General features: G+C 73.1%; 58 protein-coding genes and 1 pseudogene. 27 read left to right on the top strand and 32 right to left on the bottom strand.

Annotated elements, in window-relative coordinates; translation table 11 throughout:
• Window positions 1-401: 401 nt before the first annotated feature.
• The gene (locus tag ACFV3E_RS26615; RefSeq protein ID WP_500536930.1) at window positions 402-1,217 is read left to right on the top strand and encodes an alpha/beta fold hydrolase; all 816 of its coding nucleotides are present in this window, start codon (window positions 402-404) and stop codon (window positions 1,215-1,217) included.
• A 213-nt stretch (window positions 1,218-1,430) separates the two neighbouring features.
• Here ACFV3E_RS26615 and ACFV3E_RS26620 read toward each other — a convergent pair whose 3' ends face one another.
• Window positions 1,431-2,276 (bottom strand): phosphotransferase, encoded by an 846-nt coding sequence (locus tag ACFV3E_RS26620; protein ID WP_500536931.1) that lies wholly within the window; start codon window positions 2,274-2,276, stop codon window positions 1,431-1,433.
• 258 nt (window positions 2,277-2,534) lie between these two features.
• Between ACFV3E_RS26620 and ACFV3E_RS26625 the strand changes: the two genes are divergently transcribed.
• Window positions 2,535-3,119: a hypothetical protein gene (locus ACFV3E_RS26625; protein WP_500536932.1), complete on the top strand. Its 585-nt coding sequence runs from the start codon at window positions 2,535-2,537 to the stop codon at window positions 3,117-3,119.
• Window positions 3,120-3,132: 13 nt separating this feature from the next.
• On the opposite strand, the gene ACFV3E_RS26630 is transcribed toward ACFV3E_RS26625, so the two are convergent.
• On the bottom strand, window positions 3,133-4,173 hold the full coding sequence (locus ACFV3E_RS26630) for an SDR family oxidoreductase (protein ID WP_500536933.1): 1,041 nt from the start codon (window positions 4,171-4,173) through the stop codon (window positions 3,133-3,135).
• A gap of 13 nt (window positions 4,174-4,186) precedes the next feature.
• Window positions 4,187-4,630: a MerR family transcriptional regulator gene (locus ACFV3E_RS26635; protein WP_500536934.1), complete on the bottom strand. Its 444-nt coding sequence runs from the start codon at window positions 4,628-4,630 to the stop codon at window positions 4,187-4,189.
• Between the two features lie 219 nt (window positions 4,631-4,849).
• On the opposite strand from ACFV3E_RS26635, the gene ACFV3E_RS26640 reads away from it, so the two are divergent.
• From ACFV3E_RS26640 to ACFV3E_RS26655, 4 genes are all read left to right on the top strand, one after another.
• The gene (locus ACFV3E_RS26640; RefSeq protein WP_500536935.1) at window positions 4,850-6,532 is read left to right on the top strand and encodes an ABC transporter ATP-binding protein; all 1,683 of its coding nucleotides are present in this window, start codon (window positions 4,850-4,852) and stop codon (window positions 6,530-6,532) included.
• Window positions 6,529-8,307, top strand: coding sequence for an ABC transporter ATP-binding protein (locus tag ACFV3E_RS26645; protein ID WP_500536936.1), 1,779 nt, complete (start codon window positions 6,529-6,531; stop codon window positions 8,305-8,307). The genes ACFV3E_RS26640 and ACFV3E_RS26645 overlap by 4 nt, the downstream gene beginning before the upstream one ends.
• Window positions 8,308-8,364: 57 nt before the next feature.
• The gene (locus ACFV3E_RS26650; RefSeq protein WP_500536937.1) at window positions 8,365-9,438 is read left to right on the top strand and encodes an iron-siderophore ABC transporter substrate-binding protein; all 1,074 of its coding nucleotides are present in this window, start codon (window positions 8,365-8,367) and stop codon (window positions 9,436-9,438) included.
• A gap of 260 nt (window positions 9,439-9,698) precedes the next feature.
• Window positions 9,699-9,959 carry a hypothetical protein gene (locus ACFV3E_RS26655; RefSeq protein ID WP_500536986.1) on the top strand — a complete coding sequence of 87 codons (261 nt, stop codon included), beginning with the start codon at window positions 9,699-9,701 and terminating at the stop codon, window positions 9,957-9,959.
• Here ACFV3E_RS26655 and ACFV3E_RS26660 read toward each other — a convergent pair.
• Window positions 9,877-10,386, bottom strand: coding sequence for an NUDIX domain-containing protein (locus ACFV3E_RS26660; protein ID WP_500536985.1), 510 nt, complete (start codon window positions 10,384-10,386; stop codon window positions 9,877-9,879). The genes ACFV3E_RS26655 and ACFV3E_RS26660 overlap by 83 nt on opposite strands.
• 352 nt (window positions 10,387-10,738) lie before the next feature.
• Between ACFV3E_RS26660 and ACFV3E_RS26665 the strand changes: the two genes are divergently transcribed.
• Window positions 10,739-11,479 (top strand): alpha/beta hydrolase, encoded by a 741-nt coding sequence (locus tag ACFV3E_RS26665; protein ID WP_500536938.1) that lies wholly within the window; start codon window positions 10,739-10,741, stop codon window positions 11,477-11,479.
• 351 nt (window positions 11,480-11,830) lie between these two features.
• On the opposite strand, the gene ACFV3E_RS26670 is transcribed toward ACFV3E_RS26665, so the two are convergent.
• The 6 genes from ACFV3E_RS26670 to ACFV3E_RS26695 all read right to left on the bottom strand — a co-directional run bounded on the left by ACFV3E_RS26670 (window position 11,831) and on the right by ACFV3E_RS26695 (window position 39,669).
• A complete protein-coding gene (locus ACFV3E_RS26670) occupies window positions 11,831-15,472 on the bottom strand; it encodes a trypsin-like peptidase domain-containing protein (RefSeq protein ID WP_500536939.1) in 3,642 nt (1,213 codons plus the stop codon).
• Window positions 15,473-15,576: 104 nt separating this feature from the next.
• Window positions 15,577-15,918 carry a CU044_2847 family protein gene (locus ACFV3E_RS26675; RefSeq protein WP_500536940.1) on the bottom strand — a complete coding sequence of 114 codons (342 nt, stop codon included), beginning with the start codon at window positions 15,916-15,918 and terminating at the stop codon, window positions 15,577-15,579.
• A gap of 256 nt (window positions 15,919-16,174) precedes the next feature.
• Window positions 16,175-16,633 (bottom strand): restriction endonuclease, encoded by a 459-nt coding sequence (locus tag ACFV3E_RS26680; RefSeq protein WP_500536941.1) that lies wholly within the window; start codon window positions 16,631-16,633, stop codon window positions 16,175-16,177.
• 12 nt (window positions 16,634-16,645) lie between these two features.
• The gene (locus ACFV3E_RS26685) at window positions 16,646-17,116 is read right to left on the bottom strand and encodes a hypothetical protein (RefSeq protein ID WP_500536942.1); all 471 of its coding nucleotides are present in this window, start codon (window positions 17,114-17,116) and stop codon (window positions 16,646-16,648) included.
• Window positions 17,117-17,569: 453 nt separating this feature from the next.
• Window positions 17,570-17,776 (bottom strand): MbtH family protein, encoded by a 207-nt coding sequence (locus ACFV3E_RS26690; protein WP_500323618.1) that lies wholly within the window; start codon window positions 17,774-17,776, stop codon window positions 17,570-17,572.
• A complete protein-coding gene (locus ACFV3E_RS26695; RefSeq protein WP_500536943.1) occupies window positions 17,773-39,669 on the bottom strand; it encodes a non-ribosomal peptide synthase/polyketide synthase in 21,897 nt (7,298 codons plus the stop codon). The genes ACFV3E_RS26690 and ACFV3E_RS26695 overlap by 4 nt, the downstream gene beginning before the upstream one ends.
• Before the next feature lie 200 nt (window positions 39,670-39,869).
• Here ACFV3E_RS26695 and ACFV3E_RS26700 point away from each other — a divergent pair, with 200 nt between their 5' ends.
• From ACFV3E_RS26700 to ACFV3E_RS26715, 4 genes are all read left to right on the top strand, one after another.
• Entirely contained in the window at window positions 39,870-40,895 is a 1,026-nt protein-coding gene (locus ACFV3E_RS26700; protein WP_500536944.1) for a FecCD family ABC transporter permease, read from the top strand.
• Window positions 40,896-40,897: 2 nt separating this feature from the next.
• Window positions 40,898-41,959: a FecCD family ABC transporter permease gene (locus ACFV3E_RS26705; protein ID WP_500536945.1), complete on the top strand. Its 1,062-nt coding sequence runs from the start codon at window positions 40,898-40,900 to the stop codon at window positions 41,957-41,959.
• Window positions 41,960-41,963: 4 nt separating this feature from the next.
• Complete coding sequence (locus ACFV3E_RS26710; RefSeq protein WP_500362699.1) at window positions 41,964-42,809, top strand: ABC transporter ATP-binding protein; 846 nt, start codon at window positions 41,964-41,966, stop codon at window positions 42,807-42,809.
• Between the two features lie 126 nt (window positions 42,810-42,935).
• On the top strand, window positions 42,936-43,334 hold the full coding sequence (locus ACFV3E_RS26715) for a tautomerase family protein (protein ID WP_500536946.1): 399 nt from the start codon (window positions 42,936-42,938) through the stop codon (window positions 43,332-43,334).
• Between the two features lie 73 nt (window positions 43,335-43,407).
• Here the strand turns inward: ACFV3E_RS26715 and argB are convergent, their stop codons facing one another.
• Both argB and ACFV3E_RS26725 read right to left on the bottom strand, forming a co-directional pair.
• Window positions 43,408-44,268 carry an acetylglutamate kinase gene (argB, locus tag ACFV3E_RS26720; protein ID WP_500536947.1) on the bottom strand — a complete coding sequence of 287 codons (861 nt, stop codon included), beginning with the start codon at window positions 44,266-44,268 and terminating at the stop codon, window positions 43,408-43,410.
• Window positions 44,265-45,212 carry a methionyl-tRNA formyltransferase gene (locus ACFV3E_RS26725; protein WP_500536948.1) on the bottom strand — a complete coding sequence of 316 codons (948 nt, stop codon included), beginning with the start codon at window positions 45,210-45,212 and terminating at the stop codon, window positions 44,265-44,267. The genes argB and ACFV3E_RS26725 overlap by 4 nt, the downstream gene beginning before the upstream one ends.
• A gap of 82 nt (window positions 45,213-45,294) precedes the next feature.
• Here ACFV3E_RS26725 and ACFV3E_RS26730 point away from each other — a divergent pair, with 82 nt between their 5' ends.
• Complete coding sequence (locus ACFV3E_RS26730) at window positions 45,295-46,638, top strand: lysine N(6)-hydroxylase/L-ornithine N(5)-oxygenase family protein (protein WP_500536949.1); 1,344 nt, start codon at window positions 45,295-45,297, stop codon at window positions 46,636-46,638.
• A 69-nt stretch (window positions 46,639-46,707) separates the two neighbouring features.
• Here ACFV3E_RS26730 and ACFV3E_RS26735 read toward each other — a convergent pair whose 3' ends face one another.
• The 4 genes and pseudogenes from ACFV3E_RS26735 to ACFV3E_RS26750 all read right to left on the bottom strand — a co-directional run bounded on the left by ACFV3E_RS26735 (window position 46,708) and on the right by ACFV3E_RS26750 (window position 51,409).
• Entirely contained in the window at window positions 46,708-47,400 is a 693-nt protein-coding gene (locus tag ACFV3E_RS26735) for a maleylpyruvate isomerase N-terminal domain-containing protein (RefSeq protein WP_500536950.1), read from the bottom strand.
• Between the two features lie 90 nt (window positions 47,401-47,490).
• Entirely contained in the window at window positions 47,491-49,557 is a 2,067-nt protein-coding gene (locus ACFV3E_RS26740) for an iron ABC transporter permease (RefSeq protein ID WP_500536951.1), read from the bottom strand.
• A 6-nt stretch (window positions 49,558-49,563) separates the two neighbouring features.
• Window positions 49,564-50,540 (bottom strand): annotated as a pseudogene (locus ACFV3E_RS26745) (ABC transporter substrate-binding protein).
• Entirely contained in the window at window positions 50,537-51,409 is an 873-nt protein-coding gene (locus ACFV3E_RS26750; RefSeq protein ID WP_500362706.1) for an ABC transporter ATP-binding protein, read from the bottom strand. The pseudogene ACFV3E_RS26745 and the gene ACFV3E_RS26750 overlap by 4 nt, the downstream one beginning before the upstream one ends.
• Window positions 51,410-51,487: 78 nt before the next feature.
• Between ACFV3E_RS26750 and ACFV3E_RS26755 the strand changes: the two genes are divergently transcribed.
• From ACFV3E_RS26755 to ACFV3E_RS26765, 3 genes are all read left to right on the top strand, one after another.
• On the top strand, window positions 51,488-52,309 hold the full coding sequence (locus ACFV3E_RS26755; RefSeq protein WP_500536952.1) for a siderophore-interacting protein: 822 nt from the start codon (window positions 51,488-51,490) through the stop codon (window positions 52,307-52,309).
• 193 nt (window positions 52,310-52,502) lie between these two features.
• The gene (locus tag ACFV3E_RS26760; RefSeq protein WP_500536953.1) at window positions 52,503-53,222 is read left to right on the top strand and encodes an FAD binding domain-containing protein; all 720 of its coding nucleotides are present in this window, start codon (window positions 52,503-52,505) and stop codon (window positions 53,220-53,222) included.
• 142 nt (window positions 53,223-53,364) lie between these two features.
• Window positions 53,365-53,757, top strand: a complete 393-nt coding sequence (locus ACFV3E_RS26765) for a hypothetical protein (RefSeq protein WP_500536954.1) — start codon at window positions 53,365-53,367, stop codon at window positions 53,755-53,757.
• 33 nt (window positions 53,758-53,790) lie between these two features.
• On the opposite strand, the gene ACFV3E_RS26770 is transcribed toward ACFV3E_RS26765, so the two are convergent.
• A complete protein-coding gene (locus ACFV3E_RS26770; protein ID WP_500536955.1) occupies window positions 53,791-54,366 on the bottom strand; it encodes a TetR/AcrR family transcriptional regulator in 576 nt (191 codons plus the stop codon).
• 213 nt (window positions 54,367-54,579) lie between these two features.
• Here ACFV3E_RS26770 and ACFV3E_RS26775 point away from each other — a divergent pair, with 213 nt between their 5' ends.
• Complete coding sequence (locus ACFV3E_RS26775; protein WP_500536956.1) at window positions 54,580-55,542, top strand: SDR family NAD(P)-dependent oxidoreductase; 963 nt, start codon at window positions 54,580-54,582, stop codon at window positions 55,540-55,542.
• 70 nt (window positions 55,543-55,612) lie between these two features.
• Here the strand turns inward: ACFV3E_RS26775 and ACFV3E_RS26780 are convergent, their stop codons facing one another.
• From ACFV3E_RS26780 to ACFV3E_RS26790, 3 genes are all read right to left on the bottom strand, one after another.
• Entirely contained in the window at window positions 55,613-56,521 is a 909-nt protein-coding gene (locus ACFV3E_RS26780) for a GNAT family N-acetyltransferase (protein ID WP_500536957.1), read from the bottom strand.
• A 189-nt stretch (window positions 56,522-56,710) separates the two neighbouring features.
• Complete coding sequence (locus ACFV3E_RS26785) at window positions 56,711-57,124, bottom strand: DUF5959 family protein (protein ID WP_500536958.1); 414 nt, start codon at window positions 57,122-57,124, stop codon at window positions 56,711-56,713.
• Window positions 57,125-57,142: 18 nt separating this feature from the next.
• Window positions 57,143-58,009 carry a hypothetical protein gene (locus ACFV3E_RS26790; protein WP_500536959.1) on the bottom strand — a complete coding sequence of 289 codons (867 nt, stop codon included), beginning with the start codon at window positions 58,007-58,009 and terminating at the stop codon, window positions 57,143-57,145.
• Window positions 58,010-58,062: 53 nt separating this feature from the next.
• On the opposite strand from ACFV3E_RS26790, the gene ACFV3E_RS26795 reads away from it, so the two are divergent.
• Window positions 58,063-58,605, top strand: a complete 543-nt coding sequence (locus tag ACFV3E_RS26795) for a GNAT family N-acetyltransferase (protein WP_500536960.1) — start codon at window positions 58,063-58,065, stop codon at window positions 58,603-58,605.
• A 73-nt stretch (window positions 58,606-58,678) separates the two neighbouring features.
• Here ACFV3E_RS26795 and ACFV3E_RS26800 read toward each other — a convergent pair whose 3' ends face one another.
• A complete protein-coding gene (locus ACFV3E_RS26800; protein ID WP_500536961.1) occupies window positions 58,679-60,181 on the bottom strand; it encodes an FG-GAP repeat protein in 1,503 nt (500 codons plus the stop codon).
• 285 nt (window positions 60,182-60,466) lie between these two features.
• On the opposite strand from ACFV3E_RS26800, the gene ACFV3E_RS26805 reads away from it, so the two are divergent.
• Together ACFV3E_RS26805 and ACFV3E_RS26810 are read left to right on the top strand one after the other, a co-directional pair.
• Window positions 60,467-62,503: a S9 family peptidase gene (locus ACFV3E_RS26805; RefSeq protein ID WP_500536962.1), complete on the top strand. Its 2,037-nt coding sequence runs from the start codon at window positions 60,467-60,469 to the stop codon at window positions 62,501-62,503.
• Between the two features lie 296 nt (window positions 62,504-62,799).
• Window positions 62,800-66,606, top strand: coding sequence for a GH92 family glycosyl hydrolase (locus ACFV3E_RS26810; protein ID WP_500536963.1), 3,807 nt, complete (start codon window positions 62,800-62,802; stop codon window positions 66,604-66,606).
• 57 nt (window positions 66,607-66,663) lie between these two features.
• On the opposite strand, the gene ACFV3E_RS26815 is transcribed toward ACFV3E_RS26810, so the two are convergent.
• Together ACFV3E_RS26815 and ACFV3E_RS26820 are read right to left on the bottom strand one after the other, a co-directional pair.
• On the bottom strand, window positions 66,664-68,859 hold the full coding sequence (locus tag ACFV3E_RS26815; RefSeq protein WP_500536964.1) for a TIGR03767 family metallophosphoesterase: 2,196 nt from the start codon (window positions 68,857-68,859) through the stop codon (window positions 66,664-66,666).
• 331 nt (window positions 68,860-69,190) lie between these two features.
• Window positions 69,191-69,985, bottom strand: coding sequence for an SGNH/GDSL hydrolase family protein (locus tag ACFV3E_RS26820; RefSeq protein WP_500536965.1), 795 nt, complete (start codon window positions 69,983-69,985; stop codon window positions 69,191-69,193).
• 218 nt (window positions 69,986-70,203) lie between these two features.
• Between ACFV3E_RS26820 and ACFV3E_RS26825 the strand changes: the two genes are divergently transcribed.
• Together ACFV3E_RS26825 and gap are read left to right on the top strand one after the other, a co-directional pair.
• Complete coding sequence (locus ACFV3E_RS26825; RefSeq protein WP_500536966.1) at window positions 70,204-71,154, top strand: GlxA family transcriptional regulator; 951 nt, start codon at window positions 70,204-70,206, stop codon at window positions 71,152-71,154.
• 136 nt (window positions 71,155-71,290) lie between these two features.
• Complete coding sequence (gap, locus tag ACFV3E_RS26830) at window positions 71,291-72,289, top strand: type I glyceraldehyde-3-phosphate dehydrogenase (RefSeq protein ID WP_500362722.1); 999 nt, start codon at window positions 71,291-71,293, stop codon at window positions 72,287-72,289.
• Window positions 72,290-72,339: 50 nt separating this feature from the next.
• On the opposite strand, the gene ACFV3E_RS26835 is transcribed toward gap, so the two are convergent.
• Window positions 72,340-72,828: a YcxB family protein gene (locus ACFV3E_RS26835; RefSeq protein ID WP_500536967.1), complete on the bottom strand. Its 489-nt coding sequence runs from the start codon at window positions 72,826-72,828 to the stop codon at window positions 72,340-72,342.
• A 108-nt stretch (window positions 72,829-72,936) separates the two neighbouring features.
• On the opposite strand from ACFV3E_RS26835, the gene ACFV3E_RS26840 reads away from it, so the two are divergent.
• On the top strand, window positions 72,937-73,275 hold the full coding sequence (locus ACFV3E_RS26840) for a hypothetical protein (RefSeq protein WP_500536968.1): 339 nt from the start codon (window positions 72,937-72,939) through the stop codon (window positions 73,273-73,275).
• A gap of 13 nt (window positions 73,276-73,288) precedes the next feature.
• Here ACFV3E_RS26840 and ACFV3E_RS26845 read toward each other — a convergent pair whose 3' ends face one another.
• Together ACFV3E_RS26845 and ACFV3E_RS26850 are read right to left on the bottom strand one after the other, a co-directional pair.
• Window positions 73,289-74,143, bottom strand: coding sequence for a GNAT family N-acetyltransferase (locus tag ACFV3E_RS26845; RefSeq protein WP_500536969.1), 855 nt, complete (start codon window positions 74,141-74,143; stop codon window positions 73,289-73,291).
• A 95-nt stretch (window positions 74,144-74,238) separates the two neighbouring features.
• Window positions 74,239-75,609 (bottom strand): alpha/beta fold hydrolase, encoded by a 1,371-nt coding sequence (locus ACFV3E_RS26850; RefSeq protein WP_500536970.1) that lies wholly within the window; start codon window positions 75,607-75,609, stop codon window positions 74,239-74,241.
• 210 nt (window positions 75,610-75,819) lie between these two features.
• On the opposite strand from ACFV3E_RS26850, the gene ACFV3E_RS26855 reads away from it, so the two are divergent.
• Window positions 75,820-76,806, top strand: a complete 987-nt coding sequence (locus ACFV3E_RS26855; protein ID WP_500536971.1) for an ArsR/SmtB family transcription factor — start codon at window positions 75,820-75,822, stop codon at window positions 76,804-76,806.
• Window positions 76,807-76,847: 41 nt separating this feature from the next.
• Here the strand turns inward: ACFV3E_RS26855 and ACFV3E_RS26860 are convergent, their stop codons facing one another.
• Entirely contained in the window at window positions 76,848-78,581 is a 1,734-nt protein-coding gene (locus tag ACFV3E_RS26860; protein ID WP_500536972.1) for an MFS transporter, read from the bottom strand.
• Between the two features lie 300 nt (window positions 78,582-78,881).
• Between ACFV3E_RS26860 and ACFV3E_RS26865 the strand changes: the two genes are divergently transcribed.
• Entirely contained in the window at window positions 78,882-80,540 is a 1,659-nt protein-coding gene (locus tag ACFV3E_RS26865) for a hypothetical protein (RefSeq protein WP_500536973.1), read from the top strand.
• Window positions 80,541-80,633: 93 nt separating this feature from the next.
• Here the strand turns inward: ACFV3E_RS26865 and ACFV3E_RS26870 are convergent, their stop codons facing one another.
• Window positions 80,634-81,485: a hypothetical protein gene (locus ACFV3E_RS26870; protein WP_500536974.1), complete on the bottom strand. Its 852-nt coding sequence runs from the start codon at window positions 81,483-81,485 to the stop codon at window positions 80,634-80,636.
• A gap of 78 nt (window positions 81,486-81,563) precedes the next feature.
• Window positions 81,564-81,995, bottom strand: coding sequence for a hypothetical protein (locus ACFV3E_RS26875; protein WP_500536975.1), 432 nt, complete (start codon window positions 81,993-81,995; stop codon window positions 81,564-81,566).
• A gap of 156 nt (window positions 81,996-82,151) precedes the next feature.
• Here ACFV3E_RS26875 and ACFV3E_RS26880 point away from each other — a divergent pair, with 156 nt between their 5' ends.
• Together ACFV3E_RS26880 and ACFV3E_RS26885 are read left to right on the top strand one after the other, a co-directional pair.
• A complete protein-coding gene (locus tag ACFV3E_RS26880) occupies window positions 82,152-82,454 on the top strand; it encodes a putative quinol monooxygenase (RefSeq protein WP_500536976.1) in 303 nt (100 codons plus the stop codon).
• Window positions 82,455-82,642: 188 nt separating this feature from the next.
• Window positions 82,643-83,101, top strand: coding sequence for a universal stress protein (locus tag ACFV3E_RS26885; RefSeq protein ID WP_500536977.1), 459 nt, complete (start codon window positions 82,643-82,645; stop codon window positions 83,099-83,101).
• Between the two features lie 81 nt (window positions 83,102-83,182).
• Here ACFV3E_RS26885 and ACFV3E_RS26890 read toward each other — a convergent pair whose 3' ends face one another.
• From ACFV3E_RS26890 to ACFV3E_RS26900, 3 genes are all read right to left on the bottom strand, one after another.
• A complete protein-coding gene (locus ACFV3E_RS26890) occupies window positions 83,183-84,172 on the bottom strand; it encodes an aldo/keto reductase (protein ID WP_500536978.1) in 990 nt (329 codons plus the stop codon).
• Between the two features lie 94 nt (window positions 84,173-84,266).
• The gene (locus ACFV3E_RS26895; protein ID WP_500362735.1) at window positions 84,267-85,865 is read right to left on the bottom strand and encodes a phytoene desaturase family protein; all 1,599 of its coding nucleotides are present in this window, start codon (window positions 85,863-85,865) and stop codon (window positions 84,267-84,269) included.
• A gap of 145 nt (window positions 85,866-86,010) precedes the next feature.
• The gene (locus ACFV3E_RS26900; protein WP_500536979.1) at window positions 86,011-87,012 is read right to left on the bottom strand and encodes a helix-turn-helix domain-containing protein; all 1,002 of its coding nucleotides are present in this window, start codon (window positions 87,010-87,012) and stop codon (window positions 86,011-86,013) included.
• Between the two features lie 183 nt (window positions 87,013-87,195).
• Here ACFV3E_RS26900 and ACFV3E_RS26905 point away from each other — a divergent pair, with 183 nt between their 5' ends.
• Complete coding sequence (locus tag ACFV3E_RS26905; RefSeq protein ID WP_500536980.1) at window positions 87,196-91,326, top strand: S8 family serine peptidase; 4,131 nt, start codon at window positions 87,196-87,198, stop codon at window positions 91,324-91,326.
• Window positions 91,327-91,432: the final 106 nt, after the last annotated feature.

The following is a 91,432-nucleotide window of genomic DNA, read 5'->3' on the forward strand; positions in this document are numbered from 1 at the left end:
CGCACGACCATCGTCAGCGAGATGCGGCCGGGATCGGCCGCCGGATGGCCGTCGCGGTCCAGGGGCGCGGTGACCAGGCGGAGGGCGCCGGTCCCGGTCTGACCTTCGGCGCCGGTCTCGGCGGCGGAGGCGTCGATCACTCGGACGGCAACGCCCTCGTCCTGAGGCGGGACGGGACGTGTGTGGCGAGCCGCCCGGGCGTCACGAGGCCCCGCCGCGGGCGCGTCCTCGGGGATCGGCCGCTGTTACGCCGAGCAGCCGGCCCGGCGCGGGGACACCGGGCTCAGGTCCACCGTGCTCGCGGCCGACCTCGCCGAGGAGCCGGTCTGGCGGCAGGTTGGACGGTGGGGGAAATTGTCTGATGGCCGAACCAGGCCAATGCCAAGAATGAGGACAAGCACATGAGTGAGATCGAACCACGCTTCCGGCGGATCGACGGGCTGTCCATTCGCTTCGCCGAGAGCGACGGACCCCGTGACCGGCAGGCACTGCTGCTGAGTCCGTTTCCGGAGAGTCTCTACGCCTACCACGCAACCTGGTCGCAGTTGGCCGAGCACACCCACCTGGTCGCAGTGGACCTGCCGGGGTTCGGTCATTCCGAACTCCGGGAAGACCTGCTGACGCCCAGGGCGATGGGCGAATTCATAGTGCGGATCGCCGACGTGTTCGAAATGGCCAAGCCGCACGTCGTGGGCCCGGACATCGGTACCAGCGCGACGCTGTTTGCCGCGGCCCAGCACCCCGACCGATTCCGCAGCGCCGTCGTGGGCAGCGGTGGGGCGTCGGCTCCGCTGCGGCTGGGAGCCCCGCTGCACGATTGGGTGCACGCCGAAGACCTGGCGCCGATCCGGAAGCTGGGCCCCAAGGACATCGTGACAATCGCCATCAACAAGATCAAGGGCTATGCGATGCCGGAGATCGTGCGCGAGGACTACCTGGGCTCCTACGTGGGCCGGCGGATGGTGGACCAGATGCCGTACCTCCGCGCCTTCCGTCAGGACCTACCGGTCCTGCGCGGGTTGCTGCCCGGCATCCAGACACCCGTACAGGTCATCGGTGGCCGCGACGACCAGGTGGTGCCGGTGGAAAACGCTGAATATCTGCACCGGCACCTGCCCCATAGCAAGCTCGACATCGTCGATGCCGGCCACTTCGTCTGGGAGGAAGCCCCGGACGAGTACGCCAGGATCGTCAACGACTGGTGGCGGTCGAACTGACCCCGCCGGGACACGATGCTCTCCGGCTCGAAGCCCCGGATCGGGGGAAACAGGGTCGCGAATGGGACGCCGTTGCGGTGACGCCGCGCCGTCTCCGGGTCGCACGGCCCGCGCCTGCCGACCGGCAGGAACGGCCGCAGCCGTTCCCACGGGGCATCACTCAAGTCACCCCGCCCCCCCCATGTCCACATCAACGACCCGAACGGCGAGTAGTCACATGATCGGCCGGACATGTCCTAGTGCGGCACGAACCTGGTGGAGCCCCTCCACCCTCCAGTGGTCCCGGTCGGGCATTTGGTCGTCTCGGCGCCAGCGCCAGGCCGAGAACATCGCCCGGTTCAGGGCGCGGCACCGGTGAATCAAGTCGTGGTCGGCCCCCGCATAGTGCTTTCCCACTTCATCGGGCGCATGGGCGAGATCGAACTCGACCGGCCCACGGCAGCACGTGGCGAGGTCCACGAAGAGCGGCCCCCTCTTCGTGTTGAGGAGATTGCCCGGATGCGGCTCGCCGTGCAACAGCTGGTCGCCGGCCTCGCCGATGCCGACCGCGGCACTCAGACCACCAAGTGTGTCGCGGAGGAGTTCCCGGTCGGAATCGGGCAGCTCGGGGGACCGCTCCCCGTCGTTCACTTCTCCCAGTGCCGCGGCGACTCGATCGGTGACATGCGGTGCGTCCAGTTCGATCCGGCGCAGTGCGGCATGGTGCCGCATGAACGCCTCCGCGTAGTCGGCCGGCGCGATCTGCGATCCCACAGGTTCGTAGTACGTCCAGAGCGAGATGGCGAAGGCATCACGCACATGGACGCGGGGGTCGACCCTTGGGTCCAGCTCGGCCACGGGAGCGTCGACGTCGGCGAGGCGGCGGGCAACCTCCACTTCGAACTCGGAGTCGGCCAGATGCCCCGAAGGGGCGACCCGGGCCAGAACATCGCAAGGGACCAGGCGCAGCGCGACGCGGTCCGAGTTGTGGATGACGACCACGTCCTCGACCTGAAGGCCCAGCTCCGACGCGGTGGCCCGTCCTGCCTCAGCTGCGCGGCGGAGTTCCCGTGGCTCCATATCGTCCTCCCTCATTGTCGAGCGCGCATACACGCCTCGGGGCAACAGCTGTAGATCCTTCTCCAGCTCGGCGAGCCGCGGCAACATCATTCGGGCTGACTCGCGACGCAGTTGGTCGTCCGGGACAGTACGGCGGCGCCGCGTGACGGAGGGTGACGGACCCGGGTCGGTCCGTCATCAACCTCTCCGAAACGCGGCTACCACATCTCCTTATAGGTTGAATGTGAAATATCACCCATTTAGGTGAATAATGGACTAATGGATGTGATGTTTGAACCTTCGGTTTATCCGCCGCTCGCGCTCGGTTTCTTCGGCCTCGCGACCGGCTACCTGGTCTGGGGCTCCCAGGAACTGTTCGGCTGGCCCAAGAGGGACGAGCGGGTCGACCGGGCGATGGGCGTCTGGGGCATCTGGCTGCCGGGCTTGTGCCAGCTCCTGGCCGGCGTCATCCTCTTCGTCGGCCTCACCTGGTTCGAGGTGTTCAAGGAGCCGCCGCTCTACATGGCCGCGCTGGCCTTCACCGCGTACGGCATCCACTGGTTCGCGCTCGGCTGGGACCGCTACCGCGGCAACGACGCACGCGTCAACGCCGGGGTCGGCGTGGCCTACATGGTCCTGTCGGCCCTCGGCGCGACGGTGTTCTTCGCGGTCCACGACTGGCCCGTCGGGCTGGTCTTCGTCGGGCTCTTCGCCGTCTACCTCAGCAAGTTCGTCATGTCGGTCGGCGTGCCCGTCGCGGAGCGCGTGATGGGGCTGTTCCGCCTGCTGACCGCCGCCTGGCTGCTGTACCTGACCTTCGCCGTGGTGGTCAACTTCACCCTCGGGTACGACTGGCCGACGTGACCCGCACGGGGTGTCAGACGTCGACCAGCCCCAGCCGGATCAGGCTCTCGGCGGTGTCGAGGACCGTCGTCTCCACGGGGCGGGGCTCCCAGCCCAGCATTGCGCGCGCCTTGTCGGTGCGGAGCACCGGCACCTTGCCCAGCTGACCCGCCGCCTCCCGCAGCGCCGGGTCGGTGCGCGCGCCCTCCCGCACCTCCTCAGGAGTGAGTTCCCGGGCCGGCACCTTCGCGGCGCGCTCGCCCAGTCCGTTCGCCAGGACGCGGGCCATCGCGAAGAGGCTCGTCGCCGTACCGGTGCCGATGAGGAAGCGCTCGCCCGCGGCGGCCGGTTCCGTCATCGCCCGCAGGTGGGCCTCCGCCACGTCCCGCACGTCGGCCACGTCGAAGTACTGCGGCGGGACCACCGGCAGGGCCCCCTCCAGCATCGCCTTGACGAGCCCCACCGAGGCGGACAGGTGCCGGTCCAGCACGGGGCCGAAGATCCCGGGCGGATTGATCACGGTCAGTTCGAGCCCACCTCCCTCGGCGCCGGCGAAGTCCCATGCGGCGCGCTCGGCGACCGCCTTGGACTTGACGTAGGGGGTCAGGTCGTCCCCCGGGTCGGTCCAGTCGCTCTCGTCGTAGGCGCCGCCGCCCGTACGGCTGTAGCCGACGGCGGCGAAGGACGAGGTCATCACCACGCGCCGGACGCCGTGGTCACGCGCCGCCCGCAGTACGCGCAGTGCTCCGTCCCGGGCCGGGACGACGACCTCGTCCTCGTGGCGGGGATGCCGGGCCGGGAAGGGCGACGCCACGTGCAGGACGTGCTCGCAGCCCTTCACCGCCTCCGCCCAGCCCTCGTCCGCGCCCAGGTCCGCGGCGAGGATCTCCAGCCGTCCGTGGTCGGCGCCCGCCCGGGCCGCCGTCGCGCGGACGTCCTCCGCGCGGTCCAGCGACCGGACGGTGGTGCGCACCCGGTGGCCGGCGCGCAGCAGCGCGTCGACGACGTGCGAGCCGAGGTAGCCGCTGCCGCCCGTCACGAGGACGGGTCCGGAGCCGGGGTTCAGGTCGTACATGGTGTTCTCTTCCCTATCTCAGATCGGGCACCGTGCGCGTGAGTTCGTCCACGGCACGCTGCTCCGCGTCGTCGTCGCCCCGCTCCCGCGCGTCCCACAGGTCGGTCTTGAGCCGCAGGTACCGCAGGCGGACCCGCATCCGCTCGAGCTCCCCGGCCACCCGGTCGGCGTTGCGCCGGAACAGGTCGCGCAGTTGCACGGCCCGGTCGGCGTCCGCCTCCGCGTCGAGGTGGCGGAGGTAGGCGTGCATGTCGCGCACGCTCATCCCGGTCGCCTTGAGGCAGCTGAGGGCCTCGATCCTCTCCACCACGGAAGCGCCGTAGCGGCGGTGGCCGCTGCTCTCGTCACGGGGGACCGGGCCGATGAGGCCGATCTTCTCGTAGTAGCGCAGTGTCGGCTCGGAGAGGCCGCTGCGTCGCGACACCTCCTGGATCGACACCGGCGGGGCGTCTGTCATTGCCACGTCCTCAGTCTTCGGAACCTCAAGCGCTTGAGGTCAAGCGTGGGGTGCGCACGTGGCCGGGGTCACTTCGCCACGGCCCGGGCGCGTCGTCCGCTGCGGGGCCTGGTACGTCTCCGGGGGACCTCACCCCCGAGGGGAACTTAGTGTAGCCTTACCTAAGCTTCAGGCAGGGCGTGCTGGTCGCCGTCGGCTGGGTACCGGAGGGGTCGCGGGGTGGGAACGAAGGTGCCGTCGGGGCGGGATGTCCTGCTGCGGACGGTCAAGGGCCGGCGGAAGGACGTCGCCGTGGGTGCCGTGCTCGGCGCCGGCCATCAGTTCGGGGAGGCGCTCGTCCCCGTCCTCATCGGCATCGTCATCGACCAGGCCGTGTCCGACCGTGACGGACGCGCCCTCTTCGGCTGGCTCGCGGTGCTGGCCGTCGTGTACGTCGGACTCTCCTTCAGCTTCCGCTTCGGCGCCCGCGCCGGCGAACGCGCCGCCGAACAGGCCGCGCACGAACTGCGGATCACTCTCGTACGCCGGGTCCTCGACCCCCGCGGCGGCGCCGAGCGCGGCCACCTGCCCGGTGAGCTGGCGAACATCGCCACCGAGGACGCCAAGCGGGTCGGGGCCGTCAACATGGCCGTGATGACCGGGATCTCGGCCCTCACCGGACTCCTGGTCAGCGCCGTGGCGCTGCTGCGCATCTCCGTCCTGCTGGGCCTGGTCGTCCTCCTCGGCATACCGGTGCTGCTCTGGCTCGGGCACCTGCTCAGCAAGCCCCTGGAGCGGCGCAGCGAGGCCGAGCAGGAACGCGCCGCGTACGCCTCCGGGATCGCCGCCGACCTGGTGGCGGGACTGCGGGTGCTCAAGGGAATCGGGGCGCAGAGCGCCGCCGTCGAACGGTACCGGCGCACCAGCCGTGCCTCGCTCGGCGCCACGGTGCGGGCGGCGCGCGCGGAGGCCTGGCAGAGCGGGGTGGTGCTCACCCTGACCGGGGTCTTCATCGCGGTGGTCGCACTGATCGGCGGACGGCTCGCGACGGCGGGCGACATCACGCTGGGTCAGCTCGTCTCGGCGGTCGGCCTGGCGCTGTTCCTCCTGGGACCGCTGGAGGTGTTCGCCTGGGTCAACACCGAGTTCGCCCAGGGGCGGGCCTCCGCAGGACGCATCGCGGCCGTGCTCGCCGCGGAGCCCGACGTGCAGCCCGGCGAACGCGCCCTGCCGGCACCGGTACGCGGGGGGCTGCGGCTGCGCGGCGTCACCCTCGGCGCCCTGCGCGGGGCCGACCTCGACGTGCGGCCCGGAGAACTGCTCGGCGTCGCCAGCACCGACCCGGCCGCCGCACAGGCACTGCTCGCCTGCCTCGGCCGCACCGCGGACCCGGAGGCCGGCGTCGCCGAACTGGACGGCGTACCCCTGCCGGAGCTCGACCCCGCGCGACTGCGCACCGTGGTCCTCGTCGCCGCGCACGACGCGGACCTGTTCGAGGGCACCCTCGCCGACAACCTGGGCGGCACCGGGGACGACGACCCCGCGCTGGCCGCCGCCTGCGCGGACGAGGTGGCCCGGGCCCTGCCGCAGGGCACCGCCACCGAGGTCACCGAGGGCGGCCGCTCACTCTCCGGCGGCCAGCGCCAGCGCGTCGCGCTCGCCCGCGCCCTCGTCGCCGACCGCCCGGTGCTCGTCGTGCACGACCCCACCACGGCGGTCGACGCGGTCACCGAGGCCCGCATCGCCGGCGGCCTGCGCGAGCACCGCCGCGGCCGCACCACGCTGCTGGTCACCAACAGCCCGGCCCTGCTGTCCGTCGCCGACCGCGTCGTCCTCCTCGACGGCGGCCGGGTGGCGGCCGACGGCGAGCACGGCGACCTCGTGCACGGCGACCCGACCTACCGGACGGCGGTACTGGCATGACGACGGCATCGGGATCCGCGGCGCGGGAGCTGCTGCCCACGGCGACGCCCGCGCGGACGCGTGCCGCGGTACGGGAACTGCTGCGTCCGCACCGGGCGCTGGCGGTGGGCGGAGCCGTGGTGATGGTGGTGGCCACGACGGTGGGGCTGCTGACGCAGCCGCTGCTGGGGCACATCGTCGACCTGGTGACCGAGCGGCGCCCGGCGGGGGCGCTGACACTGCCCGTGGTGCTGCTGGTGCTGGTCGCCGTGGCGCAGGGCGTGGCCACCGCCTTCGGCATGTCGCTGGTGTCACGGCTCGGCGAGACCGTACTGGCCGAGCTGCGCGAGCGCTTCGTCGAACGGGCGCTGTCGCTGCCGCTGGAGCGCCTGGAGCGGGCCGGTTCCGGCGACCTCAACTCCCGGGTGACGCGGGACGTGTCACGCGTGGCGGACGCGGTGCGCACCGCGCTGCCGGAACTCGTGCGCTCGGGGCTGTCGATCGTGCTGACGCTGGCCGCCCTCGCGGTCCTGGACTGGCGGTTCCTGCCGGCGGCGCTGCTCGCGGTGCCCGTGCAGGCGCACACCGCGCGCTGGTACGTCCGCAACGCCACCCCGCTGTACGCCAAGGAGCGCATCGCCACCGGCGCCCAGCAGCAGCAGTTGCTCGACACCATCGGCGGCGCGGCGACCGTACGGGCCTACCGGGCCGAGGCCGGGCACACCGAGCGGGTCACCGAACGCTCCCGCGCGGCCGTCGACCTGACGCTGCGCGGGGTGCAGCTGGTGCTGCGCTTCTACAGCCGGCTGCACGTGGCCGAGTACACCGGGCTGGCCGCCGTGCTGGTCACCGGTTTCCTGCTGGTGCGCGGCGGTTCCGCGTCGATCGGCACGGCGACGGCGGCGGCCCTGTACTTCCACAGCCTGTTCGGCCCGGTGAACACCGCGCTGGTGCTGCTGGACGACGCCCAGTCCGCGACCGCCGCCCTGGCCCGGCTGGTCGGCGTCGTCGACGAGCCGGCGCCCCTCGTCGTGGATGACGCCCAGCGGCAGAACGTCCCCGGTGTTTCCGCCGTCACCGTGGAGGGCGTCGGCCACGCCTACGTACCGGGACGGCCGGTGCTCAGTGACGTGGACCTGGTGCTGCGGCCCAAGGAGAGGGTCGCCCTCGTCGGTGCCAGCGGCGCCGGCAAGACCACGCTCGCCAAGATCGTCGTCGGCATCCACCGGCCGTCGTCCGGCCGGGTCGACGTCGGCGGCCGCGAACCCGCGGAGACCGGGCGCACGGTCGCGCTGGTCACGCAGGAGGTGCACGTCTTCTCCGGCCCGCTCGCCGACGACCTGCGCCTGGCCCGCCCGGACGCCACCGACGAGGAGCTGCGCGAGGCCCTGGAGCGGGTGGGCGCGCTCGGCTGGGCGCAGGCGCTGCCCGAGGGCCTCGACACCGTCGTCGGCGAGGGCGGCCACCGGCTGACCGCCGACCGCTCGCAGCAACTCGCCCTCGCCCGGCTGGTGCTGGCCGATCCGCCGGTCGCCGTGCTCGACGAGGCCACCGCGGAGGCCGGCAGCGCCGGCGCCGGGCGGCTGGAGGAGGCCGCCGAGCGCGCGCTGGAGGGCCGTACGGCCCTGGTCGTCGCGCACCGGCTCAGCCAGGCCGCCGCCGCCGACCGGGTGGTGGTGATGGAGGAGGGCCGCATCGCCGAGAGCGGCACCCATGACGAACTGCGCGCCGCCGGGGGGCCGTACGCCGCCCTGTGGCAGGCCTGGGCGGAGCACCGCAGCACCCCCCGGCCGTAGCGGCCGCCGCCCCTGAACGAACCCGTCCAGAACCGAAACGAACAGAAGGATCACCCGATGCCCCGCGCCAACAGAGCCACCCGGTTCGCCGGACTGCTCGCCTCCGTACTGATGCTCGTCGGTGCGGCAGCCGCCTGCGGCTCCTCCGACTCGCCCTCCGACGCGTCGAAGCCTGGCTCCGGCTCCACCAAGGCGTCGGCGGGCAACGCCTTCCCCGTCACGATCGCCCACAAGTACGGCAGCACCACGATCAAGTCCGAGCCCAAGCGCGTGGTCACCGTGGGCCTCACCGACCAGGACGCCGTCCTCGCGCTCGGCACCGTCCCGGTCGGCACCACCGAGTGGATCGGCGGCTACAAGGGTGCCGTCGGCCCCTGGGCGCAGGACAAGCTGGGCTCCGCCGCAGCGCCCACGGTCCTGAAGGACACCGGCACCGGGCCGCAGGTCGAGAAGATCGCCGCCCTCAGGCCCGATCTGATCCTCGCCCTGTACTCGGGCCTGACCAAGGCGCAGTACGACACGCTGTCGAAGTTCGCGCCGGTCGTGGCCCAGCCCAAGGAGTTCAACGACTACGGCATCCCGTGGCAGCGGCAGACCGAGACCATCGGCGAGGCGCTCGGCAAGCCCGAGGAGGCCGCGAAGCTCGTCGAGGGCGTCGAGGCGAAGTTCGCCGAGGCCAAGAAGGCGCACCCCGAGTTCGCCGGCGCCACCACGGTGATGGCCACCCCGTACGAGGGCACCTTCGTCTACGGCAGCCAGGACGCCCGCTCGCGGCTTCTGTCCGACCTCGGGCTGAAGCTCCCGGCCGACCTGGACAAGGTGATCGGCGACCAGTTCGGCGCCAACATCAGCAAGGAGCGCACCGATCTGCTCGACCAGAGCGTCGCGGTGTGGATCGTGCCCGACGCCACCACGGCGGTCGCGAAGCTGCACAAGGACAAGCTGTACGCCGACCTGAAGGTCGTGAAGGAGGGCCGCGAGGTCTTCGTCAAGGAGTCCGGCGACTACGGCAACGCGGTGTCCCTGTCGACCGTGCTGAGCATCCCCTACGTCCTCGACCGCCTCGTCCCGCAGCTCGCCGCCGCGGTGGACGGCGACCCGGCCACGAAGGTGGAGCAGCCCGCGTCCTGATGGCCCGCCAGCGAGGCTCTCCGTGAACCGCCGCCGGGCGGTGTGTGCCCAGGTACGCACCGCCCGGCGGTCTTTGCGCCTCTCAGGGGGCGTCCGGCCACCGGAACCCGAGTTCCCGAGCACGCTCGGGCGGGTGTCTTCGCAGACGCGTCCGCAGGTGTTCGGGTCCTCCTCGGCAGGGCGGTGCAACGCTGCCCGTTCTACGTCCCAAAGACTCCGCCCGCGGTCAGTTACTGGCCGTCAGGGACGGCATCGACCAGATGCTCGAACAACTCGACCTCACAGATGACGAGCGCCAGGCCCTCAAAGGAGACCGCGAAGCTGTCACCGCCCTTGCCGAACGTCTCGCGGACACCCCCACCCCCGCCGGCCCCACCCCCGCCGGCCCCGCTCCCACGGACCTCGGAACGACCGGCGCCTTCGTCCCACTGAACCGGCTCATGAGCACCGTTCCTGCTCAGAAGCCGGGGCAGCACGACAAGCGAGATATCGATCGAAAACCGCCTGGCTATCAGGAGTGAAGGTCCACTGCTGCAGAGCCCGCCGCAGCTCGGACTCAGTCAGCCACCCGTGCCAGGCCACCTCTTCCGGATCAGGGGCGACGATCTCCGGAAGCACGGCGTCGCAGACCGCGAGCCAGTGAGGGCTCAGCCCGCCCCGGTTGAGGAACTTGAACCGAAGGCACGCTGTCGCCCGCACCCCCAGCTCCTCGCTGAGCTCGCGGGCAGCCGCCTGCTCATAGGACTCCCCGACTCCCGCAGCACCCCCGACCCCGAGTTCGTAGTGCCCTGGGAAACGAAACAGGTGCTCGGCCCGCCGATGGACGAGGAAACGGCCCTGCCTATCGCGGCACACCACCACGCCAACCCGGTGCAGCCAGCCCTCCCGAACGGCGTCCCGCCGACTGACCACCCCCAGCACACGGTCCTGAGCGTCAACACGTTCCACGAGTTCATCCACGACGCACACGATCACAGAACCCACTGACACCCGCCCGGAATGACCGGACCGTCACACAGGCAGCCACCCCTCAGACCGGCCTCACCCCGCCGAACGAAGGATCACGTCCCTGTCTCAATTCTCCATGACTTGCCCATGGCATCCGGCCACGGATACGTCACAAAAACCCGTTGGCGGACGAGGGCGACCACTGCTAAATTTCCGGAGGCCGTGCAGCAGATCGAGGAGGTGGTACCCGTGGACGCAGTATCGACATGGGTGCTCCCCTCCGGGGTCACGGTCGGGCGATAGACAGGTCGTCCGGGGGCGCCGTTCCAGTGCACTCCCGAAAGGCACGACCATGCATTTCACTTCCGAGCAACGCCTCGACGACGGCGTCCTCGAACGCGAATTCACCCTCGGTGAGATCCCCGGCATCTTGTGGACACCCGCATCGGCATCCGTATCCGCACCGGCGCCACTGATCCTGCTCGGCCACCCTCCCCTCGGGCTGCGCAAGATGTACCCCCGACTGGTGGCCCGGGCCCGGCACTCCGCGGCGGAGGGCTTCGCCACGGCCACCATCGAGCTCCCCGGAAGCGGCGACCGGCCCCGTTGGCCCGCCGCCGAGCAGGCCCGCGCCGACCTGCGCCGGGCGATGGAGGCCGGCGAGCGGGTCAGCGACGAGATCGTCGACGCCCTCATCCTCCCGCTGGTCGACAAGGCGGTCCCGGAATGGCAGGCCGCCCTGGACGCCCTCCTTTCGCTGCCCGAGATCGGCGGCCCAGTCGGGTACTCGGGGGGAGTGATCTCCATCGGCATCCGGCTTGCGGTGGTCGAGCCACGCATCGTGGCCGCCGGTCTCTTCGCCGGGAGTTTCGTGCCTCGCGCCATGTTCGAGGAGGCCCGGCAGGTCACCATTCCACTGCACGTCCTGCTGCAGTGGGACGACGAAGGGAACGACCGGCAGGCGGCCCTGGACCTGTTCGACGCCTTCAGCTCCAAGGAGAAGTCCCTGCACGCGAACATGGGCGGGCACACCGGCGTCCCGCAGTTCGCGGGGGACGCCGCGGCCCAGTTCTTCACCCGACATCTCAAGTGAGGCTGGGCCGCCGGACCGGCAGTGAACGGTAGCTGAAGTCGGCCGGCATACCGCTCGTCGAGGACAGATCCCGGCCCACCGCAGCTCTCTACACCGTGGGTCCCTGCTGAACTCGCGGCAGGGGCCCGCGCTGTCTGAAGTCATGAACTCTTCGATGCCTCCTGCGGCGCTCCTGCGGTGGCGCCCTCGGCGAAGAACGGCGCGCGGTCCCGGCAGACGACCTCGACGCCGGGCCGCTGGGCGAGCCACGCGGCCAGATCAGTGGCGCCAGACGCGGAACAACAGTGATGACGGTCCCTTGCCGGCGAAGGTGGCGTCGCACATGGGCGAGCACCCGACGAAAGTCCAAATTCAGCCAGCGCGCTCCTGGCGAGAGTCGAGCTGGGGTCGATTGCCGACCTCGACGCCCATCTCTTCGTACACCCATGACGTCCGTGGCTCTGTCCTGTTCCGGGTGGGCGAGCAGAGGATGGCTCGAACCTGTTTCCGAGCCTCAGCCGAGGTTAGCTCGCCAGCACGATGGCGCTGTAGGACCACGCGGACGCCTTCGAGCTCTTGGTCTGCGTCGCCTTCAGCTCCGACGGTCTTGTCCACCTCGCCGAAGAGGAACGAGGAGGGGCTACCGTCGCCGAAAAGACAGGCCGCCGCGTGCCGAATCAGGACCTCAGTTTTGAGGAGAGAGGCAGCGTCCGATCCCAGGCCGCGGACAAGGTGTTCGGCACGGTTGAGGACGGTCCTGGTTTGTTGCAGCGACCCGGTGGCGGCGTGAGTCGCGCTGAGGTCGATGAGGGCTTCCATGACGCGGGGGAAGGATCCATCACGTTCCCAGAAGTCGATGGCAAGTTGACGCAGAGCGGCGGCAGCAGCCGGGTCGTTGAGCTCCCCGGCCATGTCAGCCGCGTTGTTGTAGTCGAGGCCCGTGTTCCACCAGTTCTCAAGCGTTTCCCAGAGGACTGCCGCGCTGCGGTAGAAGTGCAGGGCCTCACGCTTATGTCCGGCGCGACTTTCGGCGAGCCCGCGCTCGTTTCGTGCCATCGCCCGGTATTCGGTGCTGCCCCAACGGTCCGCCATTTCTGTCGCCGTACGCCCCCAGTGCACTGCGGACTGCGGGTCGTCGGCTTGGCGGGCGATCCGGCAGTTGTTGATCGCAATGGGGACTGCGGCGGCCGATCGGCCTATCGAGGTGAGGGTCGAGACGGCCTGCTCGCCCGCGGCCACGGCCGCCGACCAATCCTCCTGATCCCACAGGATCAGGCTGAGCTTGAATTCCGCCTCGGCTATACGATCAGGCAGCTGAAAATCCCGTGCGATGCGGGAGGCTTGACGTGCGGCGTCAGCTGCCGGTCCGCCGGCTTGAGCGGAGCGCAGGTTGTCGGCATTGAGCAGACATGCTCTGACGGCCTCCTCGGAATGGCCCTGCCGCAGGTGAAGGGCGATGCGGACGTCATTGATGCTGACGATGCTGTCGAGTTCACGGCGAGCGGTGTACAGGACGTGCAGGCCGACGGCCAGATCCGTTGCCAGATCCATCCAGTCGTTGTCCTGTGCCAGCTGTTGCGCGGCGTGAAATCGCGCGGGGTCGAGCTCGCCTGAAATCTGGGCGCCGGCTGCCTCGTCGGCGATCTCGGCAAGCCGCGTGCTCAGATATGACACGGACTTCCGCTGGAAGTCCCGTACCACGTCAGGTGGTTCTTCCTCCGCCAGTCTCTCCGTTGCAAACAGCCGGACCAAGTCGAAGAGGGTGAAGGTGGCCAGCAGACTTCCAGTGTGCAGCCGTACGATCTCTTGCTGGGCAAGACTGCGGTCCACCAGTCGGTTCAGCAGGAGTTCTTGGCGCACGGCGGGTGCGTCGAGGCAGTGGCCGAGTTCGGGTCCGGTGACCGCTGACCCGGGGGCCGCGGTGATCAGCCGGAATACCCGGCGGGCGTTCGGGTCCAAGGTGTTGTAGCTGAGCTGCATCGCCAGTCTGACGGCCCGGTCGCCGTCTTCCAGGTAGTCCAGCCGTGCGGCCTCCTCCTCCAGGATCTGGACGAGGTAGCCGATGTCGAGGTCGGGACGGTTCGTCATCCGCGCCCCGATCATGCGCAGCGCCAAGGGCACGTCGCCGCACAGATGCGCCAGCCGTTGTAGCAGCGACGCATCGTCGTCCCGGCCCTCCCCACACCGGGTGAGGACCTCTACCGACGCGGCGCGTTGCAGCGGCTTGACTTCGAAGACAAGCCCAGGATCGGCGTACCCTTGGGCGCGATCACGCGAGGTGACGATGATCCCGCAGCCAGAGGCTGCCTTGACCAGCGGCTTAACGTGGGCAGCGTCCAGGGCGTTGTCCAGCACCAGCAGGACTTGTCGGCCGCGCAGTTGCGTCGCGAAGGACGCGAACAGCGCCGCATCATCCATCGCTTCGGTGCCCAGGGCAAGGCCCAAGGCTTCGGACACGATGCGCACCACTGTGCGGGCGTCCCTGCGGGCGCCGGGAACGAGTCCGTGCAGGTCTATGTGGAACACCCCGCCGGCAAAAGCCGGGATCAGGGCGCGGGCGGCCTCAATGGCCACCGTTGAGGTGCCCACACCTGGCTGACCTGACAGGAAAGCCGTCGCGCACTGGTGCCGCGTCATCCGCCGGTCGATGGCAGTGGCGATCCTGGCCACCAGTTCCGTGCGGCCCGCAGTGCAGGGGTCCACTTCGGGCAGGCGGCTGAGCTGAGCTGCGACGGCAGCCAAACCCGGCCGGCCGGGGGCGGGGCCTGGAGCGGGAGCGCTGTCCGGGGCCCTGTCTTCATGGCTACTACTGTCGCTGCCCGAACTGCCGCTCACGAGTGAGAAGGAGGTGACCAACACCGCCTCCACCGAGGTCGAGGGCAAAGGCGGAAGGTAACCCCCCAGCGCGTGGAGGAAACCGGAGAGCGGAAGCGTCTCCCCGTCTTCCAGTGCCTCGATAAGAAACCGGCGGCATGCTTCGGACAGCTCTGAGAAGAGTGTTCCACTCAACTCTTCCACGAAAGCACGGATGAAGGACACCAGGTAGTACCGCGCAGCAGGATCCGGTACCCGCGCCTCAGTCGGCTCGCCCGGCAGCGGTCCCATCCAGCGCCTCACGGCCTCCTCGTGCTCCGTGAGGCGTGGCAGCAGGACCCGTGGATCCAAGCCACGCACCTGGAGTCTGCGACGGAACTCAAGCACGTCCCGTTCGTCAGGGGCGCCGGCGGTGGCGCGGGATACGAGCATGTTCACGATGTCTTCGAGCTGGCCCCCGCCGCGGCATGCACTGTCCAATGCGGTGAGTACCTTGGCCGCCTCCAGCGCCGCTTCGCCAGGGCCCGCAACCACCCGCTTGACGCCTATCCTCTCGGCGGCTGTGTCATCCATGGGCAATGCGATGGCGGGCGACGCTGACAACACGGTGCTCACCTCGTCGGCCAGCACGAGCCGCCTGCGCACGCCGATGTCCGGCAGTGTGTCCAGGAGGCGGGTGAGGTCCTCTGTCCTGACCACCCAGACGGAATCGCGCAGCCAGCCGTCGGCGCTGTTGTATCGTGCCGACACCACCCCGAGGACCATCCCGTCGCTCAAACGTAGAACTGGCGCGCCGCTCATGCCGGGGACCACGGAGGACGACGACAGACGTCCGATGGGGACGCTGCCGTCCCGTACGGTTCCGCCCTGCCACGTACCGGTGGCTTGCAGATAGCGGTAGTCGTGACCGGGATCGTTCACCGTGGAAACACCAGTGACCACCACTTTGGTCAGCAACCCCACGCTGTCTGTTGCCGCCCACCCGGCGACTGACCCTGGCAGCGGCTCCGTCCTCCGCAGCACAGCAAGATCACGCACAGCGTCGACAATCACCACGTCGGCGCAAGCAGCAGCCGCAGAACCGTTCAGTGCGTCCGTGAGCACCTGCGAACCCGTACCCCCGCACCCGAGATCCGCCAGCACATGCCAGGCCGTTACGACGATCCCCGGGGCGACCTGGAAACACGTGCCCACGGACATACCCCCCGGGCCGAGAACCCGTCCGAGACTCCCCGGCACCCGAGAGTGATGAAGCAACCCCTCCACCACCGCACCCCCCGCCGCAGACGCGCTCCGTTCGACGCCTACGCTTCCGAATCCCCCGAGCCAGCCTGGTAGGTCACTTTGACCACCAACGAGGCTTCTCCGGAGGCTCCAGCGACGATGACATTCCCCTGCGCTGAGAACTTCAACCCGAACTCAACCTCAAGCTGTTCGGGCCGAACAGCGCGATGTTGCAACCGTTCGACAGCCTCCGCGGTCGAAGAAGCGATCTCCACCACTACATCACGCGCCCTGTCGAAAGCATCAACAACATGCTGCCCCGCATCCTGCAAGCGCGACGTGGGCTCAGACCCAGCCGTTGCCACCGCCTCGACCAGCACGTCGACACTGCCCACCCGCACTGGAAGCAACCGATTCGCCATGGCGACAACCTGTCACACGACGCTGCCCTGCGTGGCGGAAACAACACGGTTGCCCGGGGCCGTCGAGCGGACTTACGAGGCCCATTAGGAATTGGCCTCGATCTTGCGCGAGTGCTCGACAGTTCGCCGTTGAGAATTTTCCGCTTGTCCCTAGATGTCATAGTTGAGAAGGTTTTCGGTGCATCAGGTAGTGGATCGCCGCTGGTCAGCGAGTTGAACCAGCTTCTGGGCGAGGCCCTTCATCGCGGCCTCCCGCTCATTCCGAGCGGGAGAAGATCTCTGCGACGGGTAGATAACAGTGGCCAGTCTGGCTGGCGTGGCTCTTCTTGTGGCGCATCAGGTCATCCAGACGGATGCGCTGGTCGAGGACGGCCATGAAGTCTAGGCCGTCCATCGTGATGAATGGAGTGCTGTAGCTGTATACGGCCAGGGCATCAGCAGTGAAGCTGCTCATGCTGATGTATAGGCCGAGGGTGTTCTTGCCCTTGCGCTCGATGTTGGTCTTGAAGACATCCAGCAGCGATCGCCCGATGGGCTCCTTCCACCACTTGGCTTCGAGCACGTAGTGGTCGGTGTCGAAGGAGTAGGCACCATCAATTTGCTCATGCTCCAGGATGTACGACGCCCGCGGCTCCAGGTCGTACAGTCCGAACAGCTCGTTGATGAAGCCTTCAAACCGGGTTCCCCGCTTGTGCGGGTCGGCTGCTGAGTGCATGAGCAGGAACCGCTACTTCAGCTCCTCATGGGCCTGGGCGAATGCCCTGCCGTCCTGGGCATTCTTGGCGCTCTCGGCAATGGTGGCTGCCTGAGCCTCATGCTCGGCAATGACCTCCCGCTGCTTGGCCGTCCAGCGCCGCAGCTCAGCCACGGCAGCCACGGCCTTGGCCACCATGTCGTCACCGTCCACCTGAGTGGTCAGGTTCGGAAACGTCTCCATGGCGGCGATGTCCAGCATGAGTGCGACGGTCACATCGAGGTACCGGGCTTCATTGGCTCGCAACAGATTGACCAGCTGGCCAGACGCTTCGCGCTTGGTGGCAGAGAAGTCGAGGCGGGCCAGCAGTTCGCTGTGGTCCTGGAGCATCCCTCGGACGTACAGCTCAAAGGGCTTCTTGTTCCAGAAGATCGCGGTCAGGGCCTCGACGAGCGCCAGGTAGGCACTCGGGTTCATCGTCTTCTTGTGGGCGCTGTCCTGCATCCGTCCCCCTTCAGCGGGCCACCACGCACTCATGGTCACCGACCTATAACGGTACCGCTCAACGAGGCGTTGATCAGCCCATATGACATGGGTTGATCCAAGGGAGTCCCGATGAGTACCTGCTGCATCGAACTCTGGTACTAGTGCCTGAACTGCTCCTGACCACCACCGACAATCGCGTAACTTGGGAGGCTGCCGCCCAGTGAGAATGGGGCCGGCTCTTTGCATATGGCACTTCCGCAGGTCAGTAGCCTGATGGTCCTGGTTGTTGCGAACCCCCCGAAGGATTCGAACCTGCGCACACGGCCTCCGAGGTCATATGCGCAGCCGACCACGCCTGTTAACTCCCTGTCGACGGAATTGCGCTCGCGCTCGGTCGCATCGGTCGACCGATGTACGACAAAGGGGCCGCTCCGCACGGTGCGAAGCGGCCCCTTCGGCATGTGTGGGCGGTCAGCGGCCCTCGACAAGGCTCTTGGGGCGCAGGTCGGTCCAGTTGGTCTCGATGTACTCCAGGCATTCCTGGCGGGCGGCCGGGCCGTGGGCGACGGTCCAGCCGGCCGGGACGGCGACGAAGTCCGGCCACAGGCTGTGCTGGCCCTCGGCGTTGACCAGGACGGAGTAGACGCCGTCGGGGTTCTCGAAGGGGTTGCTGCTCATCGGGTGGTTTCCTTCCGTGTGACCAGGGCCTCAAGGGCCCGGAACCAGGTCTGCGCCAGATCCCGGACGGCCTCCTCGGTGAGGAGTTCGCCGGCGTAGGCCCAGTGGGCGCTCAGCTCGGGGCCGCCGGGGCGGTCCTCGGTGAGGGCGTTGAGGGTGAGGGCGTGGGACATCGGCATCCCGGGGTCGCCGTCGAGGTCGGCGGCGTCGCCCTCCGGCGCGTACGACCAGTCGGCGGCCTCGGGGACGTCGAAGCGGCCCATGTAGTTGAACTCGATCTGCGGTTCGGCGAGCAGGGCCAGTTCCGGCCCGGTGACCGGGTTGAGGTGGCGCAGCAGGCCGTGTCCCACCCCGCCGGTGGGCGCGGCGGTCAGGTGATCGCGGACGCGGGCGACGGCCTCGTCGGGGTCGAGGCCCGCCGGGCCCGGGTCGAGACGGACCGGGACGACGCTGGTGAACCAGCCGATGGTGCGCGACAGGTCGGCGTTGCCCGCGAGTTCCTCCTCGCGGCCGTGGCCTTCGAGGTCGACGAGGACCGCGGTGCCGGGTTCCGCGCCGAGCAGCCGGGTCCGCCAGTCGGCGACGGCCTGCGCGAAGGCGGTCAGCAGCACGTCGTTGACGTTCGCGCCGTACGCGGCGGGCACGCGCCCGAGCAGCGGCCCGGTGACCTCGGCGGGCAGGGTCAGCGACAGGTAGCGGGTGCTCTCCACGGTGTCGCGTGCCGTGTCCAGCGGCCGGGCCAGCGGCAGGCCCGCGCCGTCCGCGAGGACCGAGGTCCACCGGGGCAGTTCGTCCTCGCGGGAAGGGTCGAGGGCGCGGGCGGTGAGCAGTTCGGACCAGCGGCGGAAGGAGACGTCCACGGGGGGCAGCTCCGGTGTGCGGCCCGCGGCGACGGCCGCCCAGGCGGCCTCGAGGTCGGGGAGCAGGATGCGCCAGGTCACGCCGTCGACGACCATGTGGTGCAGGAGCAGCAGCAGCCGTCCCGGCCTTCCGGGCCCGGCGTCGAACCACACCGCGCGCACCATGTCGCCGGTGTCGGGGTCGAGTCCGGCGCGCGCGGTGACCGCGTGGGCGGAGACCGCCTCCCGCAGCGCGGTGCCGTCCGCGCCCGACACGTCGGCGCGGGCGAGCCACGCGCTCACGTCGACCGTGCCCGGGGCGGGCACGCGCAGCGCCCACTGCTCGCCGCTGTCGCCCTTGAAGCACGGCTGGGTGCGAGTGCGTTCCAGGCGGGCGCGGAGCATGTCGTGCCGGTCGGCCACGGCGCGCAGGACCGCCAGCAGGCCGTCCTCGTCCAGGTCCGCCGGGGTCTGCAGGAAGGCGGCCTGGTGGTAGCCCCAGATGGGGCCGCCGCGCTCGCGCAGGGCGTGCATGATCGGGGTGAGCGGGACGAGGCCGGTGCCGTCGTCGTGGGTGCGGAGCCGCTCGTCGCCCGCGAGCGGTACGGCGACCTCGGCGAGCGAGGCCACGTCGCGGTGCTGGAAGACCTGGCGGGGGGTGATCCGCAGCCCTGCCGCGCGGGCCCGGCTGACGAACTGCATCGCGACGATGCTGTCGCCGCCGAGGGCGAAGAAGTCGTCGTCGGTGCCGACGGCCTCGGCGGGCAGCCCCAGTGCCTCGGCGACGAGGCCGCACAGGGTGCGTTCGATGTCGTTGCCGGGCCTTCGGCCGCCCGTGCCCGCGGTGAAGTCGGGGGCGGGCAGCGCCTTGCGGTCCAGCTTGCCGTTGGACAGCAGCGGCAGCCGCTCCAGGACGACCACGGCGGCCGGGACCATGTACTCCGGCAGGCTCGCCGCCACGTGGGCGCGCAGGGCGGCGGGGTCGGCGATGCGGCCCTCGGCGGGGACGACGTAGCCGACCAGCTGCCGGACGCGGGGCCGGTCCTCGCGGGCGGCGACGACGACCTGGGCCACGGTGTCGTGCGCGGCGAGGGCGGTCTCGACCTCGGCGAGCTCGACCCGGTAGCCGCGGATCTTGACCTGGTCGTCGGAGCGGCCGGCGTACTCCAGCTGCCCCTCCTCGGTCCACCGGGCGAGGTCGCCGGTGCGGTACATCCGCGCGCCGGGCGGGCCGTACGGGTCGGCGACGAAGCGCTCCGCCGTCAGGTCGGGGCGGCCCAGGTAGCCGCGGGCGAGCCCGGCGCCGGACAGGTACAGCTCGCCGGTGACGCCGGGCGGGACCAGGCGCAGCGAGCCGTCCAGGACGTAGGCCCGCGTGCCCCGCACGGCGCGGCCGACGACGGGCCGGTCGCTGTCGGCGACCCGGCCGACGAGGGCGTCGACGGTGGCCTCGGTGGGCCCGTACAGGTTGAAGGCCTCGGTGGACTCCAGGGCCGCCAGGCGTGACCACAGGGCGTCCGGCACGGCCTCGCCGCCGACGCCGACCACCGCCAGCGGGCAGTTCCCGTCGCGGATCAGTCCGGCGTCCGCCATCTGGGCGAGCAGCGACGGGGTGACCTCGATGAAGTCCAGCCCCTCGGCGCGGATCAGGGCGGCGAGCTGCTCCGCGTCGCGGCGCGTCTCGTCGTCCACGATGTGCAGCGCGTGCCCGTCCAGCAGCCACAGCTGCGGCTGCCAGGACGCGTCGAAGGAGAACGACCAGGCGTGGCCGACCCTCAGGTGGCTGCGCCCGGTCAGTTCCTTGGCGCGGTCGTGGAGGTCGTGGCGGTGGCTGTGGAAGAGGTTGGCGAGGCTGCGCTGGGTGACGACGACGCCCTTGGGGCGGCCCGTCGAGCCCGAGGTGTAGATGACGTACGCCGGGTGGTCGGGGGCCGGTGCCTGCGGGGCCGCCTCGGGCAGCCCGTCGAGGGCGTCCAGGTGCAGTACCGGGACGCCGGTGTCCGGCAGGGACGCGGCGAGTTCCCGCGTGGTGAGGATCAGCCGCGGCGCCGCGTCGGCGAGCATGTCGAGCACGCGGTCGGCGGGCAGGTCGGGGTCGACGGGCAGGTAGGCGGCGCCCGCCGTCATGACGGCCAGGATCGCCGTGATGTGGTCGGCGGTGCGGGGCAGCGCGAGGGCCACGATGCCCTCGGGGCCCGCGCCCGCGCCGGCCAGCACGCGGGCCAGCCGGTCGGTGCGTGCGGCCAGTTCGGCGAAGGTCCACGTCACGGACGGGTCGGTGACGGCGACCGCGTCCGGGGACGCCGCGGCCTGCGCCGCGAACAGGGCGGGGACGGTGGCGTCGCCGACCCGCGGGGGCAGGGCCGTGTCGTTCCAGGTCTCCAGCAGCAGGCGCCGGTCGGCGTCGCTGAGGATGTCGATGCGGCCGACGGGGGTGTCCGGGTCGGCGGCCATCGCCGACAGGACGGAGAGCATCGCCGCGGCGATGCGCCCGGCGGCGGCCGGGGTGAACAGGTCGGGGCGGAACTCGGCCGTGAGGCGCAGTCGTTCGTCGGGTTCGACGGCCCAGGCGAACGGGTAGTGCGTGGAGTCCTCGTGCTCGCGCACCGACAGGCGCAGGGCTGCCTCGTCGATGTCCCCCGTCTCTTCCGCGACCGGGTAGGACTCGAAGACCATCAGCGTGTCGAAGAGGTCGCCGAGCCCGGCGCCGCGCTGGATGTCGGCCAGGCCGAGGTGCTGGTGCGGCAGCAGGCGCGACTGCTCGTCCTGGAGGCGGTCCAGCAGGGCGCCGACCGGCTCCTGCGGGCGCAGCCGGACCCGGACGGGCACGGTGTTGATGAACAGGCCGATCATCGACTCGACGCCGTCCAGCTCCGGCGGACGGCCCGCGACCGTCGCGCCGAACACCACGTCGTCGCGGCCGGTCAGCCGGGACAGCACGACCGACCAGGCGGCCTGCACGAGGGTGTTGACGGTGAGCCCGCGGCGCCGGGCGAGCGCGCCCAGCGCCTCCGTCAGCTCCTCGTCGGCCTCTACGGTGTGGGTGAGCGGCACGACCGGCGCCCGGTTGGCGTCGGCGGGCACCAGGTGGGTGGGCTCCTCCAGCGCGTCCAGGGCCGCGGCCCAGGCGGCCGCGGAGGCCGCCGTGTCCTGCGCGGCGAGCCAGCGCAGGTAGCCGCGGTAGGGGGCGGCGGCGGGCGGATTGGTCCCGTCGTAGAGGGCGGTCAGTTCCGCCAACAGCCGGGGCACCGACCAGCCGTCGAGGAGCAGGTGCTGGTGGGACAGGACGAGGCGGTGGGCGCCGTCGCCCGTCCTGGCCAGCAGCAGCCGCAGCAGCGGCGGTTCGGCGGGGTCGAAGCGGCGGCGTTCCTGCAGCAGCAGACGCTCCCACTCCTCCCCGGCCGCCGGGACGGCGGTGAGGTCGACGTGGCGCCACGGCAGCGGCACCGAGCGCGGCACGACGGCCACCGGACGGCCGGAGGCGAGGTAGCGGAAGCCCGCGCGCAGGCTCTCGTGCCGGTCGAGCAGGGCCTGCCCGGCGGCGCGCAGCCGCTCGGGGTCGAGCTCGCCCTCGATGTCGTACGACACCTGGACGGTGTAGACGTCGGGGCCCTGGTCAGCGGAGTCGAAGGAGGCGTGGAAGAGCAGGCCGGCCTGGAGCGGGGTGAGCGGCAGCAGCTCGGCCGATCCGGCGCCGGGGAGTTCGGCGCGCTCGGCGTCGGTGAGGCCGGGCAGCAGTTCGGTGCCGTCGGCCGGGTCCTCGCGGACGGTGTCGACGGCTACGGCCGCCAGGCCCGCGGGGGTCTTGTGGCGGAAGACGTCGCGCGGCGTGATCGTCAGCCCGGCGGCGCGGGCCCGGACGACGAGCTGCATGGCGACGATGCTGTCGCCGCCGAGGGTGAAGAAGTCGTCGTCGGCGCCGACCCGTTCGAGGCCGAGGACGGCGGCCACGAGCTCGCACATGCGCTCCTCGCGCGGGGTGCGGGGCGCGGTCGCGGTGACCTGGGCGGCGAAGTCCGGCGCGGGCAGCGCCGCGCGGTCGAGCTTGCCGTTCGGCGTGAGCGGGAGGACGTCCAGGACGACGAAGGCGGCGGGCACCATGTGCTCCGGCAGCGCGGCGGCCGCGTGGGCTCGCAGCGCCGCCGTGTCGGCGTCCTGTCCCGGGGCGGGGACGACGTACGCCACCAGGCGCTCGTCGCGCAGCAGGACGGTGGCCGAGGCGACCGCGGGATGACCGGTCAGCACTCCCTCGATCTCACCCGGTTCGACGCGGAAACCGCGCAGCTTGACCTGGTCGTCGACGCGGCCCAGGTAGTCCAGCTCTCCGTCGCGCGTCCAGCGGGCCAGGTCGCCGGTGCGGTACATCCGGCTCCCGGGCTCACCGTACGGGTCGGCGACGAACCGCTCGGCGGTCAGCCCGGCCCGGCCGAGGTAGCCGCGCGCCAGCTGGACGCCCGCGAGGTACAGCTCACCCGGCACGCCCGGGGGAACCGGGCGCAGCGAGGCGTCCAGCACATGGGTGCGGGTGTTCCACACCGGGCGGCCGATCGGGACGGTGCCGGCCCCCGGCGTGACGTGGTGGGCGGCGACGTCGACGGACGCCTCCGTGGGGCCGTACAGGTTGTGCAGCCCGGCCGTGCCCAGCACCTCGTGGAAGCGGGCGGCGAGCGGGGCGGGCAGCGCCTCGCCGCTGCAGATCACTCGGCGCAGTCCGGTGCAGCCGGCCGCGGCCGGCTCGTCGAGGAAGGCGCGCAGCATCGACGGCACGAAGTGCGCCGTGGTGACGCCGCTGTCCTTGATCAGCCCGGCGAGGTAGGCCGGGTCCTTGTGGCCCTCGGGGCGGGCCACGACGAGCGTCGCGCCGGTGATCAGCGGCCAGAAGAACTCCCAGACCGACACGTCGAAGCTCGACGGCGTCTTCTGCAGCACGCGGTCGGCGGCGGTCAGGCCGTAGGTGTCCTGCATCCACAGCAGGCGGTTGACGATGCCCTCCTGCGGTACGACGACGCCCTTGGGGCGGCCGGTCGAGCCGGAGGTGTAGATGACGTAGGCGGGCCGGCGCGGGTCGTACGCCTGCGGGAGCGGGCCGGTGGCGGCGTCCGCCGCCGGGGTGCCGTAGGCGTCGACCAGGAGGCGCGGCGCGCCGGTGCCCGGCAGGTCGACACCGTCGGTGGTCACCACGCATACGGGACGGGCGTCGGCGAGCATGAACGCCAGCCGCTCCGCCGGGTAGTCGGTGTCCAGCGGCAGGTAGGCGCCGCCCGCGCGGTGGACGGCGAGCAGGGTGACGACCAGGGCCGCCGAGCGCGGCAGCGCGACGGCCACCGTGGACTCCGGGCCGACGCCCGCGCCCGCGAGGACGTGGGCGAGGCGTTCGACGCGGGCGTCCAGCTCCGCGTAACCGACGGGGGCGTCCTCCACCAGCAGCGCCGTGGCGTCCGGGGTCGCCGCGGCCTGGGCGCGGAACAGCTCGGGGAGGGTGAGGCCGGGCACGGCGTGGCCGGTGGCGTTCCACTCCCCCAGGACGCGGGCGCGTTCGTCGTCCTCCAGTACGTCCAGGTGCCCGACGGGCCGCTCGGGTGCGGCGGCGGCCTGCTCCAGCAGGTGTTCCATGCGGCGGGCGAGGAGTTCGGCGGTCGGCCGGTCGAAGAGGTCGGCGCTGTACTCGATCCAGCCCTGGATGCCGTTGCCCTCGCCCTGCTCGACGAAGTCGAAGCTCAGGTCGAACTTGGCGGTGTCCTGGCCGACCGGCTCCGGGCGAGCGGTGAGACCCGGCAGCACGGGGGCGCCGGCGCGCTCGGCGAGATGGACGACCATCACCTGGAAGAGCGGGTGCCGGGCCAGGGAGCGGCCCGGGTTGAGGACCTCGACCAGCCGCTCGAAGGGCAGGTCCTGGTGTTCGTACGCGGCCAGGTCGGCCGACCGGACGCGGCGCAGCAGCTCCGCGAAGCCGGGCTCGCCGGACAGGTCGGTGCGCAGCACGAGGGAGTTGACGAAGAAGCCGACGAGGTCCTCCAGGCGCTCGTCCGCGCGTCCGGAGACGGGCGCGCCGAGCGGGATGTCCTCGCCCGCGCCGAGCCGGTGCAGCAGCGCGGCGACGGCGGCCTGGGAGACCATGAACATGCTGGCGCCCTCGCGGCGGGCGAGCGCGCGCAGGGCGCGTTCCAGCTCGGGCCGGACCGTGAAGCCCACGGTGCCGCCGGTGTGCGAGGACTCCTGGGGGCGCGGCCGGTCGGTGGGCAGCGCGAGTTCCTCGGGGAGGCCGCGCAGGGTCTCCGTCCAGTAGTCGAGCAGGTCGTCGCCGGAGTGCTCCAGCAGCTCGCGCTGCCAGAGCGTGTAGTCGGCGTAACTCACCCGCAGCGGCGCCCAGTCGGGGGCGTGGCCCGCGGTGCGCGCGGCGTAGGCGGTGCCGAGGTCGGCGAGCAGGGCCCGGTCGGACCACTCGTCGGTGGCGATGTGGTGCAGCACGAGCAGCAGCACGTGCTCGTCAGGCCCGGTCGCGGACAGGGCGGCGCGCAGCGGGAGTTCGCGCTCCAGGTCGAACGGCCGCGCGGCGATCCGGGGCAGCTCGTCGGGGGCGGCGGTGCCCAGTGTCACGCGCGCCTGCTCCGGGGCCAGGACGTGCTGGTGGGGCACGCCGTCCACGGCCGGGAAGACCGTGCGCAAGGTGGTGTGGCGGGCGACGAGGTCGTTCAGCGCCGCCTCCAGCGCGGCGCGGTCGAGGGCGCCGGTCAGACGCCAGGCGGCCGGGAGGTTGTACGAGGGATCGGCGGCGTCGACCTGGTGCAGCAGCCACAGCCGGCGCTGGGCCGAGGAGAGCGGCAGCCGCTCGGGCAGGACGCGGCCCGCGGTCAGGGCCGGACGCTCCTGCGCGCCGGGACCGTCCAGCAGAGCGGCGAGCCGGGCGACGGTGGGAGCGTCGAAGACGGCGCGCAGCGTCACCTCGGCGCCGAGCGCGGTACGGATCCGGCTGATCAGGCGCATCGCGAGCAGCGAGTGACCGCCGAGGACGAAGAAGTCGTCATCGATGCCGACCCGTTCCAGGCCCAGCACGGCGGCGAACTGCTCGGCGAGCACCTCTTCGCGCGGGGTGCGGGGCAGGCGGCCGCCGACCGCCGACGACAGGTCGGGCGCGGGCAGCGCGGCCCGGTCCAGCTTGCCGTTGACGGTGCGCGGCAGGACCGCGAGTGCGACGAACGCCGCGGGCACCATGTGCTCGGGCAGCGCGGCGGCGGCACGGGCGCGCAGCGCGGCCGGGTCGGGCTCCTGACCGGGGGCGGGGACGACGTACGCGACGAGGCGCGGCACGCCCGGGGTGTCCTCGCGGACGACGACGGCGGCCGCCGACACACCGGGATCGGCGGTGAGGACGGACTCGATCTCGCCGGGCTCCACGCGGAAGCCGCGGATCTTGACCTGGTCGTCGGCGCGCCCCAGGTACTCCAGCGTCCCTCCCCCAGCCTCCGGCCGGGGGGACCCCCAACGGCGCCGCGCCAGGTCGCCCGTGCGGTACATGCGCTCGCCGGGCGTGCCGTACGGGTCGGCGACGAACCGCTCGGCCGTCAGGCCCGGCCGGCCGAGGTAGCCGCGGGCCAGGCCCGCTCCGGCGAGGTAGAGCTCGCCGGGCACGCCGAGCGGTGCCGGGCGCAGCCGCTCGTCGAGGACGTACGCGCGGGTGTTGTCCAGCGGCGCCGCCCACTCCGGGGCGCCGCTGTGGCGTCCGTAGGCGTCGACGGATGCCTCGGTGGGCCCGTACAGGTCGTGCACCTGGGTGCCGGGGAGCCCGGACAGCCGCTGCCACAGGGCGGGCGGGGTGGCCTCGCCGCCGACGGTGAGGACGGCGGGCGCGTAGCCGCCCGGGGCGAGGAAGCCGTGGTGGGTCAGCTCGCCCAGGTAGGTCGGGGTGAGGTCGACGTAGTCGGCGCCGGTCTCCGCCAGGTGCGCGAGGAGCGCGGCCGGCTCCTTCATCGTCGTCTCGTCCACGACGTGCAGTTCGTGGCCCGCCAGCAGCCACAGCAGCGGGTCCCAGGAGGCGTCGAAGCTGAACGAGGCGGTGTGCGCGGCCTTCAGGACCGCGCGGCCGGTGGCGCGGACCGCCGGTTCGACCATGTCGCGCAGGTGCGCGCCGAAGAGGTTGGACAGGCCCCGGTGGGTGCCGACGACGCCCTTGGGGGTTCCGGTGGAGCCGGAGGTGTAGATGGTGTACGCGGCCCCCAGCGCCGGGTACCCGGCCGGGCGTACGAACGCGGCCTCGGGCAGCGGCCCGTCGAGCAGCAGCCGTGCGACGCCCGGTGCGGCCGGGAGGCGTTCGGCGAGGTCGGCGGTGGTGAGCAGGCAGACCGGGCCTGCGTCGCGGAGCATGAACTCCAGCCGGTCGGCGGGCAGGGCGGGGTCGAGCGGAAGATAGGCGGCGCCCGAGGCGAGCGCGCCGAGGATCGCCGGGACCATGGCGTGCCGCGGCAGCGCGAGGGCCACCACCGCGCCCTCGGCCGCGCCGTGCGCACGGACCAGGGCGGCGACGGAGTCGACGCGGACGCCCAGTTCGGCGAAGGTCAGCGTGCCGGAGGCGGTCACCAGGGCCGTCCGCTCCGGGTGGGCCCGGACGGTGTCGGCGAGGATCTCGGGCACCGCTCGGGTCTCCGCGCCGTGCCGGGCGGTGTCGTTCCAGGCGACGGCGGCGGCCTCGTGCTCGGCGGACGTGAGCAGGTCGAACTCCGCCAGCGGGAGGTCCGGGTGGGCCGCGGCCTGCCGCAGCAGCAGGACCATCCGGGCGACGAGCAGCGCGGCGGTGGCCTCGTCGGCCAGGTCGGTCGCGTACTCCAGCAGCAGTGCCAGCGGGCGTGCCTCGCCGTGGTCGACGAAGGTGAAGTCGAGGTCGAACTTGGCCGTGCCGGTGTCCATGTCGAACCACTCGGTGGGCAGCCCGAAGACGTCGGGGTCGCCGTCCGGCCGATGGTGGTAGCCCAGCATCACCTGGAACAGCGGGTTGCGGCCCGCCGCGCGCGGCGGGTTCACCGCCTCCACGACCCGGTCGAAGGGCATGTCCTGGTGCTCGAAGGCCTCCAGGGCCGACTCGCGCACCCGGCCCAGCAATTGACGGAACGTCAGTGCGTTGCCGGACAGGTCGGTGCGCAGCACGAGGGTGTTGACGAAGAAGCCGACGAGGTCGTCGAGGCCGCTGTCGGTGCGGTCGGCGATGGGCGCGCCGAGCGGGACGTCCTCGCCCGCGCCGAGCCGGTGCAGCAGCGCGGCGGTGGCGGCCTGGAACAGCATGAACATGCTGGTGCCGGTCGCGGTGGACAGCTCCCGCAGTTCCCGGCCCAGCTCCACGGGCACCTGACCGCGCACGATCGTGCCGGCGCCGGTGGGCGCGGCGGGACGCGGCCGGTCGAGCGGCAGCGTCAGCTCCTCGGGCAGGTCGCGCAACCGCTCGGTCCAGTAGGCGAGCTGCGTGTCACCGACGGTGCCGAGCAGGCGCTCCTGCCACAGGGTGTAGTCCGCGTACTGGACGGGCAGCGGTTGCCAGGCCGGGGCGGAGCCCGCGGCGCGGGCGGTGTAGGCGGCGGTGAGGTCCGCCATGAAGGGGCGGTCGGACCACTCGTCGGTGGTGATGTGGTGCAGCACGACGGCCACCACGTGGTCGTCGGCGCCGACCCGGAACACCTCGCAGCGCAGCGGCAGGTGTTCCGTCAGGTCGAAGGGGCGGCGCTGCGCGGCCTCGATCAGCCCCGGGAGTTCGGACCCGGCGCACTCGGCGACGGTGAACTCGGGCAGGGCTGCGCCCGCGGGGACGATCCGCTGGTAGGGCTCGCCGTCCTGTTCGCCGATCAGGGTGCGCAGCGCCTCGTGGCGGCCCGCGACGTCGGCCAGTGCCTGGCGCAGGGCGTCGGTGTCCAGGGCGCCGCGCAGCCGGAAGACGAGCGGGAAGTTGTACGCGGCGCCGCCGCCGGTGAGGCGTTCCACCAGCCACAGGCGGCGCTGCGCGGCGGAGAGCGGGACGAGGGCGGGCCGTTCGGCGGCCGCGGTGAGCGCGGGGCGGGCGGGCCGACCGGCGTCGGCGCGCTGCGCGAGCTGGGCGGGCGTCGGGGCCTCGAAGAGGTCGCGGATGGCGAGTTCGGCGCCGAGCTCGGTGCGGGCCCGGCTGACCAGGCGGGTGGCGAGCAGCGAATGGCCGCCCAGGTCGAAGAAGTCGTCCTCGGCGCCCACCGACGGCAGGGCCAGCACCTCGGCGAAGAGGCGGCACAGCACCTCTTCCTGCGGGGTGCGCGGTCCGCGTCCGCCGCCGAGGGCCACGGCCGGTTCGGCGTCGGGCAGCGCCCGCACGTCGAGCTTGCCGTTGGCGTTCATCGGCAGCCGGTCGAGGGTGACGAAGGCGGCCGGGACCATGTACTCGGGCAGTTCGCGCTTCAGGTCCTCGCGCAGCACGCGGACCAGGGCGCTCGCGTCGCGGCCCGCCGCCGGGTCGTTGGCGTACGGGGCGCTGCCGCCGCCCGGCCGGTACAGCCCGGCGGTCGTGCCGGTGGTGCCGGCCGGGACGAAGACGGCCTCGTAGGTGCCGGCTTCGGCGCCCCACGTCGTGAGCACGCGGCAGCCGAGCCCGGCGGCCAGGTCGTGCAGGGTCTCCGGGTCGACGCCGTCCGGGCGGACACGGCCGTCCGGCACGCCGGTGACGCGCAGCCGCTCGGGCCGCTCCTCGCGCAGCAGCTCGGGAAGACCGGGCGACCACACCGCCACGGACTCCTCGCCCAGCCGCTCGCAGGCCTCGCCGCGGTAGAGCACGGCGTCGTAGCGGTGCCGGGTCAGCTCGTTGTGGTGACGTCCGCGCTTGGTGCGCAGGTCGAGGCCGTAGCCGAGGTGCGCGAAGAAGTCGGGGTCGACCAGGAGTTCCTTCTCCAGGCGCAGGCCGCGTTCCACGGCCCGCTCGAACTCCGCTCCGTCGGTGCCCCGGGCGCGCTGGATCTCGGTGTGGAAGGTGCGGGCGAGCCGCAGGTTGCGGACGTCGCCGACGAAGAGCGCGCCGTCGGGGGCGAGCAGCTCCATGGCGCCGCGCACGACCGACTCCAGGTAGGCCACGCTGGGGAAGTACTGGATGACGGAGTTGATGACGATCGTGTCGAAGTACCCGGTGGGCAGCCCCTCCAGGTCGTCGGCGGGACGGCAGCGCAGCTCGACCTTGGCGGCGAGCTCCGGGTCGCGCCGCAGCTCCTCGCCGATCTTGCGGATGACGGGGGCGGCGAAGTCGGTGGCCCAGTACGCCTCGGCGTCCGGGGCCAGCCGCGACAGCAGCAGGCCGGAGCCGACGCCGATCTCCAGGATGCGGCGCGGGCGCAGTTCGCGGATGCGGGCGAGGGTGGCCTCGCGCCACTCGTGCATGTCCTCGAAGGGGATGGGCTGCCCGTCGTAGGAGCTGTCCCAGCCCGCGTACTCCTCGGTGAAGACGGCGGTGGAGATCTCCTCGTACTCGTCGGAGTAGATCTCCTGCCACTCGCCGACCTGGGCGCGCTCGGTGGACTCGCGTTCGGTGGCGTCGGCGGGGGCGGGGACGACGTAGCCGATCAGCCGGTCGTCGCGGACGACGACGGCGGCCTGCGAGACGCGCGGGTGGCGGCTGAGGGCGGTCTCGATCTCGCCGGGCTCGACGCGGTAGCCGCGGATCTTGACCTGGTCGTCGGTGCGCCCGAGGAAGTCGAGATTTCCCTCCGGACCCCGCCGCACCAGGTCGCCGGTGCGGTACATCCGCTCGCCGGGCTCGCCGAAGGGGTCGGCGACGAACCGCTCGGCGGTCAGGCCGGGCCGGTCCAGGTAGCCGCGGGCCAGGCCGATGCCCGCGATGTACAGCTCGCCGGGGACGCCGTCGGGCACCGGGCGCAGCCAGGCGTCGAGGATGTGGGCGCGGGTGCCGCGGATGGGGCGGCCGACGGTGGGCGTGGCGCTGTCGTGCGTGCCGCCGCCGAGGGTGTTGATGGTGTACTCGGTGGGGCCGTACAGGTTGTAGCCGTAACTCCCCTCGGTGTCGCGCAGCCGCGTCCAGACCGTCTCGGGGACGGCTTCGCCGCCGAGCAGCACCAGCGGCGGGACGTGCCCTTCGAGCAGCCCCTCCTCGATGAGCAGCCGGGCGTAGGTCGGGGTGACGTTGACGACGTCGATGCGGTGCCGCTCGCAGTAGGCGGTCAGGGCGTGGGCGTCACGCCGCAACTCCTCGTCGCAGACGTGCACTTCGTGGCCCTCGACGAGCCACAGCAGCTCCTCCCACGACATGTCGAAGGCGAAGGAGACGGTGTGCGCGACGCGCAGCCGCCGGCCGCCCGCCGCGGCGATCGCCGGGGCGAAGATCTCCTTCTGGTGGTTGAGCTGCATGTTCGTCAGGCCCCGGTAGGGGGTGACGACGCCCTTGGGGCGGCCGGTGGAGCCTGAGGTGTAGATGACGTACGCGGGGTGCTCCAGGCTGAAGCCCGCCACGACCGGGGCGTCGGACAGCTCCGCCAGCTCGGCGGCGACGGCCGGGTCGTCGAGCAGGACGCGCGGGGTGCCGGCGTCCAGGGTGGCGGAGACGGCGGCGTTGGTCAGGAGCAGCAGCGGCCGGGCGTCCTCCAGCATCAGGGAGAGCCGGTCGGCCGGGTGGTCCAGCTCCAGCGGCAGGTAGGCGGAGCCGGTCCGCAGCACCGCGAAGAGGGCCACGACCATCGCCGCGGAGCGGGGCAGGCCGAGCGCGACGACCTTTTCCGGGCCCGCGCCGCGGGCCAGCAGCAGCCGGGCCGTGCGGTTCACGGCGGCGTCGAGTTCGGCGTAGGTGAGGGTGCGTTCGCCGAAGACGAGGGCGGTGGCGTCCGGGGTGCGGGCGGTCTGCGCGGCAAGGAGGTCGGCGATGGTCTCGGTGGGTTCCGGGACCCGGCTGCCGGCCCACTCCCGCTCCAGGGCGGCGTGTTCGGCGGGCAGCAGCGGGTCGAGGCGGCCTACGGGAGCCGTCAGGTCCTGCGCCATGCCCTCCAGCAGGAGGGTGAAGCGGTCCAGCAGCGCGCGGGCGGCCTCGTGCGGGACGACGTCGGGGCGGTGCGCGAGGGTGACGAGAACGCGCTGCCCCGGCGTCACGATCAGGTTGACGGGGTAGTGCGTGGCGTCGACGTTGGCGACGGCGGTGGCGCCGTGCTCGGCGCGCAGACGCTCCAGCCGGTCCTCGGTGTCGTTGTTGCGCAGCACGAAGAGGGTGTCGAACAGCCGCCGGTGACCGGTCTCGGCCTGCAGCACACCCAGACCCAGGTACTCGTACGGCATGAGCTCCAGGCGCTCGCCCTGGATGCGCCGCAGCAGGTCGAGGACGGGCTCCGCCGGGTCGAGGGCGACGCGGGCGGGCACCGTGTTGAGGAACATGCCGATGACGTTCTCCACGTCCGGCACCTCCGTCGGCCGGCCCGCGACGGTGGTTCCGAAGACCACGTCGGTGCGGCCGGTCGCGGAGGCCAGGGTCAGGCCCCAGGCGGCGTTGAGCACCGTGTTGAGGGTGAGGCCGTGGGCGCGGGCCCGCTCGCGCAGCGAGTCGCCGAGCTCCGCGGGGAGCAGCGCGTCCAGCTGCTCGGGGATGACGGGTTCCAGGCCCGCGTCGGCGACCGCCGGGACGAGCAGGGTGGGCTCCTCCAGGCCGGCCAGCGCGGCGCGCCAGGCGGCGGTCGCGGCGGCGTCGTCCTGGGTGCCGAGCCAGGCCAGGTAGTCCCCGTACGAGCCGGGGCGCGGCAGGCCGGTGGCGTCCCCGCCGGTCGCGTAGAGGGCGAAGAGCTGGTCGAGGAAGAGCCAGGCGGACCAGCCGTCCCACAGGATCAGGTGGCGTCCGATGACGAGGCGGTCGCCGAGCTCCGCGCCGCGGCGTACGAGCAGCATGCGGAACAGGGGCGGCGCGGACAGGTCGAAGCGGCGGGTGCGCTCCTCGTCCATCAGGACGCGCAGCCGCGCCTCCTGCTCGGCGGCGGGCAGCGCCGACAGGTCGACCGTCTCCAGCGGCACTTCGGGCTCGGCGACGATGAACTGCACCGGCTGGCGCAGCCCGTCGCTGGTGAACCCGGCGCGGAGCCCCGGGTTGCGGTCGAGCAGGGTGCGGGCGGCGGCGCGCAGCCGGCCCTCGTCCAGGCGCTCGGCGAAGTCGAAGGTCTCGTGGACGGTGTAGACGTCCAGCGCTCCGTCGTCGTAGGCGGAGTGGAAGAACAGCCCTTCCTGGAGCGGGGCGAGCGGCCAGATCTCGGCGACCGCTCCCCCGGCGGTGCGGTGGACGCGCTCGGTCTCCCCGGGGGTCAGCTCGGGGCGGACGGGCCCGGTGCGCTCCGCGGCGGCGGCGCCGGTGCGGGCGGCCAGGGCGAGGGCGGCGGGGGTGCGGTGCTCGAAGACGTCGCGCGGGGTCAGTTCGAGACCGGCGGCGCGGGCGCGGCTGGCGACGCCTATGGAGCTGATGCTGTCGCCGCCGAGGAGGAAGAAGTCGTCGTCGGGGCCGGCGTCCGGCAGGCCGAGGACGGCCGCGAAGACCTCCGTCAGCGTCCGCTCGCGGTCGGTGCGCGGAGCCCGGGCGGGGGCGCGCTCGGCCTCGGGCGCGGGCAGCGCGGCCCGGTCCAGCTTGCCGCTGGGGGTCAGCGGCAGCGCGTCCAGCACGACGAAGGCGTCCGGGACGAGCGGCGCGGGCAGCAGCTCGGCCACGGCGGCGCGCAGGGCGGCGGTGTCCGGGCGGGAGTCGCGCGTCGGGACGACGTACGCGGCGAGGCGCTGCTCGCGCACCGTCACCGCGGCCTGCGCGACCTCCGGGAGCCGTACGAGGGCGGCCTCGGTCTCGCCGGGCTCGATGCGGTTGCCGCGCAGCTTGACCTGGCGGTCGGTGCGGCCCAGGTACTCCACGACCCCTCCCCCAGCCTCCGGCCGGGGGGACCCCCAGCGGCGACGCACGAGGTCGCCGGTGCGGTACATCCGCTCGCCGGGGGCGCCGTACGGGTCGGCCACGAAGCGCTCGGCGGTGAGCGCGGAGCGGCCGTGGTAGCCGCGGGCCAGCTGCACACCGGTCAGGTAGAGCTCGCCGGGCACGCCGTCCGGCACCGGGCGCAGGCAGGCGTCCAGCACGCGCAGGCCCGTGTTCCACACCGGGCGGCCGATGGGCACGGTGGTGTCCGGGGCGCCGTCGAAGGCGTGGTGGGTGACGTCGACGGCGGCCTCGGTGGGCCCGTAGAGGTTGTGCAGCGGCACTCCGGTGAGCGCCTGCCAGCGCGCGGCGGCGGCGCCGGGCAGGGCCTCGCCGCTGCTGAGCACGCGGCGCAGGCTCGCCGCCCACGAGGCGTCGGCGGTCACCTCCGGCGTGCTGAGGAACGCCTCCAGCATGGAGGGCACGAAGTGCAGGGTGGTGACGCCCTGTTCGCGGACGAGCCCGGCGAGGTAGGCCGGGTCGCGGTGCCCGTCGGGCCGGGCGAGGACGACGGCGGCGCCCTCGCACAGCGGCCAGAAGAACTCCCACACGCTGACGTCGAAGCTGGACGGGGTCTTCTGCAGGACGCGGTCGTCGGCCGTCAGGCCGTACTCGCCCTGCGTCCACGCGAGGCGGTTGACGACGGCGCGGTGGGTGACGACGACGCCCTTGGGGCGGCCGGTGGAGCCGGAGGTGTAGATCAGGTACGCCGGGTCGTCGGGCCGGGCCGCCGCGCCCGCACCGTTCCCCTGGACATCTTCGGCGGGGGCGTCGACGAGCAGCGGCGTCAGCCCCTCCACGGCGGGCAGTCGCGGGGCGTCGGCCGCCGTGGTGACGACGGTGGTGGCGCGGGAGTCGGCGAGCATGTACGCGACGCGCTCGGCCGGGTAGTCCAGGTCGACGGGCAGGTAGGCCGCGCCGGACTTGAGGACGCCGAGCAGCGCCACCATCAGTTCCGCCGAGCGCGGGACGGCGACGGCGACGAAGCCCTCGGGTCCGGCGCCGCGGGCGCGCAGTCGCGCGGCCAGCGCCTCGGCGCGCGCGTCGAGTTCGGCGTACGTCAGGGTGGTGTCGCCGTACACGACGGCGGTCGCGCCGGGGGTACGGGCGGTCTGCGCGGCGATGGCGGCGGGCAGCGTCGTTGCCGGGACGTCGCGGACGGCGCCGTCGAGGTGGGCGGTGGCGTGCTCGCGCGGGGTGAGCAGGTCGACGGAGCCGGCCGGGCGGCCGGGGTCGTCGGCGATGGCCTCCAGCAGCAGCGTGAGCCGGTCGCCGAGGGCGCGGACGGCCTCGGCGTCGATCCGGCGCGCGTGGTGCTTGAGCCGCAGGTCCATGCGGCGGCCGGGCTTCACGATGAGCGCGAGGGGATAGTGCACGGTGTCGTGGAAGGCGTGGCCGCTGACGCGCACGGTGCCCGAGGGGTCGGTGAGGCCGGTCTCGGCGGGGTAGTTCTCGAAGACGACGAGGGTGTCGAAGAGTTCGCCGCCGCCCGCGTGCCCGGCGGCCCGCTGGATCTCGGCGAGGCCGAGGTGCTGGTGGTCGAGCAGGCCGCTCTGCTCGTCCTGGAGGCGGCGCAGCAGCGTACCGAGGCCGGTGGCCGGGTCCCAGGCGAGCCGGGTCGGCAGGGTGTTGATGAACAGGCCGACCATCGAGTCGATGCCGTCGACGGCGACGTCGCGGCCGGAGACGGTGGTGCCGAAGACGACGTCCTGCCGTCCGGTCAGCCGGCCCAGCAGCAGGCCCCAGGCGCCCTGCACGACGGTGCCGAGGGTGACGCCGAGCTCGCGGGCACGGGCCGCGAGGCGGGCCGTGACGCGCTCGGAGAGCTCCACGCGGATCTGCGTGGGCTCGACCGGGCCGCCGTCCGCGGGCGTGTCCACCAGGCGCGTCGGGCCTTCGAGTCCGGCGAGCGCGGTACGCCAGGCGGTGCGGGCGGCGTCCCGGTCGGCGGCGGCGATGCGGCGCAGGTAGCCGGCGTACGCGGGCACCGCGGGCAGCGGCGCCGGGTCGTCCGCGTAGAGGGCCATCAGCTCGCGGTGGAGGACGGGCAGCGACCAGCCGTCCGCGACGATGTGATGGAACGTCAGGAACAGACGGCTGCGGCCCGCGCCCAGGCGGACGAGCGCGCAGCGCAGCAGCGGCGGCCGGGCCAGGTCGAAGGGCCGGGACCGTTCGTCGGCGGCGACGGCGTCCGCGAGGCCGCGGCGCACGCCGTCCTCCTGCGCGGACAGGTCGACCTCGCGCCAGGGCAGCACGGCGCCACCGGTGACGACCTGGACGGGCCGGCCGTCGGGGAGCTGGCGGAAGCAGGCGCGCAGCGGGGCGTGCCGCTCCAGGAGCCGTTCCATGGCGCGACGCAGGGCTGCGCCGTCGACGGGGCCGGACAGCTCCACGGCCTGCTGCACGACGTAGGCGTCGTGGTCGGCGCCGTCGACGAGGGCGTGGAAGAAGAAGCCCTCCTGCAGCGGGCCGAGCGGCAGCACCTCGTCGACGGTGACCGCGAGGTCGCGGCGCAGGGCGGTCAGTTCGGCGTCCGTCAGGGACGGCAGGGGCGCGGCCTGCTCCTCCGCGGTGGCGTCGTCCGGGCCGCCCTCCTGGGCGACCTCGGCGAGCGCGGCGACGGTGCGGTGCCGGAAGACGTCGCGCGGGGTGAGGCGCAGGCCGGCGCGGCGGGCGAGGACGAGCAGCCGGATCGCCACGATGCTGTCGCCGCCGAGCGCGAAGAAGTCGTCGTCGATCGTGACGGTCCGCACACCGAGGGCCTGCGCGTACAGGGCGCACAGCACTTCCTCGCGGGCGTCGCGCGGGGCGCGGCCCGAGCTGAGGGCGGCGTAGTCGGGGACGGGCAGGGCGGCGCCGTCGAGCTTGCCGCTGGGCGTCACCGGCAGCCGGTCCAGGGGCACGAGGGCCGCGGGGACCATGTACTCCGGCAGGAATTCGGCGGCGTGCGCGCGCAGCGTCCGCATCAGCGCGGTGACGTCGCGGAAGGGGGCGGGCCGGTTGGCGAGCGGGCGGCCGCCGCCGGGCCGGTACAGCGGGCCGGGGTCGGCGCCCTCGGCGGTGAAGACGGCGTCGACGCTGCCGTCGTCGGCGTCCCCCGTCCAGGTCAGGGCGGCGGACAGGCCGTGCCGCGCGGCGAGTTCGTGCAGCGCTTCAGGATCGACGCTGCCGGCGCCGGGGCGGCTGCTGTCGTCGAGGACGGCGAGGGCGTCGAGGTCCTCGGTGAGGCGGGCGTTGGGCACGGCGGTGACGCGAAGCCGCTCCGGACGCGCGGCGAGCCGGGCGTCCAGGGCGTCGAGACCGCCGAGGGCGGCCCACGCGATCTCGTCACCCGTGTCGGGCTCCGCCGAAGCGGGTGACGGGCGCAGTTCGACGTCGTAGCGGTAGCGGGTCAGCTCGTTGTGGTGGACGCCGCGCTTGACGCGCACCTGGGCGGCGAAACCGTCGAGGCCCGCGAACCAGTCCGGGTCGACGAGGAGTTCGCCCTCCCACGCCACCGAGCGGTCGACGGCGGCGCGCAACGCCTCCTTGTCGGCGGCGTCACCGGCGGCGCCCTCGTCGCCGGCACCGCGGCGGCTCTCCACGGCGGCGCGCAGGGTGCGCAGCAGCCGCAGGTTGCGCACGTCGCCGACGAAGATCGCACCCCCTGGGGCGAGCAGCGCGGCGGCCTTGCGCAGTATGTCCTGGAGGTAGTCGGCGCCCGGGAAGTACTGGGCGACGGAGTTGACGACGACGACGTCGAAGTGGCCCTCGGGCAGCCCGGTGGTGTCGTGCGCGGGGCGCGCCGACAGCTCGACGCGCCCGGCGAGTTCCGGTACGTCACGGATCTGGGCGCGCAGCGCGGCGACGGCCTCCTCGGAGACGTCGGTGCCCCAGTACGCCTCGCAGCCGGGGGCCAGGCGCGACAGCAGCAGGCCGCTGCCGACGCCGATCTCCAGGACGCGGCGCGGCGCGAGTGCGGCGATGCGCTCGACGGTGGCCGTCCGCCACTCGCGCATGTCGGCGAGCGGGATGGGCAGCCCGTCGTACATGCTGTTCCAGCCGGCGAAGTTCTCCTGGAAGCCCTCGGAACCCGCGGCGGAGTACAGGAGTTCGTGCAGGTCCTTCCACTCGGCGACCTCGGCGTCGCCGTCGAGCGACGGCACGACGTAGGCGGCCAGCCGCCGGTCGCCGGGCCGGTCCTCGCGGACGACGACAGCGGCCTGGGCGACGCCGGGGTGGGCGCGCAGCACGGACTCGATCTCGCCGGGCTCGATGCGGAAGCCGCGGATCTTGACCTGGCTGTCGACGCGGCCGAGGAACTCCATCCGCCCGTCGGACTTCCAGCGCACGAGGTCGCCGGTGCGGTACAGCCGCTCCCCCGGCTCGCCGAAGGGGTCGGCGACGAAGCGCTCGGCCGTCAGGTCGGGCCGCCCGAGGTAGCCGCGGGCCAGCCCGGCGCCGCCGAGGTAGAGCTCTCCCGCGACACCGGCGGGGACCGGCCGCAGCCGGGCGTCGAGGACGTAGGCGCGGGTGCCGGGGTCGGGCACGCCGATGGGCACGATGGCGCCGGCCGGGGTGTCGGGATCGCACAGGCCGAGGGTGGAGTTGGTGGTCGCCTCGGTCGGGCCGTAGGCGTTGAACATCATGCGGCCGCGCGCGTAGCGGCCGACGAGTTCGGGCGAGACGCGCTCGGTGCCGGCGAGCAGCGTCGCCTCCGCGGGCAGGTGCACGTCGTCGGGCATGGCGGCGAGCAGCGCGGGCGGCAGGATCATGAAGGTGATGCCGTGGGCGTTCGCGTAGTCGGCCAGCGGCGGGCCGGGGACGCGCCGCTGCGAGGGTACGACGACGAGCCGTCCGCCGGAGAGCAGGCCGAGGCACAGGTCCCAGAAGGCGACGTCGAAGCTCGGGGAGGCGAACTGCAGCACCCGGCTGTGCGGGCCGATGCCGAAGCGCTCGCTCTGGGTGGCGACGAGCTTGGCGACGCCGGCGTGCGAGAGGACGACGCCCTTGGGCCGGCCGGTGGAGCCGGAGGTGTAGATGACGTAGGCGGCGTTCGCGACCGTCAGCCGGCCGCCGGACCCGGGGTCGTGGGCCGGCAGCCCGGCGAGCTCGGCGACGGTGTCCGGGGCGTCCAGGAGCAGCGTGGGCATCTCGCCGGGCAGGTCGGCGGCGACCTCGGCGGTGGTGACGAGGCACACCGGCATGGCGTCGGCGAGCATGTAGGCGACGCGGTCGGCGGGGTAGTCGGTGTCGACCGGCAGGTAGGCGGCGCCGGACTTGAGCACCGCGACCTCGGCGACGATCAGCTCGGCCGAGCGCGGCACGGCCAGTGCCACCACCGTCTCGGGGCCGGCGCCCCGGGCGACGAGGGCGTGGGCCAGCCGGTTGGCGCGGGCGTCGAGTTCGGCGTAGGTGAGGCGGACGTCCTCGAAGACCAGGGCGGTCTCGTCGGGCCGGGTGCGGACCTGCTCGGCGAACATGGCGGGCCAGGTGGCGAGCGGCACGTCGTGGTCGGTGTCGTTCCACTCGTGGAGGACGCGGTGCCGCTCCGGCCCGTCGAGCAGTGCGAGGTCGCCGACGGCACGGTCGGGGTGCGCGGTGGCGTCGGCGAGGAGGGTGACGTAGTGGCCGAGGATCCGGTCGACGGTGGCGGCCTCGAAGAGGCCGGGGTGGTACGCGGCGTGGACCTCGCCGGACGTCACCCGCACTTCGAGGTCGAGGGGGCCGCCGGCCCAGTCACCGGCGGCGAAGCCGGTGTTGCAGAGCAGACCGCCGCCGCGGGTCGCCGCGGCGCCCAGGGCGGCGGCGAGGACGGTGGCCGGGGCGCGGTGGGAACGGGCCCGCTCCGCAACGGCCGCCACCCGCGCGGTGAGCCCGGCGAAGGTGGTGTCGGCGCTGAGGGCGACGCGCAGCGGCAGGCCGTCGTGGGCGAGGACGAGGTCGGTGGCCCCACCGCCGTAGTGGTGGAGCAGGGCGACGTACGCCGCGAGGTGCCGTTCCTGACCCGCGGCCGTGCCGGGCAGAGCACGGGAGCGGACCGCGGCCGGTCCCGCGGGACGCTGCGGATAGGGGAAGTCGACGGGGAGAACGGTCTCCTGTGCGAGCGGAATCAGCCGCTCGCGCCAGAAGTCCTTTGTCGCCATCGCCAGTTCTTCGTTACCCGACACCGGTGCCCGTGCCTTCCCTTATGTGCGGAATCGACTCGACCGAGCCGTGACCGCTCGCCATAATAAGGTAAGCATTACCTAACTTGATAGACCTCCCCATCGGGCGGACCGCACGGCTCGCGGCGGTAGGGTTAAGGTGTGCCTAACCTAAGGATGCTGGCCGTGGAGCCAGGCCGGTGACCGCGCGCGGAAACCTGCGCCCAGCCCTGCTCGTCGTGTTGCCGGTCGTCGCCCTGACCGGGCTGTGCGTGCTGTCGATCGGGCTGGGTGCCGTCGACATCCCCCCGGAGCAGGTCGTCCGGGCGCTTTTCGGTCACCCCTCGAGCCATCTCGTGGACAACATCGTCTGGACCGTCCGCGTACCGCGCACCGTCCTCGGCCTCACCGCGGGCGCCGCCCTGGGGTTGTCCGGCGCGCTCATGCAGGCCCTGACCCGCAACCCGCTCGCCGACCCCGGCATCCTCGGGGTCAGCGCGGGCGCGTCCTTCGGGATCGTCGTCGCCATCGCCCTGTTCGGGCTCGGCTCGCTGTACGGCACGATCTGGTTCGCCTTCGCCGGCGCGCTCGGCACCAGCGTGCTGGTCTTCCTGCTCGGCCGGACGGGCCGTTCGGGCGCGACTCCGGTGAAGCTGGCGCTGGCCGGAGTCACCGTCACCTTCCTGCTGTTCTCGCTGACCAACGCGATCGTCCTCACCGATCCCGACGCGCTGGACCGCTACCGCTTCTGGTCCGCGGGCACCCTCGCCGACCAGGACGGCACCGTAGTCCGGAGCATCCTGCCGTTCCTGGCGGTCGGTGCGGTGCTCGCGCTCGCCGCCGCCCCCGCGCTCAACAGCCTGGCCCTGGGCGACGACGTGGCCGCCTCCCTCGGACGCCGGCTCGGCCTCGTACGCCTGCAGGGGGTCGTCGCGGTGATGCTGCTGACCGGCGCGTCGGTCGCCGTGATCGGCCCGGTGGTCTTCCTCGGCCTGGTGGTTCCGCACGTCGCCCGGGTGCTGGCCCAGTACGCGGGCATCGGCCCCGACCACCGCTGGCTGCTGCCGCTGTCGGCGGTGCTCGCCCCGTGCCTGCTGCTCACCGCCGACATCCTCGGCCGGGTCGTCGCGCGGCCCACCGAGGTCCAGGCCGGAGTGCTCGTCGCCTTCATCGGCGGCCCGTTCTTCATCGCCCTGGTCCGCCGGCGCAAACTCGCGGAGGTCTGAGCATGACCGCCCTCGCCCCCCTCCGCGGCCGCCGGCCCTTCCGGCTGGCGGCCCCACCGGTCTCCGGAGTGCTCCGACCGCGGCTGGTCGCCGTGTGCGCCGCCCTGGTCGTCGCGGTGTTCCTGCTCTTCTGCTGGGGCGTGACCCTAGGCGACTACCCCATCGGGTTCTCCGACGTGGTCAAGGCCCTCACCGGCGCCGGCGACCCCGGAACGGTGCTGGTCGTACGGGAGTTGCGGCTGCCGCGCGCGCTCGCGGGACTGCTCGTCGGCATCGCCTTCGGCATCTCCGGCGCGCTGTACCAGACCATGACCCGCAACCCGCTGGCCAGCCCCGACATGATCGGGCTGACCGAGGGCGCGGGGACCGCCGTGGTCGCGGGCATCGTGCTCGGCTGGGACGGCGGCCTGGGCACCCAGGGCCTCGGCCTGCTGGGGGCGCTGGTCACGGCGCTGCTGGTGTACGCGCTGGCGTGGAAGGGCGGCGCCACCGGCTACCGCATCATCCTGGTCGGCATCGGCGTGTCCTGGATGTGCACCAGCGCCACGGACTACCTGGTCGCGCGCGGCGAGCGGTTCGAGGCGCAGGCCGCCCTCGGCTGGCTGGTGGGCAACCTCAACGGCCGCACCTGGGACCAGGTCACGCAGCTCGCGGTCGCCATGGCCGTGCTCGTGCCGCTCGCCCTCGGCATGGGCCGCCGGCTGCGGACCCTGCAGCTCGGCGACGACGTGGCGGCCGGCCTCGGCACGCCGGTGCAACCGGTGCGGCTGGCCCTGCTTCTCATCGGCGTCGGGCTGATCGCCTTCGGCACGGCCGCGGCCGGACCGGTCGCCTTCGTGGCGCTGGCCGCCCCGCAGATCGCCCAGCGGATGGCCGGCACGGCGTGGCCGCCGCCGGCCGCCTCGGGACTGACCGGCGCGCTGGTCGTCCTGGGATCCGACCTCATCGCACGTGAAGCGATCCCCGGCACGGAACTCCCGGTCGGGATCGTCACCGGCGTCATCGGCGCGCCGGTCCTGCTCTGGCTGCTCATCCGCGCCAACCGCGCGGGCTCAGGAGGCTGAACCCATGGCGACCACCGACCCCGCCCCCACCGCCGCCGCCGGCCCCGACCTGCGGGCGCGCGGGCTGCACCTGGCGTACGACGACCGGCTGGTGGTCGAGGACCTCGACCTCGTCATACCCTCCGGCCGCATCACCGCCATCGTCGGCGCCAACGCCTGCGGCAAGTCCACCCTCCTGCGCGCGCTGGCCCGGCTGCTCGCGCCCCGTCAGGGCGTCGTCGAACTCGACGGCCGCGCCCTGCGGTCGGTGCCGACCAGGGAACTCGCCCAGCGGCTGGGGATCCTGCCGCAGACCCCGGTGGCCCCGGAGGGGCTGACCGTCATCGACCTGGTCAGCCGCGGCCGTTCGCCGCACCAGACGTGGTGGCGGCAGTGGTCCAAGGCCGACGAGCTGGCGGTCCACGAGGCGCTGGCGGCGACCGACCTGACCGAGCTCGCGGACCGGGCCGTGGACGAGCTGTCCGGCGGCCAGCGCCAGCGGGCCTGGATCGCCATGGCCGTCGCCCAGGGCACCCCCGTCCTCCTGCTGGACGAGCCGACCACCTACCTGGACCTGGCCCACCAGATCGACGTCCTGGACCTCGTCACCGACCTCAACCGCCGCGAGCACCGCACGGTGGTGATGGTCCTGCACGACCTCAACCAGGCCTGCCGCTACGCCGACCACGTCATCGCCATGAAGTCGGGCCGGATCGCCGCCGAGGGCACGCCGGCCGAGGTGATCACCGCCGAGACCGTCGAGGACGTCTTCGACCTGCGCTGCCAGGTCACCACCGACCCGGTGAGCGGCACCCCGCTGGTGATCCCCATGGGCCGCCACCACGAGGCGGTCCCCGTCGCCGCCGAGTGACCCGGCGGGCGGCCCGCCCCGCGGCGGGCCGAGGCGGTCCGGGAGCCGGACACCGTCGACCTGCGGCGCGAACCGCGGCGGCCTACGGTGTTGGTACGGGGTCCGCACGGCTGATCGGAGCCGGCCATGCCTGTCTACCATGTGGTCACCACGCAGAACACGGTCTCGGCGCGGCAGAAGGCCGAGTTGGCGGCGGAGATCACGCGTCTCCACGCGTCGATCACCGGGGCGCCCACTTCCTTCGTGCACGTGACGTTCGCCGAACTGCCGGAAGGCAGCGTCTTCACGGACGCGGCTCCCTCACACCCCCTGCTGATCGAGGCGACCACACGGGCGGGCCACGCGGACACGGAGAAGACACAGCTGGCCAAGGACATCTCGGCCGCCGGCAGCAGGGTGACCGGCGTCCCGGAGTCGCACATCCTCGTGATCATCAAGGACAGCCCGGCTCGGTTCGCCGCCGAGGGAGGCCGCATCCTGCCCGAGCCGGGAGACGAAGGCGACTGGCTGGCACGAACCGACTGACCCGATGCCGGCTTCGGCCGCCGGGGCGGACAGGCGCGGGCGACCGCGGGGTCACCCCGGCGAACCTCACGGCCTAGCCGGGCAGGACGGTCGTGCCGGCGCCGCCCGGCCCGACGGACAGCGCGCGCAGCAGGGCGTGCGGGGCGCGGCCGTCCAGCACGCGGGCCGTGCGGACGCCCGACCGGACGGCCCGCAGGCAGCTCTCCATCTTGGGCACCATGCCGCCGCCCAGCGCCGGGAGCATCGCCTCCAGTTCGGCGGCGGTGAGCCGGTCCAGGACCCGTTCGCGGCGCGGCCAGTCGGCGTACAGCCCGGGCACGTCGGTGAGCACGACCAGCGCCTCGGCGTCGAGCGCGGCGGCCAGGGCCCCGGCCGCCGCGTCCGCGTTGACGTTGTAGATCTGGCCGTCCGTGCCCCGGCCGAGCGAGGAGACGACGGGGATGTGGCCGTGGTCCAGGAGCACGTCCACGGCCGCCGTGTTGACCTCCGTCACCTCGCCGACGAGGCCGATGTCGACGATCTCGCCGTCGACGTCGGCGTAGCGGCGCACCGCGGTCAGCGTGTGCGCGTCCTCGCCGGTGAGCCCCACGGCGTACGGGCCGTGCTCGTTGAGGAGCCCCACCAGGTCCCGCTGGACCTTGCCCGCCAGCACCATCCGCGCGACGTCCAGGACCTCGGGGGTGGTGACCCGCAGCCCGCCGACGAAGCGGGCCTTGATGCCGATCAGGTCGAGCTGGGCGCTGATCTGAGGGCCTCCGCCGTGCACCACCACGACCCGCACCCCGGCCTCCCGGATGCGGACGACGTCCTGCGCGAAGGTGCGCAGCAGGGAGCCGTCGCCCATGGCGTTGCCGCCCACCTTCACGACGACGGTGCGGCCCCCGAGCGCGCGCAGGGCGGGAAGCGGCCCGGGGCCGGCCAGGGCCGTCGTCACGGACGCGTGGTCAGGTAGCCGCCCATGGTGCGGAACCAGTCGCCGGCCGCGTACTCGGTGCCGTCGTCCGTGCGGACCGTGCGGACCAGCAGTCCCTTGCGGTGGCCGCCGCGGGCGTCCGCGCCGGCGACGATGACGACGCCGTCGCCCTCGCGGATGAAGATGCGGCCGGGCGTGCCGCCGTAGCGGGCCTGCGAGACGGCGGCGGAGACGATCCTGATGCGCTCGCCGCGGTGGTAGGTGAAGGCGTTGGGGTAGGGGTCGGACTGCGCCCGCACCAGCCGTTCCAGGTCCTCGGCGGGCCAGTTCCAGTCGATGCGGCTGTCCTCGACGGAGCGCTTGTGGAAGAAGCTGGCGCGGGAGCGGTCCTGGGGCGTCCACTCGGCGCGGCCGGAGGCGATCAGGTCCAGGGACTCGCGCACGAGGGGTGCGATCAGGTCGCAGGTGCGGTGGAAGAGGTCGGTCGCGGTGTCGTCCGGGGCGACGGGCTCCGAGCGCTGCAGCAGGATGTCGCCGGCGTCCAGTTCGCCGTCCATGCGGTGGGCGGTGACGCCGACGCGCTCCTCGCCGTTGATCAGCGCCCAGATGATCGGGGAGAAGCCCGCGTAGGCGGGGAGCAGGGAGTCGTGCACGTTGAGGGTGCCGTGCGGCGGGAGGTCGAAGATCTCCGGCGGCAGCCAGGTGCGCCAGTTGTTGGCGACGATGATGTCGGGTGCCGCGGCGCGGATGGCCTCCAGCAGTTCGGCGTCGTCGGGGCGGTTGCGCAGCAGCACGGGCACGCCGTGCTTCTCGGCGAGTTCCGCCACCGAATCGTCCCAGATCTTCTCGTACGCGTGCTCGCTCCTGGGGTGGGTCACGACGAGGACGACCTCGTGATCCGACTCCAGCAGGGCCTGCAGCGTCCGGTGTCCCCAGGTCTGATAGCCGAACATGACGACCCGCATGGGCTGCCTCTCCTTCAGTGATTATTGCGAGGTTAGGCTTACCTTATCTAGTATGTGGCGCGCATAGGGAGGCGATGCAACGGTGACAGCACCGCTCAATGAGCCGGACACGATCCACGACATCCTGGGAATCGGTTTCGGTCCGTCAAATCTGGCTCTGGCGATAGCCATCGAGGAGCACAACGCACAAGTCCCGGCCTCCCGGCGGATCAACGCCCGCTTCCTGGAGCGGCAGCCCCGTTTCGGGTGGCACCGCGGCATGCTGATCGACGACGCGACGATGCAGGTCTCGTTCCTGAAGGACCTGGTCACCATGCGCAACCCGACCAGCGACTTCAGCTTCCTGTGCTACCTGCGCGAACAGGGCCGGCTGGTGGACTTCCTCAACCAGAAGACGCTCTTCCCGCTCCGCGTGGAGTTCCACGACTACTTCGAGTGGGCCGCCGCCCGCGTCGCCCACGTCGTCGACTACTCCTGCGAAGTGCTGTCGGTCACACCGGTCCGCGACGCCGACGGCGAGGTCGACCACCTCGACGTGACGTGCCGGGACCCCGAGGACCCCGCGCGGACGGTCACCCACCGGGCCCGCAACATCAGCGTGGCCGTCGGGCTCGAACCGCACCTGCCGCCGGGCACCGAGCTGTCGGACCGCGTGTGGCACAACAGCCAACTGCTGCCCAGGGTCGCCGAGCTCACCGCGATGGGCACCCCGGTGCGCCGGGCCGTCGTCCTCGGCGCCGGGCAGAGCGCGGCCGAGGCGGTCGACTTCCTGCACCGCACCTTCCCCGACGCGGAGATCTGCGCGGTGTTCGCCAAGTACGGCTACACGCCCGCCGACGACAGCCCCTTCGCCAACCGGATCTTCGACCCGGAGGCGGTGGACCTCTACTTCGGCTCCCCGTCCGAGGTGAAGCAGTCCCTCGTCGACTACCACCGCAGCACCAACTACTCGGTGGTCGACATGGACCTCATCGAGGCCCTGTACGCGACCTCCTACCGCGAGAAGGTGCAGGGCCGCGAACGGCTGCGCTTCCTCAACGTCTCCCGCATCCGCGACGTGAGCGCCGCGGACGACGGCCTCGACGTGACGGTGGAGTTCCTGCCGACCGGCGAGCGGCACGTCCTGGAGGCGGACGTCCTCGTGCACGCCACCGGGTACCGCTCGCAGGACGTCGGCACGCTCCTCGGGGAGTCCGCCAAGATCTGCCTGCGCGACGACGGCGACGCCCTCCGCGTCGGCCGCGACCACCGCGTCGAGGTCGCCCCCGAGGTGCGGGCGGGCATCTACGTGCAGGGCGGCACCGAGCACACGCACGGGCTGACCTCCACCCTGCTGTCCACCACCGCGATCCGGGCCGGCGAGATCGTCACCTCGCTCGTCGCCCGTCAGGACGAGCCGGCCGCGACGGCCGCGGCCCGCGTCTGAGACGCCTCTGGGGGCCGCCGGACGACCGGCGGCCCCCAGAGGCGTCCACCGGAGCCGCGGGCCCGGGTACTACCCCTCCGGGTCCCAGGCCAGGAGCCGATCGAAGAGCCGCCGGTCGCCGCCGACCTCCAGGGAGTCCACCGGAACTCGGCCGTACAGGGCCAGGACCAGCTCACCGGCCGTGCCCCGCAGGGAGGCGTCGGCCGCGTCCGGATGCTCCCCGGCGACGGTCCGCGCCGTCGGCGGAGAGCACGAGGCGCCAGGAACGACCCTCGGCCGCGTGGTAGTCGACGACGGCGGGCTTGTGCGGCCAGGCGCTCGTCGTCGCGCAGCAGGTGGACAGGAACGCGTCGACACCGTCGAGCGCCACCTTGTCCGGCAGCGGCCGCGGGGCGCCCGCGGCGACTGCGACGTACCCCCACCAACTCCAGCAGCCGCGCCCCGGGCCGGACTCGCCGAGCGCGTCCAGTAGTTGCCGCGCCGATGCGGCCCACCAGTCCAGCAGGGCCTCGCGCCCCGAGGCACGGCCCGGGCGGCCGACTGGGATGTGTCCGGGGGAGCGTCGGCAGGCCCTGCGGCGACGATGACGGCCCACTTGCGGCGACCCTCGCCCAGATGCCGCACCAGATCGGACAGCGTCCACTCCGGGCAGGTCGGTACCCGCACGTCGAGACCGGGGGCCGAGGCGACCGCAGCGCGGAAGGCGTCCGACCGTTCGTCGATCAACCGCAGCAGATCGGGGAACTCCAGGGTCTTCTCCACCCCCGGCGTCCATCACCGTGCTCGGACGACCCCCAGCGATTTCCGCGCCCGGCACGGCAGTCGAGCGGGGCGGCACGAACCGCCCCGGAACTAGCGCCGGGTGCGCAGCAGCAGGTGCAGGAAGTACGGCGTGCCGATGACGGCCGTCATCAGGCCCGCGCCGAGTTGGGCCGGGGCGATCACCGTCCGCCCGAGGAGGTCCGCGGCGCAGACAAGCGAGGCGCCCAGGAGCACCGCGACCGGTACGACCCGTACGTGCCGGCGGCCCACCAGGGCCCGGGCGGCGTGCGGGGCGACCAGCCCGACGAAGCCGATGGTGCCGGCGGCGGCCACGGCGGTCGCGGTGAGCAGCACGCTCGTCACGAGGAACCCGAGCCGGGCCGGGCCGCGGCGCAGCCCCAGCAGGGCCGGGGTGTCGTCGTCGACCGACAGCAGGTCGAGTTCGGTGCGCCGCGCCACCGCGACCGCCAGACCCAGCACGAGGGCCGCCGCCACGGGCAGCGTGTCGGGCACGGTCCGCCCGTAGGTGGAGCCCGACAGCCAAGTGAGCGCCTTCGTCGCGTTGAAGGGGTCGGTGAGCACGATCAGCAGGCTGATCAGGGCCGTCGCGGCCGCGGACACGCCGACGCCGACGAGGACCAGCCGGGTCTGCTGGAAGCCGCCCCGCGCCGCGAGCCCGAACACGAGGACCGCGCTCACCGCCGCCCCGGCGAACGCGGCTCCCGCCACGCTCCACGCCCCGGCGACCGGGACCGTCGTAACGAACAGCACCGCCCCGAGCGCGGCGCCGCCCGAGACGCCGAGGATGCCGGGCTCGGCCAGCGGGTTGCGGGTGACGGCCTGCACCAGCGTGCCGGACAGGGCGAGCGCCGCCCCCGCCAGGAGTGCGGCTAGCACCCGCGGGACACGGGTGTCCAGGACGAAGGAGACCGCCTGACCGGCGCTGCCCTGCGCCCAGTTCGCCACATCGCCCAGGAGCAGCTTGGTGTCGCCCAGCAACACTCCGGCGACGGCCACCCCCACGAGGAGGGCGCCGAGGAGGGCCAGGGTCACCAGGAACGTCACACGGCCCGGGATGCGCATCCGGTCCGGCGCGCCCACCCCTGCCGAGTCCTGGGCCCGCAGCGCCATGACGACCAGGAACACCGCGCCGACCAGGCTCGTGACGACGCTGGTGGGCACCGCCACGGCGGTCTGCGCCGGCACCACCGCGCGCAGCAGGACGTCCGCGCCGAGCACCAGGCCCGCGCCAACCAGGCCCATGACGGGCAGGCCGAGGCGCGTGCGCACCAGCGGCCGGTGACGCCGGGCCAGCGGCCGTACGAGGGCCGGCGCGCACAGGCCGACGAAGCCGATGGGCCCGGCGAGGGTCACCGCCGCGGCGGACAGCAGCGACGCGCACACCACGACGGTGATCCGCGTGCCGCGGACGGGGACGCCGAGGCCGCGGGCGGCGTCGTCGCCGAGCGCGAGGGCGTCGACGCGCCGGGCCACCAGCAGCAGTCCGGCGACACCGGCCACGGCGACCGGCGCCATCTGCACCACGCCGTCGAAGCCGTTCTGGCTGATGCTGCCCTGGCTCCACTGGTAGAGGCCGTGGGTCTGCTGCGGGAAGAGCAGGATCAGCCCCTCGGTGACGGAGGTCAGGCCGAGGGTGATCGCGCTGCCGGCCAGGACGAGGCGCACGGTCCCGGCGCCCAGCCCCGACAGCGACAGGACGACGGCGGCGGCCGCGAGCCCGCCGACGAAGGCCACACCGGAGGAGGCCAGCAGCGGCAGGGACGTCCCGGTGACCATGAGGACGCCGAGGGCCAGGTACGAACCGGCGTTCACGGCGAGGGTGTCGGGCGCGGCGAGCACGTTGCGGCTGACGGACTGGAGGGCCGCGCCGGCGGTCCCGAGGGCGGCGCCGACCAGCAGGCCGGCGGTCATGCGGGGCAGGCGCGAGGCGATCACGACGGACGCGTCGCCGGGACCGGCCCCGCCCGTCAGGGCCTTCCAGACCTCGGCAGGGCCGACGGCCGCGGTGCCCTGGGTGATGTCGACGACCGCGAGGACGGCGACCAGGATCACGAGCGCGGCCGTCACCGCGGCCGCTCCCGTCCGGGAGCCGACCGCGTGCGGACGGGTGGCGGGGGTCGTTGCGGTGACGGCCACGGCGCGCTACTTCGTCAGGGCGCCGACGACGGCGTCGACGTACGACTCCATCGACTGCGGGCCGCCGAACATCCAGATGCCGTCGGGCAGCCGGTGCACCTCGCCCTTCTTGACGAACGGCAGGGACTTCCACACGGAGTTCCCGGCGAGGTCTTCGGCGAAGGGGTCGCTGCCCTCGCTGTCGCTGCCGATGTAGGCGAACCGCACGTCGCCGAGGCCGGTGAGACCCTCGACGTCGGTGGCGGCCAGGCCGTAGTCCTTGTCGCCCTCGATCTTCCAGGCGTTCTTCAGGCCGAGCGCCTCGTTGACGCCGCCGATGAGGGAGCCGCGGGTGTAGGGGCGGATGGAGACCTGGTTGGAGGCGACGTAGCCGTCGGCGAACGCGATCTTCGAGCCGGCGAGGCCCGCGTCGGCGAGGGCCTTCCTCCCCTCGGCGACCTTGGCGTCGTAGGCCTTCTTCGCCTCGTCGGCCTTGGCGGTGGTCCCGGTCGCCTCGGCGATGAGGTCGAGGTTCCCCTTCATCCGCCCGACCGGGTCGGCGGCGTCGGCGGAACGCACCTCGAGGACCGGGGCGATCTTCTTCAACTGCTTGACGGCGGCGTCCGGGAGGTCGGTGGTGGCGACGATCAGGTCCGGGGAGAGCGAGGCGATGGTGTCCATGCTGGGCTCGCCGCGGGTGCCGATGTCCTTGGGCCGGTTCTTCAGCGGGACGACCGTGTCCCAGGTGCCGTAGCCCTTGACGTCGGCGACGCCGACCGGGTCCACCCCGAGCGTCACGAGGACTCGACGACGTTCCACTCCGTGCCGACGACCTTCTTGGCGGGCCCGTCGAGGCTGACCTCGGCTCCGCTCGCGTCGGTGAGCGTGATGCCCTTGGTGTCGTCCTTGGCCGCGCCGCCCGCGGCCGGCTCGGTCGTGCCGCAGCCGACGAGGGCGAGTGCGGCAGCAGCGGCGGTGGCGGCGATGACGATGGAGCGTCTCATGGGGTGGTGACGGGCCTTTCGTTGCGTGCGTGGTGGCGGCCGACGGCTCGGGTGCGCAGCAGGCCGGTGAGGGGATCGGTGTCGACCTCGACCCGTATCCCGTAGGCGTCGGTGAGGCGTTGCGGTGTCAGCACGTCCTCGGGGCGGCCGTCGGCGACGATCCGGCCCGCCCGCAGCAGGGCGATCCGGTCGGCGACGGCGGCCGCCTGGTCCAGGTCGTGCAGGACGACGCCGACGGCGATGCCGTGGTCGTCGGCCAGATCCCGGATCAGGTCCAGCAGTTCGACCTGGTAGCGCAGGTCGAGGTAGGTCGTGGGCTCGTCGAGGAGGAGCACACCGGTCTCCTGGGCGAGGCAGCTCGCGAGCCAGACGCGCTGGAGCTGGCCGCCGGAGAGGTGCTCGGCGCCACGGGCGGCGAGGTCCGCGACACCGGTCAGCGCCAGCGCGCGGTCCACCGCGGCCGGACCGTCCGGGTCGGGGCGGCCCCAGCGGCCCCGGTAGGGGTAGCGGCCGAACTCCACGACGTCCCGCACCGTCAGCCCGCTCGGCGTGGGGCGCCCCTGCGTCAGCAGGGCCACCCGGCGGGAGAACTCACGCGCCGTCAGGGCGAGCCCGTCGGCGGTGGTCCCGTCGTGCGCGTCGATCGTCAACGTGGCGCGGCGGGCCCGCTGCAGGCGTGCCACGGTGCGCAGGAGCGTCGACTTGCCGCTGCCGTTGGGGCCCACGAGGGCGGTCACCTCACCGGGCCGGAGGGTGATCGCCGCGTCATGGACGACGTCGACCCCGTCGTACGACACGGTCACGTCGTACGCCGCCAGCCGGTGACCGCGCAGGCCGCAGGCCGCGGCAGTCTCTTCCGTAGAACTCACAAACTAAGGTTAGCCTAACCTACTTTCCACCCGGACCACCCCCCTCTCGCTTCGGTAAAGTTAGGCTAACCTTCCTGTATGGCGAAGACCCCGCGGCTCATGCCGCAGAACCCCAGGATGTTCCGCGCCGAGGTCGTCAGGACCGAGCGGGTCTCCCCCTCCCTGCACCGCGTGACCGTCAGGGGCGCGGACCTCGCCGACTTCCCGTGGATGGGCTACGACCACTGGTTCCGCCTCTTCATGCAGCTCCCCCACCAGGACGCCCTGCGGCTGCCCGAGTTCTCCGGGGCACGCTGGTGGCAGCCCTACCTCGCCATCCCCACGGCCGAGCGTCCGCACTACTCGAACTACACCGTCGCCGCGTTCCGTCCCGAAGCGGCGGAAATGGACATCGAGTTCGTCGTGCACCGCACCCCGGACGGCGAACTCGAGGGCCGTGCCGCGATATGGGCCTGCGGCGCCCGGCCCGGGGACGCGCTGGCGCTCCTCGACCAGGGCGTCATGTTCGACTGCCCCGAGGACGCCTCCGAGGTCCTCGTCGTGGCCGACGAGAGCGGCATGCCCGCCGCCACGGGCATCCTGCGCTCCCTCCCCCGCGGCACCGTGGGCCGCCTGATCCAGGAGATCCCCACCCCCGACGACCGGCGCGACCTTGACGCGCCCGCCGGGATCGCCGTCACCTGGGTCGTGCGCGACGACCCGCACGCGGTCCCCGGCTCCGTCGCACTCGCCGAACTGCGGGGGCACACCCCGGTGGACGCCACCGGATACGCCTTCGTCGTCGGCGAGCAGAGCCTCGCCACCAAGGGACGCCGGCACCTGCACCGCGCCGGTCTCCCCAAGGACCGCATCACCTTCTCCGGCTTCTGGCGGCACGAGGCACGCCACGAGGACGCCTGACCCCCGCCGCGGGACGCAAGCGCCGCCTCGGCCCCGCGCACGCGGGGCACTTCGCGCACGCAGGGCGCACAAGGGGAACAGTTGAGCCCTGTACGCGCTCCCTCGTGTACGGGGAGAATGCGTAGCGCAAGCGATCATGCGACCGGCACGCGCGCCGTCCGGTCGCCGACTCCCGGAAGGCGGGTCGACTGCCGTGCTGCTGCATCTGCCCACGTCCGTGCCCGAAGCACAGGAGTTCATGGCCCAGGGGGCGGTGCCCGTCGGCGGGGCGACGCTCGTGTGGGCGACCTGGCAGCGGGACGGCTTCCCCGAGCAGGCCATGTCGCTGCGCGACCTGCCGGAGGCCAACACGATCGGACGCGAGGCGCTGGGCGCGGCGGTGGTGCTGAACCGGATCGACGACCGGGTTCCGGAGGTACTGCGACGGGCGGCAGCCGGTGTGGGCACCGGCGCCGTGCGGCGGACGGCCACCGTCGGCGGCAACCTCGTCGGCAGCACCCTGCGCTGCCTGCTGCCCGCCGCCCTCGTCCTCGGCGCCCGCGCGATCACGCTGGAGCCGGACCGGACCCACGAGACCGATCTCGCCGAGGCCGTGGCCAAGCAGCACCTCCTGCTCGGCATCCGCTGGCGGGAGCCGCTGGTGAGCACCTACGAGAAGCAGTCCGGCGAGGCGGGCGGGCCTCCGCCCCTCGTCGTCGCCGCCGCGGTGCACGCCGCCGACGACGGCCACCGTCTGCGCGTCGCCGTCCGTGACGGCTACGAAGTGCTCTGCGCGAGTGCCCCGTTCGACGGCGGCACCGCGGCGGCCCTGCACTCGCTGGAGGAGACGGACCTCGCCGCGCTCCACCCCGCGGCGTGGGACGTGGTGCGCCGGCAGGTCACCGGACTCGCCGGACGGCTCCCCGGCTCCTGACCCCGCACGGGCCCCGCGATCTCGCCCTCCGCATCGGGTATGACCCGGCGCTCCCGGTTGTTGATGAGTGCGAGGGCCCGCGCCGCACCCCGGCGCGGGACCTCGCCCATCCCCCACCGGATCGGAAGAAGCGAGAGCAGAGATGGCTGACACGCCGGAAGACCGAGAGCACGGGGCCTCGTTCGGCATGGTCCGGAGCGGACCGGCCCCGGCGCGGATGTGCCTCATCACGCCCGGCGGCGTTTCCACGGTCGAGTTCGTCCTGGAGCCGTCGGTCGGCCTCCGGTGCGCCCGGATGGAAGGCGCCGCGGCACTGGCCCTGAACCGGTGGCTCCACGACGCGGACCCCTCCCGGTACTTCGAGCTGCGGATCGCGTTCCTGCAGTTCGAGTACAACCCCGGTCACGAGTCCTTCGCCGCCGACGAGGTCCGTGCGCTGCGCGCCCTCCTGGAGGAACAGCGGGGCACCGAGCGGTGGAACGACGCCCTGGCGAGCCTGCTCGCCAGGCTGGAGGCCTGCGAGGCGCAGCTGTGACCGCCGACGGGTGAAGTCGGCCGGCGGGAGTGCTCAGCCGGCGGCGGGCGGCAGGAGGCGCTCGGTCATCGCGCCGACGGCCGCCACGACCGCCTCGCGGTGCCGGTCGCGCCGGGCCGTCTCGTCGCCTCCCCCCGGATTGCGGATGCTCGCGGGCGTGGCGACCCAGGCCTGCGCGGCGGACAGCGCGACCATCAGCGCGTCCATGCCCGCTTCGAGGCCGACGCCGTGGGCGTCGGCGACCGCCTGCGCCTTGCCCAGGTGGTTGTCCCGCTCCATCGCCGAGGCCTCGGGACGCTCGAGGGCCTTCCACTGGGTCAGCTTGACGAGGTCCGGGTCGTCGCTGAAGACGTCGAAGAGCGCGCCCGCGTACCCGGCCAGGTCGTCCGGGGTGAACGGCGCGACGTCGGCCAGCACGCGGAGCCGGGCTTCGAGCACGGCGTCGAAGAGCTCGTCCTTGGAACCGAAGTAGGCGTAGATGGCCTGCTTGTTGGCCGGTGCGGCCTTGGCGATCCGGTCGACCCGGGCCCCGGCGAGTCCGTGCGCGACGAATTCGCCGTACGCGGCCTCGATGAGGCGCGCCCGCGTGGCGGCAGAGTCATAAGCCATGGCGACAGCCTAAGAGATGCAGGTCGGGCGGGGCTGCGCGGTTCGCGGCACGGGCGACGGTCGTCGTAGCGGCAGCAATGAAACCAACCGGCTGGTTGCATTCATGGGTTTCCCGGCCTACATTTAAACCATCCGGTTGGTTTCTTATCCGGCCGGCACCGTCACCCGGCGTGCCCGCACGCGCATGCCGGAAGCCGAAAGCAGGAAGAACCCATGTCACTCGTCACCGGCATCCCCTTCGGGGCACACTCCACCGCGGCGGACGTCGTACGCGACGTCGACCTCTCCGGCAAGCGCGCCGTCGTCACCGGCGGCGCGTCGGGCATCGGGCTGGAAACGGCCCTGGCCCTGGCCGGGGCGGGTGCGGAAGTGACCCTCGCCGTACGCGACCCGCACGCGGCCGCCCCCGCCGCCGACCGCATCCGCCGGGAGACCGGGCGGGACGACGTCCACGTCGCCCGGGTCGACCTGGCCGACCTCGACGGCGTGCGCGCCTTCACGGAGGACTGGACCGGGCCGCTGCACATCCTCGTCAACAACGCGGGCGTGATGGCCGTGCCGGAGCTCACCCTCACCCCGCAGGGGCGGGAGACGCAGTACGCCGTCAACTTCACCGGCCACGCCGCGCTCACGCTCGGCCTCCACGCGGCGCTGCGCGCGGCCGGTGGGGCCCGGGTCGTCATGGTCGGCTCGTCCGCGCACCTGATGGCCCCGGTCGACTTCGACGACATCCACTTCGCCCACCGCCCCTACGAGGCATGGACGGCGTACGGCCAGTCGAAGTCGGCCGCGATCCTCTTCACCGTCGCGCTCGCCGGGCACTGGGCGGCCGACGGCATCACCGCCAACGCGCTCCACCCGGGCGGCATCATGACCAACCTGCAGCGCCACCTCAGCGACGAGCAACTGCGGTTCGTGGGCGCCACGGACGAGGCGGGCCGGAAGCTGGACGTCCCGCCGGGCTGGAAGACCCCGCAGCAGGGCGCGGCCACGCAGGTGCTCCTGGCCGCCTCCCCCCTGGTCGACGGCGTGACCGGCCGCTACTTCGAGGACTGCCGCCCGGCGGAACTCCAGCCCGAACCCACCGCGGGCGGAACCGGCGTCGCCGCCTGGGCGATCGACCAGGCGTCGGCCGAACGGCTCTGGGACGACACGAGGAAGGAGCTCGGGTACTGACGCCGCTCCCCGGGGGCGCGGGACCCGGTCGTACACCCGGGTCCCGCACCCCGCCTTCCGGCGAGCGGGGTCAGGGCCAGATCAAGTCGATGCGTTCCTGAGCGATCGGGTAACCGGCCCTGGCGAAGTGGGCGGCCATCGCTGTGTTGGTCTGGTCCGTCCCGGCCACGATGCGGTCCACGCCCTCGCCGGCGAGCTTGTGCGTGGCCTCGACGAGCAGGTCGTAGGCGTATCCGTGACCGCGGTGCTCGGGCACGACGCCGATGTAGCCGATGAGGGGGTCCCCGTAGTGGCGGCCGGGCACGCTCAGGCCGACGAGTTCCCCGGCGGAGTCGTAGGCCAGACGCCACCACTCGCGCGGGCTCGGCAGCCAGAGCAGATAGTCCAGCTCTTCCCGGGCGGCCGCTTCGAGCCCGGATCTAGCGACGTTACGGCGCACATGGGCATCGAGACTGCCCTGGTGGATGCGGCGGAAGACGTCGAGGACCGCCGCGTCGTCCGGCTCGGGACGGAATTCGAGGCGGCCCGGGCGCGCGGGCACGCCGCATTCCGGCGTCCAGCGGTAGCGGAAGCGCTCGACCAGCGGGGACAGCCCCGCGGCGACGGCCGCGTCGATCCGCGCCCGGGCCTGCTCCCGGACCGCGGCGACGTCGCGCCAGCCGGGCGGCAGTTTGAGGGAGTACTCGGCACGCAGCGGCGAGGTGCGGAGCAGCTCCACGGCCGCACCGGCGTCGGTGAAGTCGAACCAGTCCAAGGCGAGCGGTTTGTCGTCCTTCGGCCCGGCCCACCATGCGGCGCGCGCGACGACGACGCCGTCACGCAAGGCCACCCACGTCCACTCGGGGCGGTACTCACCGGCGGCGGCCATCCCACCGTAGGTGTCACCGAAGGCGGCGAAACCGACAAGGCCGGGATCGGGCAGGGATTCGAAGAGTGCTTCCTCGCCTGCGGCGAGGGGGCGGATGACCAGATCGGTCACGCGAGGTCCTTCCGGGAAGCGACGCGCTCCCGTTCAGATCCTCGGCGCCCTCGGAACGGGGTGGGAGCACATGAGAGTCGGCTGGCTCACGGTTCCCACCTCCTTTGGCGATCGAGGACGCGGACGCAGCGTAACAGCGTGATCGAATCGCCTGCAACGGTCCCCGACGGCCCGCCGCCGCCCGGCGGTTCAGCCGAAGGCCCGGCGCACGCGGTCGAGGCGCAGGCGGTTCCCCTCCAGCCAGTCCTCGGTGACGTCGATCGGTACCCGCACGGCAACCTGGGTGGACGGCGCATCGTGGACCGTCACCTCCATCGGGTCGTCCGGGACGATGTCCAGCCACGCCGTGCGTTCGTCCGGCGGCCACTCGACGCCGTGGCCACAAGCGAGGGCGTCGAGGCAGCGCCCCCACGCGTCCAGGTCTTCGAGCGAGAGGACCAGCCTCACCCGCCCGCTGACGAAGTCGCTCTCCACCACGATCTCGGCCCCGCAGTACCGGTCGTCGCCCATGACGGACGGCGGACCGCCTTCCATCCGGACGCTGACGCTCCGTCCTTCGTCGTCGAAACGGAAGAGCTCGAGCGGCTGTGCTTCGTCGGTCATTCGTGCCCCTCGGATACGTCACCCCGGATGGAGGGCGAGGGTCCAGGTGTGGACGGTGTGCGTGGTGGGGTGGCCCGGGCGGGGTTCGGCGATGACCGCGGTGAGGCGGTCGCCGTCGCGGCGCAGCGAGCTGATGTGGCCGGACGTCTTGTCGGCGGCGATCGGCAGCAGCTCGGCGAGGACGCTGCCGCCCAGGCGGCGGTCGACGGCACGCAGCACCCCTGCGTCGAGCACCAGGATCGTGCCGTCCTCCAGCACCACCGGCCGCGGCGTCACCGGGTCGGTGAGCCGGGGACCGCGCTCGATCACGCCACCGGGCAGCAGCCGGACCACGCGGCTCCTGGTGGGGTGGCTCCGGTCGGCCTCGACGACCCGGATGCCGGTGCCGACGACGTAATGGCCGTAACTGCGCCAGGAGTCCACGGTGGCGCCGTCACGGTCGTGCTCCCAGGTGTCGAAGAAGTCGTAGCCCTCCAGGCCGAGCAGGAACCGTCCGCCGCGCAGCGCGGCACCGCGCTCCCCGCGCAGTTCGGCGACCAAGGTGCCGTCCGCCAGGTCGAGCAGCAGGGCAGGACCGAGGAACCCCCAGGGCGTGTACTCCAGGGAGTCCGTGGTGACCAGCACCCTGCCCCCCGCAATGTGCGCGGCGTTGGGACGGCCGGCGCACGCATGGGTCCAGCGCGTCCGTCCCGAGACGTCGACACAGCTGATCTCCCCGGTCGCCCCCTGGATCCGCAGATCGTCCCGCCGCGCCAGCGGTCGCCCCTCGGGCGGCCGCGACGGGTACGGCGGCCTGCCCACCGCGCTGTGACGGTCCACCACGGTGACACGCCACCGACCGGGGTCCGCCCCCACGGCGCGCCTGCTTTCCTCGGGTATCGGCATGGCCGCGATGCTAACCGCCGCGCGGGCCGCGGCGGCACGGCTACCATGCGACCGTGATCACGGTGCGGGCCATGCGCATGGACGACGTCGACGCCGTCTCCACGATCCGGGTGAGGGGCTGGCAGGCGGCGTACGCCGGGATCGTGCCGCGGAGTTACCTGGACGCGATGAGCGTCGAGGAGGACGCGTTCCTGCGCAGGAAGTGGCTGACGACCGCCGGGAACCGCGCGGAGAACCTCGTCGCCACCGAGGACGGCGTCGTGACCGGCTGGGCGGCCCTCGGGCCGCGCGCCGGGGAGCCCCGGGAGCCCCGGGAGCCCGGCGGAGGTGTCGCCTGCGAGCTCTACGCCCTCTACGTGCGGCCGGACCGCATCGGCACCGGCACCGGGCGCCGGCTGATGTCGGCGGTGCGCTCCCGGGCGGCCGAACTCGGTCACCTGCGGCTGGAGTTCTGGGTGCTCGCCGACAACACCCGCGCACGGCGCTTCTACGCACGCGCCGGATTCTCGCCCGACGGCGCCGAGCAGGTCGAGGAGTACGACGGCGTTTCGCTCCGGGATCTGCGGTACACGGGCGACACGAGCGCGCCCGCCTGAGCCCTGCGACGTACGTGTGGCGCCGCACCCGGTCCTGCCGGGCACGGCGCCACACCCTGCCCCGTGCTTCCGCCTACTCGTCGATCGCCGCGCCGAACTGCGCGTTGGCCGAGGGACCGCCCAGGGTCGCCCCGCCGTACGTCCACGTGCCCTGGGCGACCAGCCCGGACGACGACGCGGGGACGACCCAGACGAAGCCGTCGTTCGTGTTCTCGCCCGGGGCCGCCGCGAGGAGGCCGAAGCGGCCGTCCCTGTCGGCGTCGACCAGCCGGATCTGGCCGCCCCAGCGGTCGGAGGCCTCCGCGGCGCCCGGGATGCCCGCGGTGTTCTGGTCGAAGCTGCGCGCTCCCGTGGCGGTGAGCCCGCCCGGTGCGCCGCGCAGGGTCCAGACCGCGCCGGCGTCGGCGACGGAGCCGACGTCCTCACCGGGGGCGCCGATGGTCAGGTCGGGGAGGCCGTCGCCGTTGGTGTCGCCGGCGGACAGTTCGGCGCCCCAGCGGTCGCCCGCTTCGGCGACGCCGGGAACGCCGGCCGAGTCCTGGGTCCATGTCTGCGCCGGGGTGGGGTCGAGGCCGGAAAGGTCGCCCCTGCCCAGGTGGACGGTGACGGATCCGCCGAGCGCCGAGCCGGTGCCCGTGTCGCCGATGGCCAGGTCGTCCTGGCCGTCGTGGTTGAAGTCACCGGAGGCGACCGCGGGTCCGCCCGCGAAGGTGCCGCCGTCGCCGAGGTCATCGACGCCGGGTGCGCCGTGCAGGACCTGGGTGACGCCGACCCCGGGCCGGTCGCCCGTGGTCACCCCGGAGATCGCCAGGTCGGCCCAGGAGTCCTCGTTGTAGTTGCCGTGGCTCAGGCTCCGCAGGGCGAGGCCGGTGTCCCGGGCCGTGCGCTCGAGGGCGCGGACTCCCCGGTCCGCCTGCCGCAGTCGCGGCGCGGCGGCCCCCGGCTGGGCGGTGAAGAACAGCAGGGAGTCGTTCTCCAGGACGGCGATGCTGTCGCGCAGGTTGGCGTCGGGGTCCGAGGGGTCCGGGGCGAAGTACCGGGCGGCTTCTATCGCCCGCCCGAAGTTCGCGCCGGCCCGCGGCTGCTCGGGGTCCTCCAGCCAGAAGCTGTCGCCGCCGTGCAGCCCGGTCGGGGAGCCCCAGAAGACGACGGCACCGCCGGCGTCGGAGAGCGTGCCCAGGTCCTCGCCGGGGATGCCGACGATCGCGTCGTCGTAACCGTCGTTGTCCAGGTCGCCGGTGGCCACGGCCCGTCCGAAGCCGTCACCGGCCTCGGCGGCGCCCGCGACGCCCGAGGTGCTCTGGCTGAGGACGGATCTCTTGGTGGTGCCGAGGCCGCCCGACCCGCTGTACTGCACGGTGACGTACCCGGCGCCCTTGGCCCCGGACACGGTGGCGCCGGGGGCGCCGATCAGCACGTCGTCGTACCCGTTGCCGTCGAAGTCGCAGTTGCGCTGCTGCCACCCGATCGAGGGGAAGGGCACCGCCGCCTGTGCGGCGGGGGCCGTGAGGAGCGCGCCGCCGCCGAGGGTGAGGAGTGCCGCGGCCGTGAGGGCCGCACTCTTGATGTGACGCACAGAAGAACCTCCATGGTCTCCTGGGTTGCCCTCGGCGTCCCCCGCACCTGTGTCGAATCGCCCGCGGTCGGGTGGTGTCCGGCCGGCAACGCCCGCTGTTCCGTCACCCGGAAGACACATGACGTTCGCCGAGGGTTGTGGCGACCGGGCGGGCCGCCTCCCGGAGCCGGCGGTCGCGATGCGCCGCCGACGGTCGTCGTGGGCCGCCGCTGCCTGCGTCTTTGACCGCGATTTGCCGCCGGGGGCACTGGTGCGGGGCCGCCCCGGGGATTCAGGATGATCCTCATGCCCGAATCCACTGCATTCCACGACCTGGCGGCGTTCCTCGCGCTGCCCCGCGTCTCCTCGCTCGCGCTGTCACCTGACGGGACCCGTCTGGTGACGTCGGTGCAGGAACTGTCCGCCGACCGTACCCGGTTCATTGGTGCCCTGTGGGAGGTGGACCCGGCCGGGGAGCGTCCGGCGCGGCGGCTCACCCGCTCGGGGCGCGGCGAGTCCGCCCCGGGGTTCCTGCCCGACGGCACCCTGCTCTTCCTGTCCTCGCGTCCGGTCGCCGACCCCGGCGACGGCGAGGACGACCGGCAGGAGGCGGCGCTGTGGAGCCTGCCGGCGGGCGGCGGCGAGGCGGCGCAACTGCTGGCCAGGCCGGGCGGGATCGGCGAGTACGCGACGGCCACCGGCGCCTCCCGGGTCGCCCTGGGGGCCTCCTTGCTGCCCGGCGCGGCCGACGCGGAGCACGACGAGCGGCTGCGCGAGGCCCGCCGGAAGGCCAAGGTCTCGGCGATCCTGCACGAGTCGGTGCCGGTGCGGTACTGGGACCACGACCTGGGTCCCGGCATCCCGCACCTGTTCACCGTCGCGGACGCCGGCGCGGAGCAGCCCGCCCTCGTGGACTGCGGCGCGCGCCGGGCCGCCTTCGCCGAGGGTGTGGCACTCTCCCCCGACGGCTCGCTGGTCGCGTACGCGACGGCCGTGGGCACCCTCCCCGACGAGGTCCGCTCCGTGGTCGTCGTCGCGGACGCCGAGACGGGCAAGCCGCTGCGGATGCTGGAGTCCCCCGACGCGGAGTTCGGCGCCCCGGCGTTCACCCCGGACGGCCGGGACCTGGTGTGCGCCCGACGGCGGCGTGTCACCTGGGAGGCCCCCGGTGACGTCACGCTGTGGCTGACGAGCGCCACGGACGACCAGGACCCCGGACGCGACCTGCTGCCTGACTTCGGCCAGTGGCCGGGTTCCCCGGTCGTCTCCCCGGTTCCCGGTCAGGACGGCGCCCCGGTGGTGTACTTCGCCGCCGACGAGGGCGGTCACGGCCCGGTCTTCCGGCTCTCCACCGGCAGCGGCGAACTGGTCGCGCTCACCGCGTCCGGTACGTACTCGGACGTGGTGGTCAGCCCCGACGGCGGCACCGTGTACGCGCTGCGCTCCGCGGTGGACAGCCCTCCGCTCCCGGTGCGGCTCGACGCCGCGACGGCCGGACAGCAGCCCGTGACGCTCCCCTGCCCCGGGCAGGACACCGTCCTGCCGGGCAGCCTCACCGAGGTGCACACCACCGCCGAGGACGGGACGGCCCTGCGGGCCTGGCTGGTGCTGCCGGACGGCGCGAGCGCCGGCACCCCGGCGCCCCTGCTGCTGTGGGTGCACGGCGGCCCGCAGACCAGCTGGAACGCCTGGCACTGGCGCTGGAGCCCGTGGGTCGCGGCGGCCGCGGGCTACGCGGTCCTGCTGCCGGACCCGGCGCTGTCCACCGGCTACGGCCAGCAGATGCACGAGCGCGGCTGGGCGCACTGGGGCGGCGCCCCGTACGACGACGTGATGGCGCTGACCGACGCCGCGCTGCTGCGGGACGACCTGGACGGCGGGCGCACCGCGATGATGGGCGGCTCGTACGGCGGCTACATGGCGAACTGGATCGCCACGCGCACCGACCGCTTCAAGGCGATCGTCACCCACGCGAGCCTGTGGAACATGTACAGCTTCGCGCAGGTCACCGACTTCCCGGCGTACTGGATGCGGCGCCAGGGCGACCCGCTGGTCAGCACCGAGCGGTACGAGCGCGAGTCCCCGCACCTGCGGGCCGCGCAGATCACCACGCCGATGCTGGTGATCCACGGCGACAAGGACTACCGGGTGCCGATCGGCGAGGGCCTGGCGCTCTGGAACGACCTGGTGCGGTTCGAGGTCCCGGCGAAGTTCCTGTACTTCCCCGACGAGGGCCACTGGATCCTCAAGCCCAACAACGTCCGCCTGTGGTACGCGACGGTGCTCGGCTTCCTGGCCCACCACGTGCTGGGCGAGGAGTGGCAGCGCCCCGACCTGGTCTGACGGCCCGCCGTCGCCGGGGCCCGGTCCCCACCGGGCCCCGGCCGCCAACCCACACCCCGCGCCCGCCGGGGCCCCCACCCGCCGCCACCCCGACCCCCCCAGACGGGGACCAAAAAACCCCGCGCGGTTTACCCCCCATCAAACCCGCCGCGCCGGGCCGCGGCGGGTGTCCGCGACCCTCGCCGGTCCGAAAGTCACACCAACACCCTTGACACCACCGGTGCCTTGACCCCCTACTAGCCCTTGCACAGCGAACTTGACAACGTTGTCTAGGCGCAGAAAGGGTGCTCGCGCATATGCAGCAGAGAGCTGCCCGGCACAGGTGGAGTTCCTCGGCGGTCGTGTTGGTGACCGCCCTCGCCCTGGCCGGGGCCACGCAGCAGGCGGCGGTCGCCGTGCCCGAACCGGGGCCGCACGTCGACACCTTCGCGTCGTCGTTCGAGTCGGGCGATCCGGCGCCCGACTGGCGCAACACGGTGGACACCGCGGCGGACGGGTCCAAGCGGGCCTCGGGTGTGGACGGTGGATACAGCACCGGCATCCCCGGCAACCTCAACGACCACGTCACCGACATCCGCGCCAACGGCGAGTACACGGACTCGGGCGAGGTGAAGGAGAACCTCGTCGACGCCGAGCCGGGGACCAAGTGGCTGGTCTTCCAGCCCACCGGCTGGGTGGAGTTCGACCTCGACGGCCCCGCGAAGGTCGTGACCTACGCCCTGACCTCCGCCAACGACGCCGCGGAACGCGACCCGCGCGACTGGACCCTGCAGGGCTCCACCGACGGCAAGGACTGGAAGACCCTGGACACCCGCTCCGGCGAGTCCTTCCCCGAGCGGTTCCAGACGAAGTCGTACGACCTCGCGGAGCCCGCCGAGTACCAGCACTTCCGGATCGACATATCCCGGAACAACGGCGCGTCGGGCATCACGCAGCTCGCCGACCTGCAGCTGTCCACGGGCTTCACCGGTGACCCGGTGCCGCAGGACATGCTCTCGCTCGTCGACCGCGGCCCGAGCGGCTCGCCGACGGCGAAGTCGGGCGCCGGCTTCACCGGTACGCGGGCGCTGCGCTACGCGGGCCGGCACACCGGCGACGGCAGGGCGTACTCGTACAACAAGGTCTTCGACGTCGACGTCCCCGTCCGCCGGGACACCGCGCTGTCGTACCGGATCTACCCGTCGATGGCGGACGGCGACCGCGACTACGACGCCACCAACGTCTCGGTGGACCTGGTCTTCACCGACGGCACCCACCTCAGCCGTCTGGGCGCCACCGACGAGCACGGCTTCGCGCTCACCCCGCAGGGGCAGGGCGCGGCCAAGGTGCTCTACGTCAACCAGTGGAACGACGTCGTCTCGCGGATCGGGTCGGTCGCCGCGGGCAAGACCGTCGACCGCATCCTGGTGGCGTACGACTCCCCCAAGGGCCCGGCGAAGTTCCGCGGCTGGCTGGACGACGTGACGCTGAAGCCGCTCGCGCAGGAGAAGCGGAAGGCGCACCTGTCGGACTACGCGCTGACGACCCGCGGGACCAACTCCAGCGGCAGCTTCTCGCGCGGCAACAACTTCCCGGCGACGGCCGTGCCGCACGGCTTCAACTTCTGGACGCCGGTGACCAACGCGGGCACCCTCAACTGGCTGTACGACTACGCCAAGGCGAACAACTCCGACAACCTGCCCACGATCCAGGCGTTCAGCGCCAGCCACGAGCCCAGCCCCTGGATGGGCGACCGGCAGACCTTCCAGGTGATGCCGTCGGCCGCCTCCGGCACCCCGGACACGGCGCGCGGCGCACGGGCCCTGGCCTTCCGGCACGAGAACGAGACGGCGCGCCCCTACTACTACGGCGTGACGTTCGAGAACGGCCTGAAGACGGAGATGGCCCCGACCGACCACGCGGCCGTGCTCCGGTTCACCTACCCCGGTGACGACGCGAGCGTGCTCTTCGACAACGTCACCGAGCAGGCGGGCCTGACGCTCGACAAGGAGACCGGCACCTTCACCGGCTACTCCGACGTGAAGTCCGGGCTGTCCACCGGCGCCACCCGGCTGTTCCTGTACGGCGAGTTCGACGCGCCCGTCACGGAGGGCACGTCGAGCGGCGTCAAGGGCTACCTGCGCTTCGACGCCGGCGAGGACCGCACCGTGTCGCTGCGGCTGGCCACCTCCCTGATCAGCATCGACCAGGCGAAGGACAACCTGCGCCAGGAGATCCCGGGCGGCACCTCCTTCGAGACGGTGAAGAAGCGGGCGCAGAAGCAGTGGGACAATCTGCTGGGCCGCGTCGAGGTCGAGGGTGCCACCACGGACCAGCTGACGACCCTCTACTCCAGCCTGTACCGGCTGTACCTGTACCCCAACTCCGGCTTCGAGAAGGTGGGGTCGAAGTACCAGTACGCGTCCCCGTTCTCCGCGATGCCCGGTCCCGACACCCCGACCCACACCGGCGCGAAGATCGTGGACGGCAAGGTCTACGTCAACAACGGCTTCTGGGACACCTACCGGACGACGTGGCCGGCGTACTCCTTCCTGACGCCCAGTCAGGCCGGTGAGATGGTGGACGGGTTCGTGCAGCAGTACAAGGACGGCGGCTGGACCTCGCGCTGGTCGTCCCCCGGCTACGCGGACCTGATGACGGGCACGTCCTCGGACGTGGCCTTCGCCGACGCCTACGTCAAGGGCGTGAACTTCGACGCCGAGGCGGCGTACGACGCGGCCGTGAAGAACGCGACGGTCGTCCCGCCGCAGTCGGGCGTGGGCCGCAAGGGGATGGCGACCTCCCCCTTCCTCGGCTACACGAGCACCGACACCCACGAGGGCCTGTCGTGGGCGCTGGAGGGCTACCTCAACGACTACGGCATCGCCGAGATGGGCAAGGCCCTCTACGAGAAGACCGGCAAGCAGCGCTACAAGGAGGAGTCCGCGTACTTCCTCAACCGCGCCCAGGACTACGTCAACCTCTTCGACCCGCAGGCGGGCTTCTTCCAGGGGCGTGACGCCAAGGGCGACTGGCGGGTGGACTCCGCGAAGTACGACCCGCGGGTGTGGGGTTACGACTACACCGAGACGAACGGCTGGGGCTACGCCTTCACCGCCCCGCAGGACAGCCGGGGCCTGGCCAACCTGTACGGCGGCCGCGACGGTCTCGCGGAGAAGCTCGACGAGTACTTCGCCACCCCGGAGACCGCCTCGCCCGAGTTCGTCGGCTCCTACGGCGGCGTCATCCACGAGATGACGGAGGCCCGGGACGTGCGGATGGGCATGTACGGGCACTCCAACCAGGTGGCCCACCACGTCACGTACATGTACGACGCGGCCGGCCGCCCCTGGGAGACGCAGAAGAACGTCCGCGAGGTGCTCTCCCGCCTCTACACGGGCAGCGCCATCGGGCAGGGCTACCACGGCGACGAGGACAACGGCGAGCAGTCGGCCTGGTTCCTCTTCTCCGCGCTCGGCTTCTACCCCCTGGTGATGGGCAGCGGCGAGTACGCCGTCGGCTCCCCGCTGTTCACCAAGGCGACCGTCCACCTGGAGAACGGCAAGGACCTGGTCGTCAAGGCGCCCAAGAACAGCACGCGCAACGTGTACGTGCAGGGCCTCAAGGTCAACGGCCGCTCCTGGACGTCGACCTCGCTGCCGCACTCGCTCCTCGCCAAGGGCGGTGTGCTGGAGTTCGCCATGGGCCCGAAGCCCTCGTCGTGGGGCACCGGAAAGAACGCCGCGCCGGTGTCGATCACCCAGGACGACGAGGTGCCCGCGCCCCGCGCGGACGCCCTCAAGGGCGACGGCGCCCTGTTCGACAACACCTCGGCGACCGACGCGGCGGTCACCACCGTCGACCTTCCGGTGGACGGACGCACCAAGGCCGTCCAGTACACGCTGACCTCGTCGTCGGACCGTACCAAGGCCCCCACCGGCTGGACCCTCCAGGGCTCCTCGGACGGCACGCACTGGAAGACCCTCGACAAGCGCTCCGGTGAGTCCTTCACCTGGGACCGCCAGACCCGGGCCTTCTCGGTCGCCTCTCCGGGCGGTTACACCCAGTACCGCCTGGTCCTGGACACCGAGTCGACCCTGGCGGAGGTGGAACTGCTCGCCTGATCCGCTCACGGCGACAGGGGCGGGCGCGGAGTGGACTCCGCGCCCGCCCTCGTCGTGTCAGGGGGCCAGCAGGTTCAGCCAGGTCCCGGTCCGGACGGTGCCGTCCGCGGGCAGGCCGCGGGAGGACTGGAAGGAGCGCACCGCGGTGTCCGTCGCCGGGCCGAAGGCGCCGTCGACGGTCAGTCCCGCCCCGCGGGTGTTCAGCAGGTACTGCACGGCGGAGACCGCGGGTCCGGTGTCGCCCTGCTTGAGCGTCGCGACGACGAGAGGCTGCCAGGTCGCGGGGCCGACGACGCCGTTCGAGGGCAGACCGCGCGAGGTCTGGAAGGAACGGACACCGGCGGCGGTCGTGATGCCGAAGACGCCGTCCACGGCGAGTCCCACCCCGCGGGCGTTCAGCAGGTACTGCAGGGCCCTGACCCGGGTGCCGCTCTGGCCCTGCTGCAGCAGGGGCCAGTCGGGCGCGGGCGTGCCGGCGCCGGTGGGCAGCGCGAAGGGCAGCGGGAGCAGCAGCTGGGTGTTGCGGGCGGTGGGCGCGCCGCGCCGCAGGTCGATGCCGCGGCCGACGGACTGGATGTCGTTGGCGGCCAGTTCGCGCGCCAGTGAGGCGAGCGCGGCGGGGGTGCCGGTGTCCCCGCCGTACGACAGCGGGGCGTCCGCGTCGACCATGGTGGTGAAGATCGACAGGTGGCCGCCGCCCTCGGCGATCTCGACGATCCGGGACTGCACGGGCCAGTCGATGTGCGAGGCGGTGTTCACCTCCCAGAATCCGGCGCTGAGCGCGGAGGTCCAGGCGGGCTTGTGCGCGGTGATGTTGTTGGTGTGCGTGTGGCCGTCCACCATCAGGACGACGTTCGGGAAGCGCAGCAGCTTGTCCCGCAGGTCGGCGCCGCTGTAGGGCGCGTCGTCGTCCGTGTTGTCCATCGAGTCGAGCGTGTGGTGGCAGCAGACGACGATCAGCTTGTCCTTGACCCCGGGCTGGGTGACGACGGTGCCGGGACCCGTGCCGTTGGCGCGGTCCGTCTCGTAGCGGGAGCTGTTCGCCCTCAGCTGCGCGTCCAGCCACTCCCACTGCGCCTGGTCGAGGGCGCCGTCCGCGCCGCCGCCCGGGTTGGTGGTGTCCAGCACGAGGACCTGGACGAGGTCGGAGGGGCCGGAGGGTATGGCGTAGTACGCCCGGTCGCTGCCGGAGGTGAAGCCGTGTCCGGCGGGGGTGCCGGTGGTGCGGAAGTGCTCGGCGACGAACTCGCGCCGCTCCAGCAGGCGTCGTGCCGGGTCGGCGGTGACCTTCTCGGTGTCGAGGGTGAAGTCGCCGGTGATGATGTCCGTCAGCAGCTCGAGGTAATAGGCGGGCCCGTTGTCGAAGACGTCGGGGACGCCCTCGATCTGGGTGATCTTCGTCGAGCCGGTGGCGATGCTCTTGAGCGGGTCGAACGGCAGGACGTCCGGGGCCACGTTGCCCTGCACGAGGCCGTCGTGGTTGCCGTAGGCGGCGTACCAGGGCATGCGCAGGCCGCCCGCGGTGAAGGGCCTGCGGGCGGCGGCGAGCAGACCGGTCACCAGGGGGAAGCCGGCCACCTCGTTGTTGTCGGCGGGGCTCTGCCGGGCCTGCGGGTGCCAGTAGTGGACGTCGGCGCCGAACCGCCCGCTGCTCACGCTCTCGTCGAGGGCGAGGTTGCCGGAGTCGGGGGTGACGGTGTTGCCGTCCAGCAAGTCGATGTACCAACGGGTCTCGTTGTACTGGCAGTTGTCGACCGCGTCGCCGGTGACGACGGTGAAGGCCAGCGGTGCGCCGGTCCGCGGCCCGCGTCCGACCTGCCGGACGGCGCGGCACATCGCGTCGGTCGTCTGGGTCGACAGGAACTCGTGCGCCCGGTACGCGGACTCGGTGGGATACGAGTTGTAGTGCGGCGGGCCGTAGTCGGCGAGCCGGTCCAGGCACTCGACGCGCAGCGGTGACTGGTCGTCGACGATGTGCAGGTCGGACATCTGGGCGAAGGCGATCAGCGACCGGGTCACCGTGGGTGCGGTGACGTTGGCCAGGTCCTTGCGGACGAGGTGGGGTTCGCCGGGCCCGGCGACGATCCCGCGATAGCCGGACCCGAGGTCCGGGCCGCGCAGGAGCGTACGGTCCAGGGTCGACAGGCCCGGTACGGAACCGTCGTCGGCGGTGGTCCGGGGGGCGGCGGCCGCGAGGCCGGCGAGGCCGCCTTGGGCGACGGTGGAGGTCACCACGCTCACGGCGGTCGCCATCAGCATTCTTCGGCGCGTCAGAGACATTCCGCATCCTGTTCGGTCGTCAGCCGCCGTACGCGGGCAGCACGGCATGGCGATGGGGGGACGAGGGAGGCGCGCGAACCACCCGGTCGTGGAGCGGAGGACCGGGCCCGCCAAGAGTGGCAAAGGGAGGGCCCGACCGCAAGGAGTGGTACAGCCACTCATCCACTTTGTGACCGACTCACTTCTCGGTGACCGCATGACGCGACCCCGCACGGACCTTCGGGCACGGCCGTACGGGGTCGCCGGGGAGGCGGAAGGGGCCGGACCGGACCGGGCCGGCCCCCGGGTGCGGGGAGGTGGGTGGTCAGCTGTTGGCGTTCAGCACGGGGTAGTAGCCGCTCGTGTGGCCCTTGGCGGTGGGGTGGTAGGACTCCCAGCTCGGCGAGACCACCAGGGAGTGCAACCAGTCGTCGCCGGAGCACAGTTCATGGCCGTTGAAGGTCCCCCGCACGTCGCCGAAGACGAAGCCGTGGGCGGCGGCCCGGGCGGCGATGACGCCGTCGAGGACGTCAGCGGCCTCGTCGATCTTGCGGTGCTTGGTGTCGGACAGGCCGACGCACAGCACGTTCAGGGTGTACACGCGGGGATAGCCGAGGACGACGACCTTGGCGTTGGGGGCCTTGGCGCGGATCGCGTTGTAGGTGGCGTCGAGGCGGGCGGGCAGGGTGTTGCGGGCGTAGTTCTCCGCCTGGGTGACCCGGTTGACGCAGTCGGTGTCGGAGCCGATCACACAGGTCGTCATGACGTCCGAGAAGCCCGCGTCGTTGCCCCCGATGGTGAGGGAGACCAGACCGGTGGAGGCGTTCAGCGGGCCGAGCTGGTTGTTGGTCACGTCCGTGGTCACCGCACCCGAGCAGGAGGTGTCGGCGAAGGAGGAGGGGGCGTGGGCGTTCTTCCAGAGGTACGGGTACGCGCTGAAACTCCGGTGGCAACTGCCGCTGGCACTGTCGTAGTTGCCCGCTCCGTTGCCGGCGGAGTACGAGTCCCCCAGCGCGACGTAGGCGGGCCCGGCGGCGTGTGCCGGGGTGGACCACAGCAGGCCGAAGGCCAGGGTGACGATCAGGGTGGTCAGGGCCGACAACGACGTGGTGCGTCTCACGGAACCTCCCTGGGCGGAGAGTTGACTACCACTTGGTAACCCCGGACCCGGGCCGTTGGGAAGTGTCCATGACAACGAAATGTTAAAATTTCTTCGCGCGTAGATCCCGTGTTCGGCTCACCGCCGCCTCCGGGCCGGGGAGGCGCCGGGCGGCCGGTGGCAGGATGCTTGCGGTGGTGGTCGGCCACGCCACCGGGCGGAGAGCCGGAGGAGGCCCGTTGAGCCGCAGGAAGAACCATCACGTCGTCGTGCTCGTGCTGGAGGGTGCCAAGCCGCTGGACGTCGGGATCCCGGCACAGGTGTTCTCGAACCGGCCGAGCATGCCCTACGACGTGCGGGTGTGCGGCGCCGCGCCCGGGCTGGTGACCGGCGGCGACGGGCTGTCGTACCACGTGGCGGAGGGTCTGGAGGCCTTCGAGGACGCCGACACCGTCTTCATCCCCGGTTACCGGGAGCCGGCCGGCGCCGAGCCGCCCGCGGCGGTCGTCGGCGCGCTGATGGCGGCCCACGAGCGCGGGACCCGGCTCGCGGCCATCTCGACCGGCGCGTTCGCCCTGGCCGCGACGGGCCTGCTCAACGGCAAGCGGGCCACGACCCACTGGCACTACACCAAGGCCCTCGCCGAGCGGCACCCCCTGGTGAAGGTGGACGAGAACGTGCTGTTCGTGGACGAGGGCGACGTGCTCACCTCGGCCGGAGCGGCGTCCGGCATCGACCTGTGCCTGCACCTGGTGCGGCGGGACCACGGCGTCGCGCTCTCCAACCACGTGGCGCGGCGGCTGGTGGCGGCGCCGTACCGCAGCGGGGGCCAGGCCCAGTACGTCCCCCGGAGCGTGCCCGAGCCGCTCGGCGACCTCTTCGCGGGCACCCGCGAGTGGGCCCTGGCGCACCTGGCCGAACCGCTGACGCTGGAGGCGCTCGCCCGCAACGCGCGGGTCTCGGCGCGCACCTTCTCACGGCGGTTCGTGGAGGACACCGGCTACACGCCGATGCAATGGGTGCTGCGCGCCCGGGTCGACCTGGCGCGCGAACTGCTGGAACGTACCGACCTGGGCGTGGAGCAGATCGCCGACCGCGTCGGCCTCGGCACCGGCGCGAACCTGCGGCTGCACTTCCACCGCATCCTCGGGACCTCCCCCACGGAGTACCGGAACACCTTCTCGGCCTGAGCGGCGGGGCGGTGGCGGGATCCTTGCGATCGTTGGCGAAAGGTATGGCGGGATACTTGCGCATGCTGTCGTTCAGGCCACTGCCGCGGGAGCCCCGGCATGCCGAACATGGAGGCGGCAACGAAAGGAACCCGCCATGACCCGCATCGCCGTCAACGGATTCGGCCGCATCGGACGCAACACCCTCCGCGCCCTCGTCGAACGCGGCAGCGACCTCGAGGTGGTCGCCGTGAACGACCTCACGGCACCCGAGTCCCTCGCGCACCTGCTCAAGTTCGACAGCGCGCTCGGCCGGCTCGGCCGCACCGTCGAGGTGGACGGCTCGGAGCTGGTGGTCGACGGCCGCCGGATCAAGGTGCTCGCCGAGCGCGAGCCGGCCAAGCTGCCGTGGGCCGAGCTGGGCGTCGACGTCGTGCTGGAGTCCACCGGCCGCTTCACCTCGGCGGAGGCCGCCCGCGGGCACCTGGACGCCGGCGCCAAGCGGGTCCTGGTCAGCGCCCCCTCCGACGGCGCCGACGTCACCCTCGCGTACGGCGTCAACACCGAGGAGTACGACCCTGCCCGGCACGTCATCGTGTCGAACGCCTCGTGCACCACGAACGCCCTGGCCCCGCTCGCATCCGTGCTGGACGACCTGGCCGGCATCGAGCACGGCTTCATGACCACGGTGCACGCCTACACCCAGGAGCAGAACCTCCAGGACGGCCCGCACCGCGACATGCGCCGCGCCCGCGCCGCCGGTGTGAACATCGTGCCCACCACCACCGGGGCCGCCAAGGCCATCGGCAAGGTGCTGCCGAAGCTCGACGGCAAGCTCTCGGGCGACTCCATCCGCGTGCCCGTGCCGGTGGGCTCGATCGTGGAGCTCAACACCACGGTCTCCCGCGAGGTCACCCGCGAGCAGGTGCTGGACGCCTACCGCGCCGCCGCCGACGGCAAGCTGAAGGGCATCCTCGACTACGCCACCGAGCCGCTGGTCTCCAGCGACATCACCGGCCACCCGGCCTCGTCCATCTTCGACGCCGCCCTCACCCGTGTCGACGGCCGCCACGTCAAGGTGGTGGCCTGGTACGACAACGAGTGGGGCTTCTCCAACCGGGTCGTCGACACCCTAGAACTCCTCGCCCGCGCCTGACCGTCGGCCGGGGGCCGGCAGCACACGCCGGCCCCCCCGACCGCGCCCCGTCAGGAGAACGGCCGGTACCAGGGCCGCTTCACCGGCGGCAGCCGCCGGGCGAAGAAGGCGGCGACGACGGCCTGCTGGGTCTCGTCGAAGGCCCGCTTGGGGAAGAACCCGTAGGCCCCGCTCACCTGGCGCAGGTACCAGAACCCCGCACGCTCCCGGGCGTCGCGGTAGGCGTCCCAGCCGACCTCCGCCTGCGAGACGGTCGTGCGCAGCGTGTAGGTCTGCTCCGTCAGCCGGACGGTCCACGGCTCGGTGAACTGGCGCGCGATCCTGCGGACGGCGAGACGGACGGCGACGACCTCGAGGAAGAACGGCATGCCGATCCCGTAGAAGAGGAGCCACTTCTTCGGCTCGTCCGAGAACAGGGACAGCGCACCCAGCAGGGCCAGGAGAAGGCCGAGGACGGTGACCCCACGGATGGCGGGCGAACTGCGGATCGCTCTGCGGTACTCCCGTCCCGTCATCTGGAACGTCGCTGTCAGGTCCACGGCCGGGTACCGCCTTCGTCGAGGATGACGGGCTCCACGGGCCCGAACGCCGAGAGGGTACCGGGCGCCCCGAACGCGCCCGTCCCTGGGGGGATAGGATCGCGCGCCGTGGCGACCCCGAGCTTCATCGACTGCTGCGCCGGGCCCGAACTCGCCTGGGTGCGGACGCTGTACGAGTCCCACCACGACCAGGAGTCCCTGCTGTGCTGCACGGTCTGCCGGACCTTCTGGTTCCACCGCTTCCACGAGTACCCCGACTGGTCCGGCGGCGGCGACGACCTGACGACCTGGTACACCCGCCTCACCCCCGCGGAGGGCGGACGTCTTCGCGACGCGGCCGACCCGTCCGCCGAGGACCTCTCCTTCCTCCGGACGCGCCCGGGCTGGATGGACGACGCCCGCGGCTCCCGCCGGGTCGACGGCGCGCCGGACCACCCGCACGGCTGACCGGCCTCCCCGGCTACTGCCCGCGGGCCGGCTGACCGGAGATGAGCAGCGTGGTGCCGGCCGGACGGAAGCCCAGGCGGGCGTAGATGCGGGCGACGGCCTGGTGCGCGTAGGCCAGGAAGACGGTGCGCACGCCGTGGTCGCGGGCGTGGGCGGCGAGGGCGGCCGTCACGGCGGCGCCGAGGCCTCGGCGGCGGGCGGTGGGGAGGGTACCGACGCCGCCGATCTCCGTGGTGCCGTCGGCAGGATGGTGGTGGCCTGCGGCGAGCGGGGTGCCGTCGGGGGCGAAGGCGGCGATGAGCGTCTTGTGGCCGGCGCGGAGCGAGGGTGCGGTCGTCGCGACCGTGGCGTCCGCCCGCAGTGCCTCTGCGGCCGCCGCCAGTTCGACGCGGCCCGCCCGTCCGGTCGCGGTGCCCTCGTCGGCGAACGCCAACCCGGGGAGGGCGAGTACGGCGGGGAGGGCGGGATCGTCGGCGTGCACCTCCCGGATCGTGACCTCGTCGGGAAGGGGCTGCCGCGGCAGCGGACGGCGGGGGTCGAGGACCATCAAGGGGCGTTCCGCCACCGGGAGACCGGCTGCCTCGATGCGCCCGCGCAGTGACGGCGTGACCTCCGCGAGCCATTCGAAGGCCTGCGGCACGTCGAGTTCACGCTGCCGGGCACGGACCCGGGCGATGTCGTCCGCGGAGGGCGCCCCGCGGCCGCCCACCGCGTCGGGGCGGGCGTGGTTGGGGCCGCCGTAGTAAGGGGTGCCGGGCTCCTTGCGGACGAACAGGCACAGGGAGCCGAAGCTCTCGGCTTCGGCGAACAGCAGCGGCACCGTGGCGTAGTAGCGCTCGATGCGGTCACGCGGGGACGGCTCGGTCATGGGGTGCAGGGGATCACAGGCCGCCCGGGCGCCGCATCCGGATTGACGGATGCGACGCTCGCGGCGGCCCGGCGCCCTCGCGGCCCGCGCGGCCGTCAGCGCCCGAGCAGGAAGGCGTGGACCGCCTGGCGGCCCTCGTCGCTCGCGGCCCGGCTCTGCACGGAGTGGGCGGCGCCGTGGACCACCACGACCTGGGCCCGCGGGGTCAGCTTCTTCTGGTCGTACAGCCATTCCAGGGGCGTCGACAGGTCCCGGTCGCCGCCGAGGAGGAGCACCGGGACGCCGGGGAGGCGGCGGTGGGCGGCGGGCAGCGGCGGGGCCGGGGTGCGGGGCCAGTCGAGGCAGCTGAGCATGGAGCCGAGGCCCGTCGCCGTGACGGCGTCGAAGGGACCGTGGTCGGCCGGGGTCAGTTCGGCACCCGCCTTCTCCAGCGCGTCCCGGCGGCCGGCGACCGGGGAGTCCGACCTGCCCCAGGGGTAGCGTCCGTCGAGGCACAGCGTCGAGGCGTGGAGCCCCTGGCTGAGTTCCTCCGCCGTCGCCGCGCTGCCCTGCCGTACGCCCTGGATCAGGCCGTTCAGCAGTCCCGGGTCGCCCTCGGCGGCCTGGTGGAGGGCGTCGATCATATCCGCGTAGTCCGGGTCGACGAACTCCCAGGTGGTGAGCGCGTCCAGCACGTCGACGCCGTTGCCGTAGGTGTCCACGACCTCGGCCAGGTCCGCCGCCGGGTCCGTGGCGCAGCCGATGCTCTCGCATGCCGCCGTCAGCACGCGCGGTGCGGCCCGCATGGCGGCCAGGTCCATCGGGTCGTAACCCGTCTGGGGCACCACGGAGTCCAGCACCATCCGGGCCACACGCCCGGGGTGGGCGAGGGCGTACCGCTCGGCGGTGTACGTGCCGTAGGAGACACCGTCGAGGGTCATCTTCGGTACGCCCAGCGCGCGGCGGAGCAGTTCGAGGTCGGCGACCGTGTCGCCGGTGGCGTAGAAGCGGCGGTCGCGACCGATGGCCGCGGCGCAGTCCCGCACCGCGCCCGCGGTGGGCGGTGTGAGGTCCGACGACCCCATCTGCGCCTGCAGTTCGGGGCACTGCAGGGCGTTGCCGCCGGTGCCGCGCTGGTCGATCATGACGAGGCGGTAGTCCTTGAGCACCGGCTCCATGGCCTTGGCGATCCGTTCCACGAAGGGGACGCCCGGCTGCCCGGGGCCGCCCGTGAGGAACAGCAGGACGCCCTTGGGGGCATCCGCGTTGTCCCCCATGGCGACCTTCAGGCCCAGCCGGCCCCGCACCGCGCCGCTGTGGTCGAGCGGAACCGTCAGCGTGGCGCAGCTGAAGCCCTCCAGGCCGGGGCAGGCCGCGGTGCCGGAGAGCCCCCCGCTCCCCCCGGCCGGCCCCGCGGTGCCCCGGTCCTGGGCCGACGACGTGCAGGTGCCCGCCACCATCAGCAGGCCGGCGGCGGCCAGCGCCACCGCCGCCCGTGCTCCGGACCTCCGCGTCCCCCGTGCCTTTCCGGCCCCGCGCATCGCCCGCATCACGCACACCCCCGCTTTCCGGTGTCCTCCGTGCCCCTGCCGTCCGTCGGCCATCAGACTGCGCCAAGGGGGCTCGCCACGGCGAGGTTCCGTGCCACGATTCGAGCACGTTCGAAGGAACCAGGGTGAGGGGCGGCAGAGGCAGCGATGATCGAACTCACCGTGGACGCCGCCGGGTTGGCCCGGTCCCACTTCGCGGTCTCGCCGCTGCACGAGGTCTCGGCGACGCTGCTGCCGTGGGGCCTGCGCCCCGGACCGGAAGCCGATCCGTGGGTGAGCCGCGCCCGTCGTGTGCTGCGCCGTGCGCGGCTGCCGTTGCTGTCGGAGCTGGCGCTCGACGGGGGCGGCTACGTACCGGACTTCCTCAGCCCGCATCCGTCCGGTCCCTCGCCCACCGTCGAGGAGGAGCTGGAACGGGTGCGGGCCACGCCGCCCGACCGCGTCCTCGGCGAACTGGAGGCGTTGCGCGAAGGCCGCCCCTGCAACGGGCTGGCCGGAGCGGAGCTGCCGCCCGGGGTGCGGCGCGCGATGGCGCGGGGCGGCGGGCACGTCGCCCGGCAGGTCGCGGAGGAACTGCGGCGCTACTGGGAGCTCGCCTTCGCCCCGCACTGGCCCGACGCGAGGGCCGCGCTCGACGCGGAGGTCGACCGGTGCGCGGGCGTACTGGCCCGGCAGGGCGCCGCGGGGCTGTTCAACTCGCTGCACCCCGGGATCCGGTGGGACGGCGGCACGCTGCGCGTCGAGAGCCGCTTCTCGGTGGGCCTCGCCGTTCCCCTGGTGATCGTGGTGCCGTCGCTGGTGTCGGGGGCGCCGGGGGTGGTCGTGGATCCGGTGCGCGGCGGGCGGCGGCCGCCGATGGTGGCCTTTCCCGTGCGGGACCGGCCCGCCGCGCCGGCGCCCCCGTCCGCCGAACTGGCCAGGCTGCTCGGCCCCACCCGGGCGGGGCTGCTCGGGGCGCTGGCGCGGCCGGCGTCCACCACGCAGCTCGCGGCGCGTCACTTCCTGAGCGCCGCCACGGTCTCGTACCACCTGGGGGTGCTGCACCAGGCCGGTCTCGTGACCCGTTCCCGGTCGGGGCGGACGGTGCTGTACCGGCGCACGCCCGCCGGGTCGCGGCTGACGGGGCGGGGCTGACCCCCGGTGGCCCGGCCCACCGGGGCCACCGGGCCCACCGGTCAGGCCGTGACGGTCTCGCCGGGCAGCGCCAGGTCGAGGTCGACCAGGCGCTCGTCGCCCGCGTGCGTGGCCGCCGAGGCGAGGGGGCCGTGCCCCGCCGCGCGCGCGGCGAGCACGTACGGGCCCCCTGCCGGGACCGCGAGCGCGTAGCTGCCGTCCTCCGCGGAGAGCGTCGCGCCCGCCTGCCGGCCGCGGCGGTCGATCAGGGTGACCTTGGCACGGGCGACCGGAGCGCCCCCGGCGCCCACGACCCGGCCCCGGAAACCGCGCAGGACCTCCTCCGCACGCGCCAGGCCGGCCTCCTCCTCGCTGCTGGCGCGCAACTGCAGGCCGGTCCGCCGTCCGGGCAGTCCGAGGGCGAGCAGCAGGCCGAGGAGGACGGCGCCCGTGGCGATGAGGAACGAGACGCGGAAGCCGTGCATGGTCGGGATGGCGACCCCGTTGACGTGCTGGGCGGTGTTGGCCAGCACCATGCCGATCACGGCGCTGGACACCGAGGTGCCGACGGACCGCATCAGGGTGTTCAGGCCGTTGGCCGCGCCGGTCTCGGAGGCCGGCACCGCGCCGACGATGAGCGCGGGCAGCGAGGAGTAGGCCAGGCCGATGCCCGCGCCCAGGATCACCGAGGTGAGGACGGTCTGCCAGACGGCGTCCATCAGGCCGAGGCCGCCGCCGTAGCCGGCGCCGATCACCATCAGGCCCATGATCAGCGTGGTCTTCGGGCCGAAGCGGGCGGACAGGCGGGCGTAGACGGGGGCGGTGAACATCATCGTCAGGCCGAGCGGGGCCACGGCCAGACCCGCGACGACCATGGACTGGCCCAGGCCGTAACCGGTGGCGGCGGGGAGCTGGAGGAGCTGGGGCAGGACGAGCGAGACGACGTAGAAGCTGACCCCGACCATGATCGAGGCGAGGTTGGTGAGCAGCACCTCGCGGCGGGCGGTGGTGCGCAGGTCGACCAGCGGGGCCTTCACCCGCAGTTCCATCACGCCCCACAGCAGCAGGACGACGGCTGCGGCGGCGAACAGCCCGAGGGTGGTGCCGGACGACCAGCCCCAGTCGCTGCCCTTGGTGATCGGCAGCAGGAACAGGACCAGGCCGGTGGACAGGCCGAGCGCGCCGGGCAGGTCGAAGGTGCCCTTCGCGCGCGTCGGGGACTCCGGCACGACGGCCAGCGCGAGGACGATGGCGAGGACGCCGAGACCGGCCGCGGCGTAGAAGAGCGCGTGCCAGTTCGTGTGCTGGGCGATCAGGGCGGCGCCGGGCAGCGCGAGGCCACCGCCGACGCCGATGGAGGAGCTCATGAGGGCCATCGCCGAGCCGAGCCGCTCCCGCGGCAGCATGTCGCGCATCAGCCCGATGCCGAGCGGGATGGCGCCCATGGCGAAGCCCTGGAGCGTACGGCCCACGATCATGGTGAGCAGCTGGCTGGTGACGGCGCTGATCACGGCGCCGACCACCATGACTGCGAGGCTGGTGATCAGCATGCGGCGCTTGCCGTAGAGGTCGCCGAGGCGGCCCATGATCGGGGTGGCCACCGCGCCGGAGAGCAGGGTGGAGGTCAGCACCCAGGTCGCGTTGCTCGGCGCCGTGTGCAGCAGCTGCGGCAGGTCCTTGATGACCGGCACGAGCAGGGTCTGCATGACCGCGACAACGATGCCCGCGAAGGCGAGTACCGGGACGACCGCTCCGCTGGTTCTCCGGGCGGGCAGGTCGGTCGTCGTGAGCGTCATGGGGTGAGGCCTCCGGGCAGAGGTAGGACCGTGGTGGTGGTCGTGCGGGTCGCGTACGAGGGATGCAACCCCGTATGCCGAGGCAACTATTCCGGCACCCTGATGCCGTAAAACATGCATGTGTCCGGCTTATTTGGCTTTGGTCTCGACGTACGTGGATCCCGGGGGGCGAGCGGCCCGATCTGTGATCTCTCTGTGATCTTCCTGTGCGCAACGGTGCGGGTGCCCGGGAGGTCTGAAGGGCGTGCGCCCGGAGCGGCGCACCCCCTTCAGACTCCGACATCCGACAAGGAAACGTTGATGAGACGTCCCGTCCGCAGATCCGTGTCCCGGGCAGCGATCGGTCTCGTGGCGGCCGCCGCTCTGGCCGCCGGGTTCGGCTCCGCCGCACCCGCCCTCGCCGACGACGGCGCCCCGCTGCCGGTCGCGATCACCGGCGCGAGCCACGTGGATCTGTCGCTCCAGGGCGACGACGACGACGACCCGAGCCAGCCCCAGGTCACGCTGCGGCTCGCCGCGCCCGGCAGCGACGAGCCGGACGACGACGGGGTGGTCCCCGTCATCCACCAGGGCCCGTACACGATCAAGATCGACGCCAGCGGCCTCGAGGGCGTCGCCGCCGTGAAGCTGCCCTGCGACGCGACCGGCCTTACCGCCGTCTGCGAGCGCGACGACATCAACGCCGGGGAGGCGTACAACCGCATCGGCGGCATCCGCCTCGACGTCGACGCCGACAGCGCGGCCGGGGACTTCGGCACCATCAAGGTGACCGGCGAGGGCGAGGGCGTCGAGTTCGCCCCGCTCACCATCGACGTGCTGGTCGGCGGTCCGGAACTGCTGGGCCGCAAGCTCTCCGAGCCCAAGGGCCTCGCCGCCGGCGACACCTACCGGGCGCCGGTCGGGTTCCGCAACGTCGGCGGCATGGCGGCCGACGGCGCCGTCCTCCACTTCCACGGCTCGCGCGGGCTGAGCTTCCCCGACAGCTACGGCAACTGCGCCTACAAGCAGACCACCGAGGGCTCGCTGCTCTACCAGGGCACCGACGCGATCTGCACCTTCCCCGGCACCTACAAGACGGGCACGGCCTACACCCTGGCCGAACCGCTGAAGGTCAAGACGGCCGCGTTCGCCCTCAGGGACGGCTTCAGCTACGGGTTCTCCGCGGTCGGCGCGAAGAAGGCCGAGGCGCTGCTGGAGAACGACGGCTACACGCCCGGTACCGGCGCGCCGCTGACCCTCGAGGAACTCCCCGGCGCCCCCGCGGCTGACTACACGCGCTACGCCGATCTCGACCTGCCCAGCGGCAACACCTACGACCTGGTCCTGACCGGTGCCTCCGCCCGGGGCGACGCAGGCGACACGGTGAAGGCGGAGATCGGCTTCCGCAACGACGGTCCGGCCTGGATCAGCGCTCTGCGCAGCGGCGGGGAGCCGATCATCTTCTCCGTCGCCGTGCCCGAGGGCGCGAAGGTGACCAAGAGCCCCAAGGGCTGCAACTTCACCACCATCGACGAGGGCGTCAAGGGTTACCTGTGCTGGGTCGACACCCCGCTGGTGGAGGACGCGAAGCTGAGCTTCCCGTTCGAGCTGCGCATCGACAAGGTCGTGAAGAACGCCAAGGGCAAGGTCGCCCTGCCCAGGTGGAACGACCCGGCCGAGCCCGAGCACTCCAACAACACCGCGTGGATCGTCCTGAACGCCACCGGCGACGGCGACGGCTCGCAGGGCTCCGCCGGCGGCCCGTCGGCCACCCCGGAGCCCACCGCCTCCGGCGACGACACGTCGGGCTCCGCCGGCACGTCCGGCAGCGGCGGCTCCTCGTCCTCCGGCGGTGACTCCGGCGGCGGCCTCGCCTTCACCGGCGCCGGCGGCGCGCTGCTCCTCGGCGGCTCCGCGCTCCTGGCCCTCGGGCTGGGCGCCGTGATCATCGTCGTCGTACGGCGCAGGAGCGCCGCCTGACGCCGCACCGCCACCACGCGACGGCCGCCACGCCCCTCGGGGCGCGGCGGCCGTCGTCGTACGGGGTGACGGGGAGGGCCAGGTTCGAGAGGCCTACCGCCTGCCGAGCGCCACGGGCCCGCCGGTGAAGGCGTCCAGCAGGATCCGCCCGCCGAGCGGCCGGTCCAGGCGGACCGTCACCGGATCGACGAGCAGTTGCGCGGTGCACGGGCCGTCGTCCGCGCCGCGGACCATGCCGCGGAGCACCACGCTGTCGCGGGTCTCCAGCACGTCCACGGCCGGACCGTCGTCACAGGCGCCGTGCCCCGCCAGGACGGTGACGCTCCGGCCGTCCCCGCCGACCCTCCGCAGGCCCTCCAACGGCATCCCGGGATCGGTGGCCTGGGAGAGGGCGGCGATCGGCGCGCGCGGCAGCCGCGCGGGGCTGATCGCGGCACGCACCAGCGGGGTGTCGTAGCCGTCGAGCGTGAAGTGCCAGGCGGGGACGCGGGCCTCGCCACGGCTGGTGAGCAGGGTCATCTCGCCGAAGGCGGCCTTGGTGACGGTCAGCGGGTCCGCGCGGCCCTCCGGCCCCTCGTCCAGCCCGTCGTAGGCCTCCCGTGCCGACATCGGCGTGACGGGCGTCGACGTCCCGTCCGCCCAGCGGATGCGGCCCTCCCGCTCGGTGCGGGGCAGCGCCCCACGGTGCTCAAAGTTCCGCGTCAGATAGGCCTGCTTGTCCGCGTCCGTGCGGAAGGCGTTGTCCGGGAGCCGGACCACGTCCTCCAGCGGGTAGAAGCCCTCCCGCCACGATCGTACGGCTCCCGAGCCCTCCCAGGCCTCGGCGACCACCCGCATGGGGGAGGTCGCCGCACCGTCGTCGTCCGTCGCGGACACCGTCCGCGCTCCGCATCCGGCGGATCCCAAGAGCAGACAGACGGCACCCAGCAGCACGAGCGGTCTCATGACGCCTCCCCAAGGCAGTGGGCCCCCTCGGACCCCGCCGATGTGACGTACCGCCCCGGCAGCGGGTTCCGCCCCGAGTCACCCGCCGGCCGCGACGGCCGGCGCGGGCGGGTTCCTCCGGTTGCCCACCCAGGTGAACAGCGCCGCGGCGGGCGGGAATCCCAGCACGATGCCGACGTGCAGACCGAGGTCCGTGGCGGAGGGCGCCAGCAGCCGGGCCACTGTGAAGCCGAGCGTTCCCGTCACCGCCAGGACGCAGGTGCCGGCCGCGGCGGCCAACCCCCAGCGGCGAGGACGCTCGCGGCCGGAGCCCACGACACCGCCGCCAGCGATCAGGGCGGTCCCGACCGACAGCAGGCTCACGTCGGGCAGCAGGCCGAACGGCCAGAGCAGCAGGGCGAGGGCGCCCATCGGCACCAGCGCCATCACCACCAGCCACGCGGTGAGCGCGGCGGCCTGACCGGGCCGGCGCCGGCCGGGACCGGAAGCGTCGTGACGATCGCTCTTCATGCTGGGAGCGTAGCCGGGCTCCCGCCCGGTCAGGGACCCACGGAACGGGCCGCGAAATGCCGTGCCTGCTTCGCGGAACACGCCGGGCCGGCCGGGTAGCGTCGCCGTCACCAGCGGCCCCGAGGGGCCGTCCCTCCTGCGACCTGGAGCACCGGTATGCCCGCGTACGGATTCTTCGTGGAGTTCGAGGCCCGGCCGGGCCGGGAGGACGACGTCGTCCGCTTCCTCGTCGACGCCAAGGCGCTGGTCGACGCCGAACCGGGGACGTTGGCGTGGTTCGCCTTCCGCCCGGGACCGTCCTCCTTCCGCATCTTCGACGCCTTCGAGACCGAGGAGGACCGCGAGACGCACCTGCGGGGCAAGGTGCGGCGGCGCATCGAGGCGCTCGGTGACGAACTGTTCGCCGTACCGCCCGTCATCACCCCGGTCGACGTCCTGGCGGCGAAGCTGCCCGGCTGACGGGGCGCAGGGTACGGCAGCCATCGGGCTCAAGGGGCACCACCCCCCGCCGCGGACGGCCCTACCGGTCGGCGCAGACTGTGAACGGAATGTTCACGCCGTACGACACCGCTGGTCAGGGGAACTCCACCACCGCGGGCCTCTACTGAGTCCGCAAACCCCTGCTCAGCCCTGGAAGAAGAGAAAAGATGTCCATGTACCAGCGCATCATGGTTGCCGTCGACTCGAGCCCCTCCCGCCAGTCCGCCCTGCGCACGGCCGGGGACATGGCCCGGCTGACCGGCGCCGCGGTGCACGTCGTGCACGTGCTCGCCTCGACGGTCGCGTTCGACACCGTCGTGACCCTGGAAGAGGACTCCGACGCCGGCGCCGTCGTCGACGAGGCCGTCGCCACGCTCCACGACATGGGTGTGGCGGAGGCCGACGGTGAGCTCCTCCGCGACGTGACCACGCAGGAGGTCGCCGGCGCGATCTCCGCGGCCGCGGAGCAGTTCAAGGCGGACCTCCTGGTCGTCAGCCCCCACCACCGCGGCTCGGTCGCGGCCTTCTTCAACCCCCGTGTCAGCGACGCCATCGCCCACACCAGCCGCATCGCGGTGCTGCTCGTCCCCGAGGAGCGGGCCGAGGGCGACGACTCCGCCGCCTGACCGGGCCGGGCCGGATCGGATCGGATCGGATCGGCCCGTCCGGCTCCGGCGAGCCGGGCGGGCCGCGCCGGTGCGCCGCGGTCACGGCGTGGGCACGTGTTCCGGGAGCAGCCCGGCGTGCTTGACGGCGTGCCAGAACTCCGCCGGCACCGGGTGGTCGAAGAACGCCACGCTCTGGGCGACCTCTTCCGCGGAACGCGCACCGACGACCACGCTCGCGACCGCCGGGTGCCCCAGCGGGAAGCGCACGGCCGCCGCGAGCAGCGGCACGCCGAAGGTCCGGCACACCTCCCGCCACGCCGCCACCCGGCCGGCCAGTGCGGCGGGCACGGTGGCGTACCCGTGGGGCGCACCGGGCCGCGGGTCCGCGAGCAGCCCCGACTGGTAGACACCGGCGGCCATGACGGCGATGCCGCGCTCGGCGCACAGCGGCAGCAGTTCGTCCAGGCCCGACTGGTCGAGGAGGTTGTACCGCCCGGCCAGCAGCACGCAGTCCGGTCCCGGATCGGCCGCCCGGCGCAGGAACTCGACGGCGACGGGGGCGTGGTTGACCCCGATGGACACCGCTCGCACGGCGCCGGCCTCCCGCAGTTCGGCCAGCGCGCGGTAGGCGTCGCCCACGGCGGCGGTGAAGTCCTCGTCGGGATCATGCACGTGGAGCACGTCGACGCGGTCGAGCCCGAGCCGGGCCAGGCTCTCCTTGACGCTGCGCAGCACCCCCGCGTACGAGTAGTCCAGCCGCGGCCCCACGCCCGGCGGGGGATCCGCCCAGATCGGCTGGGTGTCGGGGCCTCCCGGTTCGATCAGCCGCCCCACCTTGGTGCACAGCACGAACGCGTCGCGCGGCCGGGCCGCGAGCGCAGCGCCGGTGCGGGTCTCGGAGCGCCCGTAGCCGTAGACGGGGGCGGTGTCGTAGAGCCGGATGCCGAGGCCCCAGGCCCGGTCCAGGACGGCCGCGGCCTGCGCGGCCGGTACGGGTGAGAAGAGTCCGCCGAGCGAGGCGAGGCCCAGCCCGAGCCTGCTGACCCGCAGCGGTGTGCGTCCGAGCGCCACGAGATCGCCGGCCCGCATGTCGCCCCCTCCTGCCGAACGGTGTCGTCCCTACGGCAGCCAGGGGACCACGCCCCCGTCCGGCGCACCAGTCCCGCCGCGGCGCGGGCCCGGGTCAGCGGCGCCCGGGCCGTCGTGCGCCGCGGATGAGCTGCTGTGCGGCGAGGTGGCCCGAGCCGCCGCCGAGGCCGGGGCCGGGGTGGGTGGAGGCGCCGATGTGCCACAGCCCGGGGACGGGTGTGGCGTGCCGGGGCGCGCCGGGCAGCGGTCGCCACAGGAGGCTCTGGTCGAGTTCGGCCGAGCCTCCGTAGGGGTCGCCGGCCACCGCGTTGGGGTTGTGCCCGGACAGGTCGGCCGGGGTGACGGCGTCCCAGGCGAGCACCTTGCCGGGCAGGTCCGGGGCGTGGCGGGCCACCCGGGCCAGGACCCGGTCGACGTAGCCCTCGGTCAGTGCCTTCGTCCAGCCGCCGCCGACGTCGAGTTCGCCGGCCGCGTCGCCGACGGGCGCGAAGGGCAGTTCCTGGAGCTGGATCCACAGGGACGCGGCGCCTTCCGGCACGCGGGACGGGTCGAGGACGTGCTGCTGGCCGACGACCACCGTGGGCCGGCGCGGCAGCAGGCCCGCCTCGGCCTCCGCGCAGGCGATCCCGGTGCTCGCCGATCCGTCGCTCAGGTGGAACAGCGGGATGCCGGCGAGCCGGTCGTCGTTCCAGCCGGGCGGGGCGGAGAGGGCGACGTGGAGCTGCATCGCGGCGCGGCCGTAGCGGTAGCGCCGGGCCTGGTCGCGGACCGCGGCGGGCACCGGGGCGTCCTGCGGCAGCAGTTCCCCGTACAGCGCGGTCGGGGTCACCGAGGCGAGGACGGCACGGCGGGCGTGGATGTGCTCACCGCCGCCGGCCACCCCGGTGACCCTGCCGTCGGTGAGGAGCAGCCGCTCCACCGGGTATCCGGTGCGGACGTCCACGTGGAGTTCCCCGAGGAGCGTCTCGAAGGCCCGGACGAAGTTGCCGGCGCCGCCCGCCACGACGGGCACTCCGTAGCCGTGGAGCGAGGCCGCGAGCACGGGCAGCAGCAGGCCGCCCCCTGCGTGGTCAGGGGACAGCCCCGCGTGCAGCAGCCAGGGCACCCACAGCAGGTCCGCCTCGTCACCCCGGAACGCGCCGCGGCAGTAGGAGCGTCCGCTGGTGACGGCCGACCGGAGCCAGGCCTCGGTGCCGGTGAACCGTTCGCGGCGCACCAGTTTCGCGATGTGCCGCAGCGTCCGCGGGGAGCGGGGCTCGCCGCTCAGCATGCCGCCGATGGCGTCGGCGTTGTCGAGGAAGCGCCCCAGCATGGCCAGGTAGGCGGCCCTGTCCTCGGCCCGGCCGAACGCCTCCGCCGTGGTGGCCGCGTCGCGGTGCACGAGGAGCACGCGGCCGTCGTCGGTGACGGTCCCGGTGACGAAGCCGTCGCCGTTGCGGTACTCCAGGCCGTGGCGGTGCAGGTCCTCGCCGAGGACGGCGTAGGCCCCTCCGGACACGAACAGCGGGTGCCAGGAGGAGTAGGTGTCGTGCAGGTAGCCGGGCAGGGTCCGTTCCTCGGTGGCGATGAAGCCGCCCAGCCGGTCGCCCTGTTCCAGGAGGGCCACCGACCAGCCGTCCTTGGCCAGTTCGGTGGCGGCGACCAGGCCGTTCACACCGGAACCGACGACGACGGCGTCGACCGTGCGTGCCATCAGTGCTCCTCGGGTTCGTCGCTCCGGGAGGCCGCTCCACGGGAACCGGAACCGGCCGGGGCGACGTCCACTGCACCCACGCTCCAGCGTGCGCGCCGTCCGGGTCAGCCGCACGTCGAGCGGACCGCGCCGCGCCGCCGGGGGCTCACAGCCAGCCGCGCCGGGCCGCCGCCAGTCCGGTCTGGAAGCGGGTGGCCGCGTCGAGCTCGGTCATCAGCCGGTGGATGCGGCGCTGGGTGGTGCGGGTGCTCCAGCCCTGGGTGCGGGCTATCGCCGCGTCCGTGAGCCCCGATGCCAGCAGCGTGAGCAGGGTCCGGGTCTCGGCGTCCGGCTGCTGCGGCCGCTCCTGCGGGTCGGGCTCGGGAGCCCCGGCCGGCCGCCCCGCGGCGGGCTCGAGGGGGACGGCCCGTTCCCATTGCGCCTCGAACAGCGCCTGCAGGGCCACCAGCATGGGAGAGCGGTGGATCAGGTACGCGGCGGACTGGCCGCCGGGCGCGAGGCTGAACGGGATGATCGCCGCCTTGTTGTCGCTGATGACCAGCTTCAGCGGCAACTCAGGCCGGACCCGTGCCTGTTCTCCGGCCCGGATGCTCGGCACGATGTCGGCGCGGAGCCTCCCGGGCCAGGCCACCGCCTCGCGGTCGTAGATCACCCGGTGGGCCACGCCGTTGCGTTGGCGTTCCAGCTGGGCCCCGAGGTTGCTGCCCGGCCGGTCGACGTACGGGGGCCGGTCGAAGGCGCACACCTCGCGGCGGGCCCCGGTCGTGAGCCGGTGGACCGCGTCGCTGATGTCCTCACGGTCGGTGAGGAGTTCGGCGGCCATGTCCGGGTGGCTGATCCGGGTCGCCTCGCGGTGCGTCTCGTTGAGCCGCTGCACCAGCGCCCGGGCCTCGCCCAGCTGCCGCTCCCGGTCCTGGATCAGCGCGCCGACCGCGACGTCGGGGGCGGCGGCCGAGAAGCGCGGCGGCCGCCCGGCGCTGCGCACCGCGAGTCCGTCCCTGACCAGGGCGGACAGCAGCCGCCCCGTGGCGGGGGCGGCCATGCCGCACTCCGCGGCGACCTCCGCGGCCGTACACCGCGGCATGCCCACCAGAGCGGTGTAGACGCGCTCCGTGTCGTCCGTCAGCCCAAGTACGTCGAACCCCATGCCTCTCCGACACCTCCGTGGCACCTAACGGCCACCTGGCGGAAGGAGGCCATCCTCCCGATCTTGCGGCCCGTACGCAGTGCTTGACATCTTCCAGCAACGGGCGCGACGCCCCGCGCCGAGGTGGGCGAGGGCGCGCCCACCGAGTTCCCGCAGCCCCTCGCCCCGCTGAAAAGGTGTTCCATGTCGCGTGCCCATCCGCCCGGCAGACGGCTCGGTGCCGTCGCCGTCGCGTTCCTGGCCCTCACCGCCGCGGTCGCGGCGCTCCCGGCCCCCGCCGCCTCCGCCGCCGGCTCGTCGTCGCCGGTCCCGGCCGGCTCCGTACCGCCCCTCACCGCCCGTACACCGCTGGGCGGCACGTCACCCGCGCAGGCACCGCCCGCGCAGCGCGAGGGCGTGGTGCCCGGGCAGGTGCTGGTGACCCTCGCGCCGGGGACCACGGTGACCGGCCGGAAGCTGCCGGGCAGCCGGTTCGCCGCGCGGGCCGCGGGGACCAGCGACGCCGCCGTGAACAGGAGACTGAGCGCGGCCGGTGCCACGTCGATCCAGCCGCTCCTCCCCGCGCTGTCGGCGTCGGCCGCCGACGCGCTGACCTCGGCTGCCGGTGAGCGCCTGGGCGGTGACGCGGCCGATCTGTCGCGCACCTACGTGGTGCGGACCGCCGACCGCGACTCCGCCGCCGTCGCGCGTGAACTCCGCACCACGCCGGGCGTGGTGCACGCCGAGCCGAACCGGTACGTGAACACCATGAACACCGGGGGCCGGACCCTGTCCCCGGCCGCCCTGACGACGGCGGCGGACCTGCCGTCCGGGACGGCGCGCGGGACCACCGGGGACCCGGCCGGCTCCGGCGCGATACCCGGGAACTTCGCCCTGGCCACCTCGGCGCAGGCGTTCCTCAACGCCGGCGGCGTCGACGCCGTCGGCGCCTTCGACGTCCTCCAGGGCCGCTACGGGCAGCAGCCGGGCGCCGGGCGGACCGTCACCAACGTCTCCATCGGCGACCTGACCGACCAGGCGATGGCCGACTCCGGGGACGCCTACGTCCGGGGCAACGGCCCGACGACGGTGCTGAAGGACGGTCAGCGCTACCTCGACCTGCCCTCGATGCCGCTGATCCCCGCCTACGTCGCCGCGCCGGACGGGACCCTGAGCGGTTCCGCGTCCACCAAGGAGCAGGACCCCACCCTCGGAGAGGTCCTCCTCGACTTCAGCGTGATGGCTCCGCTGGCCCACGACCGGCAGCGCCCGGTCCGGACCGGCAGCGGCTACACCGACCTGCTCGGGGTGGCGCCGGGCGCCGGCTACCGCCTGGTCGTCCCCCAGCAGCCGACCATGGACCAGATCGCGACCGCGCTGCTCGCGGCCGCCCACCAGTCCCCCAAGCCGGACGTGATCACCGCCAGCCTCGGTTTCGGCACCGACGCCCAGGGCTTCCCGGGCCGCTACCTGGAGGACGACCCCTACGTACGGTCGGTGATCGCCTCGATCGTGCAGAAGGACGGCATCGTGGTGGTCGTCTCCTCCAACGACGGCACGAGGCTCTACACCCCCGCCGCCGTCGGCCCCGACGGCGGCAGCACTCCCACGGACCGGGCGGGCAACGACCGGGACGCCACCCGCATCGACGACGTGGCGTACTCCACCGCTCCGTCGCGGGTGCCCGACAGCGGCGCGATCGCCGCGGGCGGCACCACCCTCGACGACACCCTGGCCACCCGCACCGGGGACGCCACCACCGCGGAGACCCGCATCAGCGGCTTCGGCACCTTCTCCTCCGGCTTCGGCACCCGTGTCGACCTGGCCGCCCCGAGCGACAACATCGTCGCCTTCATCCACCCCCAGGGCGGTGACGCGCAGTCCGTCACCCCCGTCCTGAACGGCGGTACGTCCGCGTCCGCGCCCGAGATCGCGGCGGCCGCCGCCGTGGTGCTGCAGGCCGCGGGGCTGGCGGGGCACGACCTGACGCCGGCGCAGGTCCGGGACGTGCTGCGGCGGACCGGCCGTGCGGTCCCGACCCCGGCGCAGATCGACCGCACGCTCGACGTGGGGCGGCAGATCGACGTCACCGCGGCCGTGGAGGAGGCCCTCGGGCACCGCGGCGGCCGTACGACGGCGGTGCGGCTGTCGGTCGCGCACCGGGTCACCACCGGCGGGCTGGGCGGCCAGTTCGTGGAGTCGACCGACCAGGACCGGATCGACCTCGGCGACATGGCCTCCGGCGGCAACGGGATGGGCCTGGTGGGCCCGGTCACCTTCGCCGGGGACGTCACCGGTCTGCCGGAGGGTGCCGCCACGCGGTACACCCTCACCGTGGGTTCCCGGACCTGGCGCTCCACCGGCCCGGCGATCCGGGTCACGCCCACCCAGCTCCTGGACGCCGCGGGCCTGCCCGTGGTCTCCGCCTCGGACCGCGAGATCACCGTCACCTACCGGGTGCTCACGGGCGACCGGACCCGGGCCACCGTACGGCGCACCCTCACCGTCGGCCCCAGCGACGGCCGTTACGTGGAGAGCGCGGCGCCGAAGGCCCCCGCCGTGGTGCGGGCCGGTCACCCGGTCACCGTCTCGTACGACCTGACCGGGGTGGCGGGGACCGCAGACCCGCAGCTCGTCGTGTCCACCGCCGGCCACTGGAACCCGGTCCTGGCGCCCGTCTTCAGCGCCGCGTGGCACCAGCCGCTGACGGGCACCACCGGCACCGTCACCGTCCCCGCCGACGCGTTCGACGCCGGCGGTGGTCTGTACGGCATCGGCATCGCCCAGTCCGGGTTCGGCGGCAACCCCGCCCTCGTCACCTACGGCGAGTTCGCCCCGGTCCGCGTCGACGGCGCGAGCGCGGCCGAGCGCCCGCAGGCACCGCTGGTGTCCGGGGCCGACGGCCGGCCGGGGCACGTCGCGCAGGTCACCCGCGCCCACCCCGGTTTCACCCTGCGGTACGACGTGCGCGACGTCCCCGGGGCGCGGTACGCGGAGGTGGAGTTCTCCGCCCCCGCCCCGACGCTCCACGACTCCCTCAACACGTTCACCAACGCCAACGGCACCAGGCTGGACGACGACGGCGTCGACGCGCCGTCCACCGCCCACCGCGTCCTGACCGCCGCCAAGGGCACCGCCGGTCTCGACGCGCTACGGCTGGGCCTGTCCACCTCCGCCGTGTACGGCGTGCGCGTCCTGGCCCTCGACTCCAGGCACCGGGTGATCGGTCAGGCCTCCCCCGTCTCCACCCTGGAGGTCGACGACGGCCCCGCGCCGGACGGCGCCACGGTGCTCTCCTTCGCCGCGGCCGGCGACGACTCGGTCGCCGCCCTGCGCACGCTCGCCGGCGCCACCGAGGTCCGGCACTACTCCACCAGGACCGGCGTCTACGGCGCGGTCATCGCCTCGGACCCCGGCGACGGATCGGACTACGAGGTCCTCGGCGTGGCACCCGCCGCGCACCGCACGCTGCTGGTGCACCAGGCGGCGACGGGCGGCGACGTGCAGGTGGAGACCTGGGACACCGCCACCGGCACCCTGGTGGGCCGCACGGCGCTGGCGGCGGCCGACTACCGGTTCGTCGTCGGCCGGGTCGACGCGGCCCGGGCCGGCGGCGCGCTGCTGCTCCGCGCGGTCGGCGACGGCGGCGATCTCGTGCTGCCCGTCGACCTCCGGGACGGCACCAGCGGGGACCCGATCCCGGCCGACCTCCCCGGTGTGCCCAAGGGGACGTACAGCCTGCTGGACATCGACGGGTCGACCGGCGACGTCTACCTGGCGAAGGGCGCGCCCCTGGGGCTGTGCCTGGGCGGCGTGCGGATCCCCCGCGTGGATCCGCGGACGCGGACCGTGACTCCGGTGGGGACCATGTCGGGTTGCAGCAACGGCTTCGCGTCCGACGGGGCCGGGACCCTGTACAACCTGTCGGCCACCGCGATCAGCACCAAGATCGTGCCCACGAGCGTCCTGGGGTCGCTCGACGTGGCCACCGCAGAGCCCGGTGATTCGCCCGCGGTGCGCCGCGGTCCGTCCGCGGCCATGGCGGTGGACGGCCGGAACCGGGTCGCGGTGGCAGCGTTCACGGCGCCGGAGGGCACGAGCTACGCGGGCTCGGGCACCGCGTTCGTGGCGGACAACAACGCCACCGGGCAGGTGCTCGTCGTCGACCTCGCGACCGGTGGCGTACTGCGGACGCTCGGCGGGTTCCAGTTCGGGGGGCACGGCGGCGAGTTGGTCCACGGAGGCCTGATGAACTCCGTCCAACTGGATCCGCAGACCCGCACCGGCTGGACGTACGGCCCGTACGACGGGCAGATCCACCAGTTCTCCTACTGAGCGGGGCGGGGAGCGGGCAGGGGCGGGGGGCGGCCGGCGCCCCCACCCCCCCCAGCCCCTGCGGGCGCGCCGGGCGTAAAGCCGGCGCCGGCGGGGGTGCCCCCCA

Origin of the sequence: Streptomyces sp. NPDC059718 (assembly GCF_042733315.1) — a bacterium.
GTDB lineage: Bacteria > Actinomycetota > Actinomycetes > Streptomycetales > Streptomycetaceae > Actinacidiphila.

Excerpts from the sequence above, each read along its gene's own strand:
- ACFV3E_RS26615 (WP_500536930.1), top strand. The coding sequence starts at position 402 with ATGAGTGAGATCGAACCACGCTTCCGGCGGATCGACGGGCTGTCCATT.
- ACFV3E_RS26620 (WP_500536931.1), bottom strand. The coding sequence starts at position 2,276 with ATGGAGCCACGGGAACTCCGCCGCGCAGCTGAGGCAGGACGGGCCACC.
- ACFV3E_RS26625 (WP_500536932.1), top strand. The coding sequence starts at position 2,535 with ATGGATGTGATGTTTGAACCTTCGGTTTATCCGCCGCTCGCGCTCGGT.
- ACFV3E_RS26630 (WP_500536933.1), bottom strand. The coding sequence starts at position 4,173 with ATGTACGACCTGAACCCCGGCTCCGGACCCGTCCTCGTGACGGGCGGC.
- ACFV3E_RS26635 (WP_500536934.1), bottom strand. The coding sequence starts at position 4,630 with ATGACAGACGCCCCGCCGGTGTCGATCCAGGAGGTGTCGCGACGCAGC.
- ACFV3E_RS26645 (WP_500536936.1), top strand. The coding sequence starts at position 6,529 with ATGACGACGGCATCGGGATCCGCGGCGCGGGAGCTGCTGCCCACGGCG.
- ACFV3E_RS26650 (WP_500536937.1), top strand. The coding sequence starts at position 8,365 with ATGCCCCGCGCCAACAGAGCCACCCGGTTCGCCGGACTGCTCGCCTCC.
- ACFV3E_RS26655 (WP_500536986.1), top strand. The coding sequence starts at position 9,699 with ATGCTCGAACAACTCGACCTCACAGATGACGAGCGCCAGGCCCTCAAA.
- ACFV3E_RS26665 (WP_500536938.1), top strand. The coding sequence starts at position 10,739 with ATGCATTTCACTTCCGAGCAACGCCTCGACGACGGCGTCCTCGAACGC.
- ACFV3E_RS26670 (WP_500536939.1), bottom strand. The coding sequence starts at position 15,472 with ATGTCCGTGGGCACGTGTTTCCAGGTCGCCCCGGGGATCGTCGTAACG.
- ACFV3E_RS26675 (WP_500536940.1), bottom strand. The coding sequence starts at position 15,918 with ATGGCGAATCGGTTGCTTCCAGTGCGGGTGGGCAGTGTCGACGTGCTG.
- ACFV3E_RS26680 (WP_500536941.1), bottom strand. The coding sequence starts at position 16,633 with ATGCACTCAGCAGCCGACCCGCACAAGCGGGGAACCCGGTTTGAAGGC.
- ACFV3E_RS26685 (WP_500536942.1), bottom strand. The coding sequence starts at position 17,116 with ATGCAGGACAGCGCCCACAAGAAGACGATGAACCCGAGTGCCTACCTG.
- ACFV3E_RS26690 (WP_500323618.1), bottom strand. The coding sequence starts at position 17,776 with ATGAGCAGCAACCCCTTCGAGAACCCCGACGGCGTCTACTCCGTCCTG.
- ACFV3E_RS26695 (WP_500536943.1), bottom strand. The coding sequence starts at position 39,669 with ATGGCGACAAAGGACTTCTGGCGCGAGCGGCTGATTCCGCTCGCACAG.
- ACFV3E_RS26705 (WP_500536945.1), top strand. The coding sequence starts at position 40,898 with ATGACCGCCCTCGCCCCCCTCCGCGGCCGCCGGCCCTTCCGGCTGGCG.
- ACFV3E_RS26710 (WP_500362699.1), top strand. The coding sequence starts at position 41,964 with ATGGCGACCACCGACCCCGCCCCCACCGCCGCCGCCGGCCCCGACCTG.
- ACFV3E_RS26715 (WP_500536946.1), top strand. The coding sequence starts at position 42,936 with ATGCCTGTCTACCATGTGGTCACCACGCAGAACACGGTCTCGGCGCGG.
- ACFV3E_RS26725 (WP_500536948.1), bottom strand. The coding sequence starts at position 45,212 with ATGCGGGTCGTCATGTTCGGCTATCAGACCTGGGGACACCGGACGCTG.
- ACFV3E_RS26755 (WP_500536952.1), top strand. The coding sequence starts at position 51,488 with ATGGCGAAGACCCCGCGGCTCATGCCGCAGAACCCCAGGATGTTCCGC.
- ACFV3E_RS26765 (WP_500536954.1), top strand. The coding sequence starts at position 53,365 with ATGGCTGACACGCCGGAAGACCGAGAGCACGGGGCCTCGTTCGGCATG.
- ACFV3E_RS26770 (WP_500536955.1), bottom strand. The coding sequence starts at position 54,366 with ATGGCTTATGACTCTGCCGCCACGCGGGCGCGCCTCATCGAGGCCGCG.
- ACFV3E_RS26775 (WP_500536956.1), top strand. The coding sequence starts at position 54,580 with ATGTCACTCGTCACCGGCATCCCCTTCGGGGCACACTCCACCGCGGCG.
- ACFV3E_RS26785 (WP_500536958.1), bottom strand. The coding sequence starts at position 57,124 with ATGACCGACGAAGCACAGCCGCTCGAGCTCTTCCGTTTCGACGACGAA.
- ACFV3E_RS26790 (WP_500536959.1), bottom strand. The coding sequence starts at position 58,009 with ATGCCGATACCCGAGGAAAGCAGGCGCGCCGTGGGGGCGGACCCCGGT.
- ACFV3E_RS26805 (WP_500536962.1), top strand. The coding sequence starts at position 60,467 with ATGCCCGAATCCACTGCATTCCACGACCTGGCGGCGTTCCTCGCGCTG.
- ACFV3E_RS26810 (WP_500536963.1), top strand. The coding sequence starts at position 62,800 with ATGCAGCAGAGAGCTGCCCGGCACAGGTGGAGTTCCTCGGCGGTCGTG.
- ACFV3E_RS26815 (WP_500536964.1), bottom strand. The coding sequence starts at position 68,859 with ATGGCGACCGCCGTGAGCGTGGTGACCTCCACCGTCGCCCAAGGCGGC.
- gap (WP_500362722.1), top strand. The coding sequence starts at position 71,291 with ATGACCCGCATCGCCGTCAACGGATTCGGCCGCATCGGACGCAACACC.
- ACFV3E_RS26845 (WP_500536969.1), bottom strand. The coding sequence starts at position 74,143 with ATGACCGAGCCGTCCCCGCGTGACCGCATCGAGCGCTACTACGCCACG.
- ACFV3E_RS26855 (WP_500536971.1), top strand. The coding sequence starts at position 75,820 with ATGATCGAACTCACCGTGGACGCCGCCGGGTTGGCCCGGTCCCACTTC.
- ACFV3E_RS26860 (WP_500536972.1), bottom strand. The coding sequence starts at position 78,581 with ATGACGCTCACGACGACCGACCTGCCCGCCCGGAGAACCAGCGGAGCG.
- ACFV3E_RS26865 (WP_500536973.1), top strand. The coding sequence starts at position 78,882 with ATGAGACGTCCCGTCCGCAGATCCGTGTCCCGGGCAGCGATCGGTCTC.
- ACFV3E_RS26870 (WP_500536974.1), bottom strand. The coding sequence starts at position 81,485 with ATGAGACCGCTCGTGCTGCTGGGTGCCGTCTGTCTGCTCTTGGGATCC.
- ACFV3E_RS26875 (WP_500536975.1), bottom strand. The coding sequence starts at position 81,995 with ATGAAGAGCGATCGTCACGACGCTTCCGGTCCCGGCCGGCGCCGGCCC.
- ACFV3E_RS26880 (WP_500536976.1), top strand. The coding sequence starts at position 82,152 with ATGCCCGCGTACGGATTCTTCGTGGAGTTCGAGGCCCGGCCGGGCCGG.
- ACFV3E_RS26885 (WP_500536977.1), top strand. The coding sequence starts at position 82,643 with ATGTCCATGTACCAGCGCATCATGGTTGCCGTCGACTCGAGCCCCTCC.
- ACFV3E_RS26890 (WP_500536978.1), bottom strand. The coding sequence starts at position 84,172 with ATGCGGGCCGGCGATCTCGTGGCGCTCGGACGCACACCGCTGCGGGTC.
- ACFV3E_RS26895 (WP_500362735.1), bottom strand. The coding sequence starts at position 85,865 with ATGGCACGCACGGTCGACGCCGTCGTCGTCGGTTCCGGTGTGAACGGC.
- ACFV3E_RS26900 (WP_500536979.1), bottom strand. The coding sequence starts at position 87,012 with ATGGGGTTCGACGTACTTGGGCTGACGGACGACACGGAGCGCGTCTAC.
- ACFV3E_RS26905 (WP_500536980.1), top strand. The coding sequence starts at position 87,196 with ATGTCGCGTGCCCATCCGCCCGGCAGACGGCTCGGTGCCGTCGCCGTC.